General features: G+C 63.7%; 96 protein-coding genes and 5 pseudogenes (1 of these 101 only partly in view). 45 read left to right on the forward strand and 56 right to left on the reverse strand.

The genetic code is table 11. The features are described 5' to 3' along the window. Positions 1-203: 203 nt before the first annotated feature. The 3 genes from HV711_RS12955 to kdgD all read right to left on the reverse strand — a co-directional run bounded on the left by HV711_RS12955 (position 204) and on the right by kdgD (position 3,629). Entirely contained in the window at positions 204-947 is a 744-nt protein-coding gene (locus tag HV711_RS12955; protein WP_035478486.1) for a FadR/GntR family transcriptional regulator, read from the reverse strand. 188 nt (positions 948-1,135) lie between these two features. Then, positions 1,136-2,497, reverse strand: coding sequence for an MFS transporter (locus HV711_RS12960; RefSeq protein ID WP_035478488.1), 1,362 nt, complete (start codon positions 2,495-2,497; stop codon positions 1,136-1,138). Positions 2,498-2,711: 214 nt separating this feature from the next. Then, positions 2,712-3,629, reverse strand: coding sequence for a 5-dehydro-4-deoxyglucarate dehydratase (kdgD, locus tag HV711_RS12965; protein WP_013592055.1), 918 nt, complete (start codon positions 3,627-3,629; stop codon positions 2,712-2,714). Positions 3,630-3,844: 215 nt separating this feature from the next. Between kdgD and garD the strand changes: the two genes are divergently transcribed. The 7 genes from garD to HV711_RS13000 all read left to right on the forward strand — a co-directional run bounded on the left by garD (position 3,845) and on the right by HV711_RS13000 (position 12,339). Further along, positions 3,845-5,434 (forward strand): galactarate dehydratase, encoded by a 1,590-nt coding sequence (garD, locus tag HV711_RS12970; RefSeq protein WP_035478490.1) that lies wholly within the window; start codon positions 3,845-3,847, stop codon positions 5,432-5,434. 108 nt (positions 5,435-5,542) lie between these two features. Continuing rightward, positions 5,543-6,385: an NAD-dependent epimerase/dehydratase family protein gene (locus HV711_RS12975; protein WP_035478491.1), complete on the forward strand. Its 843-nt coding sequence runs from the start codon at positions 5,543-5,545 to the stop codon at positions 6,383-6,385. Next, a complete protein-coding gene (locus tag HV711_RS12980) occupies positions 6,382-7,353 on the forward strand; it encodes an SMP-30/gluconolactonase/LRE family protein (RefSeq protein WP_035478493.1) in 972 nt (323 codons plus the stop codon). Before HV711_RS12975 ends, HV711_RS12980 begins: the two co-directional genes overlap by 4 nt. A 710-nt stretch (positions 7,354-8,063) precedes the next feature. Continuing rightward, positions 8,064-9,056: a TRAP transporter substrate-binding protein gene (locus tag HV711_RS12985; protein WP_013592059.1), complete on the forward strand. Its 993-nt coding sequence runs from the start codon at positions 8,064-8,066 to the stop codon at positions 9,054-9,056. A 173-nt stretch (positions 9,057-9,229) separates the two neighbouring features. Next, entirely contained in the window at positions 9,230-9,700 is a 471-nt protein-coding gene (locus tag HV711_RS12990) for a TRAP transporter small permease (protein ID WP_035478558.1), read from the forward strand. A 7-nt stretch (positions 9,701-9,707) separates the two neighbouring features. Continuing rightward, positions 9,708-11,060 (forward strand): TRAP transporter large permease, encoded by a 1,353-nt coding sequence (locus HV711_RS12995; protein ID WP_013592061.1) that lies wholly within the window; start codon positions 9,708-9,710, stop codon positions 11,058-11,060. 79 nt (positions 11,061-11,139) lie between these two features. Beyond that, positions 11,140-12,339, forward strand: coding sequence for a porin (locus HV711_RS13000; protein ID WP_035478495.1), 1,200 nt, complete (start codon positions 11,140-11,142; stop codon positions 12,337-12,339). 107 nt (positions 12,340-12,446) lie between these two features. On the opposite strand, the gene HV711_RS33815 is transcribed toward HV711_RS13000, so the two are convergent. From HV711_RS33815 to HV711_RS13015, 3 genes are read right to left on the reverse strand one after another with little or no spacing between them, the layout of a single operon-like run. Then, complete coding sequence (locus tag HV711_RS33815) at positions 12,447-12,752, reverse strand: 4-oxalocrotonate tautomerase (protein ID WP_279612661.1); 306 nt, start codon at positions 12,750-12,752, stop codon at positions 12,447-12,449. Continuing rightward, positions 12,698-13,474 (reverse strand): class II aldolase/adducin family protein, encoded by a 777-nt coding sequence (locus tag HV711_RS13010; protein ID WP_013592064.1) that lies wholly within the window; start codon positions 13,472-13,474, stop codon positions 12,698-12,700. Before HV711_RS13010 ends, HV711_RS33815 begins: the two co-directional genes overlap by 55 nt. 34 nt (positions 13,475-13,508) lie before the next feature. Then, positions 13,509-14,381, reverse strand: a complete 873-nt coding sequence (locus HV711_RS13015) for an urea transporter (RefSeq protein WP_028361354.1) — start codon at positions 14,379-14,381, stop codon at positions 13,509-13,511. A gap of 224 nt (positions 14,382-14,605) precedes the next feature. On the opposite strand from HV711_RS13015, the gene HV711_RS13020 reads away from it, so the two are divergent. Continuing rightward, a complete protein-coding gene (locus HV711_RS13020) occupies positions 14,606-15,160 on the forward strand; it encodes a putative glycolipid-binding domain-containing protein (protein ID WP_028361355.1) in 555 nt (184 codons plus the stop codon). Here the strand turns inward: HV711_RS13020 and HV711_RS13025 are convergent. The 7 genes from HV711_RS13025 to HV711_RS13055 form a co-directional block, all read right to left on the reverse strand. Beyond that, positions 15,135-16,130, reverse strand: a complete 996-nt coding sequence (locus tag HV711_RS13025) for an alpha/beta fold hydrolase (RefSeq protein WP_035478496.1) — start codon at positions 16,128-16,130, stop codon at positions 15,135-15,137. The two genes, HV711_RS13020 and HV711_RS13025, sit on opposite strands and share 26 nt — an antisense overlap. Beyond that, entirely contained in the window at positions 16,127-17,008 is an 882-nt protein-coding gene (locus tag HV711_RS13030) for a metal-dependent hydrolase (RefSeq protein WP_035478498.1), read from the reverse strand. Before HV711_RS13030 ends, HV711_RS13025 begins: the two co-directional genes overlap by 4 nt. A gap of 76 nt (positions 17,009-17,084) precedes the next feature. Next, a complete protein-coding gene (locus HV711_RS13035; protein ID WP_028361358.1) occupies positions 17,085-17,993 on the reverse strand; it encodes an SDR family NAD(P)-dependent oxidoreductase in 909 nt (302 codons plus the stop codon). A gap of 50 nt (positions 17,994-18,043) precedes the next feature. Continuing rightward, positions 18,044-19,642 carry a flavin-containing monooxygenase gene (locus HV711_RS13040; RefSeq protein WP_035478500.1) on the reverse strand — a complete coding sequence of 533 codons (1,599 nt, stop codon included), beginning with the start codon at positions 19,640-19,642 and terminating at the stop codon, positions 18,044-18,046. Positions 19,643-19,804: 162 nt separating this feature from the next. Continuing rightward, a complete protein-coding gene (locus tag HV711_RS13045; RefSeq protein ID WP_175145115.1) occupies positions 19,805-20,689 on the reverse strand; it encodes a MerR family transcriptional regulator in 885 nt (294 codons plus the stop codon). Positions 20,690-20,763: 74 nt separating this feature from the next. Beyond that, entirely contained in the window at positions 20,764-21,351 is a 588-nt protein-coding gene (locus HV711_RS13050; protein ID WP_014973278.1) for a GNAT family N-acetyltransferase, read from the reverse strand. A gap of 126 nt (positions 21,352-21,477) precedes the next feature. Further along, a complete protein-coding gene (locus tag HV711_RS13055) occupies positions 21,478-22,365 on the reverse strand; it encodes a DMT family transporter (RefSeq protein ID WP_028361362.1) in 888 nt (295 codons plus the stop codon). Positions 22,366-22,480: 115 nt separating this feature from the next. On the opposite strand from HV711_RS13055, the gene HV711_RS13060 reads away from it, so the two are divergent. Next, entirely contained in the window at positions 22,481-23,923 is a 1,443-nt protein-coding gene (locus HV711_RS13060; protein WP_035478503.1) for an aminotransferase-like domain-containing protein, read from the forward strand. A gap of 138 nt (positions 23,924-24,061) precedes the next feature. Here HV711_RS13060 and HV711_RS13065 read toward each other — a convergent pair whose 3' ends face one another. The 3 genes from HV711_RS13065 to HV711_RS13075 all read right to left on the reverse strand — a co-directional run bounded on the left by HV711_RS13065 (position 24,062) and on the right by HV711_RS13075 (position 26,755). Next, complete coding sequence (locus HV711_RS13065; RefSeq protein WP_013592075.1) at positions 24,062-25,132, reverse strand: TAXI family TRAP transporter solute-binding subunit; 1,071 nt, start codon at positions 25,130-25,132, stop codon at positions 24,062-24,064. A gap of 63 nt (positions 25,133-25,195) precedes the next feature. Then, entirely contained in the window at positions 25,196-26,239 is a 1,044-nt protein-coding gene (locus tag HV711_RS13070; protein WP_013592076.1) for a hypothetical protein, read from the reverse strand. Between the two features lie 354 nt (positions 26,240-26,593). Then, the gene (locus tag HV711_RS13075; protein ID WP_425195030.1) at positions 26,594-26,755 is read right to left on the reverse strand and encodes a hypothetical protein; all 162 of its coding nucleotides are present in this window, start codon (positions 26,753-26,755) and stop codon (positions 26,594-26,596) included. A 367-nt stretch (positions 26,756-27,122) separates the two neighbouring features. Here HV711_RS13075 and HV711_RS13080 point away from each other — a divergent pair, with 367 nt between their 5' ends. After that, positions 27,123-27,662, forward strand: a complete 540-nt coding sequence (locus HV711_RS13080; protein WP_014973282.1) for a response regulator — start codon at positions 27,123-27,125, stop codon at positions 27,660-27,662. 71 nt (positions 27,663-27,733) lie between these two features. Here HV711_RS13080 and HV711_RS13085 read toward each other — a convergent pair whose 3' ends face one another. Next, positions 27,734-28,351 carry a Fur family transcriptional regulator gene (locus HV711_RS13085; protein WP_035478505.1) on the reverse strand — a complete coding sequence of 206 codons (618 nt, stop codon included), beginning with the start codon at positions 28,349-28,351 and terminating at the stop codon, positions 27,734-27,736. A gap of 157 nt (positions 28,352-28,508) precedes the next feature. Further along, a complete protein-coding gene (locus HV711_RS13090) occupies positions 28,509-29,135 on the reverse strand; it encodes a glutathione S-transferase family protein (protein ID WP_013592079.1) in 627 nt (208 codons plus the stop codon). Between the two features lie 145 nt (positions 29,136-29,280). On the opposite strand from HV711_RS13090, the gene HV711_RS13095 reads away from it, so the two are divergent. Then, positions 29,281-30,972 (forward strand): ATP-binding domain-containing protein, encoded by a 1,692-nt coding sequence (locus HV711_RS13095; RefSeq protein ID WP_035478507.1) that lies wholly within the window; start codon positions 29,281-29,283, stop codon positions 30,970-30,972. A 26-nt stretch (positions 30,973-30,998) separates the two neighbouring features. Here the strand turns inward: HV711_RS13095 and HV711_RS13100 are convergent, their stop codons facing one another. Then, positions 30,999-31,946, reverse strand: coding sequence for a phosphoribosyltransferase (locus HV711_RS13100; RefSeq protein WP_028361368.1), 948 nt, complete (start codon positions 31,944-31,946; stop codon positions 30,999-31,001). A gap of 228 nt (positions 31,947-32,174) precedes the next feature. Here HV711_RS13100 and HV711_RS13105 point away from each other — a divergent pair, with 228 nt between their 5' ends. Then, positions 32,175-32,717 (forward strand): putative pterin-binding protein, encoded by a 543-nt coding sequence (locus HV711_RS13105; RefSeq protein ID WP_035478509.1) that lies wholly within the window; start codon positions 32,175-32,177, stop codon positions 32,715-32,717. Continuing rightward, complete coding sequence (locus HV711_RS13110; RefSeq protein ID WP_035478510.1) at positions 32,687-34,543, forward strand: ATP-binding protein; 1,857 nt, start codon at positions 32,687-32,689, stop codon at positions 34,541-34,543. Before HV711_RS13105 ends, HV711_RS13110 begins: the two co-directional genes overlap by 31 nt. Positions 34,544-34,570: 27 nt before the next feature. Here HV711_RS13110 and HV711_RS13115 read toward each other — a convergent pair whose 3' ends face one another. Then, positions 34,571-35,425 (reverse strand): helix-turn-helix domain-containing protein, encoded by an 855-nt coding sequence (locus HV711_RS13115; protein ID WP_028361370.1) that lies wholly within the window; start codon positions 35,423-35,425, stop codon positions 34,571-34,573. 339 nt (positions 35,426-35,764) lie between these two features. Between HV711_RS13115 and HV711_RS13120 the strand changes: the two genes are divergently transcribed. The 5 genes from HV711_RS13120 (at position 35,765) to zwf (ending at position 41,045) form a co-directional block, all read left to right on the forward strand. Next, positions 35,765-37,105: an NAD(P)/FAD-dependent oxidoreductase gene (locus tag HV711_RS13120; protein WP_035478512.1), complete on the forward strand. Its 1,341-nt coding sequence runs from the start codon at positions 35,765-35,767 to the stop codon at positions 37,103-37,105. Positions 37,106-37,153: 48 nt separating this feature from the next. Next, positions 37,154-37,786: a cysteine peptidase family C39 domain-containing protein gene (locus HV711_RS13125; RefSeq protein ID WP_028361371.1), complete on the forward strand. Its 633-nt coding sequence runs from the start codon at positions 37,154-37,156 to the stop codon at positions 37,784-37,786. A 157-nt stretch (positions 37,787-37,943) separates the two neighbouring features. After that, the gene (locus HV711_RS13130) at positions 37,944-38,207 is read left to right on the forward strand and encodes a hypothetical protein (protein WP_028361372.1); all 264 of its coding nucleotides are present in this window, start codon (positions 37,944-37,946) and stop codon (positions 38,205-38,207) included. Positions 38,208-38,338: 131 nt separating this feature from the next. Further along, positions 38,339-39,271: a bifunctional Delta(1)-pyrroline-2-carboxylate/Delta(1)-piperideine-2-carboxylate reductase gene (gene lhpI, locus HV711_RS13135; RefSeq protein WP_035478513.1), complete on the forward strand. Its 933-nt coding sequence runs from the start codon at positions 38,339-38,341 to the stop codon at positions 39,269-39,271. A gap of 292 nt (positions 39,272-39,563) precedes the next feature. Then, a complete protein-coding gene (zwf, locus tag HV711_RS13140; protein ID WP_014973288.1) occupies positions 39,564-41,045 on the forward strand; it encodes a glucose-6-phosphate dehydrogenase in 1,482 nt (493 codons plus the stop codon). A gap of 87 nt (positions 41,046-41,132) precedes the next feature. Here zwf and icmH read toward each other — a convergent pair whose 3' ends face one another. From icmH to tssJ, 3 genes are all read right to left on the reverse strand, one after another. Then, positions 41,133-41,912 carry a type IVB secretion system protein IcmH/DotU gene (gene icmH / locus HV711_RS13145; protein ID WP_014973289.1) on the reverse strand — a complete coding sequence of 260 codons (780 nt, stop codon included), beginning with the start codon at positions 41,910-41,912 and terminating at the stop codon, positions 41,133-41,135. Next, positions 41,909-43,255, reverse strand: a complete 1,347-nt coding sequence (tssK, locus tag HV711_RS13150) for a type VI secretion system baseplate subunit TssK (protein ID WP_014973290.1) — start codon at positions 43,253-43,255, stop codon at positions 41,909-41,911. Before tssK ends, icmH begins: the two co-directional genes overlap by 4 nt. Positions 43,256-43,363: 108 nt before the next feature. After that, positions 43,364-43,990, reverse strand: a complete 627-nt coding sequence (gene tssJ, locus HV711_RS13155) for a type VI secretion system lipoprotein TssJ (RefSeq protein WP_013592092.1) — start codon at positions 43,988-43,990, stop codon at positions 43,364-43,366. Between the two features lie 382 nt (positions 43,991-44,372). On the opposite strand from tssJ, the gene HV711_RS13160 reads away from it, so the two are divergent. The 9 genes from HV711_RS13160 (at position 44,373) to tssA (ending at position 55,137) form a co-directional block, all read left to right on the forward strand. After that, complete coding sequence (locus HV711_RS13160; protein WP_082201408.1) at positions 44,373-45,059, forward strand: tetratricopeptide repeat protein; 687 nt, start codon at positions 44,373-44,375, stop codon at positions 45,057-45,059. Positions 45,060-45,094: 35 nt separating this feature from the next. Then, complete coding sequence (tssB, locus tag HV711_RS13165; RefSeq protein WP_013592094.1) at positions 45,095-45,622, forward strand: type VI secretion system contractile sheath small subunit; 528 nt, start codon at positions 45,095-45,097, stop codon at positions 45,620-45,622. 14 nt (positions 45,623-45,636) lie between these two features. Next, positions 45,637-47,127, forward strand: a complete 1,491-nt coding sequence (gene tssC / locus HV711_RS13170) for a type VI secretion system contractile sheath large subunit (RefSeq protein ID WP_014973292.1) — start codon at positions 45,637-45,639, stop codon at positions 47,125-47,127. A 73-nt stretch (positions 47,128-47,200) separates the two neighbouring features. Next, positions 47,201-47,704, forward strand: a complete 504-nt coding sequence (locus HV711_RS13175) for an Hcp family type VI secretion system effector (RefSeq protein WP_013592096.1) — start codon at positions 47,201-47,203, stop codon at positions 47,702-47,704. Between the two features lie 83 nt (positions 47,705-47,787). Beyond that, entirely contained in the window at positions 47,788-48,267 is a 480-nt protein-coding gene (tssE, locus tag HV711_RS13180; RefSeq protein ID WP_013343176.1) for a type VI secretion system baseplate subunit TssE, read from the forward strand. 110 nt (positions 48,268-48,377) lie between these two features. Then, positions 48,378-50,216: a type VI secretion system baseplate subunit TssF gene (tssF, locus tag HV711_RS13185; RefSeq protein WP_035478516.1), complete on the forward strand. Its 1,839-nt coding sequence runs from the start codon at positions 48,378-48,380 to the stop codon at positions 50,214-50,216. Next, positions 50,180-51,274: a type VI secretion system baseplate subunit TssG gene (tssG, locus tag HV711_RS13190; protein ID WP_035478519.1), complete on the forward strand. Its 1,095-nt coding sequence runs from the start codon at positions 50,180-50,182 to the stop codon at positions 51,272-51,274. Before tssF ends, tssG begins: the two co-directional genes overlap by 37 nt. 33 nt (positions 51,275-51,307) lie before the next feature. Beyond that, entirely contained in the window at positions 51,308-53,983 is a 2,676-nt protein-coding gene (tssH, locus tag HV711_RS13195; protein WP_035478521.1) for a type VI secretion system ATPase TssH, read from the forward strand. 35 nt (positions 53,984-54,018) lie between these two features. Then, positions 54,019-55,137 carry a type VI secretion system protein TssA gene (tssA, locus tag HV711_RS13200; protein WP_035478522.1) on the forward strand — a complete coding sequence of 373 codons (1,119 nt, stop codon included), beginning with the start codon at positions 54,019-54,021 and terminating at the stop codon, positions 55,135-55,137. A gap of 98 nt (positions 55,138-55,235) precedes the next feature. Here tssA and HV711_RS13205 read toward each other — a convergent pair whose 3' ends face one another. The 5 genes and pseudogenes from HV711_RS13205 to HV711_RS13225 form a co-directional block, all read right to left on the reverse strand. Further along, entirely contained in the window at positions 55,236-56,201 is a 966-nt protein-coding gene (locus HV711_RS13205; RefSeq protein WP_035478523.1) for an OmpA family protein, read from the reverse strand. Between the two features lie 4 nt (positions 56,202-56,205). Then, positions 56,206-57,198 (reverse strand): type VI secretion system-associated protein TagF, encoded by a 993-nt coding sequence (gene tagF, locus HV711_RS13210; protein WP_014973298.1) that lies wholly within the window; start codon positions 57,196-57,198, stop codon positions 56,206-56,208. After that, positions 57,195-60,964: pseudogene (locus tag HV711_RS13215) on the reverse strand (type VI secretion system membrane subunit TssM). The gene tagF and the pseudogene HV711_RS13215 overlap by 4 nt, the downstream one beginning before the upstream one ends. Positions 60,965-60,971: 7 nt before the next feature. Continuing rightward, positions 60,972-61,211: a hypothetical protein gene (locus HV711_RS13220; protein WP_156946596.1), complete on the reverse strand. Its 240-nt coding sequence runs from the start codon at positions 61,209-61,211 to the stop codon at positions 60,972-60,974. Between the two features lie 26 nt (positions 61,212-61,237). Then, complete coding sequence (locus HV711_RS13225; RefSeq protein ID WP_013592105.1) at positions 61,238-62,083, reverse strand: M15 family metallopeptidase; 846 nt, start codon at positions 62,081-62,083, stop codon at positions 61,238-61,240. Between the two features lie 125 nt (positions 62,084-62,208). Here HV711_RS13225 and HV711_RS13230 point away from each other — a divergent pair, with 125 nt between their 5' ends. Continuing rightward, positions 62,209-63,186, forward strand: a complete 978-nt coding sequence (locus HV711_RS13230; RefSeq protein WP_035478525.1) for a hypothetical protein — start codon at positions 62,209-62,211, stop codon at positions 63,184-63,186. A 153-nt stretch (positions 63,187-63,339) separates the two neighbouring features. Next, positions 63,340-64,476 carry a nucleoside hydrolase gene (locus tag HV711_RS13235; protein WP_035478526.1) on the forward strand — a complete coding sequence of 379 codons (1,137 nt, stop codon included), beginning with the start codon at positions 63,340-63,342 and terminating at the stop codon, positions 64,474-64,476. A gap of 37 nt (positions 64,477-64,513) precedes the next feature. Here the strand turns inward: HV711_RS13235 and HV711_RS13240 are convergent, their stop codons facing one another. Together HV711_RS13240 and HV711_RS13245 are read right to left on the reverse strand one after the other, a co-directional pair. After that, on the reverse strand, positions 64,514-65,470 hold the full coding sequence (locus tag HV711_RS13240; RefSeq protein WP_013592108.1) for a LysR family transcriptional regulator: 957 nt from the start codon (positions 65,468-65,470) through the stop codon (positions 64,514-64,516). Between the two features lie 558 nt (positions 65,471-66,028). Further along, entirely contained in the window at positions 66,029-67,081 is a 1,053-nt protein-coding gene (locus HV711_RS13245; RefSeq protein ID WP_035478527.1) for an NAD(P)-dependent alcohol dehydrogenase, read from the reverse strand. A 359-nt stretch (positions 67,082-67,440) separates the two neighbouring features. On the opposite strand from HV711_RS13245, the gene HV711_RS13250 reads away from it, so the two are divergent. After that, complete coding sequence (locus tag HV711_RS13250) at positions 67,441-68,430, forward strand: AraC family transcriptional regulator (RefSeq protein ID WP_035478529.1); 990 nt, start codon at positions 67,441-67,443, stop codon at positions 68,428-68,430. 46 nt (positions 68,431-68,476) lie between these two features. Here the strand turns inward: HV711_RS13250 and HV711_RS13255 are convergent, their stop codons facing one another. Continuing rightward, the gene (locus HV711_RS13255; RefSeq protein WP_035478531.1) at positions 68,477-69,955 is read right to left on the reverse strand and encodes a sensor domain-containing diguanylate cyclase; all 1,479 of its coding nucleotides are present in this window, start codon (positions 69,953-69,955) and stop codon (positions 68,477-68,479) included. A 181-nt stretch (positions 69,956-70,136) separates the two neighbouring features. Here HV711_RS13255 and HV711_RS13260 point away from each other — a divergent pair, with 181 nt between their 5' ends. From HV711_RS13260 to HV711_RS13270, 3 genes are all read left to right on the forward strand, one after another. Beyond that, a complete protein-coding gene (locus HV711_RS13260; RefSeq protein ID WP_028361387.1) occupies positions 70,137-71,069 on the forward strand; it encodes a 2-hydroxyacid dehydrogenase in 933 nt (310 codons plus the stop codon). A gap of 225 nt (positions 71,070-71,294) precedes the next feature. Continuing rightward, positions 71,295-72,314: an ABC transporter substrate-binding protein gene (locus HV711_RS13265; protein WP_244142716.1), complete on the forward strand. Its 1,020-nt coding sequence runs from the start codon at positions 71,295-71,297 to the stop codon at positions 72,312-72,314. After that, positions 72,314-74,146, forward strand: coding sequence for a sensor histidine kinase (locus HV711_RS13270; protein WP_035478534.1), 1,833 nt, complete (start codon positions 72,314-72,316; stop codon positions 74,144-74,146). Before HV711_RS13265 ends, HV711_RS13270 begins: the two co-directional genes overlap by 1 nt. Position 74,147: 1 nt before the next feature. Here the strand turns inward: HV711_RS13270 and HV711_RS13275 are convergent, their stop codons facing one another. Both HV711_RS13275 and HV711_RS13280 read right to left on the reverse strand, forming a co-directional pair. Next, the gene (locus HV711_RS13275; protein ID WP_013592115.1) at positions 74,148-76,727 is read right to left on the reverse strand and encodes an adenosylcobalamin-dependent ribonucleoside-diphosphate reductase; all 2,580 of its coding nucleotides are present in this window, start codon (positions 76,725-76,727) and stop codon (positions 74,148-74,150) included. A gap of 226 nt (positions 76,728-76,953) precedes the next feature. After that, positions 76,954-77,241 carry a DUF3331 domain-containing protein gene (locus HV711_RS13280; RefSeq protein ID WP_013592116.1) on the reverse strand — a complete coding sequence of 96 codons (288 nt, stop codon included), beginning with the start codon at positions 77,239-77,241 and terminating at the stop codon, positions 76,954-76,956. Positions 77,242-77,591: 350 nt separating this feature from the next. Here HV711_RS13280 and HV711_RS13285 point away from each other — a divergent pair, with 350 nt between their 5' ends. Beyond that, entirely contained in the window at positions 77,592-78,710 is a 1,119-nt protein-coding gene (locus HV711_RS13285; protein WP_035478535.1) for an AI-2E family transporter, read from the forward strand. Positions 78,711-78,743: 33 nt separating this feature from the next. Here the strand turns inward: HV711_RS13285 and HV711_RS13290 are convergent, their stop codons facing one another. Beyond that, positions 78,744-79,616, reverse strand: coding sequence for an alpha/beta hydrolase (locus HV711_RS13290; protein WP_035478536.1), 873 nt, complete (start codon positions 79,614-79,616; stop codon positions 78,744-78,746). Positions 79,617-79,706: 90 nt separating this feature from the next. After that, positions 79,707-80,816: an OpgC domain-containing protein gene (locus tag HV711_RS13295; RefSeq protein WP_035478538.1), complete on the reverse strand. Its 1,110-nt coding sequence runs from the start codon at positions 80,814-80,816 to the stop codon at positions 79,707-79,709. A 485-nt stretch (positions 80,817-81,301) separates the two neighbouring features. Here HV711_RS13295 and HV711_RS13300 point away from each other — a divergent pair, with 485 nt between their 5' ends. After that, on the forward strand, positions 81,302-82,462 hold the full coding sequence (locus tag HV711_RS13300; RefSeq protein WP_035478539.1) for a porin: 1,161 nt from the start codon (positions 81,302-81,304) through the stop codon (positions 82,460-82,462). A 42-nt stretch (positions 82,463-82,504) separates the two neighbouring features. On the opposite strand, the gene HV711_RS13305 is transcribed toward HV711_RS13300, so the two are convergent. Further along, positions 82,505-82,834: a hypothetical protein gene (locus HV711_RS13305; protein WP_244142715.1), complete on the reverse strand. Its 330-nt coding sequence runs from the start codon at positions 82,832-82,834 to the stop codon at positions 82,505-82,507. 337 nt (positions 82,835-83,171) lie between these two features. Between HV711_RS13305 and HV711_RS13310 the strand changes: the two genes are divergently transcribed. Together HV711_RS13310 and HV711_RS13315 are read left to right on the forward strand one after the other, a co-directional pair. Continuing rightward, a complete protein-coding gene (locus HV711_RS13310) occupies positions 83,172-83,588 on the forward strand; it encodes a hypothetical protein (RefSeq protein WP_013592122.1) in 417 nt (138 codons plus the stop codon). 468 nt (positions 83,589-84,056) lie between these two features. Next, entirely contained in the window at positions 84,057-84,989 is a 933-nt protein-coding gene (locus HV711_RS13315; RefSeq protein WP_082201409.1) for a peptidoglycan DD-metalloendopeptidase family protein, read from the forward strand. Between the two features lie 21 nt (positions 84,990-85,010). Here HV711_RS13315 and HV711_RS13320 read toward each other — a convergent pair whose 3' ends face one another. Next, positions 85,011-85,829, reverse strand: a complete 819-nt coding sequence (locus tag HV711_RS13320) for an alpha/beta fold hydrolase (protein ID WP_035478542.1) — start codon at positions 85,827-85,829, stop codon at positions 85,011-85,013. Between the two features lie 399 nt (positions 85,830-86,228). Continuing rightward, complete coding sequence (locus HV711_RS13325) at positions 86,229-86,627, reverse strand: hypothetical protein (protein ID WP_014973316.1); 399 nt, start codon at positions 86,625-86,627, stop codon at positions 86,229-86,231. Between the two features lie 327 nt (positions 86,628-86,954). Here HV711_RS13325 and HV711_RS13330 point away from each other — a divergent pair, with 327 nt between their 5' ends. Genes HV711_RS13330 through HV711_RS13340 form a run of 3 tightly spaced genes read left to right on the forward strand, consistent with a single transcriptional unit; the run spans position 86,955 to position 90,972 of the window. Beyond that, entirely contained in the window at positions 86,955-87,410 is a 456-nt protein-coding gene (locus HV711_RS13330) for a (2Fe-2S)-binding protein (protein WP_013592126.1), read from the forward strand. 1 nt (position 87,411) lies between these two features. Further along, positions 87,412-89,664 (forward strand): xanthine dehydrogenase family protein molybdopterin-binding subunit, encoded by a 2,253-nt coding sequence (locus tag HV711_RS13335; RefSeq protein ID WP_035478545.1) that lies wholly within the window; start codon positions 87,412-87,414, stop codon positions 89,662-89,664. Between the two features lie 12 nt (positions 89,665-89,676). Then, positions 89,677-90,972 (forward strand): c-type cytochrome, encoded by a 1,296-nt coding sequence (locus HV711_RS13340; RefSeq protein WP_035478547.1) that lies wholly within the window; start codon positions 89,677-89,679, stop codon positions 90,970-90,972. A gap of 111 nt (positions 90,973-91,083) precedes the next feature. On the opposite strand, the gene HV711_RS13345 is transcribed toward HV711_RS13340, so the two are convergent. From HV711_RS13345 to HV711_RS13375, 7 genes are read right to left on the reverse strand one after another with little or no spacing between them, the layout of a single operon-like run. Continuing rightward, positions 91,084-91,740 (reverse strand): amino acid ABC transporter permease, encoded by a 657-nt coding sequence (locus HV711_RS13345; protein ID WP_035478549.1) that lies wholly within the window; start codon positions 91,738-91,740, stop codon positions 91,084-91,086. Positions 91,741-91,742: 2 nt separating this feature from the next. Further along, positions 91,743-92,489 carry an amino acid ABC transporter permease gene (locus tag HV711_RS13350; RefSeq protein ID WP_035478552.1) on the reverse strand — a complete coding sequence of 249 codons (747 nt, stop codon included), beginning with the start codon at positions 92,487-92,489 and terminating at the stop codon, positions 91,743-91,745. Between the two features lie 41 nt (positions 92,490-92,530). Further along, entirely contained in the window at positions 92,531-93,352 is an 822-nt protein-coding gene (locus tag HV711_RS13355; RefSeq protein WP_013592131.1) for a transporter substrate-binding domain-containing protein, read from the reverse strand. Positions 93,353-93,411: 59 nt separating this feature from the next. Beyond that, positions 93,412-94,485 carry an ABC transporter ATP-binding protein gene (locus HV711_RS13360; protein ID WP_013592132.1) on the reverse strand — a complete coding sequence of 358 codons (1,074 nt, stop codon included), beginning with the start codon at positions 94,483-94,485 and terminating at the stop codon, positions 93,412-93,414. Between the two features lie 37 nt (positions 94,486-94,522). Next, positions 94,523-95,422 (reverse strand): ABC transporter permease, encoded by a 900-nt coding sequence (locus HV711_RS13365; RefSeq protein WP_035478554.1) that lies wholly within the window; start codon positions 95,420-95,422, stop codon positions 94,523-94,525. Next, positions 95,419-96,390, reverse strand: a complete 972-nt coding sequence (locus HV711_RS13370; RefSeq protein ID WP_028361402.1) for an ABC transporter permease — start codon at positions 96,388-96,390, stop codon at positions 95,419-95,421. Before HV711_RS13370 ends, HV711_RS13365 begins: the two co-directional genes overlap by 4 nt. Then, complete coding sequence (locus HV711_RS13375; protein WP_035478555.1) at positions 96,387-97,481, reverse strand: ABC transporter substrate-binding protein; 1,095 nt, start codon at positions 97,479-97,481, stop codon at positions 96,387-96,389. The genes HV711_RS13370 and HV711_RS13375 overlap by 4 nt, the downstream gene beginning before the upstream one ends. Before the next feature lie 531 nt (positions 97,482-98,012). Here HV711_RS13375 and HV711_RS13380 point away from each other — a divergent pair. Then, entirely contained in the window at positions 98,013-98,906 is an 894-nt protein-coding gene (locus tag HV711_RS13380) for a LysR substrate-binding domain-containing protein (RefSeq protein ID WP_035478556.1), read from the forward strand. Positions 98,907-98,936: 30 nt separating this feature from the next. Here the strand turns inward: HV711_RS13380 and HV711_RS13385 are convergent, their stop codons facing one another. Next, on the reverse strand, positions 98,937-100,019 hold the full coding sequence (locus tag HV711_RS13385; protein ID WP_035478557.1) for a calcium:cation antiporter: 1,083 nt from the start codon (positions 100,017-100,019) through the stop codon (positions 98,937-98,939). A 326-nt stretch (positions 100,020-100,345) separates the two neighbouring features. Then, a complete protein-coding gene (locus HV711_RS13390; protein WP_013592138.1) occupies positions 100,346-100,708 on the reverse strand; it encodes a BON domain-containing protein in 363 nt (120 codons plus the stop codon). Positions 100,709-101,160: 452 nt separating this feature from the next. On the opposite strand from HV711_RS13390, the gene HV711_RS13395 reads away from it, so the two are divergent. Then, positions 101,161-101,808, forward strand: coding sequence for a DNA-3-methyladenine glycosylase (locus tag HV711_RS13395; protein ID WP_035480504.1), 648 nt, complete (start codon positions 101,161-101,163; stop codon positions 101,806-101,808). A gap of 273 nt (positions 101,809-102,081) precedes the next feature. Then, on the forward strand, positions 102,082-102,426 hold the full coding sequence (locus tag HV711_RS13400; RefSeq protein WP_013592140.1) for a DUF4148 domain-containing protein: 345 nt from the start codon (positions 102,082-102,084) through the stop codon (positions 102,424-102,426). A 375-nt stretch (positions 102,427-102,801) separates the two neighbouring features. Here the strand turns inward: HV711_RS13400 and HV711_RS13405 are convergent, their stop codons facing one another. Next, a complete protein-coding gene (locus tag HV711_RS13405) occupies positions 102,802-103,245 on the reverse strand; it encodes a CBS domain-containing protein (RefSeq protein ID WP_013592141.1) in 444 nt (147 codons plus the stop codon). Between the two features lie 305 nt (positions 103,246-103,550). Between HV711_RS13405 and ribA the strand changes: the two genes are divergently transcribed. Next, positions 103,551-104,201: a GTP cyclohydrolase II gene (ribA, locus tag HV711_RS13410; RefSeq protein WP_028361406.1), complete on the forward strand. Its 651-nt coding sequence runs from the start codon at positions 103,551-103,553 to the stop codon at positions 104,199-104,201. Between the two features lie 1,669 nt (positions 104,202-105,870). Here ribA and HV711_RS13415 read toward each other — a convergent pair. From HV711_RS13415 to HV711_RS33490, 7 genes and pseudogenes are all read right to left on the reverse strand, one after another. Further along, positions 105,871-106,166: pseudogene (locus HV711_RS13415) on the reverse strand (transposase); the annotation flags it as partial. A gap of 418 nt (positions 106,167-106,584) precedes the next feature. Beyond that, entirely contained in the window at positions 106,585-106,935 is a 351-nt protein-coding gene (locus HV711_RS13420; protein WP_035480493.1) for a copper-binding protein, read from the reverse strand. Continuing rightward, on the reverse strand, positions 106,932-110,138 hold the full coding sequence (locus HV711_RS13425; protein WP_035480492.1) for an efflux RND transporter permease subunit: 3,207 nt from the start codon (positions 110,136-110,138) through the stop codon (positions 106,932-106,934). Before HV711_RS13425 ends, HV711_RS13420 begins: the two co-directional genes overlap by 4 nt. Further along, positions 110,135-111,679: pseudogene (locus HV711_RS13430) on the reverse strand (efflux RND transporter periplasmic adaptor subunit). Before HV711_RS13430 ends, HV711_RS13425 begins: the two are co-directional and overlap by 4 nt. A gap of 14 nt (positions 111,680-111,693) precedes the next feature. Continuing rightward, positions 111,694-112,992, reverse strand: a complete 1,299-nt coding sequence (locus HV711_RS13435) for a TolC family protein (protein ID WP_035480490.1) — start codon at positions 112,990-112,992, stop codon at positions 111,694-111,696. Between the two features lie 91 nt (positions 112,993-113,083). Then, positions 113,084-113,440, reverse strand: coding sequence for a hypothetical protein (locus HV711_RS13440; RefSeq protein ID WP_035480488.1), 357 nt, complete (start codon positions 113,438-113,440; stop codon positions 113,084-113,086). Between the two features lie 159 nt (positions 113,441-113,599). After that, positions 113,600-113,930: pseudogene (locus HV711_RS33490) on the reverse strand (hypothetical protein); the annotation flags it as partial. 373 nt (positions 113,931-114,303) lie between these two features. Between HV711_RS33490 and HV711_RS13450 the strand changes: the two are divergent. Continuing rightward, positions 114,304-114,441: pseudogene (locus tag HV711_RS13450) on the forward strand (GntR family transcriptional regulator); the annotation flags it as partial. 19 nt (positions 114,442-114,460) lie between these two features. On the opposite strand, the gene HV711_RS13455 reads toward HV711_RS13450, so the two are convergent. Then, positions 114,461-115,110: the 3' portion of a porin gene (locus HV711_RS13455; protein ID WP_051224135.1), read on the reverse strand. The gene runs 379 nt beyond the window's last position; 650 of the gene's 1,029 nt are visible here — the last part of the coding sequence; its start codon lies beyond the right edge, outside the window; the stop codon is at positions 114,461-114,463.

The following is a 115,110-nucleotide window of genomic DNA, read 5'->3' on the forward strand; positions in this document are numbered from 1 at the left end:
CGGAAAGCACCGGCATATGTTGGACTCGCCTAAGTTATTGATAAACCTGCTGTATCGGGCTTCGGCGTAGTCCAGCAAAGTTCGGTGCTGGAGTCATGGTGAAATGAAAAATGGCCGGGGAGGTGAACTCCCCGGCCATTTTCTTTTGCCTGGTTCTGTTGCCGGTGCGCCTGCGAGCGCGCCGCTAAAAACCGGCGGGTTGCTCAGCTATTCGCCTCGGACGTTTCGTTCGCGCGACGCAGCCGCTCGCGGCTGTTCGACAGATGCATGCGCATGGCCGCGCGTGCGCCGTCGGCGTCGTGCCGGCTGATCGCTTCGAGAATGCTCTCGTGTTCGAGGTTGACGAGCGACAGATACGCGTCCGGCTCGGCACGCGCAATGCCGGCGGAATCCAGACGGTTGCGCGGAATCAGCGCGCTGCCCATTTGCGTGAGAATGTCGACGAAATAGCGGTTGCCCGTGGCGCGCGCCACCGAGATATGGAACTGCAGGTCCGCCTCGACGCTGTCGAGCCCGTTGTGACGCGTGGCTTCAATTCCGTCGAGCGCGGCGCGCATGCGCGCGAGGTCTTCCGGCTTGGCGCGCTGCGCGGCGAGACCCGCGCATTCGGTTTCAAGGCTAATGCGCAGTTCGAGGATGGACAGCACGTCGCGCAGCGTGGTGGCGGGCACCATGTCGATGCCGAGTTTTTCGCGCTGCGGTTCGAGCACGAAGCTGCCGATGCCGTGCCGCGTCTCGATGATCTTGCCTGCCTGCAGGCGCGAAATGGCCTCGCGAATGACCGTGCGGCTCACGCTCAGCGTGACCATGAGTTGCGATTCGGTTGGCAGCTTGTCGCCTGGCTTCAGCGCGTTCGACGCGATCTGCTCGGTGACGTAGTTGACGACGAGCTCGGCAAGATTACGAGCGCGTCGTGGCGGTGCCGCGGATGCCAGTGGTGTAGCCATCGAAAACGCCCCTGAATCAGATAGTTGCAGATGCTTCCTGCGGTCCATTATACCGTCGTCTGACGACTGATTATAGAAAGGCTGGATCATTTTGAGCGCGGGGCAGAGGCGGGCGGCGGCGGAGCGCCGGGCCCGGGCCCGGCCCCGCTCGTCGTACGCCGCGGGGCAAGCCGCGAGCGCCGCCGCCATCACCGCGGGCGCAGCTCCACGCGCCTGATGTCCTTCACGATCACGAGATAGCTGAACACCGTAAGCAGCGCATTGGCGCCGACGAACACCAGCGCGCCGTTGAACGAGCCGCTCTGCGCAACGAGATAACCGATCACGATCGGCGTGACGATGCCGGCCACGTTGCCGAACATGTTGAAGATGCCGCCGGACAGACCCAAGGCTTCCTTCGGCGACGTGTCGGCGACCACCGCCCAGCCGAGCGCGCCGATGCCCTTGCCGAAGAACGCGAGCGACATCAGCGCGACGACGATCCAGTCGGTGGACACATAGTTGCAGCCGATGATCGACACCGACAGCAGCATGCCGCCGACAATCGGCACCTTGCGCGCGACGGTCAGCGAATGGCCGCGCCGGATCAGCGCATCCGACAGAATGCCGCCGAGCACGCCGCCCGAAAATCCGCAGATGGCGGGCAAGGACGCGACGAGGCCCGCCTGCAGGATCGTCATGTGGCGCGCCTGCACGAGGTAGATCGGAAACCACGTCAGGAAGAAGTAGGTGAGCACGTTGATGCAGTACTGCGCCAGATAGACGCCGACCAGCATCCGGTTGGTGAGCAACTGACGCACGAGCGACCAGCCGCCGGCCTTTTCGACGCCGACGGCAGCGGCTTTGGAATCGGCCTTCTGGTGGCCGTTGACGACGCCGCCGCCCTGTTCGATGTATTCGAGTTCGGCCGCCGACACGCCCGGATGGTCCGCGGGGTGCTTCATTACCTTGAGCCAGGTGAGGGCGAGCAGCAGGCCGGCCACGCCCATCACGACATAGACCATGTGCCAGCCGAACGCGTGGGTGAGCCAGGCCATCAGCGGCGTGAAGACGACAGCCGCGAAATACTGAGCGGAGTTGAAGATCGCGGACGCGGTGCCGCGCTCCTTGGTCGGGAACCAGCTCGCTACGACCTTCGCGTTCGCGGGAAACGCCGGCGATTCCGCCGCGCCCATCGCGAAACGCAACACGAACAGACCCGTCACCGCGGCGGCCGCGCTGCCCAACAGGCCAATGGAGCTTTGCAGCAATGTGAAAAGCGACCAGAAGAAGATGCTCGCCGCGTACACGCGCCGCGCGCCGAAACGGTCGAGCAGCCAGCCGGCCGGCAATTGCGAGAGCACGTAAGCCCAACTGAACGCGGAGAAGATGTAGCCCATGCGGATCGCGTCGAAGCCGAACTCCGTGCGCATCGCCGAGCCGGTGACCGACAGCGTCGCGCGGTCCGCGTAATTGAAGGTGGTGATCACAAAGATCAGTAGCAGGATCGCGTAGCGGACTTTAGTGCGCTTCGCGACATTGGCGGAACTCGCCGTGCGGCTCATTTCCATGGTTATCTCCTCAATGCTTATCCAGGGGAGCGGGCTCCCGGCCTTATGGGTCGGCCTCGGTCGCAGGTGCGAAAAACGCCCGGCGACGTAGTCGTCTCCGGGCGCTCCTTGCGCTGCCGTCCACCGGCGTTCATCCGGCGCTCATCCGGCGTTCACGGGCGGCGGTGGTTTGCCTCGCCGGCCGGCAGTCGCGCCGCCGGCGAGGCGCGCTGCGTTACTGCGGCCCGAGCGTCTTGATGAGCGCGTCGAGCTGCGCCATTTCGTCGTCGGTCAGATCGGTCAGCGGCGCGCGCACCGGGCCGGCGCTGTGGCCGACCAGCTTCGCACCCGCCTTGACGATGCTGACCGCGTAGCCGGCGCGGCGGTTGCGGATTTTCAGGTACGGCAGGAAAAATTCGTCGATCAGCTTGCCGACGGTCGCGTGGTCGTCCGCCGCGATCGCGCGGTAGAAGTCCATCGCGGTTTTCGGAATGAAGTTGAATACCGCCGACGAGTACACCGGCACGCCCAGCGCCTTGTAGGCCGCGGCGTAGACTTCCGCGGTCGGCAGGCCGCCGAGGTACGAGAAGCGGTCGCCCAGACGGCGGCGGATCGTCACCATGTTTTCGATCTCGCCCACGCCGTCCTTGAAGCCGATCAGGTTCGGGCAGCGCTCGGCGAGGCCTTCCAGCATGTCGGCGTTCAACTTCGAATTCGCGCGGTTGTAGATGATCACGCCCATGTTCGGCACGGCCTTGCAGACTTCTTCGGCGTGCGCGGCGATGCCTTCCTGGCAGGCTTCCGTCAGATAGTGCGGCATCAGCAAAATGCCGTTCGCGCCGTGGCGCTCGGCTTCTTTCGCATACTCGATGGCGACGCGCGTGGGGCCGCCCGCGCCGGCCAGAATCGGCACCTTACCCTTGCAGACTTCGGTGGCAGTGCGCACGACGTTCGAATAGTCGTTGTGGGTGAGCGAGAAGAATTCGCCCGTGCCGCCGGCCACGAACAGCGCCGAGGCGCCGTACGGCGCGAGCCATTCGAGGCGCTCGGCGTAAGTGTCGGCGCGGAATTCGCCTTGTGCGTCGAAATCGGTCACGGGGAAGGAGAGAAGGCCTTCCGAAACGATCTGCTTGAGTTCCTGCGGTGTCGTCATGGTGTATGTATCCGGGCGTCGGTAGGGTTGTATCAATAGAAATGAAGATTTCTTATACGTCATCGTACAACAACACTTTGGCTAACTCAACGAAGATTTCGCGGCATAATGGAGCAATTAGGGTAAATACGGAACATCTCGGCCAGCGCGCATGTTGTAGGATGACGTATGAATAGCTGCCGCAGAAGGCGTTAATCGCCATAAGGATCGATGCAATGGAACTTTCACCGCTCTACATTCGCGTGCACCCCAATGACAATGTCGCGATCGTCGTGAACGACGGCGGGCTGGGGGAGGGCGCGGTTTTCCCCGACGGACTCGTGTTGCGCGAGCGCGTGCCGCAGGGGCACAAGGTCGCGCTTGCCGATCTGGCCGAGGGCGGCGAGGTCATCCGCTATAACGTGGTGATCGGCTATGCGCTGAAGGCGCTGCCCAAAGGAAGCTGGATCAACGAGCACGTGATCCGCATGCCGAGCCCGCCGGGGCTCGAGGACCTGCCCATCGCGACCATCAAGGCGCCGGAGATGCCGCCGCTCGAAGGCTACACGTTCGAGGGCTACCGCAACGCGGACGGCTCGGTCGGCTCGCGCAACATTCTGGCGATCACCACCACGGTGCAGTGCGTGGCGGACGTGGTTCAGCACGCGGTCGCGCGCATCAAGTCCGAGCTGCTGCCGAAGTACCCGAACGTCGACGACGTGGTGAGCCTCGGCCACACCTACGGCTGCGGCGTCGCGATCGACGCGCCCGACGCGATGGTGCCGATTCGCACGGTGCGCAACATCGCGCTGAATCCGAACTTCGGCGGCGAGGTGATGATGGTGAGCCTCGGTTGCGAGAAGCTGCAGCCGGAGCGTTTGATGCCGCCTGGCACGATTCCGATCGCGGCGGCGCAGAACCCGAGCGAAATCGCCGACATCGGCGATCTCGGCGCCGACGAGAACGGCGACGTGGTCGTCCTTCAGGACGAGTCGCACGTCGGCTTCCAGTCTATGATCGAGTCGATCATGAGGACGGCTGAAGGTCACCTGAAGCGGCTCAACAACCGGCGCCGCGAGACGTGTTCAGCGGCGGACCTCGTGGTCGGCGTGCAGTGCGGCGGCAGCGACGCGTTCTCGGGTCTCACCGCAAATCCGGCGGTTGGCTTCGCGACCGATCTGCTCGTGCGCGCGGGCGCCACGGTGATGTTCTCTGAAGTCACCGAAGTGCGCGACGGCGTCGATCAACTGACCGCGCGTGCGGCGAATGCGGACGTCGCGCAGGCGATCATCCGCGAGATGCAGTGGTACGACGATTATCTGAAGCGCGGCGGCGCGGACCGCAGCGCGAACACCACGCCAGGCAACAAGAAGGGCGGCTTGTCGAACATCGTCGAAAAGGCGATGGGCTCGATCATCAAGTCCGGCAACTCGCCGATTTCGGGCGTGCTGTCGCCGGGCGAGAAAGCGCGGCAAAAAGGTTTGATCTACGCGGCGACGCCGGCGAGCGACTTTATCTGCGGCACGCTGCAGCTTGCGGCGGGTATCAATCTGCACGTCTTCACGACCGGCCGCGGCACCCCATACAGCCTCGCCGAAGTGCCGGTCATCAAGGTGGCCACGCGCTCGGATCTGGCGCGCCGCTGGCACGACCTGATGGATATTAACGCCGGCACCATCGCCACGGGCAACGCGACGATCGAGGACGTGGGCTGGGAACTGTTCCGCTATATGCTCGACGTCGCGAGCGGCCGCAAGAAGACCTGCGCGGAGAAGCTCAAGCTGCATAATGCGCTGGCGCTCTTCAACCCGGCGCCGGTGACCTGATTGCCGCACCTGCGAGCCGCGCATGTCGCGGCTCGTTTGACGTGATGCCTTCACGGGTGTATCGCCCAATACTGCTTCATAGAGCTGGCCATTCATAAACAGACACACATGACAGATTCCAATCTGCACCGTACCTCCACCCCCAAACCCTTTCGACGCCTGCTGCTCACCGGAGCCGCCGGCAATCTGGGCAGGCAACTGCGCGGCCCCCTTGCCGCGTGGGCCGACGTCGTGCGTGTGACGGACATCGCGCCGCTCGGCGAGGTGGCCGCGCACGAAGAAGCGTCGATCGTCGATCTCGCAGACGAAGCCGCCGTGCTCGCGCTGCTCGAAGGCGTGGACGCGGTGATCCACCTGGGCGGCATTTCCGTCGAAGCGCCTTTCGCCGACCTGCTCGAAGCGAACATTCGCGGCCTGTACAACCTGTATTCGGCCGCGCAGAAGCAGGGTGTGAAGCGCGTCGTGTACGCGAGCTCGAATCACGCGGTGGGTTTTCATCCGGTGACGGAAGTGCTCGATACCGACGCGCCGCTGCGCCCCGACAGTCTCTACGGCGTGACGAAGTGTTTCGGCGAATCGCTGTCGCGCTATTACTTCGACCGCTTCGGGCTCGAGACGGTGTGTCTGCGGATCGGCTCGTCGTTCGAGCAGCCGAAGAACCCGCGCATGCTGGTCACGTATCTCAGCTATCGCGACTTCATCGAACTCGTGCGCTGTTCGCTGTTCACCAATCGGGTGGGCCATGCAATCGTGTACGGCGTGTCGGATAACCGCACGAAGTGGGTCGACAATACGAAGGCGGCGTTCCTCGGCTTTCGCCCGCAGGACAGTTCCGTCCAGTTCGAGCATCTCTTTCCCGTGAGCGCGCCGACCGCGGATCTCGACGATCCGACCCAGCGCTTCCAGGGTGGCCCGTTCGTGCTGGCTGGTCCGATGGAGCCGAAGCGGTGAGCGCCGCGGGCAATCCGCGCGTGGAGCGTGTTGAGCGTGTTGAGCGCGTGCTGGCGGCGGGCGAGGCGCCGGCTGGCGTCGGCGAGAGTCCGGTCTGGCGCGTGGCGGAACAGGCGCTTTACTGGGTCGATATTCCGGCGCACAAGATCGTGCGGCTACGGCTCGAGACGGGCGAGCGCTCCGAATGGCTGTTGCCCGAGAAAGTTGCGTGCATCGCGTTCGATCGTCGCGGCACCGTGCTTGCCGGCTGCGAAAGCGGTCTCTTTGCAGTGACGCTCGGCGAAGATTCTGCCCGCCTGTCGCCTCGGGCCGCGCAGCCCGGCGAGCCTGTCAAAGTCACCGGACGCAAGCTCGCGGCGCCGGTCTTTCCCTTTCCCGACATGCGTTTCAACGACGGCCGCTGCGACCGGCAAGGACGCTTCTGGGCCGGCACGATGGTGCAGGACATGGCCGCCGCCAACCCGGCCGGCGCGCTCTACCGGTTCGACGGGGACGGTGTGCTGTCGGCGCCGGTCGTCGACGGACTCATCACGCAGAATGGCCTCGGCTGGTCGCCGGACGGCACGACGATGTATCTGTCCGACTCGCACCCGCTGCGCAGGCAGATCTGGGCGTTCGACTACGACGTCGAAACCGGCGAGCCGCGCAACCGGCGTGTGTTCGCCGATTTGAACCACTATGTGGGCCGGCCCGACGGCGCGGCGGTGGATGCGGACGGTTGCTACTGGATCTGCGCGAACGACGCAGGCGCGCTGTTGCGCTTCACGCCGCGAGGCAAGCTCGACCGGCAGATTGCCGTGCCGGCCATCAAGCCGGCCATGTGTGCTTTCGGCGGACGTGATCTGGATACGCTCTTCGTCACGTCGATCCGGCCGGCGGCCGGCGCAAGCGAACATGACGGGCATGTCTTCGCGGTGCGTCCGGGCGTCACCGGCTTGCCGGAACCGGAGTTTGCCGGCCAGCTGTGAGCAGCTGACGGCTCGGGAGTAGAGCGCCGGCGCGTGAAAACGCGACCGGCGCTGTTTGTTTTCTCGCTCACTTCTCAAGTTCAATAATTCGTCACTCGTCATACAACAATGTGGCGGACTTACCACGGTTTGGCATCCGTTGACGAAAAATTGGCGTTGCTGCACCGGCACTTCACAACTCTGCGCTACCGCCGCGCCAGCCCCACGCTTCAAAGCGGGCGCGCTATTCCGGTTATGCGCGCCGAGCGTTTCTTTCCTCGGGTAAATACCGTCTGTACAACTCAAACTGCGTTTTATATGCTTCATATGTCGTCGTACAACGTATAAGCGCAAACAGATTGCTTTCTGCTCATTGTCGAGAGCGCAAGGCAAGTCGGGATGGCAGCGCATTGTGTCGTACGAGGCCGCTTGGCGAATGCACCCGTGCGCGTCCGAGCTTGCCGACGCAGTAGAAGTAAAAGAAGTCGAGTTGTCTGACAGGAGTGCTGATCTTTGTGCCGGGGACGTTGCACGGACAGCACGGCAAAGCGTTCGCCCAGCCTCAGGAGACCGCGAGCGCCGCGCCGGGAGACGCAGCAAAACCATGTCACATCTGAAGCCAGTCGTCCGCCAGCGGCCGTCCGTCACGGCAGCTCGCCGGCGGCTGCCTATGAGCGGCTGTTGCCAGCGGCTTTGCATTGATGGGATGTCTATTTTTAAGGAATGTCACGATGAACAAGAAGTTTGCCTCTTCCCGTGTTTCGTTGATCGTCGCCGCCTCCGTGCTGGCGTTCGGCGCCATGTCGGCGCAAGCGCGCGTGTTCCGCGTGTCCGACGTGCACGGCGACACGTACCCGACCAACATGGCCGTCAAGTACATGGGCGAGCAGATCAGCAAGGCAACCGGCGGCAAGGATTCGGTGAAGGTGTTCGGCAACAGCGCACTCGGTTCGGAGAACGACACGATCGATCAGGTGCGCATCGGCGCATTGGACATGGCGCGCGCTAACGGCGCCGCCTTCAACGAGATCGTTCCCGAATCGATGATCCCGTCGCTGCCCTTCCTGTTCCGTGACGTCGACCATTTCCGCAAGGTCATGTACGGTCCCGAAGGCCAGAAAATTCTGGACGCGTTCAAGGCGAAGGGCATGATCGCGCTGACTTTCTACGAAAGCGGTGCGCGTTCCATCTACACGAAAAAGCCGATCCGCACGCCGGCCGACATGAAGGGCCTGAAAGTGCGCGTGCAGCCGTCGGACCTGATGGTCGACGAAATCAAGGCGATGGGCGGCACGCCCACGCCGATGCCGTTCGCGGAAGTCTATACGGGCCTGAAGACGGGTCTCGTCGACGCGGCCGAAAACAATCTGCCGTCGTACGAAGAAACCAAGCACTTCGAAGTAGCGCCGGTTTATTCGGAGACCCAACATTCTATGACGCCGGAAGTGCTCGTCTTCTCGAAGAAGATCTGGGACACGCTCTCGCCGCAGGAGCAGGAGATCATCAAGAAGGCGGCGGCCGACTCCGTGCCTTACTACCAGAAGCTGTGGACCGCGCGCGAAAACGACGCCGGCAAGACCGTGACGAAGGGCGGCGCGCAGATCGTCGCAGCGGGGCAGATCGATCGCGCAGCGTTCGTGAAGGCGATGCAGCCGGTGTGGGCCAAGTATGAAAAGACGCCGCAAATGAAGCAGCTCGTCGACGAAATCCAGGCAATCAAGTAACGCTCATCGGGTGGTTCGCGCAGCGGGACGTCGTGCAGCAGCGCTGCGGATGGTCCCGCTGCGCGCCGCTCGTCATCGCAGCGTTTGCGTCACATCAGTCGCTGGCGGCGGACGGTAGCACGACTAACTTATTGCAGCAGTCCGTCGCGGGCAAGAATGGGGTCAAGAGATTCATGAAACGCCCAAACGATTTTCTCTTTCGCGCGCTGGCCGTGATCGCGTCGATCAGCCTTGCCGCGCTGAGCGCGCTGGTGATCTACGGCGTCGTGATGCGCTATGTGTTTAGCGACGCCCCCGATTTCGTCGAGCCGATCGCGCTTTTGCTCGTCATCGTGATCGCGATGTTCGGCGCCGCGCTCAAGGTTCGCGAAGGCGGCCATATTGGCCTCGATTCGCTCGTGAAGAACCTGCCGGAAAAGGGGCAACTGGTCGCGCACACTTTCCAACATTTGTGCCTGATCGCGCTCGCCGTGGCGATTTTCTTCGGCTCTTTGCAGATGGCGGAGACCACCCAGCATGACCGGATTCCGATTCTCGGCTTGCCCGAGGCGCTTCGCTATCTGATCCCGGTCATTGCCAGCGTCTGCATTGCGTCGTTCTCAATCGAGAACCTGCTGGCGCTTTTCGCAAAGAAACACAAGTAGAACAATCATGGAACTTGCCCTCCTTTCTATTAGCTTCCTCGTTTTTCTGGTGCTCGGCGTTCCGGTTTCGTTCGCGCTGGGCCTCTCGTGCGTGCTCACGTACCTGTATGAAGGGCTGCCCGCTGCCACGGCGATGCAGTCGATGGTCTCGGGGATGAACGCGTTCTCGTTCCTGGCGGTACCGTTCTTCATCTTCTCCGGCGAACTCATGCTTCACGGCGGCATTGCCGACCGGATTCTGCGTTTCGCGCAAGCCACGGTCGGCCATTTCCGCGGCGGGCTCGGCATGGCCAACGTGGTCGCGTGCACGTTGTTCGGCGGCGTCTCGGGTTCGCCCACGGCGGACACGTCGGCCATGGGCGGCGTCGTCATTCCGCTGATGAAGCGCGAGGGCTACAGCGCCGCCTACGCGGTCAACGTGACCACGCACTCGTCGCTCGCGGGCGCACTGATGCCCACGTCGACCAACATGATCATCTACGCGTTCGCCGCGCAAGGCATCACGGGCACGCTGAACGGTGTGCCGATGAGCGGCGTGTCGATCGGCGATCTGCTGTTTTCGGGGCTGTTGCCGGTGTTGTGGGTGATGGGCTTCGTGCTGATCGCGGCTTACTGGCAAGCGGTGCGCTACGGCTATCCGCGCCGTCCCGACGGTTCGACCGGACTGCAACGGTTCCCGGGCTGGATGGCGGTTGTCCGCACGTTCCTCGGCGCGTTGCCGGGCCTGATGGTCATTGCAATCATTCTGGTCTGCGTGGCAAAGGGTATTGCGACGGCGACGGAAGCGGCCGCTATCGCCGTGGCTTATTCGCTCGTGCTCACGGTCGTTGTGTATCGCTCGATGACGCTCAAGAAGCTCTCCTTCGCCTTGTCGAAGGCCGCGAAGACCACGGGCGTGGTGCTGCTGCTGATCGGCGTGTCGAACATGCTGCGCTTCCAGATGGCGTATCTGGAGATTCCGGATGCGATCGAGCACATGCTCGACGGCGCGACCAGCATCCCCTGGCTGATGCTGCTGTACATCAACGTGATCCAGATTTTCCTCGGCACCTTCGTCGACATGGCGGCGCACATCCTGATCACCACGCCGCTGTTCCTGCCGATGGCGATGCATAGCGGCGTCGGCCCCGTGCAGTTCGGCATCATGATCCTGCTGAATTGCGCGTTGGGGCTCGTGCATCCGCCGATCGGCTCGGTGCAATTCATCGGATGCGCAATTGGCAATGTGTCGATTGGGGAAACTACCAAGGTGGCGTGGCCGTACTACCTCGCTATCTTCAGCGCCATCAACATTGTGACGTACGTCCCGATGTTCTCCACGTGGTTGCCGAGCCTGATAAACGGACACCCGGTCTTCTGACCTGAACCCCGCGATTAACCGGTTAGGAAGCGCAAATAAAGCCGGTAGTCAAGAACAATTTTTTTGAAGAGGAGCATCAATGAAAAAGGCACTAGCAACCTCGGCTCTCGGCCTCGTCGCCCTGAGCGCGCACGCTCAGAGCAACGTCACGCTGTACGGTATCGTCGATACGGGTATCGGCTACCAAAGCAGCTCGGCCGCGCTCGGTTCCAATTCGGGCGGCCGCTCGGTGGTGAAGATGAACAACGGCATCTGGGCGGGCAGCCGCTTCGGCCTGAAGGGCGGCGACGATCTTGGCGGCGGTACCAAGGCCATTTTCCAGCTGGAACAGGGCTTTAACAGCGCCACGGGTGCTCAGGGCGTGAGCGGCCTCGCATTCAACCGCCAGGCATGGGTGGGCGTGACGAACCCCACGTACGGTACGCTGACGGCCGGCCGCCAGTACACGTCGTACTACACGCTGCTGTCCCCGTACAGCCCGACCACGTGGCTGACGGGCGCTTACGGCGCGCATCCGGGCGATATCGACTCGCTGGACACGCTGTATCGCGTCAACAATTCGCTGGTGTACACGTCGCCGAACATGCACGGCCTGACGGTGAGCGGTTCGTATGCGCTGGGCGGCGTGGCCGGCCGGCTCAACGCGGGCTCGACCTGGAGCGCGGCAGTCCAGTACCTGAACGGCCCGTTCGGTATCGCGGCCGGCTTCCAGCGCATCAACAACTCCACGCTGGGCGGCGGCGCCTGGGGCGCGGATTCCACGGCATCGAACAACGGTTCGGAGCCGGGCGTCTCGGGTATCAACAACGGCTACCGCACGGCGCAGGCGCAGCAGCGCGTGGCGGTTACGGGCGGCTATGCGTTCAGCTCGCAACTGGATGTGTCGTTCTCGTACTCGAACGTGCAATACATTCCGGGCGTAGGCTCGGCGTTCCGCCACGAAGCGATCTTCAACACCGCGGGCGCAGTGGTGCACTTCAAGCCGATCAGCGCGCTGGATCTGGCGGCTGGCTATAGCTACACGCGTGCCACGGAATCGAACGGCATTTCGAGTGCGGCTCGTTATCATCAGTTCAACCTGTCGCAGTACTACAGCCTGTCCAAGCGCACCGGTCTGTACGCGCTGGAAGCGTATCAGCGTGCAAGCGGCCAGACGATCGGCAACAACGGCGTGAGCATCATCAACGCAACGGCCGATATCGGCGACGGTCAGAATAGCGCACCGTCCTCGTCGCGTAGCCAGTTTGCTGCAGGCGTGGGCATCATCCACCGCTTCTGATCGGTCAGAGTAGGGGCGGCGTGTTGTTGCGCCGCCACAGTGACGCGTTTTTTAACGTGCCGCTGGGCATGACCCAGGCTGCGCGCGCAATGCGCGCAGCGTTTAATTCACTTCCCGCTGTCGGACCACAAGCGTCCTCCCGTTGCCCAATTTTCGCGCTTCACGTCGGTGAGAATGATGTCCACCGAATTCGGCTCCACGCCGAGCGACTCGCAGGTCGCTTTCGTGATGGCTTCCACAAATTGGCGTTTCTGCTCCAGCGAGCGGCCCTCAAACAGTTCGATATGAAACGTGGGCATGGTTGGGCTCCGTTTGAGAAAGTGAGCGGCGCGGCTTGCCGCGATCGTCAGGTCGACTGTCAGTTCCGGTAGCTGGGATCGAGCCGATCGAGCTTGCGCAGCAGTGCCGGCCATTCCAGGGCTCCTTCGATTGCGCCGCCATCGTAGAGCTGCTCGGCCGTGCGCGCGGCGACCGCGTCGTCGGGCACGACGAGCGGCGCGCCGCAGGCCTGCGCCTGCAACTGGATCTCGCATGCTTTCAGCAATGTCGCCATCAGCACATAGGCTTCGGCAACCGTGCGGCCGACCGTCAGCGTGCCGTGATTGCGCAGCAGCATGGCCGGCTTGTCCGCGAGATGCTCGACGAGGCGCGCGCTCTCGGCCGGCGTAAAAGCGAGGCCTTCATAGTCGTGGTAGGCGAGCTGGCGATAAAAACGCAGCGCGTGTTGCGACGCGGGCAGCAAGCCCTCAGGCTGCGCGGACACGGCCACGCCCGCCGAATTGTGCAGATGCATCACGCAGAAAGCGTCGGCGCGTGCCGCATGCACGGCCGCGTGGATCGCAAAACCGGTCACGTTGACCGCATGTTCGTTTGCGCCGACCCTGTTGCCGTCGATGTCGATCTTCACCAGATTTGACGCGCTGACTTCATCGAACGCGAGGCCGAACGGATTGATCAGAAAGTGGCCCGGCTCGTCGGGCACACTCGCGGAGATATGCGTGTAGATGAGATCGTCCCAGCCGTTGAGCGCGACGAGGCGGTAGGCAGCGGCGAGATCGACGCGGGTCTGCTGTTCCGCCTCCGAGCGCGGGCCGGACTGCGCAACGTGGCCCTTGGGGATATGAGTGAACGACATACGGTTCTCCTGATGATGCGCGATGAGCGGTGCGTTAGCTCGTCATGCGCTGCCTCAGCCATTGCGCGCCCCACGTGGCGGCGACAAACGGTGCGCTCAGCGCGGGCAAGCCGAGGTAGGCCGCGCCCGCCTGCACTATCGCCGACAGCGTCACGCCGCCGAGCATCCACGTCGCGCCGTATTCGGCGAGCGCCAGCGCGGTCAGCGCGCCGTTGAATCCTAGCAGGCCTGCGTCAAACCAGCTTGCCCGCGCGCCCAGCAGCAGATGCTCGCCGCTCGCGAGGGCGGCGCCCGTCAGCGCGTAAAGCGCGTGACGGGGCGACGCCGCCGCAATGCCGATCAATACGAGCGCGCCCGCCGGGGGGGCCGACGCAAAGCCGGTTTGCGCGAGACCCGCAAGCATGCCGCCGAGGAGTTCTGCAACGCCGAATGTAGGTGCCGCTGGCGCGCATGGAGGCGCGTTTGCAATAGGCGCGTTTGCAATGAGCGGCAGCCACAGCCAGGTGACGAATAGACAGGGGCTCGAGAAAAAGCCCAAGCCGCGTGCGCGCAACCACTGCGTCCACGGTGCGAGAAGCCACGCCGTGCCTGTTGCGGCGAGAATGGCGATGGCGGTGGCCGTCGCGGTATCGGCGATGAAGCTGAACGCGGCGAGTCCGGCCAGCGCGCCGTTAAAGCCATGCAGGCCCGCGCGCAGATCGTTGTCGGGATAGCCGGCCAGCACGGCGCTCACGTTGGCCGCCACCGCGCCGGTCAGCGCCGCGCACGCGAGACGTGGATCCCATAGCAGCCAGCCGGCGACGAGGCATGCGCCCGTGAACGCGTTCGCTTGCAGCACGATTTGACCGACGCTGCGCAGCAGCGTGCGCAAAGCGGCAGAGTGTGCTTCGGTCGCGGCGGCGTGCATGAGTTCGAGAGAGGGGAGCGTGCGGGGACGCACAGACTTGAAACGCGAGCATAGGCCAATGCGGCCGCTGTGTGCATGCTGCGCTTTGATAGTGGCTATTTGTGATGACGGCGCGCGAACGCCGGCCTCCAATGCGGATATCCGAGCATCTACGAACGCTGCGGCTTCGCGCTACGATGTGAACGCGGCGCGTGCCGCGGCTTTCATCCTAAGGAGACGATCCGATGCGTGAACTACGGTGGGCATCGCAAGAAGGCGACGGTATCGAACATCTGGCGTTCGAAGCGCGCGAGGATGGCTTTCAGGTGGAGAGCGTCGTGGTCGGCCAGCGCTACGGCAAGTCCTACGGACTGCACTATGAAGTGCGCTGCGACACGCAATGGCGCACACGCTACGCGCGGCTGAAGATCGTCGGCGCAGGCGAGCTGGAGCTGCACGGCGACGGCGACGGTCATTGGCGCGATGGTCACGGCCTCATGTTGAGCGCGATCGAGGGATGCGTCGACATCGATATTGCGGCCACGCCGTTCACCAACACGCTGCCGATTCGCCGGCTGCAGCTTGCGCAAGGCGAGCGCCGATCTTTGCAGGTTGCCTATATTTCAACGCCGGATCTGCAGGTCACGCGCGTCGAGCAGGCCTATTCGTGCATCGAGCTTGGCCGCGAATATCGCTACGAAGGCATTTTCCGCAACTTCACGGCGAATATGAAAGTGGATGAAGACGGGCTCGTGATCGACTATCCAACCTTGTTTACCCGCCTGCCGCGCGAGCGTTGAGCGGCGGGGTGGCCGAGCCAGTAGAGCCGGTCGAGCCGGTCGAGCCGCCCGGTCCGTCCAGGTGCCGGGCCACAAAGCGCGCGATATACGCGGCGATAAGTTCCGGTTCGCGCAGCACGGCCCAATGACCGGCGTCGATTTCGATGCGTTCATAGGCGCCGAGCCAGATTTCCTGTCCTAGCGACAACTCGGGGCCGACGTAGCGGTCGCGCAGCGGCACGATAAATTGCACCGGCGCGTGGGCGCGGCGCGCCTGTGGATGCAATAGCTTGTCGAGAAAATTGGCGCGGTAAAGATTCAGGCCGTTGAGCGCATTGCGCAGTTGCGCGGGGTCGCGCGGCGCCTGTACGTGCTCCGTCACGCGCAGCCAGTGCGGCCACAGTCGCGCACCGCCAACACGCCACGCGAGCTCCGGGAGCCACGGCAGATGGAAAAAGAAAATGTACCAGGACCTGAGCGTTTGACGGATCCGCGTTCCGCGCGGTTGTTTCGTCATCCTATATTTGTTGGCGGCGCTGTCCGCGTGGCGTGAGCCCCGCGACGCGCGATCGAGGGCATGATCGAAGGCGTGATCGAGACAGGGCCCGGAAATGGACGTATACGACGCAATCCGGCCTTTGAGCTGCGGGTCGGTGACGGCCTGCCAGCTTTGAATCGAGCCCCAGTCGTGACCGACCAGATGAAAAGGCTTGCCGCCGCAGGTTGCGTCCACAACGGCTGAAAGATCGGCGGCAAGTCGTTGAAGACGGTAGCTGCTGCGCGCCGCGGGCGCATCCGAGGCACCGGCGCCGCGCACGTCGTAGCTGATAACACGGTGGCCGCCGTCGAGTTGCGCGCGTAGCGGTTCCCATACGGCGGCCGAGTCGGGATAGCCGTGCACCAGCACGATCGGCGGCGCGTCGCGCGGACCGCTCACGTAGACCGCGAGCCGCACCTCGCCGGCATCGACCGATAACGTCTCGCGTATCACGCCGCCGCCCGCACGCCGCGCCGTGCGGCCCGGCGTATCTCCGGCGCCCGGGCGTTGGCTGCGTCGACTGCCGCGACGAGACCGTCGATGCGCGCGAGTTGCGCGCGATTGTCGTGGTCCCACGGATGAAAGCCCGGCCGGAAAAAGCTCAGCCATTCACCGGCGATGCGCGGAAATACGCCATGACGGGGTCCATAAAGATACTTGATCACGCGCCACATGCCGCGCAGATGACCGCCGCGTTTGCGATCCGCGATCATCAGACGCACGTGGTAATCGAACACGATGAGCCAGAAGGTGAGGGTCGTGGCGAGCATGATGCCCGTGCGCAGCAGATAGCGCCCGAGGCCGGGCTGGAGCACGGTGTTCCAGACATCGTAGGACACGGCCTTGTGCTCGGTCTCTTCGAGCGCGTGCCATGTCCACATTTGCGCATAGCCTTCAACGGATCCTTCGATACGCGTGGCGTCTTCGAGCAACAGGCCGGCCAGCATCGCCGTGTAGTGTTCGAGACACACGGTGACGGCCAACTGCCAGGAATGCGGCAGCACCTTGCGGCCGAAATTGAGGATCGCCCACAGCCGCTTGTCGAGTTTATGCGCGGGCAAGCCGGCCTGTTGCAGGAGGTCGTTGTACTCGACGTGCTCGCGCGTATGCATGGCTTCCTGGCCGATAAAGCCGAGCACCTGATTCTTCAGCACGGGGTCGTCGATCCGGTCGCGATAGTTGCGCACACTGTCCATGAAAAAGCGCTCGCCGGCCGGAAACAGCAGCGAAAGCGCGTTGAAGAAGTGTGTCACATGCGAGCCTTGCGCGTGCCAGTCGCAGGCACGCTGCTGTGGAAGATTGAAGCGTAAATCGCGGCGAACGGGCATCATGGCCTGATTCCCTCCGGTTCGTGTGAATTGCGGCGGCCCGTTATGGCACCTGCCGGTTTCCGAGTGTTGCTTTTCATCATGCGCGTCTGTCCGCCAATGGCGCTGCGCGCTGCGCGCGTTTTTCCGCCATGCGCTTCATGCGCCGCGTTTGCAGCACGACGAGCGCCTGATAGGCGGCGGGCAGCGTACGCGCGAGCCAATCCGCAGCCCGCGCATCGCGGCCGATCAGCACGCGCCGCCTGTTGCGGCGCACGCCGTCGAGAATCACCCGCGCCGCTTCGTCGGCGGTGGTGATGAAGAACTTTTCGAAGTCGTCCTTGCCTTGCTGTTCGTTTTCCAGCATGAAACCGACCATGTTCGGCGCAATCCGGCTCGACTGCGCAATGCTCGTGCGGATGCCGCCGGGGTGCACGCAGGTTGCCGACACGCCGCACCGCATCAGGTCGAGCTCCTGACGCAACGCCTCGGTGAAGCCGCGCACCGCGAACTTCGTCGCGTTGTAGCCGCTCATGCCGGGCTGCGCAAACAGACCGAAGACGCTCGACGTATTGACGATGTGACCTTCGCCCGACGCCTTCAAATAAGGCAAAAATGCCTTGGTGCCGTGCACGACGCCCCAGAAGTTGATGCCGACAATCCATTCGAGATCTGCGTAGTCCATGCCTTCGATGGTGCTCGACAGCGCCACGCCCGCGTTATTGAACACAAGGTTGACGCGCCGATGCTGCCTGGCCGTTTCGGCCGCCCACGCGAACATCGCGTCACGGTCCGACACGTCGAACACGGCGGTGGTGATGAGAAGCGGCGCGCCCACGATATGCGGCGCGGCGGCCTCGGCGAGCCGGGCGGTCTCCTCGAGGCTCGTTGCATGGCGGTCTGCGAGTGCGAGGTGGCAACCTTCGCGCGCAAGCCGGATCGCGAGCGCGCGCCCCATGCCCGAGCCTGCGCCCGTGATTGCGGCTACCTTGTCGGTGAAATGCTTCATTGGCTTGATCTCCTGTCCTCTCTGAAGGTGCCTTGTCGTTATGTTCGGTTTTAGCGGGCTTCCGCTTCCGCCGACGCCGTGTTCGCATGCGCGTGCACGCGGGACGGCGCAGCGGCATGCCCGTTCACTGTCTGGGGCGCAGGCGAATAGGCGAAGTAATCGTCCATGCTGAACGTGCGGGTGGCCTGGCGAAACCTGTAGGCGAAGCCGGGCCATAGGGTGGTGTTCTTGCCGGTTCGCGGATCGAGATACCAGCTCTTGCAGCCGCCTGTGGACCAGATGGCGCGGGCGAGTTTCTGCTGGATCTGTTCGTTGTACGCACGCTCCACGTGCGGGCGAACTTCGATTGCCTCGGCGCGTTCGCTTTGCATCGTCTTGAGCGCGCGCAGAATGTATTCGACCTGCGACTCGATCATGAAGACCATCGAGTTGTGGCCAAGTCCCGTGTTCGGGCCAACGATCATGAAAAAGTTCGGATAACCAGGCAAGGTGGTGCCGAGGTACGCGTGCGCGCCGTCGCGCCAGGTATCGACAATGTCGACGCCGCCGCGCCCGCGCACCACGCCTCGCGCAAACGGATCCGCAACCTGAAAACCTGTGCCGAAGATCAGGCAGTCAGCGGGATGACGTACGCCGTCGCTCGTGATGACCGCGTCTTCTTCGATACGTTCGATTGCGCTCGTCGTCACCGACACATTGGCGCGCGACAACGCCGGAAAATAGTCGTTCGAGATCAGAACGCGCTTGCAGCCCATCGTGTAGTCCGGCGTCAGCTTCGCCCGCAACTGCGGGTCGCGCACCTGGCGGCGCAAGTGCCGCTGTGCGACCTTCTGCGCGGTCTTCATCAGCGAGGGGTGAATCGCAAAGCCGAAGGCGCGCGATTCGAGCATGCAATAGAGCGCCGAGCGCATGACTTTCTGCGTGAACGGCAGGTGTCTGAAGAGCCATTGTTCGACGGGCCGCACGGCGCGGTCGGCCTTCGGCATGATCCATGGCGGCGTGCGCTGGAACAGATCGAGATGTGCAACCCGCGGCGCAATTTGCGGCACGAACTGGATCGCGCTCGCGCCGGTGCCGATCACGGCCACACGCTTGCCTTCGAGCGGATACGCGTGGTCCCAGTACTGCGAATGAAACGCCTGGCCCTTGAACGTGTCGATGCCGGGAATGTCCGGAAGCGCCGCGCGCGAGAGGCCGCCCATCGCCGAAATGAGCACGCGCGCCGACCACTGTTGCCCATTGGCGAAACTCAAGTGCCAGCGGTGGCGCGTGTCGTCGTAGACGGCGCTCGTGAGTTCATGACCGAACCGCAGATGGCGCTCCACGCCGAAGCGCCGCGCGCAGTGCTCGAGGTAGGCCCGAATTTCCGGTTGGCGCGCGAACATGCGCGTCCAGCGTGGATTCGGCGCAAACGAAAACGAGTAGACGTGCGATTGCACGTCGCAGGCGCAGCCCGGATAGTGGTTGTCGCGCCACGTACCGCCGACTGAGTGCGCTTTTTCCGCCACGACGAAGTCGGTCAGACCGGCTTGCCGCAAGCGAATCGCCATGCCAAGCCCGGCGAAACCCGTCCCGATAATGGCGATGTCGGTCGCGAAGGTTACGGGCGCGTGGTCCGCCGCGGCGTCGTCGGGGATGCGTGCGTTCATCCGGCGTCTCCTTTGTTACTCTCTTAACTGTTACATTGTTCGATGTAACGATAGGAGCTGCAAACGAGCGACGCAAGCGGGCGTCTCGACGTCCGACTCTAGGTTGCAGTCAGGCTGGATGGGCGTGGAATCGCGAAACAGCGCGCCGACGGGCGCATGGGTTCACTGCTTCGGCGGTTTTTTTTGGCCGGCAGTGGGGGTGCCCGGCGGGTTTCCGGCGGATTCGCCGAGTTTTTTCGCCATGATTGCCGCGACGCGATCGCCGAGGTAATCGCCGGAGGCTTCCTCCAGCGCCCGGTTCATTTCGCTTTCGACGAGCACCATCGCGAGCGGACGCACGCGCCAGATTGCGTCGACGAGGGCGGGCACGTCGGCGGGCGGCGGAAGTGCGTCGGGGTCGTAGCGGTCCAACTGACGCACCACCAGATCCACGAGCGCCTTGGCGACCGCGCTGAAATGCGGCCGCGCGGTGCCGACGGCGTCGAGCAGATCGGCGAGCGCAATGCCCTCGCGGGCAAGCGTGGCGCCCGCAGCGAGCGCGGTGGGACTGCCCGATACGAACGACAGACCGTCGCGCTCCAGCAAGCCGAGGTCGACCGCCTTGGCGAGCGCAGCCGGCGTTGCCTTGTCGCCGAACATCTGCAGCAGCTCGATGAGCGAATATTTCCGCGGGTGCTCGCGCGACCAGCGTCCGCCGATCGCGGTTTCAAGGCCGAGAATCGAGCGAAGATCGTGTCCTTCGTCGACCGCCTTGATCAGGTCCTGAATGTTCGCGAGCGTGTAGCCGCGCGCGAGCAGATGATTGATCAGTTTCAGACGCGACACGTGCGTGTCGTCGTACACGCCGACACGGCCGCGTTTTTCGGGCGGCGCGAGAAGGCCGCGGTCCTGATACGCGCGCACGTTGCGCACGGTCGTGTCGCTCACGCGCGCGAGTTCGTCGACGGTGTATTCGTTGCGCGGCGCGACGCCCGTGGGCATGTCTGCGGATAGACGCGCGGCGCCGGGCGAGGGAGTGGGCGAGTCGGGAGGCGGCGTGTTAGGCATGCCCGCGATTTTACCGCGCGACTTCGGCGCGCGGCCAGCGCAGACAACCAGCAGGGCGCCGTTCATGCGCTCCGTTATGGTTCCTGGTGTTCCTGGTCCGGCGCCGTCGCAGCGCCCACGCCCAGCGTCCTTTGCATGAGGGTCGTGTCCAGCCAGCGGCCGTGTTTGAAACCGACCGCCTTCAGCGTGCCGGTAAGCTCGAAACCCAGCTGCGTATGCAGCGACAGCGAGCCGCCGCTGCCGCCGTCCGCGATGACGGCGACCATCTGGCGCCACGGCCCGGCTTCGCATCGTTCGATCAGCGCCTGCAGCAGCACGCGGCCGAGCCCTCGTCCCCGGTAGGCGTCGCTCACGTAGATCGAATCTTCGATGGTATGGCGGTACGCGGCACGCGGGCGGTAGGGCGTCGCGTAGCAATAGCCCGCGACTTCGCCGTCGATCTCGGCGACCATGTACGGCAGTCCGTGGCTGCGCACCGACGCGAGCCGCGTGCGCAGATCGTCGACGGAAGGCGGCACTTCTTCGAATGACGCGACGCCCGTCAGCACATGGTGCGCGTAAATGGCCTGGATGGCGGGCAGATCGGCTTCGGTGGCGTCGCGGATCAGTGGGGCGCCCGTTGGGGCGGCGGGCGCGGCAGAGGCGGTGCGGGTTGTGCTCATAACGTAGTCCGGGAGCGGCGTCTTGCCGCCGTGATGTCGGTTCTTCTGACGATACGTTTTACTATGCCCGCGCCGCGCGCGAATTTGAAGCCGGTCAAAAACCTCGTGACGAAGCCGCTGCGCCTCTCAGGCAGCGCGCCGCGGGGGTGCCGCTTTCGAGAAGCGCCGCGCGCCCGCGACGCACGCCACTACCGCGACGGTGACCGCAATCATCGAAGGCGGCACTTCTTCGTGCAGCAACAGCCCCGCGAGCAGCAGTCCAAAAAACGGCTGCAGCAATTGCAGCTGGCCGACCCCTGCGATGCCGCCAAGCGCGAGTCCGCGATACCAGAACACGAAGCCGATCAGCATGCTGAACAGCGAGACGTACGCGAGGCCCCAGAGCGCCGCATGGCTGATGCCATCGAACGAGGCGGGCCGGGTCCACCAGGCGAGCGGGAGCATGACCGGGAGCGACAGCACGAGCGCCCACGAAATCACCTGCCAGCCGCCGAGATGCCGCGACAGCCGCGCGCCTTCCGCATAACCGAGCCCGCACGCGACAATCGCCGCGAGCATCAGCGCGTCGCCTACGGGGGACGCGGCGATGCCGTGCCGCATCGCAAAGGCGACCACCGCGGCGCTGCCGAGCGCCGAGAACAGCCAGAACGCCGCTTGCGGCCGCTCGCCGCCGCGCAGCACGCCGAAGATGGCGGTCGCAAGCGGCAGCAGCCCGACGAAGACGATCGCGTGCGCCGAGCTGACGTGGCGCAGCGCAAGCGCGGTCAGCAGCGGAAAACCCACCACCACGCCGAGCGCCACGACGACGAGCGGAACGACGTCGCGGCGCGCGGGCCGCGCCTCGCGGAACACGAGTAGCAGCGCGAGACCGAGCGTGCCCGCGATGGTCGCGCGCGCGACGGTCAGGAACACGGGATCGAGCCCTTGCACGGCAAGGCGCGTGGCCGGCAGCGATCCGCTGAAAATCAGCACCCCGATGAGGCCGCTCAGCCAGCCGTTTGTCGTCTTGTCCATGGCGAAGGTTCATGCGCATTGAAACGAAGCCTGTAGCATCCGCTGCCGCTCAAGAAAGGTTAAGCTACGGATCAGTACAATTCATGCAAACTGTACCGACGAAGGAGCAGTACAGATGGCCGAGACTGCACAGAATCCGGCGATGGAAAAACCACAGGGCACGCGCGTCGGCATCGTCATGGACAATCTGCGCGAGCGCATTGCCGGCCGCTCGCTGATGCCCGGCGCACGCGTACCGTCGATCCGCGTGATGACCGACGCGCTCGGCGTATCCAAGTCGACAGTGGTGGAAGCGTATGACCGGCTGGCTGCCGAAGGCGTGATCGTCGCGCGGCGCGGCTCGGGGTTTTTCGTGTCGGGCCATGCACCGCCGCTCGCGCTTGCCGACCTCGGGCCGCGCCTCGATCGCGAGGTGGATCCGCTGTGGCTCACCCGCCAGTCGTTGCAGTCCGGCGCCAAGGTGCTGAAGCCGGGCTGCGGCTGGATGCCCGCGTCCTGGTTGCCCGAGGACGGCGTGCGCCGCGCGCTGCGAGCGGTCGCGCGCGATCCGCAGTCGCCGCTCGCCGATTACGCGAATCCGTACGGTTTGCCCGCGCTGCGTCAACAGTTGGCCTGGCGGCTCGCGCAGCACGGCGTGGACGCGCCGCCCGAGCAGATCGTGCTGACCGACGGCGGCACGCACGCGCTCGACCTCGTCTGCCGTTTTCTGCTCGAGCCGGGCGACACCGTGCTGATCGACGACCCGTGCTATTTCAACTTCCAGGCGCTGCTGCGGGCGCATCGCGCGCGCATCGTCGGCGTGCCTTATACGCCATCGGGTCCTGATCTGGCGGCCTTCGAGCGAGCGCTCGTCACGCACCGGCCGCGGCTTTATGTGACCAATTCCGCGATCCACAACCCGACGGGCGCGACGCTTGCCCCCGCGGTCGCGCATCGGCTGCTCAAGCTGGCGGGCGAACACGACCTGATGGTCGTGGAGGACGACATCTTCGCCGATTTCGAAGACGAAGCCGCGCCGCGTCTTGCCGCCTTCGACGGCCTCGCCCGCGTCGTGTCGATCGGCAGTTTTTCCAAAACGCTGTCGGCGGCCGCGCGTTGCGGCTATATCGCCGCGCGCGCCGAGTGGATCGAGCCGCTGATCGACCTCAAGCTCGCGACCTCGTTCGGCAACGGGCAACTCGCGGCGAGCGTCGTGCATCGGTTGCTGGTGGACGGTACTTACCGGCGCCATCTGGAGTCCATGCGCGCCAAGCTCGCGGATGCGATGGGCGAAACCATGCGCCGCCTGGGCTATGCGGGCCTCGACGTCTGGACGAGGCCGCGTGCCGGCATGTTCGTGTGGGCGCGCCTGCCCGATTCGCTCGATGCCGCCGACATCGCTCGCCATGCGTTAGGTGCGAATGTGGTGTTTGCGCCGGGCAACGTGTTCAGCGTGTCGCAGTCCGCCACGGGCTATTTGCGCTTCAACGTGTCGCAATGCAATCGGCCGAAAGTATATGAGGCCTTGCAGCGAGCCATGGAAAGCGCCGCCGCGCGCGCGGAGCGCGAGCGGGCGTGAGCGGGTGTGAATTGGCACTATCAGGCGTGACCAGGTGAACCGGACTTGCATGGCGCCGGGCCTGCGCAAACGCGAACGCGCCTTCGCCTGCGTCCCCGCGTCTGCGTGTGCATTCACAAGAGGCGCTGCTGTACCCATTCACTTGCACAGCAGAAGCAGGCGCTCCTGATTCGTGCAACTCGCGCGCGGTTTTTGCGCGACCTGCGCCGCGCCGTTGGCGCTCGCGCTCCGATTCGCGAGGCACGCGCGTAAATGCTTCTCGACCGGTGGGTAATATTTCCAGCCGCGCACGAGTGTCGGCAGTTCCAGCTTCACCTGCTTCCACTTCGGATGCCCGTGTTCCTGCAGATTGTCGAAATTCGCGCACAGCGAGTCGGCGAAATGATTCAGGTTGCCGACGGTATCGCGCAGACCGTAATCGTACGTGACCAGGAAGGCTTTCACCGTCAACGTGGGCACGTCTTCTTTCAGCCAGTTTGGGTAGCTCGTCGCGCGGATGGTCGCCGGAAAATAGGTTTGCTTCGCGCGCACGGTTTCCGGCGCGCTCGCATCGGCTCTCAGCAGGCGGAGCTGCTGCAGCAGTTCCGGGTTCATGTCGTTAAAGAGTTTTGCCGGTTGGCCCACGACGATGATCGCCACATCCACCTTCTTCACGATCAACGCGGCTAGCGCGTCCTCATTGCTCAGATGCTGGACGTTCTGCTCGGGAATCGGCTGGCCGAACATCAGTCGATAAAGCGTGGTTGCCGACTGCGCGGTGCCGCTGCCGAGCAGGCCCACGCTAATCGTTTTGTCCTTGATGTCGCCCAGCGTTTTCAGCGGCGAATCCGCGCGCACCACGACGTTTATCTCCTCGTCGTAGAGCGGCATGATGAGGCGCAGCGGACGAATCGCGGTGCCCGCATCAGGGTTGCCGGAGTTGGCCATGTCGATGTACGCCTGATAAACGTCGGACTGCACGAGCGCGAGCTTCACACCCGGCTCGTAGCGCATGCGCTGCACGTTTTCGGCGGAGCCCTTGGACGCCACCACGGCCAGATCGATGCCCGCCGGCTGCGCCACCCATTTCGACAGATCCTGGCCGATCTGGATATATGTGCCCCGTTCGGGGCCGGTCACGATCTTGTAATGCGCGGGTTCGGCACTGAGCAGCGAAGACGCCAGAAGCAGCGTGGCTCCAAGCCATCCCGTCAAAAATTTCTTCAGCATGGTTTGCACCTGTTTAGTCAGGGTGGCGCGGTCCGGATTGATTTTATCGATTCGGTATCCAAACTATTGATTGGCAACCTGCCGGGTGGCTTTTGTGCTCGTCGTTGACTGCGGGTTGAGCGGTGCCCAGCCGGTCTCGCGAATCACGCGTTCGAGGATCGTTTTCGCCGGATCGCTGCCGGTGTCCAGCGCGAGCGCTTCGTCCGCGTGCTCGCGCGCGCATGGCCACGATTGCTGATCGGCGCACATTTGTGCAGCCAGCAACGCGGCGTCGCGGCGCGCGGCCAGCGGCTTCAGTCTGGCTGCGAGCATCTGCGCTTCATTGCTGTCCGGTTGCAGCGCTTGCGCGGCGGCAAGAGCGGCCTGCGCCGCACTGAGGTCGTTCACGCCGAAGGCGGCGCGCGCCGCCTGCAAGGCTTGCGCGGCATCGCGGAACTGCGGCGTGGCGGGTCTGGCGGGCGCGACCGCTATCGGCACGGTCGCCGATATGGCCTGCGTCGGGTTTCGCACACTGCCGGCGCCGACGGATTTACCGGGCACGCCCGCTAGCTGCGAGTCGGCTGCCTGATCCGGCGAATATCGAGCGATGGTGCCCGTCGCCGTTCTTGCATCCTGCGCGGTTGCGGCGGCCTGCTCGCCGTTGCCGTAGCGCACGTCGCGACTCTCGTTGAGTAGCGCATAACCGACATAGGCCAGGCCCGCGGCGACAACGGCCGCGCTCGCGATCAGCACGTGCCGCACGCGCAGACCGACGCGATGAGCGAGTTCGTCGGTGTCGGTGAGAGGCAGCAGCGACGTGTCCTGCGCGACGAGCGGCGAAGGCGACGTCTGCAGCGCGCCTGCGGGAGCGAGATTCAATCCTGCATGCAGCGCGCCGCCGGGAAAGTCGGGCTCGCTGAAAGCCGGCGCGGTAAAGCTGTCGTGCAACGTCGACATGTTGAGCGTGCTCGCGCGACTCTCGTGTAACGCGGTGCGCGCGGGCGCTTCGTCGTCGAGCGGATGATAGGCGCCGCAATACGGGCAGTGTTCGAGTTGCCGGTACAACGCGCCGCCACATCGTTTGCACGGTGTCGGAAAATGATGACCAGCCAGGGTCTGAGTGGACATGCTATGGCTCCACCTGTGGAAAACAATGCCGTTACGGCATGCTCCCGATCGCGTTTGAAGCGGTGTGGGCGTCCGCGGAAAGCACGATCTACATGCGCCAGAGAGTCCGGGCAGGCAAGCGAACCTTGCAAGCCGTCGTTTTCAATATGTGGCGTTTCGAGACGCGCGTCAATGGACGATCGACCCTATGTAATGTGCGCTACCGCACATTACCAGGTAGGACGAATCATCTTGCATGTGAGGAAGACGAACGCGCGCCGGTTTTTTTATGCTAAGGCGCGCCGCGCGAAGGTGGATTTGAGGCGCGTGCAATCGGTGTTTGCATGGAGCATCCGAAGACGCGGCACAACGCAATCAACGCTGGCTCAATGGATGATCCTTGAGACACCACGCGATTGCCAACGCGAGCAGCACGACGCAAGCCGCGCACAGATACACCGTCTGCAATGCGCACGCGAAAGCTAGCCGGTAAGCGGCGCGCAAGGCGTCGGGCAACTGGCGGATTGCGCTGCTCACTCAGAGCATTAGTCCTAGGAAAGCACAGCCGGCATCTGTCTGCGTTCCCCCACTGCGCCACGTCGATGCGCGGCACATAACGTGCTACGCATGGGGTGAATGCGAACGCCGCGCAACGGGGCTGCGGGCGTCGCGGAAAAAATCTGTGCGGACAAGACGCAAAGAAGCTGCGGCGACGAGCCACGTGCAAGGCATCGCGCGCGTCGCTGTGGCCAACCGGGTGTCGGCACCGGTTGCCGTGGAAGATGGCCACCGGAGCCGTTTTTTCATTGGCGTGCAATTTTGGCGCGTTATGGTGCGCGCGTTGCGGGCGCGGTTGTTTACAATCGTGCGCCTGCAACTCGGCACATGAAATCGAGTCGGAACCATGAACAGCAACATCGCGGCCGCGCAAACCGGCGGCAAGCAGCACCCGCAGCAAAATCAACACAAGCAGCAGGGCGATACGTTGGCCGAACCTGACGGCCTAACCGGATTTTTAGAGCAACAACAGAAGATGAACGGAGCATTGAGGCTCGATCGGGCCACGATCGTGCTCGTAGAAGACGACCCGGACAGCCGGGAATCGCTGACCCTGTTGCTGGAAGCGGAAGGGGCAAACGTCGTTGCGGTGGCGGACGCCGAAGAGGGCGTCGAAGCGGCCGTCCGGCTGCTGCCCGACGCGGTGGTATGCGACCTCGAGCTGCCCGCCATGGACGGCTTTTACCTGATCCAGCGGCTGCGCGATCACGAGATTCGCGGCGATCACGCACCTTCGGTGGCGGTCGCCCTGACGGGTCATACCGACGACGCTTACCGTCTACGAAGTATCGGCGAGGGTTTCCAGCATTTCATGACGAAACCGGCCCTGCCTGAAGATCTGGTGAATTTGCTGCACGACGCTATCGGCGCACGCGCGGCGCGATAAGTGCGCCGGCGTTGAGGGCGCGGCCGCGAGGGTTAAGGGCGCCACCGCCACGCGGTTGCAGCAAACCGCCGTTATTTAGCGGCGACGGGCGCCGTTGCACCCGCTTTCGCCGCGACCGGCACTGCTTCTGCGGCCTGACACGCGGAACACAATCCCTTCAGTTCGATTTCGTCGCTGGCGACGCGGTAGCCGGCGTCTTCGATCTGCGCGATCAGCGCCTGGCGCAATTTCGGCTGATGCAGTTCAGTCACGTTGCCGCATTGCTGGCAGACCACGAGGATGCCGTGCTGGCACTGCGTCAGGTCGTGGCAGACCGTGAACGCGTTGATCGACTCGATCCGATGCACGAGTCCCGCCGAGAGCAGAAAGTCCAGCGCGCGATAAACCGTGGGCGGCGCGGAGCCCGGGTGAATCTGGCGCATTTCGTCGAGCAGCGAATACGCTTTGGTGGCGCGCCCTGAATTCAGCAGCAATTCCAACACCTTGCGGCGGATCGGCGTGAGTTTCTCGCCGCGTTCGCGGCAATATTCTTCCGCGAGGGCGAGCGCGGCTTCCGGCGACTCGCCATGCGCGTGCCCCGGCGCGTGGGCGTGGGCATGCGCGTGGGCGTCCACCGAAGCGGCGGCTCGGTCCGCTTTCGCGGGAATGGCGGAATGTGCGGCGTTCGCGGCGGGCTTGGCGTTCTTCATGGAGCGATTATAAAGGCCAACGCTCGGTTGCTGCCCGCGGCCATCGGCGGCCCGGACGGCAGCCGCGCACGCCCGGGCACCGCTCGCGCGCAGACGGTGTGCGCGGGGCGGCGGGTTCCGGCGCCGTTTATCACCGCGTGGACGGGGCAGTCCATCATCACGTCAACGGAAAGTCGACGTACTTCTTGAAACCCGAACGCGTCGCGATGCGCGAATACCAACGCTCCAGACTCGGCAACGGCGGACGCTCGATGCCGTCTACGCCGAACCAGCGTTTCGCGTACGCGCCGATCACGATGTCGGCCAGCGTGAACTTGTCGCTCTCGAGAAAAAAGCGCCCTTGCAAATGCGTGTCGAGCAGGCGCCACAGCGCGGTGACCGTGCGCACGTCTTCGGCGAGTCTGGCCGCGTCGCGCTGTTGCGGCGGCGTGCGCACGAGCGTCCAGAACACCGGCCGTTCCGCGGGCTGCAGCGTGGAGAGCGACCAGTCGAGCCAGCGGTCGACGCTCGCGCGCAGTTTCGGCTCGGCGGGATAGAGCGGGCTGCCCGCGCCGTACTGCAGCGCCAGATAGCGCAGGATCGAGTTCGATTCCCACAGCACGAAGTCGTCGTCGACCAGCGTCGGAATCTTGCCGGTTGGGTTCATCGCGAGATAGGCGGGTTCGTCGTTGCGGCCGAACTGCAGGCCCGCGTCGATGCGTTCGTAAGGCAGCACCAGTTCGTCGCAGCACCACAAGACTTTTTGCACGTTGACTGAGTTCGTGCGTCCCCAGATCGTAATCATCCGGTCAATCCTTTTTGTCGACAATTGGCAAGCCGCGCCCCGCGCGGCGTTCAACCAGTAACGATACACGATGCGCCTGCGTTTGCCTGCCCGCGGCGACCCGCGTTGCGTACAATGAGCGCACCGAAATACGACGAGGCACCGCATGGCCCGCATTGTCCCCGACGACTGGAAGAGCCTTGCCGCGACCGGCGCGGCGGCGCGCGAACGCGAGACCCTTGCGCTGCTCGAGAAGGCGCTTCCTGATAGCTACACCGTCTATCACGGCGTGCACTGGACGCGGCTGAATCAGAACTTCTCCGTATTCGGCGAAGCGGACTTCGTGATTGTCAGCCCGGCCGGGCGGGTCATGATCGTCGAACAGAAAACAGGCTTTCTGCGCGAAACGCCAAAGGGCCTCGTGAAGGTCTATCTGCAGACCGAGCGCAACGTGGCGATCGCGCTCGCGCACACCATCGAGGGTTTTCACCGGCGGTTTACCGCGGCGTTCGGCGCGGGTACGTATTTCATCGAAGAATTGCTGTACTGCCCGGACCACATCGTGAAGGACGCGGCAATTGCCGGTGTGGACCCCGCGCGCATCGTCGACGCGACCCGGCGCGACCGGCTCGCCGCGGTGATTCGCGAAGCGTTGCCCGCCGACGAGCCGCGTCTTGCCTGCGCGTCGAAAATCCATCACTTTCTGGCCGATGAGCTCGCGCTCACGCCCGATGCGAGCGCGCTCGTCGGCCAGGCCGGCACGCTCGTCACGCGGCTCGCGGGGGGCCTTGCAACATGGGCGCGGCGGCTCGAATTTTCGCCGTTCCGCCTGCGCGTGACCGGCACGGCCGGCTCGGGTAAGACGCAGCTCGCCGTGCAGGTCATGAAAGACGCGGTCGCGCGCGGCGAGCGTCCGTTGTATGTGTGCTTCAACCGGCCGCTCGCCGATCACATCGCGCGGGTTGCGCCCGAGGCGAAGGTCGCAAACTATCATCAGCTGTGCGACTGGATTGCGCGCGATGCGGGCCGTCAGCCCGATTTTCAGTCGGGCCAGGTGTTCGATCAGCTGGAGGCAATGTTCGCGCAAACGCCGATCGACGCGCGCTGGCAATTCGACGTGCTGATCGTCGACGAAGGGCAGGACTTCCAGGAGCCGTGGGTCGCGGCGCTCGAACGCCTGCTGCGTCCCGGCGGCGCGTGGTGGTGGCTCGAGGATCCGCTGCAGAATCTATATATGCGCGAGCCGGTCGCGCTGCCCGGCTGGACGACGCTGAAAGAAACCACCAACTACCGCAGCCCGCGCGACATTCTCGATTACGTGCGCGAGGTGGTCGGCGCTTCGGTGCCGAGCGCGGCGGCGCTCGCCTCCGGCAGTCCGTTCGACGGCTCGGACATATCGCTTTCCGTCTACAACGAAGCAAACGCCGCCGAGACCGCCACGGAGGCAACCAAACGCGCCATCACGCAGGCGCTTTCGCTCGGGTTTCGCAAGCAGGACATCGCGGTGCTGTCGTTTCGCGGCCGCGAGGGCTCCGCGATGACCGCGCAGGATCATCTTGGTCCGCACCGGCTGCGCAGCTTCACCGGCAAGTACGATTTATTTGGCAATCCGGAATATCGCGAAGGCGACGTGCTGTTCGAATCTATCTACCGTTTCAAGGGCCAGGCGGCGCCGTGCGTGATTCTGACCGAGGTCGATTTCGACGCCTTCGACGAGCGTAGCGCGCGCAAGCTGTTCGTCGGCGCGACGCGTGCGACGATGAAGCTGATCATCGTCGCCTCGCAACGCGCCGCGCGTCATCTGCATCTGCGCGACGCGAAGGACAGCAGGGAAACCGCCGAGGCGCGCGAAGCCTGACGCGCGCGGCAGGCGCGCACCTACCGTCACGCCCACGCGCGCGCGCCGACCAGCAGCCCCGTGCGCGTGCGGGCATCCCACCAGATCACGCGCAAGAGCGGGGCTTGCTGCGCGATCAGCAAAGCCTGCACCGGATCGCTTTCCACGAAGTGCGTGACGCCGCCCGCCAGCGCCGCGGACGCCTTGTGCGCGGCGGCGCCGGCCGGACTTTCGTCGTGCGTGCCGGGCGCGCGCATGACCAGTTGCATATGGCCGAAGCCATGCCGTTCGAGCCACGTCTCGGTGCGCGCGCGGTCCAGTTCCGGTCGCCCGGTGATGATCGTGCGAACCCGCTGCAGATCGATGCCCGGCAGCACCTCGAAGGGCAGCAGCGCGTCGCGTTCGGCCAGCGCGGCGGCGAGATCTTCGTCGTAGCGCGCGAGCGGCACGTCGGGCAGCAGAATGCCGTCGAGATCGATCGCATACGTCGCGTAGTGGTGATCGTCCGCCATCGCCGGTGCTTCGCCGGCTTCCACGCGCGCCCAGTCGTCGCGGTAACGCTGTGTGTACGCCTGGCGCTCCCACGGAAAAAGCGCGAAGTAGCCGCGCGCGTCGATGGCGTAATCGGGCTGCGTGCGGCTCAGATCGTCGACAGCGCCGGTCAGCGTCTTCACGACAAGGCCGTGCTGCTGAAGAAACGCCATGCAATCGACGAGCGTGAAACCGCGCCCCGCAATGTCCTCGCAGAGCAGCACTTTGGAGCCGGCGGGCGGAATTGGCAGCGTCGAGTCCCAGGCCACCTTGCGGGCCGCGCGGTCGTAGCGCAAAAAGGCGACCGGCGCACCGGCCGAATGGGAAACCATCAGCGCGAGCGGCGCACCGCCGCGCAGAATGCCGATCGCCATTGCAAAATCTTCGGCAAGCAAGGCGGGTTGCAGCGATTCGATCCAGTGATCGAGCTGCTCATAGGTAAGGGGCAAAACCGGCTTGTTCATAACGCTTGTTGAGTCGCGTAACGCGTGGGGAAGGCCGCCGTTCGGCGGCAAGACGCGCCTGCGCGCGCCGCGGCGGCAGACTGTCGTTTTTTCCTGCAAAGAGTTTTGACGATATTATGCATGCCGTTCGGCAATCGCGCGTCGGGGTGATGCGCGTGACGGCAAGCCGAGGCGCTGGCTCGAAACGACAGCGGCGCCGCAAAAAAACAGACCACGGAAAAAGACGCAATGAACAAAATGACGGCAACAGTGCAACGCGGACCTGGCGCGCCTGCGAGCGCGCGCTGGTTAATCGGGCTCATCTTTGCGCTCGCCGCCTGGAGCGTGCACGCGCAGACGGATTCGACCGCGCTGTCGCTCGACCTGATGGGCAAGATCGGCAAGACCAACGACGCGGCGCACCGTGCCTATCGCTTCGACGAGGCGCAACTGCTGGCGCTGCCCGCTCATTCGATCACCACCGCGACCACCTGGACACCGCGCTCGACCTTCACAGGACCGCTGCTCGCGGATATTCTGAAGACGGTCGGCGCGTATGGCACCCAGCTCGAGATCCATACGCTCGACGACTACACATACACCATCCCCGTATCGGACTGCGACCGCTATGGCGTCGTGGTGGCCTACAGCATGAACGGCCGGCGTCTGAAGATCAGCGACTTCGGCCCTCTGTTTCTTATCTATCCGCGCGATGCGTTCCCTGATGAACTCGCGGGCGCCTCGGGCGATTCGAAATTCGTATGGCAGATCAAGGCACTCATCGTCAAATAGCGCGCCGCCCGTGGCGCCGGTTTTTTTATGTGCTGATCTGGCTCACGGCGCTCGCTGCGCCCGCCGGCGCGATCGGTTATCTGCTCTACGCGAACCTGCTCAATCCGCAGACGACCGAGTCGCTGACGGGCTCGTACGACGGCTTCTACTGGGACGCGGCACAGCTGCAGATCGCCTACGCGCGGTTCGAGAACCAGTTGCTGCTCTATCAGGCGGGTGTCGACGACGATTACCAGCGGCTTACGTTGCGCTACCAGTTGCTGCAGTCGAAGCTGCACGTCATGGAAGGCTCGACACGCCGGCTCACCACGCAAGTGGCGCTCGTGCAACGGCAACTGGATGAAATTCACGCGCTCGACCGGATGCTGACCGCCCTCGCACCGGACGTCGCGGCGCTGCCGCAAGACCGGGCCGGTGTGAACCGGATCGTCGCGCAATTGCGCCAGCATTGGAACGAAGTCAATGACCTCGCGCTTAGCCGCCGTTTCGCCGATGTCGCCGACCGCGAGGCGATGAACCGCGATTTCATCGACAAGCGCCGCATGCTGTTTGCCGGCGGCCTGATCCTGCTGCTGCTGTCCGCGGCGGCGACGCTGCTGCTGGTGGTCAACGGCCGGCGCCGCACGCGTCTCATGCACCAGCAGCACGCGGCGCTCGAAGCCGAGCATCAGGCGAGCCGCGCGGCGCGCGAGGCGAGTCTTGCGAAGGATGCGTTCCTCGGCATGATCAGTCACGAGCTGCGCACGCCGTTGCATGCAATCGTCTCGTCGATCGAACTGCTGGGCTTCAACTATCACTCGGAAGCCGACCGCAAGGTAATTCAGCGGCTCGAAACCGCGGCGCGCCATCTGGAAGCCCAAATGAAGGATCTGACCGATTACGCGCGGCTCGGCGCCGGCAAGCTCGAACTGCGTCACGAGCACTTCGAGCCGCGCGAGCTGCTGGCGTCGATCGTCGACGAACATGCGATGTCCGCCGGCGCGCGCGGTCTGAAGCTGGAGAGCGAGGCGAGCGGCGTGAGCGGACTCGTCGACTCCGATCCGCATCGCATTCGCCAGATCGTGAATAACCTCGTCACCAACGCGATCCGCTATACGGAGACCGGCACGATTCGCGTGAAGCTGATGCAGCGGCCGGCGCTCCTGAGCTTCGTGGTGAGCGACACCGGGCCCGGCGTGCCGCAAGCGCAGATTCCGCTGATCTTCCAGGAGTTCACCCAGCTGGACGGCTCGCGGACGCGCCGCTTCGAGGGCGCGGGCATGGGCCTTACCATCGTGCAGGGGCTCGTGCGGCTCTTCGGCGGCACGGTGGAAGTGGCGAGCGTGGTGGGCGAGGGCACGACTTTCACGGTCACGATTCCCGTCACGCCGGTCGCGTCCGCGCCTTCGCGCGACGCAGAGGCGCAGGCCGAGCTGGGCGGCGAGCGGCCGAGCGTGCTGATCGTCGACGATAACCGGCTGATTCGCGAGTCGCTCAGCGAAATGGTCGCGCACATGGGCTACGACGCGCACGCCGCCGCCAACGCCGACGACGCGCTCTCGTGGCTCGACGCACGCCGCTGCGATGTGGTGCTGCTGGATCTGCACATGCCGGAGCGCGACGGCTACGCGTTTCTCGCCGACCTTGCCGCGCGCGGCGAGCCGGTCGCGGGCGTGCCGGTGATCGTGGTCAGCGCGTACGCCCCGGAAGCCGGCGCGAAGAAGGAAGGAGAGAGCCACGACGGGGCGGCCGCGCAGCCGTTTTTCGATGCGTTATTAAAGCCGGTGCATTACGGTGACCTGCGCAACGCGTTGCAGCGTGCGCTGGCTTCGCGGCGCGTCGTCTGAGACGGCGCCGGCAAGACCAGCATGGATTCAGGGCCGATTCAGCCGCTTCGACAGATCGGCCACCAGAATCGCCATCCGCGCGGGCTTTTCATAGCAGGCGACGTCGTAATTGCGGATCACCTGGCTGATCTCCGACTCGCTCGCCTTGCCGGTCAGCAATTCGCCGGTCAGAACGAAAATCGGCGCGTCTGGATTTTCAGACGCGCGCACCGCGCGAATCGCAGCCGCCGAGGTTTGCGCGCCGAACAGCCAGTCGATCACGATGCCGTCGAACACCTGTGTTTGCAGTTGCTCGGCAAAGGCCGCGAGTCCGTAGATGGCGACGGCGGCAAAGCCGCTGTGCTCCAGATAGTCGCGCAGATTGTCGGCGCTCGCCTGATCGTCGTCGACCACGGCGATGGTCGGCTTGTCCGTTTCCGCGCGGCGCGGATAGATCTCGATCTTGTGGACTTCGTAGGCGCTCTGGTAGAGCGCGCCGTCGTGACGCGCGACGCGCCATTGGCCGAGCTTCGAGTAGGCGACGAATTCCGGGCGGCTACCCGGTTCGAGCGCCGCGCCGACCCAGGCGGTGCACGGCAGCTCGATTGCGCCGATGCAGAACACGGCCTCCTGCGCGATGGCGCCGACCATGCCGGGATCCAGCGACTGCGCGCCGAAGAGCTGTGCGGCGGGCTCGCCGTACACCTCCGCGACCTTCTTGATTTGCGACAGGGTCCAGGGGCTGTTGCCCCGGAGCTTGCGGTGCCCCTGCGAAAAACTGAGGTCGAGGATGCGGCAAAGTTCTGTGGTTTGCTGTCGCTTGCCGATTCCATGCCGGCTCATCAACTCGCGCACGCGTTCGGCGACGGCGATGGAGTCCGGTGAGTGTGTTTCGTTGCTCATACTGCGTGAGAATCCGCCGTTCTTAAAGGGCTGTGGGGGCGATACGGCAGGCGTAACGCGGCCATGCATCATGGACACAGCGCGACGCAGCTACGCGGGGGACAGCAAATGTACCGTAAAAACGTCGCCATCAGGCTTTTTGTGCAGGTGCCGCTGCACGCGCTCAAGTCCACGCACTGTGATGCATTTGGCATAGCCCCATTTTACCGGCGAAAACGGGCCACATCCACACGGCATGCCTGCGCGGCGCCGCCCGACCGCGGTGTCATGCCGGGCGGGCATTGCGGACAGCGGTCTCGCCTGCGAAGATGATGCACACACTTAAAACCTCTTCGCCCGATGACGACGACTTATCCGCTGCACGCCGGCTTCACTTCGCCCGACCAACCGTTTCCGCGATACGCCGACGTGGTGATCGCCGGCGCCGGCATCATGGGTTGCGCGGCGGCCTACTATCTGGCGCGGCGCGGGCTCACGGTGGTCGTGCTCGACAAATCGCGGATTGCGGGCCAGCAGTCGTCGCGCGCGTGGGGCTTCGTGCGCCAGCAGGGCCGCGAGTCGGCGGAAGTGCCGCTCATGATGGCGAGCATTCCGCTGTGGGCAACGCTTGAGCGCGAACTGGACTTCGATCTGGAGTGGCGCCAGGGCGGTTGCCTTTACGTGGCTACCGGCGAGGAGGATTGGGCGTCGTTCCAGCAATGGATGGATGTGGCGCGCCAGCAAGGGCTCGACACCCGCACGCTCGACCGCAAGCAGATCGATTCGGTGGTGATGGGCATGCAAGGCCCGGCGCTCGGCGGCCTCTACACGCCGAGCGACGGTCAGGCCGAGCCGCGCCGCGCGGCTGCCGCTTTTGCTGCGCGGGCGGCGCAAGCCGGCGCGCTCTTTTTCGAAGGCTGCGGGGTGCTCGGCGTGGAGCGGGCGGCGGGCGCCGTCGCCGGAGTGGTGACCGAGCGCGGCACGGTGCGCACGTCGCGTTTTATTTGCGCGGCGGGCGCGAGCAGCTGGCGCCTCCTGAAGACATTGGGCCTCGAATTGCCGCAGCAGGCGGTGCGCGGCACATGCATGCGCACGAATCCGCTGCCGCCGGTGACCGCGTCGACCTTCTGGGGGCATGGGCTCGGCGTGCGGCAACGCGCGAACGGCGCGATCAATCTCGCCGACGACATGCAGGTCGACGTCGACATGACGCTCGGGCATTTTCGTGCGCTCAAATGGTTCCTGCCCGAGCTGTGGAGTCAGCGCGAGAAGTTCAGCTTTCATCTGAACGGCGCCTGTCTGCGCGATGTGCGGGACCGTCTGCCGGGCGTCGTGCCGGCGGCCGAGCGGCTGCTGCATCCGCGCGACCCGCATCCGCAACCGAATCCGCGCCACGCGCCGCGCGCCCTCGCGAAACTGCGCGCGCTCTTTCCCGCGTTGAAGGACGCGCAGGTGGTCGAATCCTGGGCAGGTCTGATCGACGTGCTGCCCGACGGCATTCCCGTCATCGACGCACCGCCGCAGGTCGGCGGTCTCACTATCGCGACGGGCTTTTGCGGCCATGGTTTCGCGATGGGACCGATCGTCGGCAAGCTGCTGGCGGAGATCAACGACGGCGGCAAGCCCTCGCTCGATCTGTCCGCGTTCCGCTTGCAGCGTTTTTTCGACGGCACGATGCAGCGGCCTCGCAGCATGCTGTGAGCGCGACCGCTCAGTTTCACTTTCCGCTTCTTCCTGGATCGCCTTTGCATGAATGAACCGACCTTGCGCCACGCCGGCGTTCCGTACTACACGCAGTGGGGCAGTCCCGAATGGGTTCGCCCGATTGTAGAGCGGGACGCCGACCCCTGCGACGATCCCGGCTGGCAAAGGAGCGGCTTCTCCGACCGCGAGCGCTACCGTTTCTGGGCCAAACGCCTGTGCGGGCTGACCTGCCTCGAGTCGGCGCTCGACTACTGGCGTATCGAACACCCTCCGCGCGCCGCGCTGCTGGACGAAGCGTTGCGGCACGGCGTGTATCGGCTGAGGGACGACGGCGGCGTCGACGGCCTGATCTATCGGCCGTTTGGAGAATGGGTGCGGGAGGCGTTCGGCGTGCGCGTCGACGTGCTGCCGCAGGCGTCGCTGGAAGAAATGGCCGGGCGTCTCGATGCGCACACGCTTGCCATCATCTCCGTCAGCCCGGAGATCCGCTATCCCGACGAGCCGAACCAGCGGCAGGGCGGACATCTCGTCCTGCTGCACGGGCGCGATGCCGGCGGCGTGTGGTTTCACAATCCGTCCGGCATCGAGCCGCACCAGGCCGACGTCTATCTGCCTTTCGCGACGATGACGCGTTTCTACGCCGGCCGCGGCATGACGCTCAGCCGCGGGGAGGGCTGAGCGTGCTTCGTGCCGCGCTTTACCGCCGCGCGTGAAGGCGGCGGCGCGGCAAGCCGGCAAGCCGGCAAGCCGGCAACGCGGCGAGTGCGGGCGGCGTCTGATCGGGCCCGTTTTCTGCTGGGTGGTTCGTACCGACATCAGCGATACAGGACCGGACATGAATAAAACGCACGCCCTGCTCGCCGCGAGCCTCCTCGCGCTTACCGCTGTCACCGCGGCTCATGGGGTGACCCGCGACCAGCAGGCCAAGGCCTGCCGCGGCGACGCCATGCATTTTTGCGCTGCCGAGATTCCCAACAAGGCGAAGATCACCGCCTGCATGAAGCAGCACGTCGACGAACTCAGTCCGCCATGCCGCGCGATGTTCAAGGGCGGCAAAACATCCGGGGACAGCGGCGCGAAGCAGGACGCCGCGCAGTGAGCGGGTGGATGGGCGGCGCACCGGGCATCGGCGCGAGCATCGGCGGGCTGGCGAGACGCATGCGCGGCGGTGGGGCGTCGTAGAAGCGTCGTAGAATCGGCGGTTTCGACTGCGACCACACCGATTTGTCCATGACCCGTCCGATCACGCAGATTTTCGACGCCGACGCGACCGCGCGGCTCACACCCTACGCGGCGCTCGTCGACGCGCTCAAGCGCACGAGCCTTGATTACGCCCAGCGGCGCATCGCGAGTCCGGAGCGGCTCGGCGTGCCGCTGAACGCCGGCGGCATTCTGCTGTCGATGCCGGCGGCCGCGCCCGACCTCGCAATCCACAAGCTCGTCAACGTGTGCCCGGGCAACGGCGCGCGCGGCCTGCCGACCATCCACGGTCAGGTCATGGCGCTCGACGCCGACACGGGCGAGACGCTCTTCATCCTCGACGGCCCGACGGTGACGGGGCGTCGAACCGCAGCCATGTCGATGCTCGGCGTAAGCACGTTTGCCGCCGCGGCGCCGCACGAGTTTCTGCTGATCGGCACCGGCACGCAGGCGCTCAATCATCTCGAAGCGATCGGCGAACTCTATCCGCAAGCGCGCGTGTGGGTGAAGGGCAGTGCGCCGGCGCGTGCCAAGGCGTTTTGCGCCGCGCATCAGGGCAAGGCGTTCGAGCTGCGGCCGCTTGCCGAGCCGCACGCAGCGCTGCCGGAATCGATCGAGGTTGTCATTGCGCTCACCACGAGCCGCCAGCCTGTCTACGACGAAGCGGCGCGCGCGGGGCGCCTCGTGATCGGCGTCGGTGCGTTCACGCCGGATATGGTGGAGATCGGCGCGCGGACGCTCGCGGGCAGCGCGCTTTTCGTCGACGACGAGGCCGGTGCCCGGCACGAAGCCGGCGATTTCATTCAGGCAGGCGTCGATTGGACCGGCGTGCGCGGCATCGCCTCGGTGCTCGACATGGCGGCGCCTGCGCCGCACACGCCGGTGGTATTCAAGAGCGTCGGCTGTGCGGCGTGGGATCTGGCGGCCTGCCGCGTCGCGCGCGAGGCGCTTGCGCGCGGTTGAGGAACAGCGCACTGGCAGCCCGCTTCTTGTGCCCCCGCGACGGAAAAACGCCTTTAAAACAGCGGCTTGCCGGAAGGTTTGGCATATTGCGCCAAGCTGCGGCGCATGTTGCCGTGCAAACAATCGCAAAACGTTGCACCATAGGCGTTTGCCGGAAAAACCGCCGATGCCCGCCGTGAACGCGGCGCCTGCGCTTTTTCCGCATTGGACCGGGGCCCACGGGCGGGTCCCTGGCCGCAGGGGCCTTCGGCGCCTGACGACACCTTCCTTCTCACGACGCTGCGACTGCGCTATGACGACTCAACACGCTTCTGCGACTCCCGAGCTTCCGCTCGACATGATCATCTTCGGCGGCACCGGCGACCTGTCGTTTCGCAAGCTGCTCCCCGCGCTGTATATGGCGCATTTGCATTGCAACCTGCCGCCCGAAACACGCATTCTCACTATCGGGCGGAAGCCCTGGTCGCGCGAGGAATACATCGCCGAATTCATGGAGCAGAAGGCCAAGCCCTTCATCGAAAAGAAGGCGTTCGACGCGGCCGCGTGGGACAAATTTCTCGCGCTGTTCGAATACGTGCGCATGGACGTCGATTCGGCCGAAGACTATCAGCGGCTGAAGGAAGCCTCGCGGGACGGCGTGCGCCGCGCGTTCTATCTGGCGACGTCGCCGGATCTGTTCACGAACATCTGCGACAACCTCTCGGCGGCGGGGCTCGTGGACGAGCTGTCGCGCGTCGTGCTCGAAAAGCCGCTCGGCCATGACCTCGCGTCCGCCAAGGAGATCAACACGGCGGTCGGCAAGCATTTCAGCGAGGCGCAGATCTACCGGATCGACCACTATCTCGGCAAAGAGACCGTGCAGAACCTGATGGTGCTGCGCTTCGGCAATCCGATTTTCGGGCCGCTGTGGCAGGCGCCGTATATCAAGCGCGTGCAGATCACGGTCGCCGAAACGGTCGGTGTGGGCAGCCGTGCAGGCTTCTACGACAAGACCGGCGCGCTGCGCGACATGGTGCAGAACCACCTGCTGCAACTGCTGTGCATCGTCGCGATGGAGCCGCCGGTCTCGCTCGATCCCGACGCGGTCCGCGATGAAAAGCTCAAAGTGCTGCGCTCGTTGCGGCCCATGACGCCCGAGGACATCGCGCGCGACACGGTGCGCGGCCAGTACACGGCAGGCGCGGTGGACGGCGAGGCGGTGAAGGGCTATCTGGAGGAAGAGAATGTGCCGGCCGGCAGCCGTGCGGAGACTTTCGTCGCGTTGCGCGCGCATATCAACAACTGGCGCTGGGCCAACGTGCCGTTTTTCCTGCGCACCGGCAAGCGTATGCAGAAGAAGGTGTCGGAGATCGTCATCGAATTCTCCGATTTGCCGTTCTCCATCATTCCGAGCGGCGGGCGCAACTACGGCAACCGTCTCGTGATCCAGTTGCAGCCGGAAGAATCGATCCAGCTTCAGATGCTGGCGAAGGAGCCTGGCAGCGGCATGCACATGCTGCCGGTGAATCTGAACCTCGACTTGCAGCAGGCGTTCACCGAGCGGCGCGCGGAAGCGTATGAGCGTTTGCTGATCGACGTGATTCGCGGACGCCTCACGCACTTCATGCGCCGCGACGAACTCGAGGCCGCGTGGGCCTGGGCCGAGCCGATCCTCGACGGCTGGGCGAAGTCGGGCGAGCGGCCGCGCAACTATACGGCAGGTACCTTCGGGCCGGCGGCGTCGACTGCGTTGATGGCGCGGGAAAATGCCGTATGGGCAGAGGAGTCGCAATAAGCGGCGCTTGCCGGTGGTGTCCGCCGTCCAATGAAAAACGGCCCGCGTACTGAACGCGGGCCGTTTTTTTGCGGGCGGCGTCTCGCGCTAAGGCAGCGAGATCGTCAGCGTGGCCGATTGCGGCCCGAGCTTGACGACTTGCGAATAGGGCGCCAGCGTGCGCAGCGTCTGATCGCGCAGATACGTGTTCAAGCCGAGATAGGCGAGCAGGCCGACGAGCGCGAACACCGCGCCGATCGACCACAACGGCACTTCGCGCTTCAGACGGTGCGCGACCTGATCGGGCAGCGGCCAATGCGGCGCGAACGGTGCGCGCTTGCCCTTCATATGCGCGATTTCATCGCCGATGCGCGCGGTCAGATACGCGAGCTTCTCCGGCCCTTCCAGCAGATACTTGCCCTGGAAGCCGAGCAGCAGGCACATATGAAACACCTCGAGCGATTGCAGGCGCGCGGCGCCTTGCGCGCGGCATTCCTCGAGATACTGGAAGAACTTCTCGCCCGCGAGCTGCTCGCCGAACAGCACCAGTTGCAGCGGGCGGCGCTCCCACTCGGTGCGAATCCTGAAGCTGGAGGACAACACCGATTCGTCGATCGCCGCGCAAAACGCAAACTTGGACGCATACACGTCTTCCGCGGATGCGTTGAGCTTCTTCGCGCCGCGTTCGAAGTCGCCGAGAAACTGCTGGATGCGCTGACTGAATTCATGCGCATCGCCCGGTTCGCGGCCGTTCTTCAGCAAAAAGAGCATGAAGAAGCCGTCGTACAGCAGGTCGAGCAGCGAGCGAACCTGATAACTCGGCTCGGCCGCCGGCGCGGGTGTCGCGGCAGGCGTGCTGCCGCCGAAAAGTGAAGGCGCGTAGCTCATGAGGTGACCGCGATCAGTTCAAGTTGAAGATCGTTGATGCCCGAGGGCGCGTAGATCATGGCGGACTGCGCTTGCAGCATGCGCTCGTACAGCCCGCCGCGCGGCTCGCAGGAGAAATAGCAGGCGCCAGGCCGCACCGGAATCGCGGGCGGCACCTGCGGCGTGTACACGAGCCGCACGCCCGGCATGGCCGAGAGCACGAGCTTGTCGACATCGTCGGGCGCACCCACCTTGAAGCGCGCGGGCACCGCTTCCACGAGCTCGGCAGTGGGCATGTCCGCAGACACGGCAATGTAGAACAGGGTCTTGTCGTCGATCTTGCCCGAATCGAGCCGGCCCGCATGAAACGACGGGCGCACTTCTTCCAGCGCGATGGCAAAGTACCGCGTGGAGATCACCGTTTCGAGCAGATCGCGCAGGATCGTGTCGAGGCGCGCGAAGCCGGGCCCCGGATCGTCGTGGCGATAAGCCGGCAGATCGGAGAGCGCATAGCCCTTCGAGAACGTCATCAGTTGGCCGGCAAGGCGCAACAATTCCTGAAAGAGGCGCTCCGGATGCAGCGCCGAATGCTGATACAGATGCGCAAGCGACGCGAACGCCGCGCTTGCCGTGTGCAGCAGCCAGAACGACGCGATGTCGCCGGAACGGAATTCGATAATGTTCTTGGTCGGCTCGCGGTGAAAGCCGTACAGCGCATTGACTTTCGCCTGCAATGCGTCGATCAACTGGCGCAGCCGCTGATGCAGCACCGGCGATGCCTCGATCGCGAGACAGGGCGGCACGAAGCTGTCGTCGATTTCAAAGCCCGAGGTGGCCGTGCGGCGCACACGCACGAGCGGCACCGAGAGCAGTTGATCGCGCGGCTCGCTGTGCGCGATCAGCTTGACGCTCGTCTTGAGAAAGGTGATGTCGGCTTCGGCGGCGTCCGTGAAATGGTCTGCTACCGGCGTCTCTTCGCTCACGTAACGCGCGACGAAGCCCGCGTTGCTGTCCTGCGAATAGTTGGCGCCCGTCTCGCGCAGCGGATGCAGCGCAAGATAAAACGTGAATTCGTTGATGCCGTCCGGCAGCGTGTCGAGCGCGATGGGCGGCGGCAGATCGTCCGCCTGCGGCGCGGAGTAGAGCGCGCCGTCGGGAAACACCAGCGACAGTTCGCTCACGCGCAGCACGTTGCTGCCGAGCGCGTCGCGGTCGAAGCGCGCAGAGCGCACGCCCCAGTTGTACGGCTGGATGGCCTGAATCGACTCGAAGAGGCGCGCCTCATGGTAGGCGTCCTGACGCTGAAAATGCTGCGGCCGCAGAAACAGGCCTTCTCCCCAGAGCACTTTTGCGGAATAACTCATCTCAAACCTGTTATATGGGTTCAGCGTGCGGCGCGCCCGCAATAACCCGATTCGGGCGTCGCATGGTTAATTCTCTGAAAATGTTAAATCGCCTTGTCACCGTACTTTTTAACCGCAGCTCACCGAAGAAAGCATATTGAGCGGCTGCGCGGGCAATCCCTGTTCCGGCGGGATCACCGTGCCGTTGGTCACGGTCATTGCACAGTTATGCAGGCCGACCATTATGCCGGATTTCTCCGACTTCGCCGGATCGAAGGCGAATTTCCAACGCTGCATGGCCGGATCGCGGAATAGCGCGACGATACCGAATGCCTGCGCTTCTCGCGACACCTTTTCGGTAACAATGTAACGCTGGCCCGGGATTAGCGTCACTTCGCGCACGCCGAGCAAATCGCCGCCCAGCGTGGTCTTTTCCTTTGTGGCGTCGGTAAATGCGTCGAATGGCGCCTGCTGGAAGGAGGTGGGGTCTTTCAGCACGTAAAGCCGCACGACCAGTGCCAATGGCCGTTTGTCATTCGCGGCATTCAGATTCGGCGCCGCATATAACGTAAGTGGGACATTGCGTGGCGGTTTCTGCGCGTCCGGCACATCGGGCTTGCCGAGGCCGCTTGCCTGCAAAGCCGCGTTGGCCGCGGCTCCGAGCACGGTCACGCCCGCGGCGCAACCGCCGAGAAGGGCGCATGCGGCGGCCTCTATAATCAATAACGATGCATGGCGAACAAGACGCGAATTCATATACCTCGACCGGCTGGCCGCCGTCCCCCGTCTAAACATCCATTAACAAATGCTTCCGGACAGATTTTGGCAACGAATGCCGCGTTCTGCCGCTTTCTGCCATTCGCTGGCGCTTTATGCAACACGCATGTAATGCTGGTGTGAGCAGACTTTCTGCGCCACGAGTGGAAATTTTTTCCGGCGTCTCAGCCCGGACTATTGCGCCAGGAAACAATTTCTGCATGTCCCGTTTTAAAGAACCATGCGGATTTTTTTCGTGCAATGCTTCTTCACATGAAAGTTGAAATATCGAAAATTGGCCTGTACTATACCCGCGCACTTGAAGCAAAGCAAAACTCCGGTTTCTCCCTCGAATTAAAAAATCGCACGTCGGTGAAAAACGATGAATGACCGTCTGTTAGTAAAACTATCTGGGGTAGTGTTGGCTTGCGGCGTGATCGCCGGTTGCGCGACACAGGGCAACAATGCGGCAACCACACCGGAGGCTTTTAATAAGCAACTCGCGGACGCCGATACGGTCGCTAAAGGCGGAGATCAGGACCGCGCCATCGCGCTTTATCAGCAGCTTTCAAAATCGGATCCGACGCGCGAAGAGCCGTGGTCGCGCATTGCGCAGATCCAGTTCGCGCAGGGCCACTACGGCCAGGCCATCGTCGCGGCGCAAGAAGCGCTGCAGCGCGACCAGACCGACCGTCAGGCAAAGAGCGTGCTGGCTGTTGCCGGTCTGCGCGTCGCCACGCAATCGCTCGGCGAGTTGCGCCAGGACGCGTCGCTCGCGGGCGACGCTAAATCGGACGCGCAGGCGCTCGCGAAGCAGTTGCGCGACACGCTTGGCGAGGCCACGCTGTTTCCGCCCGATCCCAACGACAAGCCGGCTCAGAAGAAGAAGCGCGTGATTCGCCGCGTCACGAAGAGCAAGGCCGGGGAAACGCCGGAGGCGAGCACCAGCGCCGCGGCGCCGGCCGCCACGCCGGTTGCTCCGGCGGCGCCCGCGCCCGCTGCGCCGGCAGCGCCCGCCAAGGCCGCGCAAAGCGGCGGCGCGTCCGATCCGTTCAGCGCGCTGCGCTGATCTTCACGCCTCACATCCGCATTCGGGAGCCGACGATGGCGAAGAAAGAAAGCATACAAAAACGCTTGCAGAAAGTGCGGCCGCCCCGCGTGCAGCTCACCTATGAGGTGGAGCGCGGCGATGCGATCGAAGTCAAGGAGCTGCCGTTCGTCGTCGGCGTGGTTGCCGATCTGGCGGGGCAGTCGGAAGTCGAACAGCCGAAGCTGCGCGATCGCAAGTTCGTCAACATCGACCGCGACAATTTCGACGACGTCATGAAGGCGATCGAGCCGCGCGCTGCTTTTCAGGTGGACAACCGTCTGAGCGAAGCCGGCGGCAAATTCGCAGTCGATCTGCGTTTCAAGTCGATGGCCGATTTCAATCCGGACGAAGTGGTCGCGCAAATCGAGCCGCTGCGGCGTCTGCTCGAAGCGCGCTCGAAGCTTGCCGACCTGCGCAACAAGCTGGCCGGCAACGACAAGCTGGAAGACCTGCTCTCCGAAGTGCTCAACAACACGCAGCAGCTGCAGACGCTGGCGAAAGACCACGGCGGCGCGCCGGATCACGACAAGCAAGGCGAATAAGTACGGGGTGTGAGATGAATCAGCAAACGGCAGCAGCTCAACTCGCCACTGCGCAAAGCGGCGCCGAATCCACGCTGCTCGACGAGATCGTCGAGAAAAGCCGCGTGGCGAAGTCGGATTCCGAACACGCGCGCGCGAAAGATCTGATCGGCGAACTCGTGCGCGAGGTGCTCGACGGCACGGTGGTCGTTTCCGACAATCTGTCGGCCACCATCGACGCGCGCGTTGCCGAACTCGACCGCCTCATTTCGGCGCAGTTGAGCGCGGTGATGCACGCGCCCGAGTTCCAGCGCATGGAAAGCACGTGGCGCGGGCTCGATTATCTGTGCAAGGAGAGCAACACCGGCGCCACGGTCAAGATCAAGGCGCTGCATGCACCCAAGCGCGATCTGGTGCGCGACTTCAAGACCGCGATTGAATTCGACCAGAGCGCGCTCTTCAAGAAGATCTACGAAGAAGAGTTCGGCACGTTCGGCGGCTCGCCGTTCGGCGCGATCATCGGCGACTTCGAGGTCACGCGCCAGCCCGAAGACGTGTACTTCATCGAACAGATGTCGCACGTCGCAGCGGCCGCGCATGCGCCGTTTATCGCGTCGGCGTCGCCCGAATTGCTGGGCCTTGAAACGTTTGCCGATCTCGGCAAGCCGCGCGACCTCGGCAAAGTATTCGATACGGTTGAATACGCCAAGTGGAAGTCGTTTCGCGACTCGGAAGACTCGCGCTACGTCGGCCTCACGTTGCCGCGTTTTCTCGGCCGCCTGCCGTTCAATCCGAAAGACGGCGCCACGGCGGAAGGCTTCAACTTCGTCGAGGACGTGGACGGCACCGACCACAGCAAGTACCTGTGGTGTAACGCGGCATGGGCGTTCGCCGCGCGTCTCACGGCCGCATTCGACGACTTCGGCTGGTGCGCCGCGATTCGCGGCGTGGAAGGCGGCGGTCTGGTCGAAGATCTGCCCACCCACACGTTCAAGACCGACGACGGCGAAATCGCGCTGAAATGCCCGACCGAAATCGCGATTACGGACCGCCGCGAAAAAGAATTGAGCGACCTCGGATTCATTCCGCTCGTGCATTGCAAGAACTCCGACTACGCCGCATTCTTCGCCGCGCAATCGGTGCAAAAGCCCAAGAAATACAGCACCGACAGCGCCAATGCCAACGCCGTTCTGTCCGCGCAATTGCAGTACATCTTCTCCGTATCGCGCGTTGCGCATTACCTGAAGGCGATGATGCGCGACAAGATCGGCAGCTTCGCGTCGGCGCAAAACGTGGAAGTGTTCCTGAATCGCTGGATCTCGCAGTACGTGCTGCTGGACGACAACGCCACACAGGAACAGAAAGCGCAGTTCCCGCTGCGCGAAGCATCGATTCAGGTGTCGGAGATTCCTGGTAAGCCCGGCGCCTATCGTTCCGTCGCGTTTTTGCGCCCGCATTTCCAGCTCGACGAACTGTCCATTTCGTTGCGGCTCGTCGCCGATCTGCCGAAACCGGCCAATTCATAAACCAGATTCAGAAAGCCCGGGCCGGCCGCCCGGGCTAGCTGCTAAAACCACCTCTTTGGGGAGTCGATGAGTTATGAAGGACATCTATTTAAAATTCGGCAATCCGGCGATCAAAGGCGAGTCCGCCGATAAGGATCACGCTGGCTGGATCGAAATCGATTCGTGGAGCCACGCAATCACGCAACCGCGTTCGGCGACGGCATCCACCGCAGGCGGCCACACGTCCGAGCGTTGCGAACACGCCGACATGGTGTTCACGAAAGACATCGACGTGGTGAGCCCGCTGATTTATCAGCACGCATCGGGCGGCACGACGTTCGACGAAGTCACGATCGATTTCATGCGTTCGGACGGTGAAGGCAATCGCATCAAGTACCTCGAAGTGAAGCTCAAATACGTGATCATCTCGAGCGTCACGCCGAGCGTCGTGGGCGAAGGTTTGCCGAGCGAGCAATTCTCGCTGAAGTACGCTGCCGTGCAGTGGAAGTACACGCAGCAGAAGATCGGCGGCAATCAGGGCGGCAATGCGCAGGGCGCGTGGAGCCTGACGAAGAACGACAAGACTTACGCGGTGTAACGCAGGTGCGTGCGCCGTGGCGCCATGCCTGAAAGGGCCACAGCGCGCGGCGCGCGTAGCATGAACCGCTTCTTCGGACGCTGATGAAACGCTTCGAACCCAGCTTTCTCGACAAGCTGTTCGACGACGAACCGCATTTGCCGGCTTCCCCGGCGATGCGGCAATTGTCGTTGGACGAATTGAAAAGCACGGTCGCGCGCGACGTCGAGGCAATATTGAATACGCGCATTGCGCTGACCGAGCACGAGCTGGCCGCTTTGCCCGAGTGTCAGCGCTCCGTGCTTACTTATGGTCTGAACGACTTCGCAGGTCTGAGTCTCGCGAGTCACTATGACCGCACGTTCATCTGTAAATCGATTCAGCAGGCCATTGCACGGCATGAGCCGCGCTTGCAGCAGGTATCGGTCACACTCGAACTGAACGAACAATCGACCAATGCGCTTTACTTCGCCATTCAGGCGCTGCTGGTCGTTCATCCGGCAGAAGAACCGGTGAGTTTCGACGCAATGTTGCAGCCTTCCACATTGCAATACTCGGTGACGCGCGCACGCGCGAAACTGTAAGTACTGTTTTTTGTTTAATACGCCCGGCTTCAATACCGCCTGACTGCTGCCGTGACGCGCAACGGCGCGAAGAAGTCGAGCGCTGAAGGTTCGGGTGCGGGGATAGATAGATGGAAGAATTGCTGCCGTATTACGAGCGCGAACTGTCGTTTCTACGGCGCTATTCGCGCGATTTCGCCGAGCGCTACCCGAAGATCGCGGCGCGTCTTGCCATGTCCGGCGAGCACTGCGAAGATCCGCACGTCGAGCGGATGATCGAGTCGTTCGCATTGCTCGGCGCGCGCATCAACAAGAAGCTCGACGACGACTACCCCGAATTCACAGAAGCGCTGCTGGAAGTGCTGTACCCGCACTATCTGCGGCCCTTTCCCTCCTGTTCTATCGCGCAGTTGGGCACTTCCGCGGCGCTGAGCCATCTGACCGAACCGGTTGTCATCGAGCGCGGCACCGAACTGAAGTCGCGGCCCATTCGCGGTGTGCAGTGCCGTTTCCGCACCGCGTACGACGTCACGCTCGCACCGCTGCGCATTTCCGAGGCGAAGTACACGTCGGTGGCCATGGCGCCGAGCGCGACGGTATTGCCGGGCAATGCCACCGCAATCCTGTCCATCACCTTTGAATCGACCGCTGCGCAACTCGACCTGTCTGCATTGAAAGTCAGCACATTGCGCGCGTATCTGCATGGCGAGCAGTCGTTTATCGCAGCGCTGGCGGACTGCCTGTTCGTCAATGCAATGGCGACCTATGTGGAGGCGGACCGGCGCGGCGTGTGGACGCCATTGCGCACGCCGCCTCTCGCGCAAGCGGGTTTTGATGAACATGACGCACTGATCGACTATCCGGCGAAATCGCACCCGGCTTACCGGCTTCTCACCGAGTACTTTGCCTTCCCGGACAAATTCAATTTCGCCGACTTCGACCTCGCGGCCATGACGCGAACCGCGGGCCGCTGCCAGCGCCTCACGCTGCATGTGGTGCTGAAAGAAGTGCGCAGCGATTCGCATGTGGCGCGCCTTCTCGACGCGTTGTCCGCGCACCACTTCCGGCTCTTCTGCACGCCGGTCGTCAACCTGTTCGAGCAGCACGGCGAGCCGATTCGCGTGAACCATCAGGCGGTCTCTTACCCGGTGGTGGCCGAAGCGCGCCGCGCCTTCGCATACGAGGTTTATTCCATCGATTCGGTGAAGCTCGTCAGGCAACAGGCGCATCAGGAATCCGTGACTGAGTTCCGGCCGTTCTATTCGCTGCATCATGGAGAAGCCGCGCGCGCCGGACACTACTGGTTCGCGCGGCGCAACGATTGGGTTGCGCAAAAAAGCCCCGGCTACGAGACGGAGATTTCGATTGTCGACATCGACTTCGAACCGGCCGCACCGCAAACCGATACGTTGAGCCTCGATCTCACCTGCACCAATCGCGATTTGCCCGCGGGGCTCGCGGTGGGTCTGGAGGGCGGCGATCTGTTTCTGGAAGGCGGATCGCTGACCGGCAGCATCGCGATGCTGCGCCGGCCGACGCCGAGCGTGCGTTTCGAACGGGGACGCGCGGCGCACTGGCGGCTGATTTCACATCTTGCGCTGAATCACGTGTCTCTGACGAACAGCGGTCTTTCCGCGTTGAAGGAAATGCTGGTGCTCTACGATCTGCGGCGCACGGCGGTATCGGCGCGGCATATCGACGGGCTTGTCGAAATCGAGCAGCGTGCGGCCGTGCAATGGCTTAGCGGCAAACCGTTCGCGACTTTCGTGCGCGGCATAGAAATTCGCCTGACTATCGACGAAGAACATTTTGTGGGTACGAGTCTCGCGTCGTTCGTGCGAGTGATCGATACATTCTTCGGGCTGTACGTGCATCTGAACAGCTTTGTGCAACTGGTCGTCGTGTCGAAACGCACGGGCGAGGAGATCTTGCGATGCAAACCGCGCAGCGGCGAATCGATCCTGGCGTAGTCGAGCAGCTTCTCGATGAGCCGCACCGCTTTGAGTTTTTTCAGGCGGTGCGCGTGCTCGAGAAGTGGTTCGCACAGCAAGCGCCGTCGGCCACCGGCAGATCCGGCGACATCGTCGCGCAGCGCATTGCCTTTCGCAATTCGCTGTCCATGTCATTTCCGCCGAGCGAAATTCACGGCGCGCAATCCTACGACGACAACGGCGCCGCGCTAAAGGAAAAGCCGCAGCGCACGGAGGCGCTCGAAAACGGCTTGCTCGACAAAGTGGACATTACGCCGGCGTTTTTCGGTTTGCTCGGCGGGCAGGGCGCGTTGCCGCTGCATTACACCGAGCAGATCATCGCGCGTGAACAGATCAAGCGCGACCGCGCCGCGCGCGAGTTCTTCGATGTCTTTTCGAATCGGGCCACTGCGCTCTTCTATGCGGCGTGGAAAAAGTACCGCTTGCCGTTCCACTACGAACTGGATCGCGACGAACGCTATTTGCCATTGCTGCTTGCGCTTGCCGGCGTATCCGACAACGACACCCGCAGCAGCCTGCAAAGCGGAGACGGTGCGCTGTTCGACGAAGCGATTGCAGGCTATGCACTGCCCGCGAGACACCGGCCCGTTTCGGCGGCCTACTTGCAACGCACGCTGTCGGACTACTTCAAGGTACCGGTGCGCGTTGAGCAGTTCGTTGGCAAATGGTATGACGTACCGCGCGATCAATTGACCGTACTCGGCAGTGTCAACGCGACACTCGGCGCAACGGCGCTGGCGGGCGAGCGCGTGTGGCAGCGCGACATGCGGGCACGGCTCGTCATCGGCCCGCTCGACAAGGCGGATTACGAGGCCTTTCTGCCGGGCGCCGATCGCGCGGTGGCACTCGAACGCATGCTGACGCTGCTCGCCGGCGTCACGCTCGAATACGAAGTGTCGCTAGTGCTGCGACGCGAGGCGGTGGGGCCGACGCTGCTGAGTCAAGGCGCGCGCCTTGGCTGGGACACTTTCCTCTCGACGCGCGACGCCGAGCGCGACCGCACCGATGCCCGCTACGAACTGCATGTGATTCACTGACCATAACGATAGAACCTGACCGGATCGCACGACATGAGCACGTCCCTCAACACCCTCATCGCCAAACTCAATCCGACCTGCCGTCAGGCAGCGTTGCTGGCGGCGAACAACTGTCTCGCGCGCGGTCACTACGAGGTGGACCTCGAGCATCTGCTCGTGGCGTTGCTCGACGAACCGGCAAGCGATGTTGCGCTCGCGCTACGTGCAAGCAGAATCGATTCCCATGCGTTGCGCGCAGATATAGAACGTGAATTGCAGCGCTTCAAAAGCGGCAATACGCGCACGCCGGTGTTCTCGAAACATCTGATCGATCTGCTCGAACAGGCGTGGCTGATTGCATCGCTCGATTCACAGATCGGGCGCATCCGTTCCGGCCATTTGCTGCTCGCATTGCTGAGCGCGCCGGATCTCGCGCAGTTCGCCGAGCGCATGTCGCCGCTTTTGCGGGATGTACGCGTGACCGATCTGAAGCACAAAATCGACGAGGTGACGGCGGGCTCGCGAGAAGCCGAGCGCAGTCATGACGTCCAACGCGCAGAAGAAGGCGCGGACAATCCGGAAGTTTTGGCTTCGGCGCCGGGCGCGCCGTCGCGAACCCCCGCGCTCGATACCTACACCAGCAACCTCACGCAGCGCGCGCGCGAAGGCAAGATCGATCCGGTGATCGGTCGCGAAGGCGAGATTCGGCAGACTATCGACATCCTGATGCGGCGCCGCCAGAACAATCCGATCATGACGGGCGAGGCCGGTGTCGGCAAGACGGCGGTGGTCGAAGGTCTCGCGCTGCGCATTGCGGCAGACGACGTGCCCGCTCCGCTCAAAGGTGTGGCACTGCACGTGCTCGACATGGGCCTCTTGCAAGCTGGCGCGAGTGTGAAGGGCGAGTTCGAGAATCGCCTGAAAAATGTGATCGACGAGGTGAAGAAGAGCCCGCATCCGATCATTCTGTTTATCGACGAAGCGCATACGATCATCGGTGCCGGCGGTCAGGCAGGGCAAAACGATGCGGCAAATCTACTGAAGCCCGCGCTCGCACGCGGCGAACTGCGAACGATTGCGGCAACGACGTGGAGCGAGTACAAGAAGTACTTCGAAAAAGACGCCGCACTCGCGCGCCGTTTCCAGGTCGTGAAGATCGAAGAGCCGAGCGAGACGCTCGCGGCGGCCATGCTGCGCGGTATGGCGTCGCTCATGGAAAAGCACTTCAATGTGCGCGTGCTCGACGACGCCATCACAGAAGCTGTGCGGCTGTCGCATCGCTACATTAGCGGCCGGCAACTGCCGGACAAGGCGATCAGCGTGCTCGACACCGCGTGTGCAAAAGTGGCGCTCGCGCATAGTTCGACACCGGCGGCAATCGACGATACGAAAAAGCGCCTCGAGCGCATCGACGCGGAAATTGCCGCGCTCGAGCGAGAAGCGGCGAGCGGCGCTCAACACGAGGAACGGCTCGCGCAATTGCGCGATCTGCGCGAAGAAGACCTGAAGCATCTTGCCGAAGACGAGGCACGCTACGACAAGGAACGTGCGCTCGTTACGGAGATCGTGGCGCTGCGCGCGGACATCGACGCGGCGCGCGTGAGCAGCGCCGACGCCGACGAGGCGCACAAAGCACAGCAGGCGCACGAAACCCTCGCGCTGCGCGTGGCCGAATTGCATGCGCTGCAGGACGCAGAGCCCATGGTCCCGCTGCAGGTGGATGGGCACGTGGTGGCTGAAATCGTTGCGTCGTGGACGGGTATTCCGCTCGGCCGCATGGTCAAGGACGAAATTCAGACCGTGTTAAACCTGCAGCCGCTGCTTGCCTCCCGGGTGATCGGCCAGGACCATGCGCTCGAAGCGGTCGCGCAGCGGGTGCGTACGGCCAGTGCCAATCTGGAAGATCCGAACAAACCGCGCGGCGTGTTCATGTTCGTCGGACCCTCGGGCGTCGGCAAGACCGAAACGGCCCTCGCACTCGCCGACGTGCTGTACGGCGGCGAGCGCAAGATGGTCACCATCAACATGAGCGAGTACCAGGAAGCGCACAGCGTCTCGGGTCTCAAAGGCTCGCCGCCCGGCTACGTCGGCTATGGCGAGGGCGGAGTCTTGACCGAGGCAGTGCGCCGCAACCCGTATTCGGTGGTGCTGCTCGACGAAGTGGAAAAAGCGCATCCCGATGTACTCGAAATGTTTTTCCAGGTGTTCGACAAAGGCACGATGGACGATGCCGAAGGCCGTGAAATCGACTTTCGCAATACGCTCATCATTCTCACGTCGAATGTCGGTTCGCAAGCGGTCATGCAGGCTTGTCTGAACAAGAGCGCCGAGGAGTTGCCCGATGCCGACGCACTTGCCGAAACGTTGCGTCCGCAACTGTACAAAGCGTTTAAACCGGCATTTCTAGGCCGCATGAAAGTGGTGCCGTACTACCCGATTTCCGACGACGTGCTCGCCGAGATCATCGAATTGAAGCTGCAGAGAATTCGCCGCCGTATCGAATCGAATCACAAAGCCGTGTTCGAGTGGGACGAGTCGCTCGTCGATGCGGTGCTGGCGCGCTGCACTGAAGTGGACTCCGGCGCGCGCAACGTCGACCATATTCTGAACGGCACGCTGTTGCCTGAAGTCGCGCAGCACGTGCTGGGACGAATCGCGAACGGGGCGACAATCGAGCGCATTTCGGTGCGCGCGACCGAAGCCGGCGACTTCGACTATGCCGTTGTATAAGCGGTCTCATGAATGCAAATTGATAGCTCTATGCCATGCCGATCAACCTGAACACGCTGCTTGCTCCCATTACAGAGGCTGCGCCCTGCGGTGAAGATCTGCTCTTTTCCGCCGATTTCGATGCGATCCAGCACGCGCGGCGTTTTGAAGACCCGTCGCTGGATCAAGGCGAATGGGTCACCGACATCAAGGAAGCCGACTGGCCTTTCGTGGTGGAGCGCTCCAGTGCGTTGCTGCAGACGCAGACCAAAGACTTGCGCCTCGCGGTCTGGCTCACGGAAGCACTCGCCATCGAGGAGGGCATAACCGGCCTCACACAGGGATACGCGCTGCTGACCGGGTTGTGCGAAAAGTATTGGGATGCAGTCCATCCGCTGCCGGAGGGCGACGATACCGAGTACCGCCTCGGCAATGTGGCGTGGCTCGTGGGACGAACCGGCGATCTGCTGCGTGCGATGCCGCTGACGTCGTCGCAAGGAAACGTGTACAGCACAATTGACTGGGACGTCGCCGCGCACGTTGCGCAAGCCGTGAAGCGCGATCCCGATCATGCCGACGACATCGCTCGCGGCAAGCCTTCCATTGAGCAGATCGACGCGTCAAAGCGTGCCACGCCCCCCGCGTTTTACTCGACGTTGCTGGCCGAGCTGAAGGCTTTCGAAGCGGCGATGCTCGCGCTGGAGCAGGAGTTGGACCGCCGCGCTGCCGACTCCGCGCCGAGCTTCCGTCAAGCCAGGGACGCGTGTGAAAGCGTGTTCCGTCTTGCCGAACGCTTTGCGCGCGAGCTGGGCGCGAATATCCAGGCGCAGCAGGCGCCCGCCAGTGGCGCGAGCGCGGCGACGTCCCATGAACACGAACGTGCGGAGCCCACGTTCAAAACCTCACTGCAACGCGAGGAGCCTGTGTTGACCTCTACGCCGACCACCGCCATTGCAGGAATCCAGAGCCGCGCGCACGCGGTCGCCCAGTTGCGTGCCGTGGCGCGGTTCTTTCGCAGCACGGAGCCCCACAATCCGGCTGCATACTTCGCCGACAAAGCTGCGGAGGCCGCCGACATGCCGCTGCACCAGTGGCTCTCCACGGTGGTGAAAGACGACGGGTCGCTCGCGCATATACGCGAGCTGCTGGGTGTGAAGCCCGAAGAAAACAGCTAGATGCCCGCGTTGAAATGGAAAAAAGCCTGGCTGCGGTCGATTGACCGAGTCGGGCTTTTTTCATGTGTGCCGTGCCCGCAAGCAGGCCGCCAATATAGTTAGGACCCCGCGCGAAACTCGATACGCCGGTTGCGCGCGCGTCCGTCCGCCGTATCGTTCGACGCGATCGGCTGGTCGGGCCCGACGCCCGTCGTGCTCATCTGCTGCGGTGGAATGCCCTTGGCGACGAGGTAACCCTTCACGGCATCGGCGCGTGCCTGGCTCAGCGCGATATTCGACGCGCGGTTGCCCGAGTTGTCCGTGTGACCGATGATCGCGACGGTCTTTGTCGTCATCTTCTGCATGGCCGCCGCCATCTGGTCGAGAATCGCGCGGCCTTGCGGCGTGAGCGTCGCGCTGCCGGTTTCGAATTCAATCGTGCGATTGGCGAGCGTCTGGTCGAGCAGGCCCTGCTCGGAGGCACTCACGCGCAAGCCGTTCTTGATCGTATAAGTGGGATTCAGCGCATTCGCCATGTCGCTCGCGAGTTGCTGGCGTTGCGACTCGTTGCGCACTTCGCCCTTCACGTCGATCTGCGTGCCGTCTATTTTCAACTGCCCCTTGCTGATCTGCTTGAGTTGCGGGCCGATCAGCTTTTGCACATTCGCGGACCAGTTCGGCGGCGTCGCGACGTCGGCGACCTCGATCTGATCGACGACGTTAGCCGCGCCATACGTGTCGCGCAAACGCGCGAGCACAGCGGCTTTGGTGGCTTCGTCGGGCACCTTGCCGCCGACCACGACCTGGCCCGGCGTCGCATTGGCGGGCGGCGGCGACGCCGTCACCGCGCCGGTGCCGGCGCCGGTCGTGCCGCTCGCGAGGCCCGCGGTGTTGAGCGGAGGCGCACTGGACGAAGCGGAGGGCAGCGCCGTCGTGCGAATCGACATGCTGCTGTTGTCGACCGGCGTGACGCGAGCCGGACCGTCGTTGTCGGCGCGAGCGAGCGGGCTGACCAGGCCCATAACGAGCGGGCCCACGAGCAGACTCACGAGCAGCGCGCCTGAACGAGTGCGTGATGTGATCATCGCGTTACGCTCCCGTGAAGGCTTCGCGGAACGTGTCGATGCTGACGCGCAAGGACAGTTGCGGTTGGTCGAGATAGCTGACGAGCTTGCTGATGCCATGGTCGTTCTGTGCGTGTTCGTCGATCCACTCGGGGTCGTCGATGTCGATGTTGTGTGCTGCATAGGCTTGCGGATCGACCACGCTGTGCAGCGTTTTCGCCGACGCACCGTTAAAGCCGATGATGAGCCGCTCGCGCTCCGCGATCGTGCCGATGAAAATGGCCAGTTCGAAATCCGCCTGCGCGACGAACGGCGCAATCAGTTCGAGCCAGAAAGCCGCGACGAGGCTGCGATAGAACGGGTCGTTGGGCAGGGGGAGCGTGAGCCCGCGTTCGAGATGCGACGAGCCGCTTTGCATGACCGGACGCAGCAGCGAACCCAGCGCGAGCATCGCGCCGCGCAGGCGCACTGGATGCCCGCTTGCAAGCAGCATCTGTTCGAGCCCGGCGAGCGTCTGGTGTTCGACGAAATCGTTGAAGGTGCCGTCATGCGGATTGCCCGGGCCGCCGCCGATTTCAATGGGCACCTGCGTTTCGCCGAGCGCCTGCAATGCGCCGGCCGGCTCGCTTGCGCCGAGCAGGGGCTTCATTTGCGCCGACACACGCGACCACAAACGCGCGAATGCGAGGGGACTGTGCGCGAGAAACGTGAGCGGCTTCTCGACCTCGAGCGCGGTGGCGGCAAGAAACGGAAAGCGTCGCGACGACTGGTCGTGACTTGCAACCATATGGCCAGCAATCGCTAGCTTGCTGCGCGAGCCGAGAAACGCGAAGTGCATGGGCTTCGCGTTTTCGTAGACGATCTTCCAGCGTGGATCGTCGGTGAGCAGCTCCATTGCTTCGGCGATCCAGCGGTCGAGCGTGGCGAGCAGCTGCGGGTTATGCGGGCTCTTTACAAAGTCGCCGCGCGAGGGAATCTTGCCGAAGTACGCGATCTGCGCCTGCACGGTCTGCGTCATTGCGCACCTCCTGTATTCGAAACCGCGGCCGTGGCCGGCCGCGCCGCCGGCACCGCCGACGCGACGGGCGCCGCACTACTGGCTGTGTTCGTGGCAGCGACGGAATTGGCCGCCGCGCTTACGTCCGCCACCGAAGAAGGCAGACGCAGCCCGCGCAGGCTTTGCTGCTGCGGCGCGTCGCTGCTGCCGCCCGAGGCTTGCGACGTGCTGATGATGCGCATGCTGACCGCCACCGTCACGTTGCCTTGCGTCCACGACAGATCGAAGGTGCCGTCCGGGCGACGCTTGCGCTGCGCCGAATTGATCAGCTTCTCGAGACCGTAGCGGCCCGGTTCGTTGACGAGTTGCAAGGTGCGTCCGTCGAAGGTCGTGGCCGACAGCGTGGCGCCGGGCGACCCCGACGGATTCGGCCACACGAAGTTGGTCCATTGCGGCGGCGTGTTGCGGTAACGCATCTGCTGGCCGTCGATGGCGAGCGTGTACTCGGTCGTGCCGCTGCTCGGCTGCGGCAGGATCTGGAACACGGTCTGCGGTTCCGCCGAGCTCTGGCCTGCCGACGCGCCCGCTGCACCGCCCGCAAGCGGCGCGACCCAGCGCGCGAACCCATTCGTGAAGTCCGGCGTGAGCGCGAGGCCCATGTCGCCCCATGTGCGCGCTGTCAGCGTGTCGCCGCGGCGCACCGCGAGCGGCCCGAGCGTGGTCCCGACGAACTTCGCAATCGAGCCGTCCGGTCCGAACACCTGCGCGATTTCACCTGCACCGGCTTCCACCTTCGCGTCGCCGGCAAACGGATATTTGCTGGCGAGCGAGTTCTGGAATGTTTGGTACACCTGTGCATTCCACACCTTGTTGACTTCGACGCTGGCAGGCTGGATCACCACGGCGTACGCGGCCATCAAAGGGCGTACGAGCAGCGGACGCAGGGCTTTACGCTGCGAATCGGTGAGGCCCGTCAACATCTGCTCGTCGACATACTTGAGCGAATCCGCGAGTTCGGAGCCGCTGCCGTCGAGCGTCTGCTGCATGAGCTGACGCGCGCCCGGTCCCGGATCGCCCTGGTTCTTGATGACGTTAAAGCGCGTGCGGACCTTGGACAACGTGTCCATATAGCCCTTGAGCATCGAGCCGTTGTCGCCCGTCTGGACAATACGCCCCAGCGCGGAGAATTCCTGTCCGATGGGACCCATCGGCATTTCCACCGGATTGCCGTTGATGTCGATGTTCGCGTTCAGCTGGCCGGTCGGCGCGCGCGAGAACCATTGCTTGAACCAGCTCGTCACGCCGCTTTGCGCGCGTTTCAGGCTCGCGTTGAAGAGCGACGGGTTGTCCCACGAAGTCTGGTCATACGCGGTTTCGAGTACTTTGCGGATCGGCGAATCCTGCGGGTCGCCAAGACGGTTCATCGCGTCCACAGCCTGCCCGAAGCTGCCGAAGCTCTGCACCGCGATGCCTTGCATGAACTTCTGCCAGTGCATTGCATACTCGGTCTTGTACATCGTGACCAGTGCTTTCTGGATCTGCTCGGGGCTGCCTTCGAGCGTCAGGTCGTCATGCGCGGAGGTGTTGAGCACCCAGTCTTTCGCCTGCAATTCCTTCGTCGCCGCCTCGCGAATCGCGGGCTGCACATACTGGAACCACGCTTCCCGCGTAAATGTGCCGGGAATCGCGTAGCTGCCCGCCACGAGCGCCGTATTGTTCTCACCGACGATGCGCGCGATGGTCATCGGCGCAAAGCGGGTGGAGGCGCGCGCCTTGATCTCCTCATAGACGCGCTGACGCGCCGGCATGCCGCGCACCACGCGACGCAGGTTCTCGCGAGTCTGATCGACGAGGCCGAGGTTCTGGTCGATCATCGGCCAGTCGTCGTCGGACACGCGGGACAGGTAGAAGGTGATCATGCGCTCGGCGCTGCGGATCATTTCGTCGCGAGGCATGTTGCCGCGATTCGTTTCGAGCCAGCCGCGCCAGAAACGCGCCACCTGGTCGGTCAGGTGAGCCGTTTCCACGTGACGCTTGTCGCCGAGCATCAGGTACGTCTTGAGCGCGTTGTATGCGTCTTCCACATTGGTAGGCGACGCGTCGCTGTAAAGGCCGCCCTGGCCGCTCGCCGTCATGGCGCTATGCGTCGAGACGGGAATCGCGGCGGCGTCCGGTGTGCGATTGAGCGGCGCGAGCTGATCCGGATGCGCGTTGACGTCCTTGAGGAACGACGCGAGGTTCTGCGAAACCGGATCCAGCAGAATCTGGCGCACGCCGTTGTAGTACTCGGTCAGAAGACGCTGTTCGAGACGATCGCCCTGATACAGGCCGAGCGAAACAGCGAGCGGCTTGTCGCGGCGGAACTGTTCGAGCTGATCGATACGGTCTTCGAGCACGTCCATTGCCTGCAGTCGCGATTGCAGGTCGTTGCGGTTCTGCTGCAAACGCACGACGTTGTCGAGATCGGCCTTGACGTTCTCCGCGAGTTGCTGATTGTTGACGGTCGACCATGTCCAGCCGCCGAGCGCCAGCGCGAGCACGGCGACGAAGCCGAAAAACGTTGCATAGCGCATGCGCGTCTTCGCGGGGCTGGCGAATTGCCTGACCGTTTGCCGGTCCGCGAAGATGACCTTGGAAAAGAGGTCGCGCAGGAAGAACCCGTTCTTTGAGAACGCGCTCTGCGGCTTCGGCATGCTTTCGGCGCTCAGGCCGAAGCGGTTCGCGATGCGCGTGGCCGCGGCGCTGCTGGTTTCGCCTTCCTGCAAGGCGCTCGTGAAATAGAAGCCGCGGAAGATCGGCTTGTACTGGAACGGGTTTGTTTCAAACAGCGTGGCGAGAAAGGCGCGAAGCGCGGGCTTGATCGTGGAGAATTCGAGCGGGAAGCTCAGTTGGCCTGGCGAGAGCTTGTTGCCTAGGGCAGGGTGGCACCCCACACGCGGTCGTATTCGTGACGGTCGCTGCCGCTGAAGAATTCGGTGAAGCCTGTGATCAGGTCGGCCTTGGTGAACATCACGTAGACCGGCGCGAACACCTCCAGCTTTTCGGTCAATTCCTGCACGCGCTGGCGCAGGTTCTTCGCAAGATTGATGGCGAATTCAGGCTTGCTGCTGGTGAGTTCCGCAATGCTCGCGGTCACGATGATGCCGTTGATCGGCGCTTTGGGCCTGAACTTCTTGAGCAGGCCGAGAAACCCGAGCCATTCGGTACGGTCTTCCTCATGCACGGAGTAGCGTCCTGCCGTGTCGAGCAGAATGCCCTCTGTCGTGAAGAACCAGTCGCAATTGCGCGTGCCGCCAATGCCGTGGATCACCGCGTTGTTCTTGTCGGCGAACGGGAACTGCAAGCCCGAGTTCAGCACGGCGCTGCTTTTGCCCGCGGCGGGATTGCCGATCACGATGTACCACGGCAGTTCATACAGGGCCGAGCCGCCCGACAGCTGGCCGATCTTCGAAGTCTTGATGGTTTTGACCGCGTCGACGAGGCGCGTGCGCAGCACGTCGAGTTCCGCCTGGCGCGCCGGCGTGGGCGCCGGTCCCGCGTCGGCGCTCTGCTTTTCCGCCTGCTGCTCGAGCATTTCGCCGAGCTTATCGTTCGCGCGACGCGCGCGCAGGCGGCGCACCACCCATACGAGCAGCCATAGCGCGACGAGCGCAGCGAGCGCGATGGCCGGCCACATCAGGTCGATCTGCAGTGTATCGGCGCCGACGAAGAGGACCGCAGCGAGCGCGAGCAGGCCGATGATCGAGAGCGTGCGTGGATGGGTCAACACGTTGAGAAAGCGTCGCATAAGCCGTTCAGGTCTTGGTGATATGTGTTGTGGCGCGTGCTGTGGCAAACGGCATCACGAGAGGGGCGGCGTTTGAAAATGGCTTGAAAGAAAACGAAAGCCGATTCATGCGGAGGACGAAAGCGGCTGAATTGTTAAATTCGCAATCGACGGCATCATGAATAGCGGCGGGGCGTATGCGACTGCGTATGCCGGATTGCGGTTCATATTGCCGCTTTTTGCCAGAAATATTGATTGAACGCCCCATTTTCCAACCTCTTGTGCCGCTTCGTCTTAATGACCCCGCCCGAGGACGAAGCCGGGTTTGTGATATTCAACGTGCCCGAGATCCATCATTTTCCAGCGGCCGCCCCATGTCAGACCGACTTGCTCGGCTGTTTGTCCATATAACTGATAGCCTCGCATGGCCCAGGGATCTTTTTCTGAAATGACGAGCTTGCCGTCGCGCAGAAACGCATTGTCCGCCGCAAGACCGTATTGGTGATAGCTTTGAAACGCAGCGGCATTGGTCACATTGCTCCCAATTTGCGCGAGCCGGTTTTGCCGCTCCGGACTGCGATAACCTTCCAGCAGGGCCATTTCGTAGCCGTACTGCTCGTGCATGATTTTGTAGACGAGCAATAAACGCGTTCGGAAATCGGCGTCGAGCAAATTCCAGTCGCGGCTTGCGTCCTTCAGCGCCGGCCGGATCTGCTCCACCTCCCGCGTGGCGAACACCTCCGGCGGCAGCGGCGGCGGGGGCACGAGCTGTTCGCCGTTCAATAAAGCAGCGATTTTTTCGTCCGGTACCCGCGCGGTGTCGTCAAATTGAAATAACTGACGGCCGCGTAATCCCAATGCCACCAATGGCGGCGTCGCAAGAATACCTGTGGTGGTAAAAATCAGCAAGCGCCGACGTGCCAGTAATTTTTTCACATCAATGACGGTGGATTGCGAAATTCTTGCCGAGCGGGCCAATTGACTGCGCGCGCGAGATGCACTCCTCGATGCGCGGCGCATAACACGCCCGTGAATCGTCTGCGCGGCGCCTAATAAGGAAGCACGCACTGCCGGCAAAAGCAGCATTGCCGCGATGAGGACCGCGACGGTGAAATAGGCAAGAAGTACTACGGCAATCAATGGCGACCCCGGAAATTGGAAACAATTGTATTTTGTAATGCTTGCTCTTAGAATCAGGCCTGCTCGGAGAGGAGCCGGAGCGGTATTATCGCGGCGAAATAATCCAGGATTCAATGAGACAGTGAATGAGTGCGCCGGAAAATTCAAATTCCAAAGCCCCGCCAAGCCTGTTATCCGATAAGGCTAAAGGCGCCGACGGCAATGGTTCGCGAATTCTTGCGAATCTGGAAGGCCGCGTCGCGCCGCCTGCCGAAAAGCCGCGCCGGTCCAGAACGCCGCTTGCGCTTGCCGCTTTGCTCGTGATTGCGGCGGGCGGGTGGGGCGCATGGCATATGCAGCAGCGCGAGCAGAACGAAACGCTGGCTGCGGCGGCACCGGCGAGCGCCGTGAACATCGCGAAGGCGGCTGCGCCGGCATCGGCCGCGAGCGACGCAGTGCCGGTTGCCGCGAATGCGCGGGCAGCAGCGCCTGCCTCGTCACAAGCCGCGACCATCATCGCCGACGACAGCGACAGCAAAGCTGCTGCCACCTCCGCGTCGGCAGCGGCGGGCGCGATGGAAAGCCGCTTGTCTCGCGCGCTTGCTGCCGGTGCGGAGACGACGAGTGCGTCGACGCCGGTTGCTTCGATTGCTGCAGCCGCTTCAGCCGGCGCGTCGGGTTCAGCGGCGCAGCCGGTCGCGTCCACGCCGAAGCACGACAAGCGTTCGGCGGTCGCGAGCACGAGCAGACACGAAGCTACGACGCGCGGCAAGAAGGAAAGCGCCACGGCCAGTGCAGGCGCTCATCGGTCCACCACGACGACTGCCGCTGCTCAATCGAAGAAGTCGAAGCCGGACACGTCGTCGAAAGATGATTCGGACGCCGATCTATTGGCCGCGCTGGTTGCACGCACCAAACCGGCCGATACGAAAACGGGCGGCAGCAATGCCGCGACTAAGGTGGCGAGCGCCGCGCCCGGCAACGCGAAGCTCGCCGAGCGCGTGAAAGAGTGCGGCCAGCGAGGCTTTTTCGAAGACCAGTTGTGCCGCTGGCGCGTGTGCGACGGCCATTGGGGCAAAGACCCGGCTTGCCCGGGCTCCACGCCGCAAGCGCGTCAACCCTGATTGATTCGCCGCACAGGCGGCGTACCGGACTGAAGGACTGCGAAGCTCGTGTCGTTTGCGAGCTTCATTGACCCTTCGGTTTGATTTCGCTGCCTTTCCGTCTATGATGAACCTCCCGAGTCGCACACCGATGCGATAGAACAGGAGACATCAATGAAGCGGTTTCTCGTGGCATTGAAGTATGTAGCAAGCGTCGTGACTGCTCTCGCGATTGCGGCGTGCGGCGGCAGCAATCTGAATCCTCCCAATCCCCCGAAAGTCATTATCGACAGCGACTACAACACGCTGAGCGACGACGGTCAGCTCGGCGTCATGGCGGCGCAATTGCAGGCGCAAGGATCGTTGAAGGTGCTCGGCATTACCGTGGTATCCGGCAATCAGTGGTTGAAACAGGGCGTGGCGGACGCATTGAAATCCGTGGAGCGGCTCGGCGTCGACAAGCAGATCGGCATCTATGCAGGCGCCAACTATGCACTGTCGCACGATTTCGCCACCATCCAGGCGGAAATGGCGCAATTCCCCGGCGGCGACGGTTATCTCGGCGCGTGGGGAAGGCCCGAGCCGAAGTCGGATAGCGACCTCGTCGCGCCGCCCGACGGCTTCGCGACTCACACCAAAGTGCAGAGCAAAAGCGCGGTGGATTTCATCGTCGATTCAGTCAAGCAGAATCCCGGCGAAGTCACGATTCTTGCTATCGGACCATTGACCAACATCGCGCTCGCCACACGCCAGCATCCCGAGATCGTGCCGTTGATCAAGCAGATCATTTATATGGGCGGCGCGATCGACGTGCCGGGCAATACCACGCCGACGGCGGAATTCAACTGGTGGTTCGATCCTGAAGCGGCCAAAGAGGTGTTGCGCCTGCCGATCAAACAGGTGGTCGTTCCGCTCGATGTCACCGACACCGTGAAGATGGATAAGGCGCTTTACGATCGTGTCGCGCACGACCCGAGCAAACAGACCATCATTACCCAGTTGTTCAAGACGCTGAACGGTTATGGCTTCGACGGCAAGAACGGCTTCGAGACGAACCCGAACTACACGACGAACATCTGGGACACATTGACGCTCGGCTATCTGATGCACCCTTCATTTGCGACACAGACAGTGGACGAGTGGGTGGACGTGGACACGAGCTTCGGCGCCAATGATGGGAAAGCTACCGGCTATCCGAGTTCTCCGCCGGCCGGTTTGCAGAAGATGACGATCATCAAGCGCTTCGACAACCAGAGCTTCTTCAATTTCTACGTGGACTTGCTGACGCGACCGGTGCCGCTGCCAGGCTGACGCGTCGATACTGCTGCGAGCCTGCATTGCACGCGCTTCACGCGGGATGCAGGCCTCGCAACAATTGGCGCACGCGCGACAGGTCCTGATCGACGTGCTCGGCCTTTTCGAACAGCTCCGCGAGCCAGTCGACAAAGGCACGCACGCGCGGTGACACGTGACGATTCTTCAGATACGCGACGGAGACCGGCATCGGCACCGGCTTCCATTGCGGCAATACTTCGCGCAATTCTCCCGAGTCCAGGTACGGCTGCGCGGCGATTCGCGCCGGTTGAATCAGCCCGTGGCCCCGCAGACCGCAGGTGAGATAAGCCTGCTCGTCGCTGACCTTGATGAACCCATTCACCTTGACGCTTCGCGCCTCACCGTCCACTTCGAAATCGAAAGCGACCTCGCGGCCGTTGTGCGGCGACATGCAATTGACGGCGACATGTCCGCGCAAATCGTCGAGACTCGTGGGCGTGCCGTAGCGCGCGAGGTAACCGGGGCTCGCGCAGGTCACGTGTTCGAGCGTGCCGAGGTGCCGCGCCACCAGATTCGAGTCGGGCAGTTCCCCGAGCTGAATGCTGCAGTCGATGGCTTCTGAAATCAGATCGACGGTGCGATTGCTGACGCCGATGGCGAGATCGAGGTTCGGGTAGCGCGTATGAAAATCGTCGAGGGCGGGCAGCACGATTGCGCTTGCCACCGCGCCGGGCATTTCGATGCGCAGGCGGCCCGTGAGGTTGTCGGTGGCGTGACGGATGCTCGCTTCCATCTCGTCGATGTCGGCGAGGATCTGCGCGCACCGTTCATAGTAGGCCGCGCCTTCGGGCGTGACGCTGATACGCCGGGTGGTGCGGGCGAGGAGCTGCGTGCCGAGCAGGGCTTCCAGGTTCTGGACGATAGTGGTCGCCGTCGCACGCGGAATATTCAGGGATTCCGCTGCACGGGTGAAGCTGTTGGTGTCCACTATTCGGAGAAAGATGCGCATTGCTGTTATTCGGTCTAGCATTTGGGCTTCTCTTTTCTGTTGTGGTTTTTTTTGTCTGTGGTTTGGGTTTTTTAAACCCCTTGGCCTTTCCTTGTATTCGTGTCGGTTTATTGGTGTTGCCCCTGTGCGGGGCGGCACCTACTTTCTTTGCATGCCGCAAAGAAAGTAGGCAAAGAAAGCGGCTCACACCGCCAGCTCATAAGTGGGTCCCCTGGCTTGGAGGGGGCAGTGGTGCATCTGGAATCTGTTCCCTCGCACATTGCGCGCTCATGACAAGGCAGTCATTCCTCCGGCGGCGCTGCGCGCGCCGTGGCGGTCGTTCTTAACGCCGCCCTCCGGTGAAACCGTCTCTCTTCCATTGGGTTTACCGACCATTCCGCGCGCGGAGCGCATCAATCCGATGCTGCACCCGCCGTAACCCATCAGCACCTCGCCGAGGCGAAGCCGACGGCCCCTTTGCGGCGGCAAAGAAAGTAAGTGCCGCCCCGCACAGGGGCAACACTAATAGACCGACACGAACACAAGGAAAGGCCAAGGGGTTCAAAAAGAATCCCTAGCCAAAGCCGAAAAAAACCTGATTCACTTCCGCAAGGAATCCATATCAACCACAAACCGATACTTCACATCGCTCTTCAACATCCGCTCGTACGCCTCATTGATCTTCTGCATCGGAATGATTTCGATGTCCGAAGTAATGCCATGCTCGCCGCAGAAATCCAGCATCTCCTGCGTCTCGGCAATACCCCCGATCAGCGAACCGGCCAGCCGGCGGCGCTTGAAAATCAGGCTGAACACTTGCGGCGACGGATGATCGTGCTCCGGCGCGCCCACCAGCGTCATCGTTCCATCGCGCTTCAGCAGGTTTATGAACGGGTTCAGGTCGTGCTGCGCAGCCACCGTATTCAAGATCAGATCGAAGCTGTTCGCGTGGGCTTCCATCTCTTCGGGATGCTTCGAAATGACCACTTCGTGTGCGCCGAGGCGCTTCGCATCCTCGAACTTCGACGCCGACGTCGTGAACAGCACCACATGCGCGCCCATTGCGCGCGCCAGCTTCACGCCCATGTGGCCGAGGCCGCCGAGACCGACAATGCCGACCTTCTTGCCGGGACCCGCGCCCCACGTGCGCAGCGGCGAATACGTCGTGATGCCGGCGCACAGCAACGGCGCGACGCCGGCCGGATTGAGGTTCTGCGGCACGCGCAGCGTGAATTCCTCGTCGACCACGAGCTGCGTCGAATAACCGCCGTAGGTGATGCGGCCGTCCACGCGGTCCACGCCGTTATAGGTGCCGACAAAGCCGTTCTCGCAGTACTGTTCGAGGCCTTCCGCGCAGCTCGCACAGGTGCGGCACGAATCGACGAGGCAGCCCACGCCGACGAGGTCGCCGACCTTGTACTTCGATACTTGCGGACCGACCGCGGTCACGCGGCCGACAATCTCGTGACCCGGCACCACCGGATAGACCGTGTTCTTCCATTCGTTGCGGGCCTGATGCAGGTCCGAGTGGCAGACGCCGCAAAACAGCACTTCCATCTGCACATCATGCGCGCGCAATTCGCGGCGCTGGATTTCGAACGGGGCGAGCGGCGCGCTCGCGTCGGTCGCAGCATAGGCATACGTCGTGCTCATGGGGGGCTCCAGCAAAGAAGGTGATGTTGAAAGAGGCCGGCGACGGGCAACGCTTGTCGCGCGTGCGGCCAGATTGCCGTTGCAAGGGATCGCAGCGCCGGGCCGCCGCGCCGGATCAAAGCGCAAGGTGCACGGCGCAACGCCGGCCACAACGGCGAACTCATCGAAGATGAACTGCCGACCCGCAGCCGCGAAGCGCGGCGAAGGTCATGCGGCAGGGTTCCCATGGTAGAAGCCCGCGGCGAACCCGTGAATACCTGAATGTCTTGAAGATTTGCCTAAAACTCCTGGGACGCAGCGCGGCAGGCAGTTTGGTGCTAAATTTCGAGCATTATTCTCTTAGCCGTCACTATATCGTCATGCCGCCGCATTCGCCTCAATCTTCCTTGTCTTCTGCTCCGAGTGCGGATGCACACGCCGCGCAGCAGCGCCTGACCGAAGTGTTCGACATGCTCGCGCCCAAACAGGGCATGACGCGTTCGAGCCTGGAAGGTGTCAATCTGATGCGCGCGAACACGCCGATGCCGCGCATGCCGGTCATGTACGAACCGAGCATTGTGATCGTGTGTCAGGGGCGCAAGCGCGGCTATCTCGGCGACCAGGTCTTCCAGTACGACGCTCAGCAGTACCTGGTGTTGTCCGTGCCGCTGCCGTTCGAGTGCGAGACCGAGGCGAGTCCGGGAGAGCCGTTTCTCGGCATCTCCATTCGAGTGGATCTGACCATGGTCGCCGAACTGCTCATGGCGCTCAACGAAACACAGGGCACCGCGCGCAACGAACCGCTCGGCATTTACTCCACGCCGCTCGATCCCGCGTTGAGCAGCGCCGTGCAGCGCCTGCTGGAAGCCCTCATGTCGCCGCTCGACGCGCGCATTCTCGCGCCCGGCATCGTGCGTGAAATCTGCTATCGCGTGCTGACGGGCGAGCAGGGCGATGCGATCCGCGCGGCGCTCACGCATCAGAATCATTTCGGGCGCATTGCGAAGGCGCTGCGCCGCATTCATGCCGATTATCACGGCGCGCTCGACGTCGATACGCTTGCCGCGGAAGCCGGCATGAGCCTCGCGGTTTTTCACGCGCAGTTCAAGGCCGTGACCGCGACTTCGCCGATGCAATACGTGAAGACCACGCGTTTGCATCACGCGCGTTTGCTGATGGTGCAGGACGGCTTGAACGCGGGCGCGGCAGCGGCGCGAGTGGGGTATGAAAGCGCGTCGCAATTCAGCCGCGAATTCAAGCGTCTTTTCGGCCTGAGTCCCGTGGATGAAGTCAAGCGCATGCGCGCCATCTACGACTCGCCGCCGCCGCGCATCGTGAAGCCCGCCGCGCGCTACGTGACGGCGGTGTAGCACAAGGCGCGGCGCGCAAGTTCGCGCCGCGCCCTGAGCTCGCTCGCTAACTGCCGCTCGCTTTCGCGTCCGCCTGATCGGCGTAATGCGAGCGCTTTTCCTCGTACATCAGCAGATCGGCGCGCTGCACGCCCGCTTCGAGACGGTCGCCGCGCTGACAGGTCGCCATGCCCATCGAAAAGCTGAGCGGCGAGCCGGGATAGAACTGATTGTTCATGTCGACGAGTTGGCAGATCGCATCGATCATCGCTGCGCCGCCGCGCTCGTCGGTGTTCGGCATGAGAATCGCGAATTCGTCGCCGCCGATGCGCGCGGCCTGAAACGGCGGCTCCATGGCTTTCGCGAGCACTTCGCCGGCGCGGCGCAGCAGTGCGTCGCCGGCGGCATGGCCGAGTTGATCGTTCACGCGTTTCAGGCCGTTCAGATCGGCCATGATGATCGTGACGGGCCACGGTCCTTTGCGCTCGAGCCGGTTGAGTTCGTCGACATAGAACGAGCGGTTGCGCAATTTCGTCAGCACGTCATGCTTGCCGAGGAATTCGAGGTATGCCTCGGCCTTCTTGCGCGCGGTGATGTCGGTGAGCGCGACCAGCACCAGGTCCCAGTTCGCTTCATGCCCCGGCAGCACGGAAAACTGCAGATGCACGTGCACCTCGTCTCCGTCGAGCGAATAGTTCAGTACTTCGCGTTGCTGGAACAGCTTGCCGTCCCATAGATCGAGCAACTGCTCGCGAAAGTGCGGACGCATGTCGTCGCGGAACACGTCGGGCAGACGCGCGAGCAAGGTCTTTTTGTCCGGCGCGGCGAACATCTCGATCGTGTGCTGGTTCACGTCGAGCACATGAATCTCCTGCATGCAGCGCTCGACGAACTCCGGATGCACGTCGGTGAACACGCGAAAATCGCTGATGCCCGCCGCGCGCGCCTGATCCAGCAGTTGCTTGACGGCGCTGAAATCTTCCACCCACAGCGAGACCGGGGAATGTTCGAAGAGACCGCGCGCGTATTGCTCCGCGAGCGTCACGCGATGCCGCGCGCCCTCCAGTTCGGTGATGTCCTCCACCGACACGAGCACACGGTCCCAGCGTTCTTCATGACCGGGCAGCACCGAGCCCTTCAGCAGCACGTCGAGTCGCCGTCCGCCGAGGGTGTAGTTCACTGTCTGGCTCGTGAAGTGCAATTGCCCGGCCCACAGCTGACAGAGTTCCTCGAGATGAGTCTTCAGCATATCGTCGCGGAACACGGCCGCGAGGTTGCCGTTGAGCGTGTCGAAATCGGCGGCCTCGAATTGCGTCAGCGTCTTCTGATTGACCTTGACGACGCGAATGCTATGCGCGCATTGCGCGACCCGTTCGGGCGCCTGCTTGAAATACGCGCGCAGGTCGGTCACGCCCTCGGTTCGCCATGCATCGAACAGATCGCGCACGCCGCTGAAATCTTCCACCCACAGCGAGACGGGCGCGAGATCGAACATTTTCGAATCGTCGGTGGCGGGTTTCGATGCGCCAGGCAGAATATCCAGCATGAGGTTCTCGTCGCGAAAGGTCCGGCTATTCTACGACCGCTTCGCGTCGATCTAAAAACAGGCGTTGATTGTGCAATGCTCGCGCCGGATCTCGCCGGGCGCGCGTTATTCTGGCTTGCTACACTCGGTTTCGCTCGTCGCGCTCCAGAGCTGCCCTGTGCGTTACTGACAAAAGACCGACATGAAGCCTTCGTTACTGATTTTGATTCCCCTCGACGACATGAGCCGCGCTCGCATCGAGGCCGAGTTCGATGTCGTCTACGCACCGGATCCGGCGCAGCAGGCCGCGGCCATCGCCACGCACGGTCAGGCGATCCGCGCGGTGCTGACGAACGGTACACGAGGGCTCGCGGCGGCGGAGATCGACGGCCTGCCGCAGCTCGAATTGGTCAGTGCGCTGGGCGCGGGCTATGAAAACCTCGCCGTCGGCCACGCGCGCTCGCGCGGCATCGCCCTCGCCAACGGAGCGGGCACCAACGACCACTGCGTCGCCGATCACGCATTTGCGCTGTTGCTGTCCATCGTGCGCGACGTCCCGCAGCTCGACCTCGCGACGCGCGCGGGCGTATGGCGCGACGCGTTGCCGATGCGCCCGGGCGTCTGCGGCAAGCGGCTTGGCATTGTGGGACTCGGCAACATCGGCGAGAAGATCGCGCGACGCGGCGCGGGCTTCGACATGGAGATCGGCTACCACAACCGTCAGCCGCGAGCGGGCGCGACGCCGCGCTATTTCGACAGCGCGCTCGCGCTCGCGCAGTGGAGCGATTTCCTCGTGATCGCAACGCCGGGCGGTGCGGGCACCTATCACCTGATCGATGCGCAGGTGCTGCAGGCGCTCGGCCCGGCCGGTTTCGTCGTCAATGTTTCCCGCGGCAGCGTGGTCGATACCGCCGCGCTTGCCGCGGCGCTCATGGCGGGCACGATTGCGGGCGCTGCACTCGACGTCTACGAAGGCGAGCCGCAGCCGCCCGCGGCGCTGCTGGACCTGACGAATGTCGTGTTGACGCCGCACGTCGGCGGCAGATCGCCGGAAGCGATCGCGGCATCGGTCGAGAACTTCTTGCGCAACGCAAGGTGCCATTTCGCCGGTGAACCCCTGCTCACGCCGGTCTGACCGACGCGAGCCGTCCGTTCCCGTTCTCCGCCAGGTCTCTGGCTCGGCCGCTTCGTCAGCACTTGCGAGAAGTGCAATAGCATGGCGATAGATCGATAATGATTGCCCCGCGCCACAGCCAGACCAAATAGTAAGATGAAACGGAGAGATGCGCTCATTGCATACTCGCTAGGCGCTTTGCTGGGCCCGACTCGCCTCGCTCGCGCAGCGGCACGCAGCCCTCGCGTGGTTTTCCTCAATCCGGGCGAGGCCGTCGAGCACGGCACCGGCCAGCATTGGCAACTGGTGTCGCAGTTCATGGGCATTGCCGCGCGGTCTTTCGACATGCAACTGGAGGTGCTGTATGCGGAGCGCGATCATCTGCTGATGCAGCGCCAGGCGGAGGAGGTCGCGCGCCGCGCCGACGCGCCGGATTACGTCGTCATCGTCAACGAAAAAATGGCCGCGCAGCCGATGCTCCTCGCGCTCGCGCGCTCGTCGGCGAAGATCATGGTGATTCATAATGACGTGACGGCGCGGCAGCGCCGCGAGATCGGCGACGAGCGCCAGCGCATCCCGAACTGGATCGGCACCGTCACCGCCAACGCCACGCGCGGCGGCTATCGGTTGATGAGCTATTTGTGCCGGCGGCTTGCCGGTGCGCCGCCGCGCGTCATCGGCATTACCGGCGATCCGAACACGCCGGTTTCGCAGGAGCGCGCCTCGGGCGTCGAGGCCTACCTGGCGGGCGCGCGCGGTGCGCGCACCTATCAGTTGGTTTTCAGCGACTGGAGTTACGCGGACAGCGAGCAGAAGGCGCGCGTGCTGCTGGCTCGCTACCCGGACACCAATCTCGTGTGGGCGGCGAACGACTCGATGGCGCTCGGTGCGCTGAACGCCGTCAAGGCGCGTGGCGCGCCGGTGCTGGTCGGCGGCATGGGCGCGTTGCGCGGTGCGCTGCGCAGCGTCGCCGAGGGCGGCCTTGCCGCCATGGTCGGCGGCGACTACTTCATCGGCGCCTGGGCAATGGTGCTGCTCTACGACTACCATCGCGGCATGGATTTCGCCGCGTCGGGAGGCACCCGCCAGACGCTGGACTTTCTGAGCGTGGTTCATCAGGGCAACGTCGAGCGCTTTAGCCAGGCCGTGTTCGATCACGGCGACACGCTCGATTTCACGGTCTTCTCGAAGGCGTTGCATCCCGAGCCGGGCCGCTACGACTTCAGTCTCGCGCGGCTTGTCGGCCCATTCGCCGGAGCCGTGTGATGCGTCCATTTGCACTTCCGGGTGTGCGCTCGCTGAATCTGCACGCGAAGCTCATGCTTGCGCTCGCGGTTCTCGTCGCGGTGGTCGCCGGCACGTCCGCCTACTTTCTGATCGAGCATCAACGCACGCAGAAATTCTCCGAGCTCGAAGAGCGCGCCGCGCGCATCTCCGATCTGTTCAGCCGCTCGCTTGCCTTGCCGCTGTGGAATGTGGACCGCAGCGCGATCAGTGCCCAGCTTGCCGCGCTGGCGCCGAATCCCGAGGTGGTGCGGTTCACGGTCACTGCAGTCGGCTATGGGGTCGTGGCCGAGATCAAGGGCGCGCGTCGCGCCGATCCGGCCCACGACGTGGTGCGCGTGCGCGCCATCGAGTATCAGCCGCCCGGCGATGCGCCGCGCGAAAAGCTCGGCGAGGTGCGCGTCGAGCTTTCAACGGCATTGGCCACACAGGCCATGCGCGACGCACGCGGCGCGATCCTCGCGACGATCGCCGCCGTGGTCGCCACGCTCTATGCCGCGACGCTGGTGCTGCTGAACGGCATGGTGCGCAGCCCGATCAACCGGCTGGAGGAAATGGTCGACCGCATCGCGGCCGGCAATCTGGACGTGCGCTGCGCCGTCGAATCCGACGACGAGCTCGGCCGGCTCGCCGCGCGCGTGAACGCAATGGCGGACCGCCTGCGCGAATCGACGGCGCGCCTTTATGAAAGCGAGCAGAAGTATCGCAGCATCGTCGAAAACGCCTTGGAAGGTATCTTCCGGCTGCATCGCAACGGCTGGCTCGAGGAGGCCAATCCGGCGATGGCGCGCCTGCTCGGCTACGACAGCGCGCGGGCGCTGGTGGCCGCGGGAACGCGCGAACCCGACAAGCGGCCGTTTACGCCGCAGCAGGTAGAGGGGCTCTTCGAGCGTCTGGACGGCAGCGGCGAAATCGCCGAACTCGAGCTGCCGCTCGCGCGCGCCGACGGCACGGTGATCTGGGTGCAGTTGAGCGCGCGCGGCGTCGCGGATTCGAGTGGCGCGATCGTTCGGCTCGACGGCTTCTTCGCCGACGTCACGGCGCGCAGGCAGGCGCTCGACCATCTGCGCCGTCATCGCGACGAACTGCAGGCGGAAGTGGCCGAACGCAAACGCACCGAGCAGGAACTGCGCGCGTCGCGCGAGGAACTACGGGAACTGTCGTGGCACCTCGAAGTGATTCGCGAAGAGGAGAGAAAGCGCATTGCACTCGAGGTTCATGATGAACTCGGCCAGCTTCTGACCGCGCTCAAGATCGACATCTCCTTGCTGCAGATGAGGCTCGCCGGCAATCCGGAGGCCCAGGGCAAGACCGACGCGATGCGCGAGCTCATCGAAAGGACCATGTGGATGGTGCGCAACGTCGCGAATCATCTGCGCCCGGCTGCGTTGAATTTCGGCCTTGTTTCCGCGCTCGAATGGCTCGCGCAGGACTTCAACGCGCGCTACTACATTCAGTGCACGGTCGTGACGCACGGCGACGAGCCGGTGCTCGAGGATGCGCGCGCCACCGCCATTTTCCGTATCGCGCAGGAGTCGCTCACCAATGTGGCGCGGCACGCGCGGGCGTCGCATGTCGTGTTGACGCTGCGTTCGGGCGAAGGCTTCATTGATCTGGAGATCCGCGACGACGGCTGCGGCTTCGACCGGGACGCGGTGTCCGCGCGGCAACGCGGCTCGTACGGACTGCTCGGCATGGCCGAGCGCGCCCGCCTGATCGGCGGAGCGCTCACCATTACGAGCGGTGCAAGCACCGGCACGGTGGTCGCATTGCGGATTCCGTTACCGGACGACGTGCAGGCGCCGGTCGGCTAGTTCAGCCGCAGGCGCCGACTTCGCCGCACGCGGTGCAGAAGTCGCAGCCGTCCTTGCGAATCACGGCGTTGGCGCCGCACGACCCGCATTTGCGACCGAGCATCGTATGCAGCCCCGGCATCATGCCGGGCTGGGTCAATTCGGGCGTATCGGCGCCGGCGGGATGCGGGCGCATGCCGAAGTCTGCGGACAGCGCCGTTTCGCCTTTCATCTGGCCGCGCGGCAGGCGGGCGAGCAGACGCGACGGAACCTGATTGCCCTCGGCGTCGAGAAAGCCGCGGCGGTGCAAGATCTGCTGGATGGCAAAGGCGAGCGCGGCCACTTCGGAGTCGTGCCAGCGCGGCGTGCGGTGACCGTCCAGACGCTGCACTTCGCCGAGCCGCACCTGCCCGCGGTCCCACGACACCTTGCGCATGTCCTGCAGATTACGCGCGACAAAACCGCCGCGCGCGGCGAGCGACAGCGAGCGCATGGTCGCCGTGATCCATTGCTGCGATTCGTCGCGCTGACCGGTCGGAATGAAGAACTCGATAGGCCGCTCGATTGTCACGTCCTCACCGCCGAGGCGTCCGGTCACCTCGATGAACGACACCGCCACATAGAGCGACTTCTTGCCGGCCTGCGTCAGGTACTCGACCTTTTCGATGATCGCCGGCAACTCGCCTTTGGGCCGATGGTCGATTGCGATTCGCAGCGGATCGAGGTCGCTTTCGGCGAGCGTGTCGTCGGCTTGCGCCGGGCTCACGCTCAGCACCGCGCCGAGGGTTTCGTTCGGGCGATAGGTGGCGAGACCCTTGAGGCCGCTTTTCCACGCATCCAAATAGAGGCTTTCGAAGGCTTCGAACGGATAGTCGGCGGGCACGTTGACGGTCTTCGAGATCGACGTGTCCACGTAAGGCTGCACCGCGGCCATCATGTCCAGATGATCGCGCGCGGACATCTCGAGCGCGCTGACGAAATAGTCCGGCAGCCGGTTCACGTCGCCGCCCAGCTCGCGATACAGCCGGTACGCGTAGTCTTCCACGTCGAACGATTCGCGGCCGCCGTCGGCCATCACCTTCATGCGCGTGTAGGTCCACGAGAAGGCCGGCTCGATGCCGTTCGACGCATTGTCCGCAAACGCGAGGCTCACGGTGCCGGTCGGCGCGATAGACAGCAGATGGCTGTTGCGGATGCCGTCGCGGCGAATCGCCTCCTTGATGTCCTCGGGCAGGCGCGACGCGAACGTGCCGGTTTCGAGGTAGCGCGCGGCATCGAATAACGGAAACGCGCCGCGTTCCTTCGCCAGTTCCACCGACGCGCGATACGCCTCGTCGCGCATCAGCCGCGCAATCCGCACGGCGAAGTCGCGGCCTTCCTGCGAGTTGTAGCGCAGGCCGAGCATGACGAGCGTGTCGCCAAGACCCGTAAAGCCCACGCCGATGCGGCGCTTGGCGCGCGATTCGTCGTATTGCTGCGGCAGCGGCCACAGCGTGACGTCGAGCACGTTGTCGAGAAAACGCACCTGCGTGCGCGTGCGCTGAGCGAGGCCGTCCCAATCGAATGACGGCTTGCCGCCTTTCATTTGCGCGAACGGGTCGAGCACGAAACGCGTCAGATTGAGCGGCCCGAGATTGCAGCAGCCGTAGGCGGGCAACGGCTGTTCGCCGCAGGGATTGGTTGCGCGAATGGTTTCGACGGCGCGCAGGTTGTTGTCCTCGTTCATCCGCGAGATGAAGACGATGCCCGGCTCGGCCACGTCGTAAGTCGAGCGCATGATGCGCTCCCAGATCTCGCGCGCGGGCCGCTCGCTGTAGACCCACATGCCGTCCTCGCGCTGCCTCACGTCGCCGGCCGCGCGCAGCGCCGGCGACGGCTCGGCGCGGTGCACGAGTTGCCACGGCTCGTCTTCCTCGACGGCGCGCATGAACTCGTCGGTCACGCCCACCGACACGTTGAAGTTATTCCAGCGTCCCTTCGAATGCTTGGCCTCGATGAACTCGAGCAGATCCGGATGATTGCAGTCGAGCACGGCCATCTGCGCGCCGCGCCGCGAGCCGGCGCTTTCCACCGTGCGGCAGGACGCATCGAACACATCCATATAGCTGCACGGCCCGGACGCCGACGAACTGGTGGTGCGAACGCGCGCGCCCTTCGGCCGGATCGCCGAAAAGTTGTAGCCGACGCCGCCGCCGCGCCGCATGGTTTCCGCCGCTTGCAGCAGCGCCACGTAGATGCCGGGGAGGCCTTGTTCGTCGACGCCCTGAATAGCGTCGCCGACCGGCTGTACGAAACAGTTGATGAGCGTGGCCGCGATGCCGGTGCCCGCAGCGCTCATGATGCGGCCCGCGCCGAGCGCGCCGTGCCGCAGATTGTCGACGAACAGCGCTTCCACCGACTCGCGCAGCGCCGCCGGTTCCGCCTCGGCTACGCCGCGCGCGACGCGCCGGAAGACGTCGTCGGCGGATTGCTCGTCTCCTTTCGCGTATTTCTCGAGCAGGACGTCGGTGGAAAACTGTTGGGGAGCGACTAGCGGAGCGGGGGGCGCGCTGGCCGCGCGAGTGTCCGGCCGGGCCGACGGATGCGGCGTGTCTTCTGCCATGGTGTGCCCTCAAACGGCGCCGTGCCGTGCACGACGCGATGGGTGGAGATGCGCGTCACTTTACGGCCCGGTGTCGGGCCGGCACGATGATGTGACGCAAGCAGGTCCACCTTAGCGCACGTGGCGAAGGGCTGCAATCGGGGCAGGTTGGTGCGGCTGCGGCCCTGGGAACGGTGTCATCAGGGCAAGCACAAGCAGGTGTGAGCGTGCGACAGTGGCGCTGACCTCAGACTTCCGCAGGCAGCGCGCCGAGGATTTCCGCGCAGATCATCGCCGATGCATTGGCGGGCGCCGGGCGCTCGGCCGGCTTGAAGACGGCGTCGCCGCGGCGGATCTTGCGCCGCGACACCGCGCAGGTTCCCGACGTGTGCGCCGATCTGCGCCGCCACCGCTGTTCGCCGTAATGACATCGTCCGGGCTCGACCCAGCGGATCACCAGCGTCGTGTCGGAGCGCTCGAGAATCTCGATGCGTACGCCGTTGGTACCGTCAAGGGGGATGGACTCCAGGGTCATCATCGTCGGCTCCGTATTTGTGGGTGTGCCGAATTTAGTCCCGCGCGCGCTGGAGAGCCATTGTGCGCACGTTGAAACACTGTTCCCCGATTAGCAACAATCAAACTTGACTTTCGACTGCGCTTGAACTGGCGGGCCTCGCCGACGGGCGCGCCGCGCGGAAATGAGATAAGAGCGCTTTTTGCAACGCAGTGTTGTGGCGGGTGAGACAGCCAAAAGCCGCTGACAGGGCCCTAGCCGCGCTTCCTTTAAGATGTGATGGTGATGATGCGAGCGCGTCCCGCCAGTTTAGCGGGTTTGCTTTTTGCGAGCCGGCTCACGCACATACCGGCATCCCTACACGAGTACACATGAATTCCCGTCCGCCCGTTGCCCAGCCCGAATCGACGCGTCAGCCGCATTCCTCGCATCCTACGCAGTCCCTCCTGACGCCCGAGCGCGTCAAGAAGCAGAAGGCCGCTTCGCTGGCGCTTTACATCGGGCTCGTGCTGCTCGCGCTGTGGGTCGTGCGCGACTTTCTGCCGGTGGTCGGCTGGGCCGGCGTGCTGGCGATTGCGCTCTGGCCGCTCCTGCGCAGAGTGGAAGGCAGCCGCTGGCTGAGCGGGCGCACCACGCTGATTGCCGTCGTGCTGACCCTTGCCATCGCGTTGCTGGTGGTGCTGCCGGTGGGGATCGGCATTGCCCAGGCGTTGCGCGAAGCCCATGACCTCTCGGACTGGTTCAAAGCCGCGGAGGAGACCGGCATTGCGATGCCGGACTTCATTCACCGGTTGCCGTTCGGCGCGCGCGAGGCCGAGGCGTGGTGGCAGGCGTATCTCGCTGCGCCCTTGGGCGATTCGGCGGCGATGAAGGGCTTGCACAGCACCACGGTCGTCACGCTGGGCCGGCACTTCGGCGCGCGCGCCGTGCATGCGGTGACGGTGTTCGCGTTCATGCTCGTCACGTTGTTCGTGGTCTTTCAGGCCGGGCCGCGGCTGTCGGGCGCGCTGGCCCGAGGTTTGCAGCGCGGCTTCGGAGAAGACGGCGCGCAACTCGTCGAGCGGATGGCGATCGCCGTGCGCGGCACGGTGTCGGGACTCGTGGTGGTCGGACTCGGCGAGGGCGCGCTGCTCGGCGTCGCCTATTTCGTCACTGGCTTGCCGCACGTCGCGCTGCTCGCGCTCATCACCGCTATTGCCGCCATGCTGCCGTTTTGCGCGCCGATTACCTTTGGCCTTGCCGCGCTCTGGCTGTTTTCGCAAGGCTCGGTGGCCGGGGCGATCGGCCTGCTGGTGTTCGGTTCGGTCGTGGTGTTCGTCGCCGAGCATTTCGTGCGGCCCGTGCTGATCGGCAGTTCGACGCGGCTGCCTTTCCTGCTGGTGCTGTTCGGCATTCTGGGCGGCGCGGAGACCTTCGGGCTGCTCGGCCTTTTTATCGGCCCCGCGCTGATGACGGTCTTGATGGTGCTGTGGACCGACCTCGTCCAATAGCTGCATGCGCGCAGTGGTGAGCTCGCGCGCCGCTTAAGGCCGCTGATTCGACGGATGGTCCTGCGCCGGCAGCCGCGCGCAGCCGAGCGTGTATTTCAGCGCGCCCGGCAGCAGCGCGCTCCAGACATCCCACGTGTGGCCGCCGTCGATAATGCGCAGCGCCGCGGGATTGCCCGCCATCCGCAATTGCGTGTAAAGCAGTGACGCGTCGGCCTGGATCGCGAGGTCGTCGTCGCCGGCCGCGATGAAGATGGGCACGCGATACGGCCGGCTCATATAGCGCTCCCACTGTGCCGGGTAGTTCAGCTCGTGCCAGATGCGCGGATCGAACTGACGCTCGCCGAACACGCCCACGCGGCGCGCGGCCGAACCGCGCGGCGGCTCGTTCACGTAGATGGCCGGGCTCAGCAGCAGCGCGCCGCAAAAGCGCTCCGGCTGCGTCATTACATAACGCAATGCGCCGAAGCCGCCCATCGACACGCCGCCGATCATGCGCCCGGCGCGCTGCGTCGACACCGCGTAGTGGGTTTCGATCTCGGGCAGCAGGTCGTCGAAAAACGCCGTTTCCATCTTTTCCTTGCGGTCGACGTACCAGTCGGTGCCGCCTTGGGGCATCACGACCGCGAGCGGCGGAATGTCGCGATGTTCGATCAGCGCGTCGACCGTGCTTTGCAGATGGCCGTGGCTGATCCAGTCGTTTGCGTCGCCGTTGTTGCCGTGCAAGAGATAGAGCACGGGAATGCGCGCGGCGTCAGGACGATAGCCCGTCGGCAGATAGACCGTGTAGGACCAATCGCGCCCAAGCGCGGGCGAATGGAAGCTGCGACTCGTCACCGTGCTGGCGAACGACGAAGCGCCGCAAGCCGCCGACAGAACAGCCAGCGTGAAGTGTAGGAATAGACGCATGTGAGGTAAGGAGCAGCCACGCCGGAGGACGCGCGGCCGTCATGCTATCAGCATCCAATGTGGGTTTGACCCACGGCGGAGCGCAAAGGCTCACGGCCACGTCCGAAGCCGCGCGCCCACCATGCGCGTCACGAGGCGCTTTGCCGGCTCCTGCGCACGCGCGACGGCGAGGAGCGCCGTGACTGCGCAGGCGTCGGCGAGCAAACCGAGCGGATAGTTCAGGTAGCCGTCGGTGGCAGCATACAGCAGCGAGTCCACGACGAGCGAGATCACCGCGCCTGCAATAAAGCACAGCAAGCCCTTGCGCCCGATCAGACCGATGAGCGGCAGAGACTGCGCGAGCTTGCGTGCCCAGCCGAGCTCGATCAGATTGGCGACGAGCCATGCAATGGCGAGGAAATTGACCGCTCGCAAGTAGGACAGATTCTGTTTGAAGCTCGGATCGAGCGGCTCGCGTTCGATAAAGAGCTTGTAGTAAGCCGCCACGGCCACCACGGAGCATGCCGCAAGCGTCGCGAGCCAGCCGAAGCGGTGTTCGCTCACGCGCTGATACACAGGCTGGCAGCGCGCGAGCGCGCCGAGCACGAATAGCAGTTGCCACGCGAACGGGTTGAAGTCCCAGTGCATGTCGGGCGCGGCCGGCAGATACGCGTTGATGGCCGGCGCGCCGGCCCACAGCGCGACGCTGCCCGCGAGCAGCAGCCAGGGTTTGCTGCGCGCGAGCGGCAGGATCATCGGCACCAGCAGCGCGAAGAATGCATACATCGGCAGCACGGAGGCGAGATAAGGCTGGCGGCGCAGCAGCAGGATGTCGCGCAGTGCGGCGACCGGCGCGTCCATCAGGTCGTCGAGGTCGGTGATGGCGAGATTCGGCGCTTCGATGCTGAATGCATTGAGGACCGCGCTCACGAGCAGCATCAAACCGGCGGTCACGAGGAATGCGCGATAGATTTCCAACGAGCGCCGCAGGAAGCGGTTGCGCGCGATGGTTTCGCTACGCCGCTCCGCGAGCGCCGCGTAGGCCGTGGCGGTGGCGAAGCCGCCGAGGAACACGAACACCTCCGCCGCGTCGCACAGCGCGTACGCGTGCAGCGTGACGCGCGACAGGATGCTTCCGCCGATGTGGTCCACCACGATGATCAGCAGAACGATGCCACGAAAAAAGTCGAGCTCGATTAAACGCGATTGCGACGGTTGCATTGTTTTTATGCCAAAAGCAGGCCCCGTGCGACGGCGCGCTCTTTCAGCGCGTCGGGCGTCTCACAAGGCTTTGGAATAGTGGATGGATGCTGCGGCTGCGGCCCGCATTGGGCGCTGGCATGCCGCTTTCACCGGCTCGGGCAGGAAGGCTCGCCCGATGCAGTAAAAATGACTCCGGCGGCACGGCGGAGTTCCGCTTCTCGCGCCGCGAAAGTCAGCGATTATATTTCTTTCTGTGACAAGTCTGTTTTCAGTCGCACACTCGCAGACGCCGCCCCGTGGGAACACAAGCGGAATAGGCGTTTAAAGACAGTGGAGATTTCGCAACGTTTTGACATATCCACGCGGTCCCCAATGGACGGACGCGTTGCGGCGTGTGAGGATTTCCGTCAAGCGCGCCGGGTTTTCAGAAGCGCGCTGTCGTAGAGTCAAGAAGAAGGCGTCAGATCGAGTTAGGCCCATTGCTCGAGTGCAGGGGGATCGTCATGAACAAGCAAGTGTTCGCGCTGGCTGTTTCTGTCGCTGTGTTCGCCGTCTCCGGCGCCCCGGCCTCGGCGCAGACGAGCGTCACGCTGTACGGCGTGCTCGACGAAGGCATCAACTACACCAATAACGCGGGCCGCGGACATGTCTACGAGCTGGCGAGCGGTGACGCGCAAGGCAGCCGCTGGGGACTCAAGGGCGCCGAGGAACTGGGCGGCGGCCTGAAGGCGATTTTCCAGCTCGAAAACGGTTTCGATGTGAGTTCAGGGCGTCTCAATCAGGGCGGCCGGATGTTCGGGCGTCAGGCGTTTGTCGGCTTGAGCGCGGAGCGCTATGGCGTATTGACCTTTGGGCGGCAATACGATTCAGTGGTCGATTATCTCGCGCAAAGCACGGCGAATGGGAATTGGGCCGGTGCGCTGTTCTCCCATCCGTATGACAACGACAATACGGATAATTCGTTTCGGCTCGATAACACCGTTAAATACACGAGCCCCTCGATTAGCGGATTTCAATTCGGCGGCACATACAGCTTCAGCAACGACACGAATTTTGGCAATAACCGCGCCTATAGCGTAGGCGGGCAGTATGCGTATGGCGGCCTGCTCGTCAGTGCCGCCTATTTGCAGGCGAATAATCCGGGTAATGGCGCAAACGGCGCGATTACGGCTAGCGACGCGAGCTTTGTCGCGGCCCGCATGCGCGTATTCGGCGGCGGCATTACCTATAGTTTCGGGCCGGCCACGGCGGGCTTTGTGTACAGCAACTCGAACTATCTGAATCCGACCGGCAACGGTTATCTCGGCACCACGCCGCTCGTGCCGCCCGGCGTGTTGTTGAACTCGTTGAAATATCAGAACTTCGAGCTGAACGGCAAGTATCAGATTTCGCCGATGCTGTTCGTCGGCGCGCAATATGTGTACACCATCGAAAATTACGATGCGTCGGGCGGCGGCGTCAAACCGAAGATTCACTCGTTCGGATTGATGGCGGATTACAACCTGTCCAAACGGACCGACGTCTACATCCAGGGCGAATATCAGCAGGTGACAGGCGACTCGACGTATTCGATACTCGATGAAGCGTTTATACCCGGCGCGCAGTCGCCGTCATCGACATCGAAGCAGGTGGTGGTGCGCGCCGCGATCCGGCATAAGTTCTGACGCGCCGCGCCGTTGGCTGCATGAATAAAGCCAGGCTGAAGGTCAAGCCGTCAGAAGGTTTTGAACCAGAATACCGACCATCACGCCGGCGGGAATGCCGAACGTCCTGCCGCGCAGCGTGGCGCTCAGGTCTTCGTCCAGAACGAAGCTGCTGCGGCGCTCGCGCCAGACCGTTTTATATAGAAGCGGCCTCGCGTCGGCGATAAAGAGCGAAATGACCACCGTCGCAATAACCTGTTGGGGCGCGTGCAGCTTCGCCATGACGGGCAAGAATTCGCCGCTGATGCAAAACAGCACCATGATCGCGGTGGCGACCACGGCGCCAAAGAAAAAACCGCCCATGAAGCGGTTGGCTGATGTAAGAGAATCCACGTGAGCCTCGACTTCTTCATCACCCGGATGCGGGTTGATGAAGCAAAACATGCTGAAGAGAAGGTGTTCCGTTGAGCTGCCCGGCGGGGCCGCGCCGGGTCGGGCGTGGCGCGCGGCCGGTCAATCTCGGCAGAGGCCTAAGAATATTTTCTTTGCGTGCTTCGACCTATCGTCCGTTTCCTAAAGAGGCTTCGGAAAAATCCTAAAGCGTGACGGCGGCGCGGCGCGCCGGCGCTGAACTCCCGAGGAAGCAGCGGCTCAAACCGGTCGCTCAGCACTTTCCATGCTGGGCGTTCCCCTCGCCGTACATGAGCCTGGCTTCTTTCACGGAGATTTCATGAGTAATCGCGCGACGCAGATCCTTCCTCATCATCGCTATGTCCATTCGCTCGGTGCGCCGCTTGCGTGCGTGCAAGGCACGATCACCAAGGTGTTCGCGAGCCCGGACAACCACCACGGCGCAAACCATCAGCACCTGATCGTCCGGATCGACAAGGTTTTGAAGCTGGAAGGCGGCACGCAAAACCTCGTCGGCACGGACGTATTCGTTGCCGTGCGATTCGGCGACAACGAAGGCCTCGCCGAGGAGATTCCGGGCCTGCAAGCCGGCCAGCCGATCGAGGTGCAGGGCGAATACATTCCCGAAGCGAGCGCCTATCCCACCAGCGATAACTCCAACCCCGTTCTGCCGGTGCTGCACTTTACCCATCATCCCGTGGGCTATGTGCGATATGCCGGGCAGTACTACAGCTAGCGCTCGCTAGCCCGGCGCGCCGCATCGCGTTTTTCGAATCGCTGGTTCAAGCGTTGGTTCAAGCGCCGGTTCAAGCGCCGGTTCAAGCGCCGGTTCAAGTTTTTGCGTCGGCGTGCCGTTAAGCAGATGGCGTCGATGGCCCGGCCCGTGGGGCCGGTGCTTTGGCACAGGGTTGTGCGCGCAACCGGCGAGCAAGGCTGTGCGTAAAGTTTGTATCAGACTGTGTGGCGCGCCGCGTTTTTTGTGAAACCCACTTTACAATCCGGCTGGAAATTTAAGCGCAATCGGGCCGCGTCGGCGGAAAAAACGGCTGCCTCAAGCGCCTGAATCCGCCGCCACGCGAACCGCGCTCGCCGCTCCGCTCACGCGAGGAAGGCGAGCGCGTCGGCGAATTCGCATGGCGAGGTGGGCAGGCAGCAGGCAGCATGGCGGCGTCCGGGCCGCCTATAGGACAAGCAGGAGTCGAACATGATGGGAAAGCGTTTCGACAGGGCAATGGCGATGAGCGTCGCCGGCGCCTGGCTCGCGCTTGCGATGAGCGGTTGCGCCAGCGTCGCGCAACAAGGTGAGCAGACCGGCGCGGCTGCAGCGTCGGGCGCAACAGTGGCGGGCGCCGGCGGCCTGCAAGCCACAGGCGCAATGTCGGCGTCGGCGAATCAGCCGAACCCCGGCGGCGCGGCCGAGGCTGTGCCGCTCAGGAAAGCCCCGCCGCTCGTCTATCGCGTGAAGCGCGGCGACACGCTCGCGCGCATCGCGCAGCATCATCATTGCAGCGTCAAGCAGTTGCAGGCGTGGAACGGCCTGAAGGCGTCCTCGCGCCTGAAGAACGGCCAGGTGTTGCGCGTCGCATCGCCGGAAACCGTGCGGGCGGTCAACGCGGCAGCGGCTGCCGCCAAAGCGGCCGCTGCGGCGTCGGGCGCGCCGGGCTCGCAGGGAGTGGCGGCAACAGGATCGGCAGCCCCGGCTTTGGCCGCGCCCAGTTCCGCCGAAGCGCGCGAGGTCGCGCAACAAACGCTGCGCCATGCAAACGGTCTGTCGCTCGCCTGGCCCGCGGGCGGCCGGGTCGTCGAGGCATTCCAGCCGGGCGAGACGCGCGGCATCGAGATCGGCGGCAAGCCGGGCGACCCGGTGCGTGCGGCCGCCGACGGCAAGGTCATGTACGCCGGCACGGGCTTGAACAGCTACGGCAGTCTCATCATCGTGCAGCACAACAAGGACTTTCTGACCGCGTATTCGCATAACCGCAAGCTGCTCGTCAAAACCGGCGAAATCGTCCGGCAAGGCCAGCAGATAGCGGAGATGGGCGACGAAAACAACTCGCGCGTGTCGGTCGGCTTCGAATTGCGCCGCGACGGCAAACCGGTGGACCCGATGCCGTATCTGCCGCAAGGACGCGGCTAACAGCCTGCGGCCGGGACGGCTTCAGTCGAGCCACCTCAGCGCCGCCGCGACAATCGCCTCGGGCGCGTCTTCCTGCATCAGATGACCCGCGCGCGGCACAGCCTGAAAACGCGCCTCCGGAATCAGCCGGGCGAGACGCGTGCCGCGCTCGAGCGGAATCCACTGATCCTCTTCGCCCCACAGAATCTGCGTGGGACAGCGCAGCTGCGCATAGCGCGGTTCGACCTCGTCGGTATAACGTTGGTCCATTTGCGCGATCTGCCGGTAAAACGCGGCCTGTCCCGTTGCGCCGAGCCATGGCGTGACGTAGGGCGCGAGTTCCCCGGGGGTGATGTCGCGCGCAATGGCACCCCGCACATAGGCCTTCACCACGGCCTCGTGGATGTAAGGCGGCAAGCCCGCAAATGCATCGCCGTGGCGGCGCACATGCTGCACGAACGGCGAGCCCCAAGGCGCCAGCGCGACCGGGTCGATCAGCGTGAGACTGCGATAGTCGCAGCCCTCGATAAGATGCGCGCGCAACGATGTCGCGCCGCCGAAGTCATGCGCGATGACATCCGGGCTCTTCAATTGCCAATGCTCAAGCAGCTCGGCAAGCAGGACGTTCTGCACGCCGAGCGACACGTCCTGGCCGTCGCCCATCTGCGACTGGCCATAGCCGAGCAGATCGTAGTAATGCACCGTGCGAATCTGCGCGAGATGCGGCGCAATGCGATGCCACACATAGGACGAGAACGGCGTGCCATGGACGAGGACGAGCGGCGGTCCGGTTCCCGTCACATTGAAGCGCACGGTTTGATCGCGGAACGTGTAGGTTTCGGGAAGCGGCCAGTCGGTCATGGCAATGAGCGGCGGTGACGAGGTCCCTTTACCTTAGCAGGGCTTGCGCGCGCCTGCATGACGGTTTCGCGTGGTGCGTCGGGGGCGCCGCGCGCGCATTGAAAGGCGATGGCGGCATGCGACAGCGCGCGTCCCGCAAAAGCTCACCTTTGATTTGCTCAGCAAAACCAGGCAATTCGCGCGATCGGACGATTCGGCGCGCGCAGTGCGCTGCGCTCGCGCACCTTCCGCACCGATCATTTTTACAAATCCAGCATGAATCGCCGTCAAACACGGCGATTTTGGAACAGCATGGTCGGGAAAGCCTGGTAATCCTCTGTAAATCGACACAGACCGCGACTTAATCAGCGTGCTCCTTAACGGTGAGGAAATCCGGGAGCCGCCGCGGCCTGCGTCGGCTTACCTGGTCTGTACGCTGCGCAGCACCTGCGAGACCTGTCCATGCAGATGCAGAATGCCCGGATCGGCCTGCAACAGCGGCAAATAACGCGGCAGAAAGCTGTTGTTCGGCTGATCGGCGGAAAAGAGGCCGGTGACGGCTTCCGCTGCGGCAAGCCGGTCGGCGGCATCGGCTTCCTTGTCGTCGAGTATTTCGTCGACATTTGCGATGACCGTCGACAGCGGCGTGAGCCAGCGAAACCCCGAACCGTTGATCAGCACCTGCAGAAACGCCGCGGGCGTAACCGGGCCGAATTCTTTTTCATACGCCGCGCGCTCGTGGTCGAGTATCGCCTTATGCAGCGCGAGCAGCGGCTTGCGGATGTCCGAGAGGAACTGGGTGCATTGCGGGTCGTTCATGATGCGTCTCCTTCGGATGTCGGTGCGGGATGTCAGTGCGGTCGGGTCCATGCTAGCAAAAATGCGCGCCGTGAGCCGCCCCGGGTGCCTCTCGCAACAGGGTGTGCACGCTGCAGGCGAATTTTTCGATGCACGGCTACAATCGCCGGACCCCACAGCACAGTTGCGCCATGCCTGAGGCGCACGAAGGCAGCGGCATTTTTGCCGAGCCGCGCATCGGCATCGCGTATTAGTCCGGACACTTGAATAAACGCGGCACGTCCTTGCGTTTTGCTCGGTGAGCCGGTCTAAACAGGCTGATAAAGATAACCCCACAAGGAACCGCTCATGACAACGTTCAACATCAACGGCGAGAACCACACTGTCGACGCACCGCCTGACATGCCTCTGTTGTGGGTCTTGCGCGATCTCGTCGGCTTGACGGGAACGAAGTTCGGTTGCGGTATTGCGCAATGCGGCGCATGCACGGTGCATCTGGACGGCGTCGCGGTGCGTTCGTGCGTGCTGCCGGCGGCCGCTGTCGGCGACAAGAAGATCACCACAATCGAAGCAGTCGGCAACACGCCGGCCGGCCAGAAAGTGCAGCAGGCATGGCGTCAACTGGACGTCGTGCAATGCGGCTACTGCCAGTCGGGCCAGGTGATGTCGGCGGCCTCGCTGATTGCAAGCAACCCCAATCCCAGCGATGCGGACATCGACGCCGCCATGGCCGGCAACATCTGCCGCTGCGGCACCTACAACCGCATCCGCGCGGCGATCAAACACGCGGCAAAGGGAGTCTGACATGTCGCAAGGATTGCTCGATGCACACAAGGGCGCGAAGCGCCCGCAAGCCGATGCAAACGAAACGCGCGGCCTGTCGCGTCGCACGTTTCTCAAGTTCGGCGTGAGCGTGGGCGCCGCGGCGGGCGGCGGCCTGCTGCTCGGCTTCAGCTTGCCCGCGATCAGCCAGGATCAGAAGACCGGTAAGTCGGTGATCGGCGGCGACGCGAACGAGGTGCCTCAGAATGGCGTCTTCGCGCCGAACGCATTCATCCAGATCGACACGGCGGGCAAGGTCACGCTCGTCGTTCCGAAGGTCGAAATGGGGCAGGGCGTCTATACATCGATTCCGATGCTGATTGCAGAAGAACTCGAAGTACCGCTCGACACCGTCACGCTCGACCACGCGCCGCCGGATGAAAAGCTCTTCACCGACCCGCTGCTCGGCGGCCAGCTCACCGGCGGTTCGACGTCGATCCGCTATGCATGGGAGCCGATGCGCCGCGCCGGCGCGACAGCACGCACGCTGCTCGTGGCCGCAGCCGCGCAGCAATGGCAGGTAGATGCCGCGAGTTGCCATGCGCAAAACGGCCAGGTCATTCATGCGGCGAGCAATCGCAGCATCGGCTATGGCCAACTCGTGGAGGCGGCCGCGAAGCTGCCCGCGCCGCAGAACGTGCCGCTCAAGGACCCGAAAGACTTCAGGATCGTCGGCACGGCAGTCAAGCGCCTCGATTCGCCGGAGAAAGTGGACGGCACGGCCCAGTTCGGGCTCGACGTGCGCGTGCCCGACATGGTCTATGCGGCCATCGCGAACTGTCCGGTTTTCGGCGGCACGCTCGCGAGCGTCGACGATACGCACGCGAAGACGATTCCCGGCGTGCGTCAGGTCGTGAAGATCGACAACGCCGTCGCGGTGATCGGCGACCACACGTGGGCGGCCAAACGCGGGCTGCAGGCGCTCGAGATCAAGTGGAACGAAGGGGCCGGCGCGAAGCTGTCGATGAAGCAGATCGTCGACGACCTCGCCCACGCGTCCGAGCGCAACGGCGCGGTCGCGCGCAAGGGCGGCAACGTGGTGCAAGGCTTTGCCAACGCCAAAACGCGCGTCGATGCGATTTATCAGCAGCCGTTTCTCGCCCACGCCACGATGGAGCCGATCAACTGCACGGTGCACGTGCGCGCGGACAGCTGCGAAGTCTGGCTCGGCACGCAGGTGCCCACGCGCGTGCGCGACGCCGCAATGGCCGCGACCGGCTTGCCCGCCGACAAGATCGTCGTGCATAACCATCTGATCGGCGGCGGCTTCGGGCGGCGGCTCGAATTCGACATGGTCACGCAGGCAGTCAAGATCGGCAAGCAGGTGTCGACGCCCGTCAAAGTGCTGTGGACGCGCGAAGAAGACATCCAGCACGACATGTACCGCCCTTACTATTACGACAAGATCTCCGCCGGGCTCGACGCGAACGGCAAGCCGCTCGCGTGGCAGCATCGCATTGTGGGCTCGTCGATCCTCGCGCGTTTCGCGCCGCCCGCATTCAAGAACGGGCTCGATCCCGACGCGGTCGAGGTCGCCTCCGACCTGCCATACGACCTGCCGAACCAGTTGGTCGACTACGTGCGCCAGGAACCGCATGCGATTCCCACCGCGTTCTGGCGCGGTGTCGGCCCCACGCGCAGCACCTTTGTGGTGGAGAGTTTTATCGACGAACTCGCGGCCGAGGCCAAGGTCGACCCGGTCAAGTACCGGCGCGATCTGCTCGGCAAGACGCCGCGCGCGCTGAACGTGCTCAACACGGCGGCGCAGGCCGCCAATTGGGGCAGCGCCGTGCCGAAGGGGCAGGGGCGCGGCGTGTCGGTCATGCATGCGTTCGGCAGCTACTTTGCGATCATCGTCGACGTGGCGGTGGATCAGGGCGAGGTGGCGGTCAAGCGCGTGGTGTGCGCGGTCGACTGCGGGATGGTCGTGAATCCGAACACGGTCGAGGCGCAGGTGCAGGGCGGCATCATCTTCGGCATCACCGGCGCGCTCTACAGCGAGATCACGATCAAGGACGGCCGCGTGCAGCAGAACAATTTCACCGACTACCGGATGCTGCGCATCGACCAGACGCCGCTTATCGACGTGCATATCGTGAAGAGCAGCGAGGCGCCGGGCGGCATCGGCGAACCGGGCACGGCGGCGCTCGCGCCGGCGCTGACCAACGCGATCTTCGCGGCCACCGGCAAGCGGCTGCGGCACTTGCCGGTCGGCAGCCAGTTGCAAACCGCTTAACGGGAGCCCGCCATGAAAAGCACACTGAAGGGTCTCGGCGCGGCGCTGGGCATCGCGCTGCCTTTGCTGCTGCAGGCAACGGCGGCGGTCGCGGCGGCCGCTGCGGCCGATCCGGCGCTCGTGCAGCGCGGCGCCTACCTCGCGAAAGCGGGCGACTGCGCGGCGTGTCACACGGCGCCTCAAGGAAAGCCGTTTGCGGGCGGCCTGCCGATGACCACGCCGATGGGTCGGATCTACACGACCAACATCACGCCGGACGCGCAGACCGGCATCGGCAGCTACACGGAGGCGGACTTTGTGCGCGCCATGCGCGAAGGCGTCGCGAAAGACGGGCACAACCTGTATCCGGCCATGCCCTATCCGTCGTATGCGAAGGTCAACGACGACGACATGAAAGCGCTCTACGCATTCTTCATGAGCGGCGTGGCGCCTGTCCAGCAGGCCAACCGGGGGTCCGACATCAAATGGCCGCTCAATATGCGCTGGCCGTTGAAGTTCTGGAACATGGTGTTCCTCGAGAAGGGCGTGTATCAGAACAAGCCGGGCAAAGACGTCGCGTGGAACCGCGGCGCCTATCTCATCCAGGGGCTCGGCCACTGCGGCTCATGTCATACGCCGCGCGGCATTGCGTTTGAGGAGAAGGCACTCGACGAAAGCGGCAGTGCGTTTCTCACCGGCAGCCTGCTCGACGGCTGGTTCGCGACGAACCTGACCGGCGAGCATAACGTCGGCTTGGGACGCTGGAACGATCAGGACGTGCAGGCGTTCCTGAAGACGGGCGCAAATCGTCACGCGTCCGCGTTCGGCTCGATGACGAGCGTGATCAACAACAGCACGCAGGCGCTCACCGATGCCGACATCGCGGCCATGACGACGTATCTGAAATCGCTGCCGCCGGCGGGCGGCAATGGCACGCCACCGTACAGCTACGATCCGCAGGCGACGAAGGTGTCGCTCAACCGTCCCGCGAACGATGCGGGCGCGCGCGTCTACACGGCGTATTGCATGCATTGCCATGGCGTCGACGGACGCGGCTTCGCGCCGATGCTCGCGCCGTTGGCCGGCAATCCGAACGTGCTGGAGAAGGACGCGTCGTCGCTCATCAACGTGACGCTGAACGGCACCGAGGACCTCGTGATCGGCGGCATTCCCGCGCCGTATCCGATGCCGAAGTACGCGCCGGTATTGAACGACCAGCAGATCGCCGATGTGCTGACCTTCGTGCGCGCCGGCTGGAACAACGGTGCGCCGGCGGTCACCGCAGCCGAGGTCACGAAGCTGCGCAAGTCGACCGAGGCGGCCCGCTAGCAGTCGCTGACCGCGCCGCCACGCCGTAAAAAAGCGTCAACCGTCCTTAGGCGGTTGACGCTTTTTCATTCCGTGCGGCGCGAGCGCAGGTTCATGCCGACGTCGGTGTCGCTAACGATACTGGTCCACCTTGTTGCGCTTTTCGAGCACGCGCGCATACCAGGTCAGCGGGAAGCACATCGCGAAGTAGATCATCGCGACCATGCCGTAGATCGGAAACGGGCGGAACGCCGCGTTGGTGATCATGGTGCCGGTCTTGGTCAACTCCGTGAAGCCGATGATCGACGCGAGCGCCGTGCTCTTGACCACCTGCACGAGGAAGCCGACTGTCGGCGCGACGGCGATTTTCAGCGCCTGCGGCCAGACGATATAGCGCAACTGCTGACTGAACGTCATGCCGAGACTCGCGCCCGCCGCCCATTGACCGCGCGGCACCGCTTCCACGCAGCCGCGCCAGATGTCGACCAGATAGGCGCTCGTGTAGAGCGTCAGCGTGACCGTTGCGGCGACCCACGGCGACACGTCCACGCCCACCAGCGGCAAACCGAAAAACGCCAGAAAGAGTTGCATCAGAAGCGGCGTGCCCTGAAACACTTCCACATACAGCACGACAATGCGGCGCAGCCACGCGACGGGCGATACGCGCATGGCGAGCAGGAGCAGGCCCACCACGCCGCCGCCGACGAAGGCGATCAGCGACAGCAGCACCGTCCAGCGCGCGGCCAGCAGCAGATTGCGAGCGATGTCCCACAGGGTGAATTCGACCATGATCAACGCTCCGTCGGCAGGGCGCGGGGGCCGCGCCACATGAGGCGGGTGCGCCAGCCGCGCGGCGCGCTGTCGCTGCCGCGTGCGGCGCGGCCCGCGAACAGGCCGCGTCCGAAGCGGTTGAGGATTTGCCGCAGCGCGATGGAGAGCAGCAGATACGTCGCGGTGATGATGACGTAACTCTCGAACGAGCGGAAGTTGCGCGACTGGATAAAGTTGGCCGCATACGTGAGATCCGGCACGGAGATTTGCGACACGACCGCCGAGCCGAGCATCACGATCAGCACCTGGCTCAGAAGCGCGGGAAACACGTTGGCAAGCGCCTGCGGCAGCACGATGTAGCGAAACACCTGCCGCCCGTGCAGGCCGAGCGCCTGCGCAGCCTGAACCTGGCCGCGCGAAATCGAGTCGATGCCGGCGCGCACGATTTCGATCGCGTAGGCGCCGAGATTGACCGTCATCGCCAGAATCGCGGCCTGTATTTCGTCGATATGAATGCCGAGGCTCGGCAGGCCGAAGAACACGAAAAAGAGCTGCACGATGAACGGCGTATTGCGGATCAGTTCCACATAGCTCGCCACGACCCAGCGCGCCCACTTAGGGCCGGCCACCGCGACGCTCGCGCCGGCAATACCGACGAGACCGCCGAGCAGGGTCGAGACGGCAGTGAGCGCCAGTGTGACGGCGACACCGCGCGCGAGCATGCCCGCATAGAGGCCGAAGCCGCTGAAATCGAACGCATAGGTCATGACGTGGCGCTCATCGTGAGTTCAAACTCCGTACTGAAAATTCAGAGATCGGCCGGCAGCGGCGCGCGCAGCCATTTCTGCGAGATCGCGTTCATGGTGCCGTCGCTGCGTGCGCGGGCGATGGTTTCGTCGATTTTCTGCTTCAGACGCGGCTCGTTCTTGTTCAAACCGACGTGATCCGGCGAGCTGAAGAGCGAAAACTTCTGCTCGGGATCGTTTGCGGGATGACGCGCGAGAATCGTGGCGCCGACGTCGTTGCCGACTACCATCAACTGTACCTGACCAGAAATAAATGCCGAAATTGCGCCGTTCGGATCGTCGAAACGTTTGATGTTGGCGGTGGGCGGCGCGATTTTGCTCACGCTCAGGTCTTCCAGCGTGCCGCGCGCGACCGAAATCGACTTGCCGGCGAGGTCGGCGGCGTTTTTCACGGTGAGCGCTTTCGGGCCGAATACGGCGAGGTAGTAGGGCGCGTAGGGCTGCGAGAAGTCGATCACCTTCTCCCGTTCCGGCGTCTGGCCGACCGACAACAGCATGTCCGCCTTGTGATCAGCGAGGTAGGCCATGCGATTGTCGCCCGTCACCTGCACGAGTTCGACCTTCGCGTTGAGCGCCTTGCCGATCAGGTTGGCGACATCGATGTCATAGCCCATCGGCTTCATGTCCGGACCGATGGAGCCGAACGGCGGATAGTCCATGAACACGCCGATGCGCACCGTGCCGGTTTTGGCGATGTTATCCAGCGCGTCGGCATGGGCGGCGGGCGAGAACGCGGTAAGCGCGCCGGCGGCGGTGAAGGCTAGCGCCGCGGCCAGTGTGGCGAACGCGCGGCGAGCGGTCGATTGAACGGGCTTCTTGTTCATGGTGGGTCCTCTGTCGAAAGTGTTGAAACGTGTGGTGTTGGCGTTGGAATGAGTGGGCGTCATTGCAGTGTGCGCGCGGCGATCAGCTTGCACGCGTGCGGCGGCAATTCCGCGAAAACCGGCATGCCGAGCGTGAGGCCCGGCGTTTCGCGCGGCGTGGTCGCGGCCGTCAGCGTAAAGCCCTCGCAGTCGATCGTCGCTTCCAGCGAGGCGCCCACGTCGCGGATGAATGTCACCATGCCGGCCACGCGGTTCGGACCGGCCGCGTCGGAGGCCGCTTTGACGCAGACGTCCTCCGGGCGGATCAGCAGACGGATGTCGCCCGGCGATGGTGGCACGCGCGCCGCCTGCGAGACTGCAATGCGCGCTCCGCCCGGCAGGCTCACGGCGCCCGCGCCGTCGTAAGTGACCGGCAGGATATTGCCGAGCCCGATGAAGTCGGCGACGAACTCGCTCACCGGATCGCGATAGATGTCGAGCGGCCTGCCGACTTGCGCGATGCGGCCTTTTTCCATCACGACGATTTCATCGGCCATTGTCATCGCCTCGCGCTGGTCGTGCGTGACCATGATCGTCGTGATGCCGAGCCGCTGTTGCAGCAGGCGGATTTCCACCTGCATCGCCTCGCGCAGCTTGGCGTCGAGCGCCGAGAGCGGTTCGTCGAGCAGCAGCAATCTGGGTTGCGACGCAATCGCGCGCGCAATCGCCACGCGTTGCCGCTGGCCGCCGGAAAGCTGCGTGACCGGGCGGCTCGCCATATGCGGCAACTGGATCATCTCAAGCAGTTCGGCGATGCGGCGCGCCTGTTCCCGCTGCGGCGTCTTGCGCAACTTCAGCGGATACGCGACGTTTTGCGCGACTGTCATATGCGGAAACAGCGCGAGCGACTGGAACACCATGCCGAAGTCGCGCCGATTGGCCGGCACGCGCGTGATGTCGCGGCCCGCGAACTCGATGCGCCCGGACGTGGGCGTCTCGAGGCCGGCGATCATCCGCAGCAAGGTGGTCTTGCCGCAGCCGGACGGGCCGAGAAAGCACACGAGTTTGCCGTCGGGCACGCTCAGATCGACGCTGTCGACGGCATGCGCCGCGCCGAAGCGCCGCGTCACGGCGTGCAAGGTCAAATGGGTCATGAGAGGCTCCTGCGGAAAGCTTCGGTTGGCGCGGCGGTCAAAGGGCGACACCTTCGTCGCCGATCAGCTTTTCGAGCAGCCAGATCAGCGCGAAATCGATCGCGACGATAAACACCGCAAAGCAGAACACGGTCGGATCGAGCGACGACACCGTGCGGCTGTAGAGCCAGACCGGCAACGTCATCGTGTCGATGCTGTAGAGGAAGAACGTCACCGTGAATTCGTTGAACGACACGATGAACGCGAACAGCATGCCGGCGAGAATGCCCGGCCGCATGAGCGGCAGAATCACGTCGACGAGCGCGCGGCTGGGACTCGCGCCCATCACGCAGGCCGCCTCCTCGAACTCCGGGCCGATCGACGCGACCGACGCCGCGCAGTTCTTTACTGTGAAGGGCAGCGCCAGGATCACATGCGCGATGACGAGGCGGAACACGCCCAGATCGACGGGCAGCACGTTGAACACGAGCAGCAGCGACAGGCCGAGCATCACGAGCGGATAGACGAGCGGCAAGGCGACCAGTTGCTCGACCGCGGGCTTGCCGCGAAAACGGTAGCGGCTGAGCGCGTAGGCCGCGGGCACGGAGACGAGCGTCGCGATCAGCATGGTCGAAAGCGCGACGACGACGCTCGTGGAGAGTGCGGCGCCCATCGAAAGCGACTGCGTGGCATCCGGCGAGACGAAGCTTTGCCATGCCGCGCGATACCAGTGCAGGCTGTACGCGTGCGGCGGAAATTCCAGTGTGTCGGCCGCGCTGAACGACATCACGATCGTCGTGAGAATCGGCAGCGCGGCGAGCAACAGCACGATCCCGGCGACGAGCGCGGTGAGCTTGCCGAGCTGCCCGGGCATGACGTGCGGCAGACGCGCGGGGCGCGGCGAGCCGGGGGAGCGCGGCGCGGGCTCGAGGCGCGCGGTGTGAAGCGGCGTGCTCATGCGTGGGGCTCCTCGGCAAGACGCTGGGTGCGGCGCACGAGTCGTTGCGAAAGCGCCATCACGGTGAGCGTCGCGATCATCAGCACGACGCCGGAGGCCGACGCCGCCGGCCAGTTCAGCAAAGGCGCGACCTGATCGTGGACCAGCACGGCGAGCATCGGCACGCGGCGTCCGCCGAGCAGCAGCGGGACGGCGAACGCGCTCGCGTTGTAGGCGAACACGAGCAGCGCGCCGGACACGAGACCCGGCAGCGCGAGCGGCAGCAGGATATGACGCAACGTCTGCCAGCGCGTCGCGCCGAGCGTCGCGGCGGCTTCTTCATACGACGTCGAGACGGCGCGCATCGCGCTTGCGAGCGGCAGCACCGCGAGCGGAAATGCGGTCTGGATCAGCCCAAGCAGCACGCCGTTTTCGCGATACAGCCACATCAACGGACGATGCAGCAGGCCGCTCGCGAAGAGCGCGTGATTGAGCAGGCCAGCCGGTCCAAGGATGATCAGCCAGCCATAGCCTTGCAGCAGCAGATTGACGAGGAGCGGCAGCAACACGCCCGCGAGCAGGAGCCGCCGCGCAAGACGCGAGCGCGTGCGCGCCATGGCGAGCGCGACCGGAATGGCCAGCACCAGCGCGCAGAGCATGCTCTGGAAGGCGAGCTTCAGCGTGAGCCAGAGCGACTTCATGAAGTAGCCGTCGAGCAGGTCGGCGTAGTTGTGCAGCGTGAAGCCGTGCCATTCGCTGCCTTGCGTGCCGAAGCTCATGCGCAGCACGACCAGCGCCGCCGCGCCGAGCACCGCGAGAAACAGCAGGATCGGCGCCAGCAGCAGCCAGGGACGCAGCGTCTGCGCAAGGCTCGCAGCGGGGACGTCGGCGGCAGCCTCGGAGCGCGGGTGCGGCGCGGGGTCCGTGGCCCGGTCCGCGGCCGGGCCCGCCGAGGCCCGCCGCGAAAAGCGCGCGAGCATCGTGGTCATGCCGAGAAGATTTCGGTGTAGCGCTTGATCCACGCCGGCTGCACTGCGGCGAGCGCCTTGTCGTCATGCAGCACGGCTTTTTCCGCGATCTGCTGCGGGCTCGGCACGAATGCACGGCTTTCGGCCGGGATCATTGCTTTCGAGTTGACCGGGCCGTTGAGCACGTCGGCGGCCATGCGGCCCTGCACGCCGGCATCGAGGGAATGGTTGATGAACGCGTGAATCAGATCGAGGTCGCCGGGATGCGACTTCGGAATCACCGTGAACATCAGCTGGGTGGCGAAGCCTTCTTTCATGCCGTAGGTCACGGCCATCTTGTACTCGGGCTTGCGGATCTGCGCGGGGAAAAATGCCGGCGAGTAGATGCCGCCGATGTCGAGCGAGCCAGTACGGAAGAGGTCGGCCACCTGGTTCGGATTTTCGCCGAGCGTCATGACGTGCTCTTTCAGCTGCATCAACTTTTTGAAGCCCGGCTCGATGTTCTGCTGCGAGCCGCCGTTCATCTTTGCGGCGATGATCGCGAGATCGACGGCTTCGGCCCATTCGGGCGGCGGCAGGAACACGCGGCCGGAATATTTCGGATCCCACAGCGCTTCGTAGGAGGCGGGCGCGCTCTTGACCGTCGACGTGTTGTAGACGAGGCCGTCCGACCACAGCAGATAGCCGATGCCGAAGCCGTTCGCGCCCGTGCGGTACTGCGGCGCGACTTCCTTCAGGTTCGGCAGCTTGTCGAGGTCCGGTTTCAGCAGCAGGCCGGCGTCGCCGAGGCCGGCTGCGCCGACGCCCGCGAGCGTGATGACATCGTAGGTAGGACGATCGCCCGCGGCCTTGACTTTCGCGACCATGCCGGACGTGCCGTCGGCGCGATCCGCGATCACTTTGGCGCCGGTCTTCGCGGTAAAGGTGACGGCGATGTTGCGCAAGGCCGCGGCGCCGGTGTCGTCGGACCATGTCAGAAGACGCAAGGTCTTGCCGCTGAAATTCTGCTGCTGCGCGCGTAGATTGACGAACGGCATGGGCAACGTGGAAGCGGCGAGCGCGGCGCCGATCGTCTTGATGGCTTGCCTTCTGCCCCGTTTGATTGCTTGCATGGCGGTCTCCCGTGTTGAACGCCTGTTGCCGGTTGATGAGCGCGCGACGGCCCCGGCGCATTCCAGTGAGACGCTGAGGGAATGCGGACGATGCGGGTCATGCGTCGCGTGTGATGCACTCTAGGTTTGCCAAAATCCCTCAACAAACGAAATATGCGCATGGGCGGCATGACGTAAGCTCATGCGTGGGCCGCCGGGCGATGCTGTCCGGCCGCGCGTGCAAGCGCCGAGAAGGCCGCTCTGCTGGCGCATTCGGGTTAACGTCCATATTCTGGGCGGCGGCGGCTTCGCGCCGGAGGTATGAGTAAAGCTCGGTTCCGGTGCACCTTGCGAAGACTGTGCCCCGAGCTGGTGCGTTTTGGGCGCCCGCGGCGAATGGTGGCGTGGATTGCATGAGCCGCGCGCATGCGGCGAGGGTTCGCCGCGACTGGCTCGGCCGTGTGCGGATCGCGTATCCTGTAGGCAGACTGGCGCTGCTGGCGAAAGGCGCTGGTCAGCCGCTCCATGAATTTTTCTTATATGGACACTTCAATGCGACGTCTTCCGCCGCTCAACGCTTTGCAGATTTTCGAAACGGTCGCGCGCCATCGCAGCTTCACGCGCGCCGCCGACCATCTGTGCCTCACGCAAGGCGCGGTGAGCCGGCAGATCATCGCGCTTGAGGATTACTACAAGTTCCCGCTTTTCAAGCGGCACGCGAAAGGGCTCACGCTGACCGCTGAGGGCGAGATGCTGCTGCCCGCGGTGAAGGAAAGCTTCGCGCGCATCGAGGAAATTTCGCTACGGCTCACGCGGCAGCGCACGGACCTCGCGTTGAAGGTGCCGACCTGCGTGATGCGGTGGATGCTGCCAAAGATCATGCGCTTTCAGACCGAGTATCCGGAGCTGCATGTGCAGATCACCACGACATGGCAGCACGACGTCGATTTCCAGCTCGAACCGTTCGACGCGGCCATCATTTACGGCTCGTCGCCGGGCGCGGACGTGCGGTCGGTGCCGCTCTTCGAGGAGCGTCTCACGCCGGTGTGCGCGCCCGATCTGTTGAAGGACAAGCCGCTCGCCGGGCTTGGCGATCTCGCGCGTCATACGCTGCTGCATCCGACGCGCGATCATCGCGACTGGAAAATGTGGCTCGCGAAGGTGGCCGAATCAGACCCGGCCCATGCGCGCGCGATCGACGCCGAACACGGCCCGAGCTTCGACACGCTCGACATGGCGACCAACGCGGCGCTGCAGGGCTTCGGCGTGGCCATCAGCGATCTCGCCTTGATCGACGAAGACGTGGCCGCGCGGCGTCTGGTGCGGCCTTTCGATACGGTGCTGAAGACCGGCTGGCGCTACTATTTCGTCTATCCGGACTCGGTGGCCCATCAGCAGAAACTCAACCTGTTTCGCGACTGGATCGCCGCGCATTGGGAAGAGTAGGCGCGCAAAGCGCGCGACGCGTGCGATCCGTCAGGGCGCGAACGACAGGAACAGATAGGCGGCCAACAGCGACAGGTGCACGGCGCCCTGGAGGATGGTCGTGCGTCCGGTGCTGAGCGTCAGCGTGCCGACCAGCAGCGTGAGCAACAGGAGCACCGTTTCCTTGCCGTCGATGCCGAGCACGAGCGGCTGGCCCGTCGACAGAAACACGGCGGCGACGGTCGGAATGGTCAGGCCGATGCTGGCGAGCGCCGAGCCGAGCGCGAGGTTCAGGCTGTTCTGCAAGCGGTCCGCGCGCGCTGCGCGGACCGCGGCGAGGCCTTCCGGCAGCAGCACCAGCGCGGCGATCACGATGCCGACCACCGCGGGCGGCGCGCCCGCGTTTTCAACCGCCGTCTCGACGACCGGCGACAACAGCTTGGCGAGCAGCACCACGGCGACGAGACACATCAGCAGGAGGCCGCCGCTCGCGAGCGCGAGCCCGGCGCCAGGCGGCGCGGCATGCACGTCTTCGTCGGGCACGCCGGCGAGAAAGTAGTCGCGATGTCTGACCGTCTGCACGAACACGAACACGCCGTACAGCACCAGCGACGACACACCCGCGAACGCGAGTTGCGACGGCGCGAGCATGGGACCGGCGCTCGTCGTCGTGTAGTTCGGCATGACGAGCGTCAGCACCGAGAGGGACGCCAGCACGGCGAGCGCCGCCGCTGCGCCGCGGATCTGAAAATCCTGCTCGCGATGGCGGATGCCGCCCACCAGCAGGCACAGTCCCACAATCCCGTTGCACACGATCATGACGGCGGCGAACACCGTGTCGCGCGCGAGGCCGGCTTTCTCAGGACCGGAAGTCAGCATGACCGAAACGATCAACGCCACTTCGATGACGGTGACCGCGATCGCGAGCACCAGCGTGCCGAACGGTTCGCCGACGCGGTGCGCGACGACTTCCGCGTGATGCACGGCCGCGAACACCGCCGAGCAGAGCGCGACGCCCACCAGGGCGAGCAGCAGGCCGTTGCCTGGCAACGCGTAGGCTGCGCCGAGCACGATCCACGCGATAAACGGCACGGCCAGAGTCCAGCGGGGCAAGATGGTCGCGGGCGTGGTCATCGGCTTCCTTGGCTTTTGCTTGTTCTCGAGGGGGCGAAGAGGGGCGGTTGGGGGTTGGGGGCTTGGGGGCTTGCGGTTGCCGTTTGCGCTGAGGCTCGCGGCTCGTGACTCCCGGCTCGTGACTCGTGACTCGTGACTCGTGACTCGTGACTCGTGACTCGCGGCTCGCGGCTCGCGGCTCACGCTCACCGCTCGAAAAACAACAACCGTCTTATCCAACGCTCTTTACGCCCCGCGGATGCCGGCGCCCCGCCGACCGAACGCCGCCCGTCCGCTTCCCGTCGGGCCGGCGCGACGAGCGCGCCGGCGCCGCTCGTCACTGCCCGTTATTGCCCGACCGGACGAACCGTCAACGCATTCTTGACCGACGTCACGCCTGCCACGCCTTGTGCCGCTTGCGTCGCCAGGTCGATTTGCGACTGATCGGGCACCGTGCCTGCCAGCGTTACCGCGCCGCCGCGTGCGCGCACGCTGATGTTGGCGACGGAGACGCCCTTGGTCTTGGCGAGCGCGCTGCGGACCTTGCGGCCCAGCGCACGGTTGGCCGCCTTGGCCTGCTTGCCGGTTGCCGCGGACGATGCCGCCGCTGCCGGTGCGGCCGCCGCGTCGCTGCTTTGCGCGGATGCGTTGAGCGAAGCCAGGACGATCAGCGCGCCGCCGATCATCTTCATTGCCGTGGATGCTTTCATGCTTGTTTCTCCTTGTCGTGAATAGGCTTGTCCCCTGGCGGGGACCGTCTGCTTGCACTGCGGGTACAGCGGAAAGGAATGCGAAGGACTGTGCTGCGGATCTTGCGAATGCTTCAGACTGACAGGCTCAGCGAGGCTGCTGGCGCGGACCGAAGCCCACGCGCCCGGCCAGGGCTTCCTGCGGGCCGGAAGGACACGATACTCCTGTTGGTTCCAGAATGAGGTCGCCGGTGTCAGGAAATGAGGCGTCGGTACAACGGTCGCCCATCGCGCTCGATGTCCTGGCGCAGCGCGCGGCGCCCCTGAAATCGCGGAAGGGGCGTGGCGTTTGCTGATAATGCATGCACCGAGGCATCAATCCGGACACAGCGGACACGGACTGGACTCAAACCGAAGCACAAACCGAAGCACAAACCGAAGCACAAACCGACACATCGACAAAGGCTCAACGCATGCGCAAACCGCTGCTTCCCATCATCCCGCTGTCGCGTGACGATTTGCCCGTCGGCGCGACGGAGCTCGCGCGGTTCATGATCGGCAAATACCTCATTCACGATGCACCGGAGGGGCGCATGAGCGGCCGGATCGTCGAGACGGAGGCCTATCCGATCGGCGATTCGACGAGCCACGCGTTCATCGGACGCCGCCATTACAACGGCTCGCTGTTCCTTGCGCCGGGCCATGCATACGTGAGGCTGACCTACGGAGTTTCGTACATGCTCAACATGTCGGCGGAAGAAGAGGATGTGGGCGCCGGCGTGCTGATTCGCGCGGTGGAGCCGCTCGAAGGGTTGCCGCTCATGGAGGCGCGGCGCCCCGGCGTGCCGTTGCGCGACCTGGCGCGGGGGCCTGGCCGCCTGACTACGGCGCTCGGCATCGGTCCTTCGTTCGACGGCTGGGATCTGTGCGCCGGCCGCGGTCTGTGGGTCGGCGTGATAGAGAAGGGCGAGGGGCCGATCGGCGTTACCACGCGCATCGGCTTGTCACGCGAGATGCATCGACCGTTGCGCTTTTTCGAGCCCGGCAGCGCGTTCGTGAGCGGACCGCGCAAGCTGCTTGTCGCGCCTCACGCCGACTTGGGCGACGGCGCGCCGGTCTGACCGCCGCGCCGCCCCGCGGCGACAGCATCGGAAAATGTGAGCGGCCCTTTCATGAGTTCGCCGGCGCCCGGCTGTCTTTCTGGCCAACTATTACGTTTGCCATGCCCCTTGCATCGGCGCGCCGGCAATTTCGTCGCACTTTTTCAGCTGGGGCAATTATGTATCTCACAAATAGGGGTTTTCCCTTGGTGAGCCGGTGACTAGACTGGAATCACTCGCTTCCACATGGTGTGGCAAGCGCGGCAAATAAAACCAAGTCTGGAGGTAATAACCATGAAATCGCTTATCAAGGCAGTCGCTATTGCAGCCGTTCTCGCCGCTCCGGTCGCGTCTTTCGCGCAATCGAGCCAGCAGCCTGTTACGCGCGCCGAAGTGCGCAACGAGCTGATCCAGTTGGAACGAGCCGGCTATAACCCCGCCGTGAGCAACGACCCGTACTATCCGGCCGACGTTCAGGCCGCCGAACGCCGCGTGCAGGCGGAGAACCCGGCCGTCGCGCAAACGCAGCAGCCGGTTGCCGATACGAGCGGCTACGGCGGCGCGACGAGCGGTTCGTCGCAATCGGGCGCCGTGCGTGAGCCGATGACCGGTCCGAAGTCGGTGTACTTCGGCAACTAAGCCGCAGATAAGCCGCAGATAGGCGACAAATATGCGGCAAATAAGGGCGAGCGAGCCGAATCGTGAGCCAGCGCGCCGTGGATGAGCGGCGCGCGGCTACACGGAGAGAGTGCGGCGCACCTCAGCGTCGCCGCACCTCGTGCGCGGTCGCACGTTCGCCCTTGCGCGAGCAAGTGTCAGAGAGCAGATCCGGCAAGCCCGGCATCCCGAGAGCCCACTGCAAAAAGGGGCCGTCCAGAACTCGAGGAACCTCCGCTGCCGCAAGGTAGCTTGGCCCAACCGCTCAGCGATTGGGCTTTTTTTGCGGCCGATGCCGCCACGACACGCGTCAAGAGACGCACCTGGACGAGCGCGCGGACGAGCGAGCGGGACCGGTCAGGGACGCTCGCCGTGAATGTAGAACTCGAGTTGCTGAATGGTGAATTGCTGTTCGGCGATGATGTTCTTCACCAGGTCGCCGATCGACACCATGCCGACGAGCCTGTCGTTCTCGATCACCGGCAAGTGGCGCATGCGCCGCTCCGTCATGAGCGCCATGCAGTCGTCGGTGGTCTGGTCGGGGCGCACGAAGCGCACCGCTTTGCTCATGATCTCGCGCACCGGTGTGGCCTTCGACGAGCGGTCCATCAGCACGACCTTGCGCGCATAGTCGCGCTCCGTGACGATTCCCGCGATGGTGTCGCCATCCGTTACCACGAGGGCGCCGATGCCCTTGTCGGCCATCAGCTTGATCGCTTCGTACACGGAGTCGTCGGCTCCGATGGTGAAAACGGTGGTGTGGTTCGGTTTCGTTTTAAGAAGCTGTGCAACGGTTGTCATGGAGCGGCTCCGTTTCGCAGTGCAGCGCGCCGGCGCGGCGGGCTGTCGGGGACAGGCGATTCCAGTATAGGCGCGACGCGCCAGCGAGTGTGTCCGGGAATACCTGGAGCGCGCAAAGCCTGCAATTCATGTAGCGCAGCGCATGTGTCGCGACGTTTGCGTCGACGTGTTTAGCGCTTTCGTGGTGCATGATCCGTGCGCCATGCATGGGCATCCGGGTGCGGTACGCCGATTAGCGGTAAACTCCTGTCCGTACCTAATCCCCGGTTTCGTCGGGTTCACGTCCAGCACCATTGTCTAACGCCATGCTCACGTCTCACGATCCGTCGCCTGCGGCAGACGGCGCAATCACAGGCGAATGCGTCGTTCTCGACGCCACCGCCACGCTTCCCACGCGCTACGGCACGTTCACCTCTTACGTGTTTCGCGTGGTCGAAAGCGGCGCCGAGCACCTTGCCCTGGTAATGGGCGACGTCGCCGACAAGTCCTCGGTGTTGACACGTTTGCACTCCGAATGCCTGACGGGCGACGTGCTCGGCTCTTACCGCTGCGACTGCGGCGAACAGCTCGACCTCGCGCTGCGCTACATCGCCGCGGAAGGCTGTGGCGTGCTGCTTTATCTGCGCGGGCACGAAGGCCGCGGCATCGGTCTGTCGAACAAGATCCGCGCGTATGCGCTGCAGGAGCAGGGACGCGATACGGTGGAGGCCAACCTCGACCTCGGCCTGCCGGACGACTCGCGCGAGTACGACTCGGCCGCGGGCATTTTGCGCACGCTGAAAGTCACGTCGGTCCGATTGATGAGCAACAATCCCGACAAGTTCGACACGCTCTCGAAGCATGGCATTCCGGTGTGCGAGCGTGTGGCGCTCGCCATTCCGATGCGCGAGGAAAACGAGCGGTATATCCGCACCAAGCAGGTTAAGTTCGGGCATTACTTCGAAGAGAACGAATAGCGGAAAATTCAGCAGTGTCCGAGGAGATCCGGGGTGATTCGATAAGTGCCGTAACGGCATGAATTAAAAGAAAAATTTTCGATTTCGTTGCCCTTGAATTGCTGCGTCGACGCTTGTATCCGTGTGCCTAAACTTGCCATGTTGGCGTAGGTTTTTTGGCGTTGAACAAAAAACCTACGCCAACTATTCTTCTCTCAAGAAAACCTACGCCGAGAGAAGAATGTAAACACCTGTAAGATCAAGAACGGTCCAACGTGATTTTGGACTCGCGAAGGAACCTGGCAAAGCCTGCGCCTGGTACATGTCAGCGAGCATGAACGACAGCGTTTGAAAAAGTGGGGATGTGACGGTATCGTCGACCTCAACTTCTCTTTTGGGCGATCGCCTCGACGGTTTAGTCGAGCGGACGCCGGTGATTATCCAAAGCCGGCTGCCGAAAGCCGTCAAGTGCCGACCTGTAATGTCGGTATCGGCGACGGTATTCCCGTTACTCAAACGCGTGGCAGCGCCGTGTCAACAACCCTTTCAGCTTTCGATTGACAATCGAGTGGGCGTGGTCAATGAACGGCTTCGTGCCCGGTGCCTGTCTTTCACTGGGCGTGACCGGGTTGTCGGACTGAAAGTCATGGAGTGGGTGGCATCGTGGTGTTCGCCCTGCCGAATCGGGCAGGGCTGCAACGTGAGAGACCCTAGTGTCCTTGCTGTGACTGCAATCCGCGATGCCAAGCCATGCACGCCTTGTCACGCGTTGATGAATGGGTGCGCGTGAATTGGCAAGCAATTCGAAATTTATGTGAAAGAACACGCAATGAAAGTTAAGTTCAGACGGGAGCGTAAAGGTTCTCTCGCCTCGGTGAGGTAAAGAATGATTATTTAGATAGTGAAATTTTTCCGGGGAAATTCGCGCTCACACAACTAAATTTGTTAAAGATTTTCAACTAATTTTGTTAATGCTGCCGTCCGGACGTTGCAGCATTGAGAGCAGGGTGACGTTCAACCGACCGCTCGCGTCCAGTGGAAGGGATCCAGGGGTTTTACCGCCTCGGTCGAACATCAGATTTCGGCAAGGGAAGATAAAATCGCTGTGTTCATTGCTTAACAAAATTAGTTGAAATCGCACCCGTGTTGGATAGTGGGAACCGGGTCAGCGCTGAAGATTTAATGCCACGACGGATAGAAATGTCACCCATTGAAAAGCCGCGGGAAAGAGGTAAATAAATCCACCCGACGCCTCAAGTTACATCGCACTCAAATCTGTCATCACCACACCGCGTTGCGAAGCGCATGATGACGCGCCCGGCTTCTCGTCTGACAGGCTGCGGAACTGATCCGCGCCAGTCACCCATCAGGATCAGGGCGAGCGCCGTTGATCTGGCAGTCGCCCCTGGCTCAATTAGAGCTCCAGAGAACCGTCGGTACCAGGCCAATGTCCGGGAGTGCGTGACAATTCCACGGCTACCCATTCGCGGGCGCCAGACTGTTGTCGGTTCATGCCCTAGGTGTCTCGGTGTTCACCAACACGGATCGAGCCAATATTGACCAGTACAGCCGTGGGTTGCCGACAGGCGTCGACCCCAAGTTGTTGTTGAGCCGAATCACTTCCTGCGCCTGCAGAAGGTCCTGCTGCCCTGTCTTGCTGAGATGTGCGGCACGTTCCTAGTCCGCTGCGTCATTGAATTGGCACCACTCGAATCCGACGCGAAGGATCGTCATATTTCCACTTGATCGGCTTCGGGTTCTTGTTGTGCTCGCGAATGTAATGCATCAGTTTGCGATCCAGATCCTTCACCGAAGTGAAGATGCCGCGCGCGATCACATCGCGCTGGATGCGCGGGAACCAGTTTCCCACCTGGTTGAGCCACGACGAGTAGGTTGGCGTGAAGTGCAGGCGCACGTAGCGATGTGCATCCAGGAATCGGCGACCCTCTGCGTCTTGTGGCTGCTGACGTTGTCGCAGATCACGTGGCTTGAGGGTGTGGTTGAGCACCCGTGCTTCCAGTCTGGCGGGGCGACTGCGTGGGCGCGCGCCCGGGATGCCGGGCATACATGACGGCCAGTCGCTCGCTGAGAAAGCGAGCCCGACCAGCGCGCGATGAAGCGAGAGTCGTCGAGGGTAATCTGCCGGGGTGCGCTAAGCGTAATCGCCAACCGGAAGGCCGGGCCGCGAGGCAGCAGGTCGGTTTAGTTCGCCGCATGAGCGACCAGGGACGTCAGCGCGATGAATGCGGCAAATGCCATGGGCAACACCCGCCTTGACGCATCGTTCAGGCGACCCATCCATCGTCCGACATTGATTGATAACTTCCGCATTGCCGTCCCCATGCATACTGAACCGCTGGCTATCCATTAAGGGGCAGCCAGCGGAGACCGCTTCAGCGCCTCGTCAAGACTGCTTTTCCAGCTTCACGATCGTCAGCGTACCGTCGACGTTCTCGACGCGCACCTTGACCTTGTCGCCTTCGCGGACCTGTTTGATCATCGCCGGGTCCTTCGCCTTGAATGCCATTGTCATCGGCGGCATGCCGACGTTTGCAAGGGCGCCGTGTTTCAGCGTAACCATGCCGCTGGCGGCATCGACCTTCCTGACCTCCGCATCGGTGAGTGCATCTTTGGATGACACTTGCGAAGTCACGGGTTTCATGGACATGTTCGTGCCCGCCGTCTCGTTACCCGCAAACGCAGGCGCGGCGATAAAGGCGGCAAGAGCAGCAGATACGACGATCGACTTCTTCATAATGATTCTCCAGTTTGAGTAGAGGACACTTTCGTGCCGGAAGGTACTGCATGAGTCTGTGATTCCTTTTGCGCCATCCTGAGGCGACGCCGTTGCAGCAGCAGCCATGCGGCGGGAATCACGAACATGGAAAGCAGGGGCGCGGTGACCATCCCGCCAACCATCGGAGCAGCGATGCGTTGCATGACTTCGGAACCGGAGCCGTGGCCGACCATGATCGGGATGAGACCGGCGAGCACCACCGCGACCGTCATGGCCTTGGGTCGCACCCGAAGCACGGCGCCCTCGCGGATCGCCTCGACGAGTGTTACCTCGGTCAGAGGCTCGCCTTCCTCGATGCGGCGGTTCAGCGCGCTCTTCAGGTACAGCAGCATCACCACGCCGAATTCGGCCGCCACACCCGCAAGTGCAATGAAGCCAACCGACGTGGCCACCGAAACGGCATGCCCCAGTATCCAGATGAGCCAGAAGCCGCCGACCAGCGCGAACGGCACGGTCGACATGAGCAGAAGCGCGTCGGCCGCGAAGTTGAACGTCAGGAACAGCAGCACGAAGATCACCACGAGCGTCACCGGAATCACGGTGCGCAACTTCGCGGCCGCGCGCTCCAGGTATTCGAATTGCCCGGACCATGCAATCGAATACCCGGGCGGCAACGTCACCTTCTGCGTAACGGCCTGCTGCATCGCTTTCACGGCCGACTGCAGGTCGACGTTGCGGATATCGATGTACACGTAACCGGAAAGCCGCGCATTTTCACTGCGGATCATCGGCGGGCCATCCGCTATGCGCAGGTCCGCGACATCGTCCAGCTGGATCTGTGCGCCCCGGTCCGTCACGACCGGCAACTGACGCAGCTTCTCCAGCGAATCGCGCACCTCGCGTGGATACCGGATGTTGATGGGGAAGCGCTCTCGGCCTGCGATGACCTCGCCCACGTTGTCGCCCCCCACCGCCGACGCCACGACAGCCTGGACGTCGCCAACGGACAAGCCATAGCGCGCGGCGGCAAGCCGATTGATGTCGACATCGATATAGCGGCCACCGTTCAGTCGCTCGGCCAAAGCGGACGTTACGCCAGGTACGTGCTTGACTGCGGCCTCGATCTGCGCAGCGACCCCGTCGATCTGGCCAAGATCCGGTCCGGAAATCTTTACGCCGACGGGTGTCTTGATGCCCGTCGACAGCATGTCCAGCCGGTTGCGGATGGGCGGTACCCAGACGTTCGACAGTCCCGGCACCATTACGGTCCGGTCGAGTTCCTCGACCAGCTTTTCTGGCGTCATGCCGGGGCGCCACTGACTTCGCGGCTTAAACCGGATCGTCGTTTCGAACATTTCCAGGGGCGCCGGGTCCGTCGCACTGTCGGCGCGGCCAGACTTGCCAAAAACGGTTGCCACTTCAGGGACCATCTTGATCAGCCGGTCGGTCTGCTGCAGCAGTTCTGACGCCTTTTCGGCCGAGATGCCCGGAAGCGCTGTCGGCATGTACAGCAGGTCGCCCTCGTCAAGCGGAGGCATGAATTCTCCACCGAGCCGCGAGATCGGGATTGCGGTCACAAAGAGGGCGATCACAGCCAGTCCGATGGCAAACCAAGGCCGGCGTAGCGTCACTTCGATCATGGGGCGATATATGCGCACCAGCACGCGATTGATGGGATTCGATGCTTCATGCGGTATGCGCCCGCGAATCAAATATCCCATTAGCACCGGCACGAGGGTCACCGACAGACCAGCCGCGGCGGCAATCGTGTATGTCTTCGTAAAAGCCAGCGGCGCAAAGAGCTTGCCCTCCTGGCCTTCCAGCGAGAACACCGGGATGAACGACAGCGTAATGATGAGCAGCGAGAAGAAAAGCGCTGGTCCCACCTCCGCCGCCGATGTCGCAATCAGTTCCCATCGCTGCGACGCGGTGATCGGCTTATCGGGGTGCGCAAGCTCGAACGCTTCCAGATGCTTGTGCGCGTTCTCGATCATGACAATCGCGGCGTCAATCATCGCGCCGATGGCTATCGCAATGCCGCCGAGCGACATCAGGTTCGCGTTGACGCCCTGGTAGCGCATCACGATGAACGCGGCGAGCACGCCGAGCGGCAGTGACAGGATCGCCACGAACGCACTACGCAGGTGGAATAGGAACACCGCGCACACGAGTCCGACGATGATGAACTCCTCGATGAGCTTGTCCTTCAGGTTGTCCACTGCACGTTCGATGAGCTGAGAGCGGTCATAGGTCGTCACGATTTCGACGCCAGGGGGCAACGAACGCTTCAGATCCGCGAGTTTGGCTTTTACCGCGTCGATGGTTGTCAGCGCATTTTTGCGGGAACGCATGACGATGACACCACCTGCCACTTCGCCCTGGCCATTGAGCTCCGCAATGCCGCGACGCATCTCAGGCCCGATCTGGAGACGTGCAACGTCACCAAGCAGCACGGGGGTGCCCGCGTCATTGGTGCGAAGCACGACGTTGCGGAAGTCGTCCAGGCTATGCAGATAACCCGACGACCGGACCATGTATTCGGATTCGGCGAGCTCGATGACTGAACCGCCCGACTCCTGGTTGGCCTTGCCGAGCGCATCTGTCACCATCGCCTGCGTGATGCCGTACGCGCGCAGCTTGTCCGGGTCGAGCACGACCTGATACTGCCGCACCATCCCGCCGATGCTCGCCACTTCGGAAACGTCGGGGACGGCTTTCAGCTCGAACTTCAGGAACCAGTCATTCAGCGCCCGGAGTTGCCCAAGGTCATGCTTCGCGGTCCGGTCGACAAGCGCGTATTCGTACACCCAGCCCACGCCCGTTGCATCGGGGCCGAGCGAAACCGTCGCGCCCTGAGGAAGGCGGCTTTGCACCTGGTTCAGGTATTCGAGCACACGCGAGCGGGCCCAGTACTGATCTGTCCTGTCGTCGAACAGAACGTAGACGAACGCGTCACCGAACGATGAATACGCGCGGATGGTTTTCGCACCGGGCACGCCCAGTAGCGTTGTCGTGAGCGGATAGGTGACCTGGTCCTCGATGACCTGGGGCGCCTTGCCCGGATACGACGCCTTGATGATGACCTGCGTATCGGAGAGGTCGGGCAGGGCATCGAGCGGAGTCTGCGCTACAGAGTACACGCCCCACGCGGTGACCAGCACGGTCGCTAGCAGCACAAGAAAGCGGTTATGGATGGACCAGCGAATGAGGCGCGCAATCATTTCGTGCCTCCGGCTGGTTCAACCTTCGTGAGCTGGTAGCCGTCATCGGACTGCCGGAATGCGAAATGAACGGTCTGGCCAGGCTTCACGTCCGCGAATGCGTCGGGCGAGGGCTTGCCGAACGCCATCGTCATCGCGGGCCAGCCGAGCGCCGGCACGGGCTGATGCGAGAACGTGATGTCTTTCGCGGTAACGTGTTCGACCTTGCCGGTTGTCTCATAGGTTGCTGCAGCAGGCGAAGCCACAGCGGCCGCTGATGTCGGAGAACTGGTGCCGGCGCCTGTACTGCCTTCGAGCCGTGGTAGCACCGATTTCAGGCTGGCTTCGGAATCGATGAGGAACTGGCCGGATGCAACGACCGTATCGCCATCATTCAGGCCCCTGAGCACCTCGGTCTCGTCGCCGACATCGTTGCCTACGGTCACCGAGACCGGTTGCAGGCGGCCGTCCCCATTCCTCGCGATGACCACCGAGCGCTTGCCTGTCGTGATGACCGCCTCTGATGGCACGAGCAGTCTGGAAACCATCCTCTGCCCGCCGACCCGCACGCGCATCAACATGCCCGGCGAGAGCTTCTGCGCCGGGTTGTCAATTTCAAGCCGCGCCTGAAGCGTACGACTGGTGGCGCTGATGCCCGGGAGAATTTCGCGTATCTGCCCTTTGAAGTGCTGTGTCGGGTCGCCGAAGAACGTGGCATCGACCGTCATGCCGGGCTGCACGCTCAAGGCGAGCGCCTCGGGAATCTCGACGATGAGCCAGAGCTTCGAGAGACCAGCAACCTTGGCAAGCGTCTGCCCCGGCGCGACCTGGGCACCGTCCCGCACGTTCAGTTCGCTCACGACGCCGGTCTCGGGCGACGACAAGACAACATGCGTCTGGACCTTTCCGGTGAGATCAAGGCTGGCGATGAGCCCATCTGGAATCGAGAGCGCACGCATGCGCGCACGCGACGCCTCCAGCAGGCTCGCGTCCATCCCGCCGCGCTTGAGCGACAGATACTCTTCCTGCGGGGCGAGCCAGTCGGGCACGAACAGGGACGCTATAGGCGCTCCCTTGTTTATCCGCTGCATCGGGGCACTGGCATAAAGGTGGTCGATATAGCCAGTCACGCGCGACTGTACGACGTCGGCCCTGGATTCATCGAACTGTGTGGTGCCAACCGCGTCAAACCCTTCTGCGGTATCCTGCCTGCGAACGCTCGCATATCGGATGCCGAGATTCTGCTGCAGACCCGGGTCAATCCGGACGCCTGCGCCGCCACCGCCCTCATCCGCATATACGGGTTCGAGCTGCATGTCCATGAAGGGCGACTTGCCCGGCTTGTCGAAGTGCTGTGCGGGCACCATCGGATCGTGCCACTAGAGCACCTTCCGTCCTGTCTTGGGGTCGACCTTGTCGCCCGTTGAAGTTGCGGCGGCGGCATTCACGGACGCGCCCATTGCGTTTGTTGCAGCGTGACGGTTGCCCGCAAAGTAGCCTGCGCCAAGCAGGGCCGCACTGGCGAATACCAGCAAAACCCCGCGTATCAGTGGTTTGTTCATCGTCGTTCTCTCCTTCACTGTGCGGCGGCCATCGTCGGCGGCACGACCTGGTATTCGAGCTGTGCCCAGGTCTGCGAGACTTCACGTTTGAGGTCAAGCACCTGAAGCTGCGCATCGAGTTGAGCGCGGCGTGCCGCGAACGTATCGGCAAGGGAGCCTGTCCCCGACCGGTAGGCTGCGTTGGCAAGCTGCACGCGCTGCTCGGCCGCAGGCAGGAGCGACTGGCTGAGATTCGTGATGCGCTCCCGGCCGCTTGCGAGCGTCGCTGACTGGGCCTGAATATCCGCTTCGACCTGTCGTTGAGTGTCCTCGTACAGCAGGCGCGCCTTGGTGGCGAGTTCCGCCTTCTCGGCTGCATCCCGGTTCTGTCGGTTTTTGCGGTTGATGGGCAGCGGGATACTCACGCCAATGGAAACCATGTTCGAATAGCCGCCGCCTCGTTGCTGGTACGCAATCTCCCACGTCCAGTTGGGACTGCGCTCGCTGTTCGCGACGTCCGTGTCGGCGTCGGCGACGGCAATGTCATCGGCCGCTGCGACCAGCGCGGGCTGAACCTGCTTCAACTCCCCCGGGGGCAGTGACGATATGAACGACTCGGGTGCCGGCGGCTCGCCGGTAACGTCGGACACGGGCGTTGCGGTCCATCGTGAAAGCGTGATCAGGGCAGTCTTGTACGTTTGCCCGGCCTTGAGCACCTGGTCCTGTGTTTGCGCGAGCATCGCCTGGGCTTGCACGACGTCGGCGGCTGTCGCTTTCGCGCCTCTGTACGAGGCTTTGGTGGCGGCGAGTTCGTGGTTCATGTGGTCGAGCAGTTCTTGCTGCAGCGCCACGGCATTTTTTGCGTAGATGGCGTTCAGCCATGCACCTGCGGTCTGCTGCCGGACATTGGCGAGTTGCAGCAGATAGCCATCGTGCTCACGGCTGACCATCTGGTTTGCAAGTGTCGAACGCAGGCGCCGCTTCTCACCCGAGACCCATTCCTGTTCGATGCCGATGCGACGCATCGTCATGAAGTCCTGGCCGATGGTGAAGTTTTGTGGCCCAGTGACCGGCAAATTGTCGATGCCGGCCTTGAGCGTAGGGTCTGGCAACTGGCCGGCCTTGACGGCGGCTTCCGAGCTGGCGCGTACCGACGCCTGCGCGGCCTGCATCGCAGCAGAGCGGTCGGTCGCCGACTGCAGCGCCGCTTCAAGCGTGAACGACACGTTCTGCGCATGCGCGACGGTGCCCGCGAGTATCAGCGCGACGGCGAACGAGCGCGCGCGCAGGGGTGCACGCCAGCGCAGTGGCGTGCCAATGGTTTTTGATTGCATGTTCTAACCCAAACGGCGGAAACCCATAGGGAATCCACGTCCTGGACGCAGGACGACCTCACCGCAGATGCGGTGAACCTGTCAGTAAGGGTTAGATTGCTCGAGGAGGTCGCCACAGGCCGCCGGGTTCGCGGACGATGAGCGACTGCGCATAGTGGAAGACGACGCGACTTCCCATAGTCATGGGACGCCCGACGGTCGCGGCTACAGCGGGATGGTAAAGACTGCCGAACTGGCACTGGGCGGTTATCTTGCAGAAACCGCCTTTCGCCTTGTCCGACGCAGTCGATTTCAGTGAGTCGCAGCCGGGCATGACGGTGGACATACCGTCATCCATCGCCGTCGACTGCTGCATCGGACACTCCCACGCCGTGCCACTGGCTGCCAGCCCACTAATGGGCAGCATCGCGCAAAGCAGCAACAATATGAGAGTCCGAAAAAACTTCATGGCATGGATTGTAGTCGCAACTTCGTATTGTGGTTAAAGGAATTTTGGCGGTGCAGTGCAGACATCCAGACGCATCTGGGTACTCCTGAGAACCTTCGTGATTTCGCCGCCGGTCGCATTGACGCAGGCATCAACTCAGGTTCTTGTTGCCGTTCATCATCAAAAACTCTCGTCTTCCGGGCACCACATCCGCTGCGAGAGAGCGTTACCGTTCAGCAATTGTTTGGAAACGGGGATCGCGTTGTTCAGGCTCACTTCGTGGCTGATGGCCCCGAGCTACGCGACATCCAGGTCCGATGCGAGGCGACGCCAGGCCGTCAGGCGCTCGGTGGGGGCACATCACGCTGTCGATGCCTACCAGGGTGACGCCACGCAGGATGAAGGGTGTGGCAACCCGGACGGGGAATTCCAAACCGGCAGGCAGAGCGCAGGCTGCGAGCGCACCGCGGTACCGGTTGGTGGCGCACACGTTGGCGGGGATGTGGCTCCCTTCCTGCTGTGGTGTGTAGAACTACTCATTGCTGAGAGAGCGATGAGTGACAAGATTCGAGTGCAACATCGCGCCCGCATCGCCGTATTGTACGTTCGCCAGTCGTCCGCCTACCAGATCAATCACAATCTGGAGAGCCAGAAACTGCAGTACGCAATGTAGGAACGTCTGCGCCAGTTGGGCTGTGTCACGGACCGGCGTAATCGGGTCATTCCAGGATCGACACATTCGGGCCACTCGATGATCGGCGTTATGGAGCGACCTCAGGATCGGCGCAATCAAGGCACGCGTTGCGCTCGTCGTCGCGCCGGGCCGAACCCTGAAACGCATTTCGAATTTTCATAACTCGGTACCTTCGGGTCTTTTTTCCCGGAGTGCGGTGCGCGATCATGAGGAGATCATCAGTGCGCTCGAGGTGCGCGACGGCAAAGCGCTCGCGGCGATCCTGCGGCGGCACTTGCTGGAGAAGCGCGACGCGGTGTTGCTGCTGCACGCGGAAGTCGACGCGTAGCCGTGCTCCGCGCGCCGATTCAGAACGCCGTGCGTGGGCCGAGTCCGGCTGAATCGCCATTGCCGTAGCCGCACGCGCGGTCGCGCATGTAGGCCACGTAGACGTTGGTCCGTTTCGGTAACCGGTAGTCGTAACCGAGCGCCCACGTCGTTCTCGACGAGCGGTCGCGGCCGTGGCTTTTCGCGGCCATCACCGATGCGAGCACTGTGCCGAAGCCGACCGGCACCGCCGCGCCCACTTGCCCGCTATGCGTGCCGAGCCCGTCGCTGTCGATCGCGTCGTGCACGTACTGGTAGAACGCGGTGAACTTCACGACCTTCAGGTCATAGCCGATGCCGGCCAGCACCGCATTCTGCTGCGTGAAGCCGGCGATGGAAGCATTCAGGTCGCCCGGTGTCCGGTCGTATTTCGCCTGCTGGAACGCGAGCGTCGCGCTGAACGCACGGTGCCGGTCGTAGGTGACGCTGCCGCCCCATTGGTTCGCGCCCGTGTGGCCTGCTGCGTTGCCGTTCGCATAGATCAGGCTCGCCTGCAGCGGGTGCTCGCCGGATGTCGAAACCAGCACCGAATTGCTCCAGCCGTTGTCGCCGGCGAGCCCTTGCCCCGACACACCCTTGTACATCTGGTTCAGCGCCGGCGAAAAACCGAACGACGTCGAGAACGGATTGA

The organism is Paraburkholderia phenoliruptrix (assembly GCF_902859825.1).
GTDB classification, from domain to species: domain Bacteria; phylum Pseudomonadota; class Gammaproteobacteria; order Burkholderiales; family Burkholderiaceae; genus Paraburkholderia; species Paraburkholderia phenoliruptrix.

What these genes read in the sequence shown, in the direction of transcription:
- HV711_RS13425 (WP_035480492.1), bottom strand. Translation starts at nt 110,138, where the DNA reads ATGATTGCGCGCCTCATTCGCTGGTCCATCCATAACCGCTTTCTTGTG.
- HV711_RS13095 (WP_035478507.1), top strand. Translation starts at nt 29,281, where the DNA reads ATGGCCCGCATTGTCCCCGACGACTGGAAGAGCCTTGCCGCGACCGGC.
- HV711_RS13390 (WP_013592138.1), bottom strand. Translation starts at nt 100,708, where the DNA reads ATGAAAGCATCCACGGCAATGAAGATGATCGGCGGCGCGCTGATCGTC.
- HV711_RS13350 (WP_035478552.1), bottom strand. Translation starts at nt 92,489, where the DNA reads ATGACCTATGCGTTCGATTTCAGCGGCTTCGGCCTCTATGCGGGCATG.
- HV711_RS13080 (WP_014973282.1), top strand. Translation starts at nt 27,123, where the DNA reads ATGAACAGCAACATCGCGGCCGCGCAAACCGGCGGCAAGCAGCACCCG.
- HV711_RS13250 (WP_035478529.1), top strand. Translation starts at nt 67,441, where the DNA reads ATGCCGCCGCATTCGCCTCAATCTTCCTTGTCTTCTGCTCCGAGTGCG.
- HV711_RS13040 (WP_035478500.1), bottom strand. Translation starts at nt 19,642, where the DNA reads ATGAACGCACGCATCCCCGACGACGCCGCGGCGGACCACGCGCCCGTA.
- HV711_RS13050 (WP_014973278.1), bottom strand. Translation starts at nt 21,351, where the DNA reads ATGAGCACAACCCGCACCGCCTCTGCCGCGCCCGCCGCCCCAACGGGC.
- HV711_RS13280 (WP_013592116.1), bottom strand. Translation starts at nt 77,241, where the DNA reads ATGACCCTGGAGTCCATCCCCCTTGACGGTACCAACGGCGTACGCATC.
- HV711_RS13060 (WP_035478503.1), top strand. Translation starts at nt 22,481, where the DNA reads ATGGCCGAGACTGCACAGAATCCGGCGATGGAAAAACCACAGGGCACG.
- HV711_RS13220 (WP_156946596.1), bottom strand. Translation starts at nt 61,211, where the DNA reads ATGGGGCGTTCAATCAATATTTCTGGCAAAAAGCGGCAATATGAACCG.
- HV711_RS13340 (WP_035478547.1), top strand. Translation starts at nt 89,677, where the DNA reads ATGAAAAGCACACTGAAGGGTCTCGGCGCGGCGCTGGGCATCGCGCTG.
- HV711_RS13275 (WP_013592115.1), bottom strand. Translation starts at nt 76,727, where the DNA reads ATGGCAGAAGACACGCCGCATCCGTCGGCCCGGCCGGACACTCGCGCG.
- lhpI (WP_035478513.1), top strand. Translation starts at nt 38,339, where the DNA reads ATGACCCGTCCGATCACGCAGATTTTCGACGCCGACGCGACCGCGCGG.
- HV711_RS13115 (WP_028361370.1), bottom strand. Translation starts at nt 35,425, where the DNA reads ATGAGCAACGAAACACACTCACCGGACTCCATCGCCGTCGCCGAACGC.
- HV711_RS13120 (WP_035478512.1), top strand. Translation starts at nt 35,765, where the DNA reads ATGACGACGACTTATCCGCTGCACGCCGGCTTCACTTCGCCCGACCAA.
- HV711_RS12995 (WP_013592061.1), top strand. Translation starts at nt 9,708, where the DNA reads ATGGAACTTGCCCTCCTTTCTATTAGCTTCCTCGTTTTTCTGGTGCTC.
- HV711_RS13160 (WP_082201408.1), top strand. Translation starts at nt 44,373, where the DNA reads ATGAATGACCGTCTGTTAGTAAAACTATCTGGGGTAGTGTTGGCTTGC.
- HV711_RS13335 (WP_035478545.1), top strand. Translation starts at nt 87,412, where the DNA reads ATGTCGCAAGGATTGCTCGATGCACACAAGGGCGCGAAGCGCCCGCAA.
- HV711_RS12990 (WP_035478558.1), top strand. Translation starts at nt 9,230, where the DNA reads ATGAAACGCCCAAACGATTTTCTCTTTCGCGCGCTGGCCGTGATCGCG.
- HV711_RS13010 (WP_013592064.1), bottom strand. Translation starts at nt 13,474, where the DNA reads ATGTCGTTCACTCATATCCCCAAGGGCCACGTTGCGCAGTCCGGCCCG.
- HV711_RS13035 (WP_028361358.1), bottom strand. Translation starts at nt 17,993, where the DNA reads ATGAAGCATTTCACCGACAAGGTAGCCGCAATCACGGGCGCAGGCTCG.
- HV711_RS13245 (WP_035478527.1), bottom strand. Translation starts at nt 67,081, where the DNA reads ATGAGCACGACGTATGCCTATGCTGCGACCGACGCGAGCGCGCCGCTC.
- HV711_RS13055 (WP_028361362.1), bottom strand. Translation starts at nt 22,365, where the DNA reads ATGGACAAGACGACAAACGGCTGGCTGAGCGGCCTCATCGGGGTGCTG.
- HV711_RS13395 (WP_035480504.1), top strand. Translation starts at nt 101,161, where the DNA reads ATGCGCAAACCGCTGCTTCCCATCATCCCGCTGTCGCGTGACGATTTG.
- HV711_RS13375 (WP_035478555.1), bottom strand. Translation starts at nt 97,481, where the DNA reads ATGCAAGCAATCAAACGGGGCAGAAGGCAAGCCATCAAGACGATCGGC.
- HV711_RS13100 (WP_028361368.1), bottom strand. Translation starts at nt 31,946, where the DNA reads ATGAACAAGCCGGTTTTGCCCCTTACCTATGAGCAGCTCGATCACTGG.
- HV711_RS13345 (WP_035478549.1), bottom strand. Translation starts at nt 91,740, where the DNA reads ATGGTCGAATTCACCCTGTGGGACATCGCTCGCAATCTGCTGCTGGCC.
- HV711_RS13420 (WP_035480493.1), bottom strand. Translation starts at nt 106,935, where the DNA reads ATGAAGAAGTCGATCGTCGTATCTGCTGCTCTTGCCGCCTTTATCGCC.
- tssG (WP_035478519.1), top strand. Translation starts at nt 50,180, where the DNA reads ATGCAAACCGCGCAGCGGCGAATCGATCCTGGCGTAGTCGAGCAGCTT.
- HV711_RS13105 (WP_035478509.1), top strand. Translation starts at nt 32,175, where the DNA reads ATGAACAAAATGACGGCAACAGTGCAACGCGGACCTGGCGCGCCTGCG.
- HV711_RS13295 (WP_035478538.1), bottom strand. Translation starts at nt 80,816, where the DNA reads ATGCAACCGTCGCAATCGCGTTTAATCGAGCTCGACTTTTTTCGTGGC.
- tssH (WP_035478521.1), top strand. Translation starts at nt 51,308, where the DNA reads ATGAGCACGTCCCTCAACACCCTCATCGCCAAACTCAATCCGACCTGC.
- HV711_RS13285 (WP_035478535.1), top strand. Translation starts at nt 77,592, where the DNA reads ATGAATTCCCGTCCGCCCGTTGCCCAGCCCGAATCGACGCGTCAGCCG.
- HV711_RS12955 (WP_035478486.1), bottom strand. Translation starts at nt 947, where the DNA reads ATGGCTACACCACTGGCATCCGCGGCACCGCCACGACGCGCTCGTAAT.
- HV711_RS13070 (WP_013592076.1), bottom strand. Translation starts at nt 26,239, where the DNA reads ATGTCCACTCAGACCCTGGCTGGTCATCATTTTCCGACACCGTGCAAA.
- HV711_RS13235 (WP_035478526.1), top strand. Translation starts at nt 63,340, where the DNA reads ATGAAGCGGTTTCTCGTGGCATTGAAGTATGTAGCAAGCGTCGTGACT.
- tssA (WP_035478522.1), top strand. Translation starts at nt 54,019, where the DNA reads ATGCCGATCAACCTGAACACGCTGCTTGCTCCCATTACAGAGGCTGCG.
- HV711_RS13290 (WP_035478536.1), bottom strand. Translation starts at nt 79,616, where the DNA reads ATGCGTCTATTCCTACACTTCACGCTGGCTGTTCTGTCGGCGGCTTGC.
- HV711_RS13310 (WP_013592122.1), top strand. Translation starts at nt 83,172, where the DNA reads ATGAGTAATCGCGCGACGCAGATCCTTCCTCATCATCGCTATGTCCAT.
- HV711_RS13110 (WP_035478510.1), top strand. Translation starts at nt 32,687, where the DNA reads ATGGCAGATCAAGGCACTCATCGTCAAATAGCGCGCCGCCCGTGGCGC.
- HV711_RS13015 (WP_028361354.1), bottom strand. Translation starts at nt 14,381, where the DNA reads ATGCACGCCGCCGCGACCGAAGCACACTCTGCCGCTTTGCGCACGCTG.
- HV711_RS13175 (WP_013592096.1), top strand. Translation starts at nt 47,201, where the DNA reads ATGAAGGACATCTATTTAAAATTCGGCAATCCGGCGATCAAAGGCGAG.
- HV711_RS13300 (WP_035478539.1), top strand. Translation starts at nt 81,302, where the DNA reads ATGAACAAGCAAGTGTTCGCGCTGGCTGTTTCTGTCGCTGTGTTCGCC.
- HV711_RS13405 (WP_013592141.1), bottom strand. Translation starts at nt 103,245, where the DNA reads ATGACAACCGTTGCACAGCTTCTTAAAACGAAACCGAACCACACCACC.
- HV711_RS13380 (WP_035478556.1), top strand. Translation starts at nt 98,013, where the DNA reads ATGCGACGTCTTCCGCCGCTCAACGCTTTGCAGATTTTCGAAACGGTC.
- tssC (WP_014973292.1), top strand. Translation starts at nt 45,637, where the DNA reads ATGAATCAGCAAACGGCAGCAGCTCAACTCGCCACTGCGCAAAGCGGC.
- HV711_RS13370 (WP_028361402.1), bottom strand. Translation starts at nt 96,390, where the DNA reads ATGACCACGATGCTCGCGCGCTTTTCGCGGCGGGCCTCGGCGGGCCCG.
- tssE (WP_013343176.1), top strand. Translation starts at nt 47,788, where the DNA reads ATGAAACGCTTCGAACCCAGCTTTCTCGACAAGCTGTTCGACGACGAA.
- HV711_RS13045 (WP_175145115.1), bottom strand. Translation starts at nt 20,689, where the DNA reads ATGCCTAACACGCCGCCTCCCGACTCGCCCACTCCCTCGCCCGGCGCC.
- HV711_RS13270 (WP_035478534.1), top strand. Translation starts at nt 72,314, where the DNA reads ATGCGTCCATTTGCACTTCCGGGTGTGCGCTCGCTGAATCTGCACGCG.
- tssF (WP_035478516.1), top strand. Translation starts at nt 48,378, where the DNA reads ATGGAAGAATTGCTGCCGTATTACGAGCGCGAACTGTCGTTTCTACGG.
- HV711_RS13125 (WP_028361371.1), top strand. Translation starts at nt 37,154, where the DNA reads ATGAATGAACCGACCTTGCGCCACGCCGGCGTTCCGTACTACACGCAG.
- HV711_RS12985 (WP_013592059.1), top strand. Translation starts at nt 8,064, where the DNA reads ATGAACAAGAAGTTTGCCTCTTCCCGTGTTTCGTTGATCGTCGCCGCC.
- HV711_RS13260 (WP_028361387.1), top strand. Translation starts at nt 70,137, where the DNA reads ATGAAGCCTTCGTTACTGATTTTGATTCCCCTCGACGACATGAGCCGC.
- HV711_RS13255 (WP_035478531.1), bottom strand. Translation starts at nt 69,955, where the DNA reads ATGCTGGATATTCTGCCTGGCGCATCGAAACCCGCCACCGACGATTCG.
- HV711_RS13360 (WP_013592132.1), bottom strand. Translation starts at nt 94,485, where the DNA reads ATGACCCATTTGACCTTGCACGCCGTGACGCGGCGCTTCGGCGCGGCG.
- kdgD (WP_013592055.1), bottom strand. Translation starts at nt 3,629, where the DNA reads ATGACGACACCGCAGGAACTCAAGCAGATCGTTTCGGAAGGCCTTCTC.
- tagF (WP_014973298.1), bottom strand. Translation starts at nt 57,198, where the DNA reads ATGACGCAGACCGTGCAGGCGCAGATCGCGTACTTCGGCAAGATTCCC.
- HV711_RS13030 (WP_035478498.1), bottom strand. Translation starts at nt 17,008, where the DNA reads ATGATGCCCGTTCGCCGCGATTTACGCTTCAATCTTCCACAGCAGCGT.
- HV711_RS13365 (WP_035478554.1), bottom strand. Translation starts at nt 95,422, where the DNA reads ATGAGCACGCCGCTTCACACCGCGCGCCTCGAGCCCGCGCCGCGCTCC.
- zwf (WP_014973288.1), top strand. Translation starts at nt 39,564, where the DNA reads ATGACGACTCAACACGCTTCTGCGACTCCCGAGCTTCCGCTCGACATG.
- tssJ (WP_013592092.1), bottom strand. Translation starts at nt 43,990, where the DNA reads ATGAATTCGCGTCTTGTTCGCCATGCATCGTTATTGATTATAGAGGCC.
- HV711_RS13400 (WP_013592140.1), top strand. Translation starts at nt 102,082, where the DNA reads ATGAAATCGCTTATCAAGGCAGTCGCTATTGCAGCCGTTCTCGCCGCT.
- tssB (WP_013592094.1), top strand. Translation starts at nt 45,095, where the DNA reads ATGGCGAAGAAAGAAAGCATACAAAAACGCTTGCAGAAAGTGCGGCCG.
- HV711_RS13230 (WP_035478525.1), top strand. Translation starts at nt 62,209, where the DNA reads ATGAGTGCGCCGGAAAATTCAAATTCCAAAGCCCCGCCAAGCCTGTTA.
- ribA (WP_028361406.1), top strand. Translation starts at nt 103,551, where the DNA reads ATGCTCACGTCTCACGATCCGTCGCCTGCGGCAGACGGCGCAATCACA.
- HV711_RS13065 (WP_013592075.1), bottom strand. Translation starts at nt 25,132, where the DNA reads ATGCTGAAGAAATTTTTGACGGGATGGCTTGGAGCCACGCTGCTTCTG.
- HV711_RS13325 (WP_014973316.1), bottom strand. Translation starts at nt 86,627, where the DNA reads ATGAACGACCCGCAATGCACCCAGTTCCTCTCGGACATCCGCAAGCCG.
- HV711_RS13320 (WP_035478542.1), bottom strand. Translation starts at nt 85,829, where the DNA reads ATGACCGACTGGCCGCTTCCCGAAACCTACACGTTCCGCGATCAAACC.
- HV711_RS13085 (WP_035478505.1), bottom strand. Translation starts at nt 28,351, where the DNA reads ATGAAGAACGCCAAGCCCGCCGCGAACGCCGCACATTCCGCCATTCCC.
- HV711_RS13090 (WP_013592079.1), bottom strand. Translation starts at nt 29,135, where the DNA reads ATGATTACGATCTGGGGACGCACGAACTCAGTCAACGTGCAAAAAGTC.
- HV711_RS13130 (WP_028361372.1), top strand. Translation starts at nt 37,944, where the DNA reads ATGAATAAAACGCACGCCCTGCTCGCCGCGAGCCTCCTCGCGCTTACC.
- HV711_RS13385 (WP_035478557.1), bottom strand. Translation starts at nt 100,019, where the DNA reads ATGACCACGCCCGCGACCATCTTGCCCCGCTGGACTCTGGCCGTGCCG.
- HV711_RS13000 (WP_035478495.1), top strand. Translation starts at nt 11,140, where the DNA reads ATGAAAAAGGCACTAGCAACCTCGGCTCTCGGCCTCGTCGCCCTGAGC.
- HV711_RS13240 (WP_013592108.1), bottom strand. Translation starts at nt 65,470, where the DNA reads ATGCTAGACCGAATAACAGCAATGCGCATCTTTCTCCGAATAGTGGAC.
- icmH (WP_014973289.1), bottom strand. Translation starts at nt 41,912, where the DNA reads ATGAGCTACGCGCCTTCACTTTTCGGCGGCAGCACGCCTGCCGCGACA.
- HV711_RS33815 (WP_279612661.1), bottom strand. Translation starts at nt 12,752, where the DNA reads ATGGCCGGCACTGCTGCGCAAGCTCGATCGGCTCGATCCCAGCTACCG.
- HV711_RS13205 (WP_035478523.1), bottom strand. Translation starts at nt 56,201, where the DNA reads ATGATCACATCACGCACTCGTTCAGGCGCGCTGCTCGTGAGTCTGCTC.
- garD (WP_035478490.1), top strand. Translation starts at nt 3,845, where the DNA reads ATGGAACTTTCACCGCTCTACATTCGCGTGCACCCCAATGACAATGTC.
- HV711_RS13435 (WP_035480490.1), bottom strand. Translation starts at nt 112,992, where the DNA reads ATGCAATCAAAAACCATTGGCACGCCACTGCGCTGGCGTGCACCCCTG.
- tssK (WP_014973290.1), bottom strand. Translation starts at nt 43,255, where the DNA reads ATGAGTTATTCCGCAAAAGTGCTCTGGGGAGAAGGCCTGTTTCTGCGG.
- HV711_RS12975 (WP_035478491.1), top strand. Translation starts at nt 5,543, where the DNA reads ATGACAGATTCCAATCTGCACCGTACCTCCACCCCCAAACCCTTTCGA.
- HV711_RS13330 (WP_013592126.1), top strand. Translation starts at nt 86,955, where the DNA reads ATGACAACGTTCAACATCAACGGCGAGAACCACACTGTCGACGCACCG.
- HV711_RS13315 (WP_082201409.1), top strand. Translation starts at nt 84,057, where the DNA reads ATGATGGGAAAGCGTTTCGACAGGGCAATGGCGATGAGCGTCGCCGGC.
- HV711_RS13020 (WP_028361355.1), top strand. Translation starts at nt 14,606, where the DNA reads ATGCGTGAACTACGGTGGGCATCGCAAGAAGGCGACGGTATCGAACAT.
- HV711_RS13355 (WP_013592131.1), bottom strand. Translation starts at nt 93,352, where the DNA reads ATGAACAAGAAGCCCGTTCAATCGACCGCTCGCCGCGCGTTCGCCACA.
- HV711_RS12960 (WP_035478488.1), bottom strand. Translation starts at nt 2,497, where the DNA reads ATGGAAATGAGCCGCACGGCGAGTTCCGCCAATGTCGCGAAGCGCACT.
- HV711_RS13440 (WP_035480488.1), bottom strand. Translation starts at nt 113,440, where the DNA reads ATGAAGTTTTTTCGGACTCTCATATTGTTGCTGCTTTGCGCGATGCTG.